Source organism: Streptomyces sp. enrichment culture, from assembly GCF_964272895.1.
In the GTDB taxonomy this organism is placed as follows: Bacteria; Actinomycetota; Actinomycetes; order Streptomycetales; family Streptomycetaceae; genus Streptomyces.
On record NZ_OZ186832.1, the window covers coordinates 3570301 to 3684496 of the forward strand.

General features: G+C 72.3%; 98 protein-coding genes, 15 tRNA genes, 1 other RNA gene, 2 pseudogenes and 1 riboswitch (2 of these 117 running past the window's edge). Of the genes and pseudogenes, 57 read left to right on the forward strand and 59 right to left on the reverse strand.

Annotated features, from left to right (window positions below; all coding sequences use genetic code 11):
• Positions 1-727, forward strand: the end of a protein-coding gene (locus tag ACSU6M_RS16105; RefSeq protein ID WP_437070414.1) for a sigma-70 family RNA polymerase sigma factor. The gene continues 1199 nt to the left of window position 1, outside the view; the window shows 727 of its 1926 coding nt (coding positions 1200-1926); the start codon falls outside the window, past its left edge; it ends in the stop codon at positions 725-727.
• A gap of 98 nt (positions 728-825) precedes the next feature.
• Here the strand turns inward: ACSU6M_RS16105 and ACSU6M_RS16110 are convergent, their stop codons facing one another.
• Positions 826-2922, reverse strand: coding sequence for an asparagine synthase-related protein (locus ACSU6M_RS16110; protein ID WP_437070415.1), 2097 nt, complete (start codon positions 2920-2922; stop codon positions 826-828).
• Positions 2923-3613: 691 nt separating this feature from the next.
• Here ACSU6M_RS16110 and ACSU6M_RS16115 point away from each other — a divergent pair.
• From ACSU6M_RS16115 to ACSU6M_RS16130, 4 genes are all read left to right on the forward strand, one after another.
• A complete protein-coding gene (locus tag ACSU6M_RS16115) occupies positions 3614-5038 on the forward strand; it encodes an MFS transporter (protein WP_437070416.1) in 1425 nt (474 codons plus the stop codon).
• Positions 5039-5119: 81 nt separating this feature from the next.
• A complete protein-coding gene (gene lhgO / locus ACSU6M_RS16120; protein WP_437070417.1) occupies positions 5120-6340 on the forward strand; it encodes an L-2-hydroxyglutarate oxidase in 1221 nt (406 codons plus the stop codon).
• Positions 6341-6848: 508 nt separating this feature from the next.
• On the forward strand, positions 6849-7637 hold the full coding sequence (gene trmB, locus ACSU6M_RS16125; RefSeq protein WP_437070418.1) for a tRNA (guanosine(46)-N7)-methyltransferase TrmB: 789 nt from the start codon (positions 6849-6851) through the stop codon (positions 7635-7637).
• A gap of 27 nt (positions 7638-7664) precedes the next feature.
• Entirely contained in the window at positions 7665-9029 is a 1365-nt protein-coding gene (locus ACSU6M_RS16130) for a PrsW family intramembrane metalloprotease (protein ID WP_437070419.1), read from the forward strand.
• 77 nt (positions 9030-9106) lie between these two features.
• Here ACSU6M_RS16130 and ACSU6M_RS16135 read toward each other — a convergent pair whose 3' ends face one another.
• From ACSU6M_RS16135 to ACSU6M_RS16155, 5 genes are all read right to left on the reverse strand, one after another.
• Positions 9107-10162: a M23 family metallopeptidase gene (locus tag ACSU6M_RS16135; RefSeq protein ID WP_437070420.1), complete on the reverse strand. Its 1056-nt coding sequence runs from the start codon at positions 10160-10162 to the stop codon at positions 9107-9109.
• Between the two features lie 11 nt (positions 10163-10173).
• Positions 10174-10330, reverse strand: a riboswitch (cyclic di-AMP (ydaO/yuaA leader).
• A 244-nt stretch (positions 10331-10574) separates the two neighbouring features.
• Positions 10575-11687, reverse strand: a complete 1113-nt coding sequence (locus ACSU6M_RS16140; protein WP_437070421.1) for a PP2C family protein-serine/threonine phosphatase — start codon at positions 11685-11687, stop codon at positions 10575-10577.
• 220 nt (positions 11688-11907) lie between these two features.
• Positions 11908-11981: transfer RNA gene (locus tag ACSU6M_RS16145), tRNA-Met, on the reverse strand.
• 74 nt (positions 11982-12055) lie between these two features.
• Entirely contained in the window at positions 12056-13267 is a 1212-nt protein-coding gene (locus ACSU6M_RS16150) for an alginate lyase family protein (protein WP_437070422.1), read from the reverse strand.
• A 118-nt stretch (positions 13268-13385) separates the two neighbouring features.
• Positions 13386-14516 carry a dihydrofolate reductase family protein gene (locus ACSU6M_RS16155; protein ID WP_437070423.1) on the reverse strand — a complete coding sequence of 377 codons (1131 nt, stop codon included), beginning with the start codon at positions 14514-14516 and terminating at the stop codon, positions 13386-13388.
• Positions 14517-14800: 284 nt separating this feature from the next.
• Between ACSU6M_RS16155 and ACSU6M_RS16160 the strand changes: the two genes are divergently transcribed.
• Positions 14801-15448: a class I SAM-dependent methyltransferase gene (locus ACSU6M_RS16160; RefSeq protein ID WP_437070424.1), complete on the forward strand. Its 648-nt coding sequence runs from the start codon at positions 14801-14803 to the stop codon at positions 15446-15448.
• 150 nt (positions 15449-15598) lie between these two features.
• Here the strand turns inward: ACSU6M_RS16160 and ACSU6M_RS16165 are convergent.
• The 5 genes from ACSU6M_RS16165 to ACSU6M_RS16185 all read right to left on the reverse strand — a co-directional run bounded on the left by ACSU6M_RS16165 (position 15599) and on the right by ACSU6M_RS16185 (position 22556).
• Positions 15599-15671 (reverse strand) — tRNA-Lys (locus ACSU6M_RS16165).
• Between the two features lie 155 nt (positions 15672-15826).
• A complete protein-coding gene (locus ACSU6M_RS16170) occupies positions 15827-18886 on the reverse strand; it encodes an FG-GAP-like repeat-containing protein (protein WP_437070425.1) in 3060 nt (1019 codons plus the stop codon).
• A 254-nt stretch (positions 18887-19140) separates the two neighbouring features.
• Positions 19141-21327: a DEAD/DEAH box helicase gene (locus tag ACSU6M_RS16175; RefSeq protein ID WP_437070426.1), complete on the reverse strand. Its 2187-nt coding sequence runs from the start codon at positions 21325-21327 to the stop codon at positions 19141-19143.
• Positions 21328-21581: 254 nt separating this feature from the next.
• Positions 21582-22130: a hypothetical protein gene (locus tag ACSU6M_RS16180; protein ID WP_437070427.1), complete on the reverse strand. Its 549-nt coding sequence runs from the start codon at positions 22128-22130 to the stop codon at positions 21582-21584.
• A 75-nt stretch (positions 22131-22205) separates the two neighbouring features.
• On the reverse strand, positions 22206-22556 hold the full coding sequence (locus ACSU6M_RS16185; protein WP_437070428.1) for a metallopeptidase family protein: 351 nt from the start codon (positions 22554-22556) through the stop codon (positions 22206-22208).
• A 104-nt stretch (positions 22557-22660) separates the two neighbouring features.
• On the opposite strand from ACSU6M_RS16185, the gene ACSU6M_RS16190 reads away from it, so the two are divergent.
• The 8 genes from ACSU6M_RS16190 to ACSU6M_RS16225 all read left to right on the forward strand — a co-directional run bounded on the left by ACSU6M_RS16190 (position 22661) and on the right by ACSU6M_RS16225 (position 29594).
• Complete coding sequence (locus ACSU6M_RS16190; protein WP_437070429.1) at positions 22661-24130, forward strand: metallophosphoesterase family protein; 1470 nt, start codon at positions 22661-22663, stop codon at positions 24128-24130.
• 80 nt (positions 24131-24210) lie between these two features.
• Positions 24211-24283 (forward strand) — tRNA-Glu (locus tag ACSU6M_RS16195).
• Between the two features lie 49 nt (positions 24284-24332).
• Positions 24333-24407, forward strand: a tRNA-Asp gene (locus ACSU6M_RS16200).
• 24 nt (positions 24408-24431) lie between these two features.
• Positions 24432-24505: transfer RNA gene (locus ACSU6M_RS16205), tRNA-Phe, on the forward strand.
• A gap of 117 nt (positions 24506-24622) precedes the next feature.
• Positions 24623-24886: a hypothetical protein gene (locus ACSU6M_RS16210; RefSeq protein WP_437070430.1), complete on the forward strand. Its 264-nt coding sequence runs from the start codon at positions 24623-24625 to the stop codon at positions 24884-24886.
• A gap of 65 nt (positions 24887-24951) precedes the next feature.
• Positions 24952-28896, forward strand: coding sequence for an ATP-dependent RNA helicase HrpA (hrpA, locus tag ACSU6M_RS16215; RefSeq protein WP_437070431.1), 3945 nt, complete (start codon positions 24952-24954; stop codon positions 28894-28896).
• Between the two features lie 97 nt (positions 28897-28993).
• Positions 28994-29068: transfer RNA gene (locus tag ACSU6M_RS16220), tRNA-Asp, on the forward strand.
• 334 nt (positions 29069-29402) lie between these two features.
• On the forward strand, positions 29403-29594 hold the full coding sequence (locus ACSU6M_RS16225; protein WP_437070432.1) for a DUF6274 family protein: 192 nt from the start codon (positions 29403-29405) through the stop codon (positions 29592-29594).
• Positions 29595-30034: 440 nt separating this feature from the next.
• On the opposite strand, the gene bldC is transcribed toward ACSU6M_RS16225, so the two are convergent.
• Both bldC and ACSU6M_RS16235 read right to left on the reverse strand, forming a co-directional pair.
• Positions 30035-30241 carry a developmental transcriptional regulator BldC gene (gene bldC, locus ACSU6M_RS16230; protein ID WP_003949541.1) on the reverse strand — a complete coding sequence of 69 codons (207 nt, stop codon included), beginning with the start codon at positions 30239-30241 and terminating at the stop codon, positions 30035-30037.
• Between the two features lie 539 nt (positions 30242-30780).
• Positions 30781-31623, reverse strand: a complete 843-nt coding sequence (locus tag ACSU6M_RS16235; RefSeq protein ID WP_437070433.1) for a hypothetical protein — start codon at positions 31621-31623, stop codon at positions 30781-30783.
• Between the two features lie 224 nt (positions 31624-31847).
• On the opposite strand from ACSU6M_RS16235, the gene ACSU6M_RS16240 reads away from it, so the two are divergent.
• Both ACSU6M_RS16240 and ACSU6M_RS16245 read left to right on the forward strand, forming a co-directional pair.
• Positions 31848-32945, forward strand: a complete 1098-nt coding sequence (locus ACSU6M_RS16240; RefSeq protein ID WP_437070434.1) for a Leu/Phe/Val dehydrogenase — start codon at positions 31848-31850, stop codon at positions 32943-32945.
• Between the two features lie 303 nt (positions 32946-33248).
• Positions 33249-33500 carry a DUF3073 domain-containing protein gene (locus tag ACSU6M_RS16245; protein ID WP_437070435.1) on the forward strand — a complete coding sequence of 84 codons (252 nt, stop codon included), beginning with the start codon at positions 33249-33251 and terminating at the stop codon, positions 33498-33500.
• Between the two features lie 110 nt (positions 33501-33610).
• Here the strand turns inward: ACSU6M_RS16245 and purM are convergent, their stop codons facing one another.
• The 9 genes from purM to purS all read right to left on the reverse strand — a co-directional run bounded on the left by purM (position 33611) and on the right by purS (position 42739).
• Positions 33611-34675, reverse strand: coding sequence for a phosphoribosylformylglycinamidine cyclo-ligase (gene purM, locus ACSU6M_RS16250; RefSeq protein ID WP_437070436.1), 1065 nt, complete (start codon positions 34673-34675; stop codon positions 33611-33613).
• A 43-nt stretch (positions 34676-34718) separates the two neighbouring features.
• Complete coding sequence (purF, locus tag ACSU6M_RS16255; RefSeq protein WP_437070437.1) at positions 34719-36248, reverse strand: amidophosphoribosyltransferase; 1530 nt, start codon at positions 36246-36248, stop codon at positions 34719-34721.
• Positions 36249-36309: 61 nt separating this feature from the next.
• Positions 36310-37065, reverse strand: coding sequence for an META domain-containing protein (locus ACSU6M_RS16260; RefSeq protein WP_437070438.1), 756 nt, complete (start codon positions 37063-37065; stop codon positions 36310-36312).
• Between the two features lie 44 nt (positions 37066-37109).
• Positions 37110-37907: a sterol carrier family protein gene (locus ACSU6M_RS16265; protein WP_437070439.1), complete on the reverse strand. Its 798-nt coding sequence runs from the start codon at positions 37905-37907 to the stop codon at positions 37110-37112.
• Positions 37908-37982: 75 nt separating this feature from the next.
• Positions 37983-38816, reverse strand: coding sequence for a M23 family metallopeptidase (locus ACSU6M_RS16270; RefSeq protein ID WP_437070440.1), 834 nt, complete (start codon positions 38814-38816; stop codon positions 37983-37985).
• Positions 38817-38924: 108 nt separating this feature from the next.
• On the reverse strand, positions 38925-39425 hold the full coding sequence (locus ACSU6M_RS16275) for an ArsR/SmtB family transcription factor (protein WP_437070441.1): 501 nt from the start codon (positions 39423-39425) through the stop codon (positions 38925-38927).
• A 118-nt stretch (positions 39426-39543) separates the two neighbouring features.
• Positions 39544-41802, reverse strand: coding sequence for a phosphoribosylformylglycinamidine synthase subunit PurL (purL, locus tag ACSU6M_RS16280; protein WP_437070442.1), 2259 nt, complete (start codon positions 41800-41802; stop codon positions 39544-39546).
• A complete protein-coding gene (gene purQ / locus ACSU6M_RS16285; protein WP_437070443.1) occupies positions 41799-42479 on the reverse strand; it encodes a phosphoribosylformylglycinamidine synthase subunit PurQ in 681 nt (226 codons plus the stop codon). The genes purL and purQ overlap by 4 nt, the downstream gene beginning before the upstream one ends.
• Positions 42476-42739: a phosphoribosylformylglycinamidine synthase subunit PurS gene (purS, locus tag ACSU6M_RS16290; protein WP_015659417.1), complete on the reverse strand. Its 264-nt coding sequence runs from the start codon at positions 42737-42739 to the stop codon at positions 42476-42478. Before purS ends, purQ begins: the two co-directional genes overlap by 4 nt.
• Positions 42740-43048: 309 nt before the next feature.
• Between purS and ACSU6M_RS16295 the strand changes: the two genes are divergently transcribed.
• The 8 genes from ACSU6M_RS16295 to ACSU6M_RS16330 all read left to right on the forward strand — a co-directional run bounded on the left by ACSU6M_RS16295 (position 43049) and on the right by ACSU6M_RS16330 (position 47646).
• Positions 43049-43366 (forward strand): histone-like nucleoid-structuring protein Lsr2, encoded by a 318-nt coding sequence (locus tag ACSU6M_RS16295; protein ID WP_437070444.1) that lies wholly within the window; start codon positions 43049-43051, stop codon positions 43364-43366.
• A gap of 123 nt (positions 43367-43489) precedes the next feature.
• Positions 43490-43561, forward strand: a tRNA-Gly gene (locus tag ACSU6M_RS16300).
• A gap of 80 nt (positions 43562-43641) precedes the next feature.
• Positions 43642-43714: transfer RNA gene (locus ACSU6M_RS16305), tRNA-Gly, on the forward strand.
• Between the two features lie 130 nt (positions 43715-43844).
• Complete coding sequence (locus ACSU6M_RS16310; protein ID WP_437070445.1) at positions 43845-44798, forward strand: ABC transporter ATP-binding protein; 954 nt, start codon at positions 43845-43847, stop codon at positions 44796-44798.
• Between the two features lie 77 nt (positions 44799-44875).
• Positions 44876-45694 (forward strand): ABC transporter permease, encoded by an 819-nt coding sequence (locus tag ACSU6M_RS16315; protein ID WP_437070446.1) that lies wholly within the window; start codon positions 44876-44878, stop codon positions 45692-45694.
• Between the two features lie 27 nt (positions 45695-45721).
• Positions 45722-46942 (forward strand): sensor histidine kinase, encoded by a 1221-nt coding sequence (locus ACSU6M_RS16320; protein WP_437070447.1) that lies wholly within the window; start codon positions 45722-45724, stop codon positions 46940-46942.
• The gene (locus ACSU6M_RS16325; RefSeq protein WP_437070448.1) at positions 46939-47550 is read left to right on the forward strand and encodes a response regulator; all 612 of its coding nucleotides are present in this window, start codon (positions 46939-46941) and stop codon (positions 47548-47550) included. The genes ACSU6M_RS16320 and ACSU6M_RS16325 overlap by 4 nt, the downstream gene beginning before the upstream one ends.
• Before the next feature lie 23 nt (positions 47551-47573).
• Positions 47574-47646: transfer RNA gene (locus ACSU6M_RS16330), tRNA-Gly, on the forward strand.
• 97 nt (positions 47647-47743) lie between these two features.
• On the opposite strand, the gene ACSU6M_RS16335 is transcribed toward ACSU6M_RS16330, so the two are convergent.
• From ACSU6M_RS16335 to ffs, 6 genes are all read right to left on the reverse strand, one after another.
• A complete protein-coding gene (locus ACSU6M_RS16335; RefSeq protein WP_437070449.1) occupies positions 47744-48643 on the reverse strand; it encodes a phosphoribosylaminoimidazolesuccinocarboxamide synthase in 900 nt (299 codons plus the stop codon).
• 70 nt (positions 48644-48713) lie between these two features.
• Positions 48714-50267 carry a N,N-dimethylformamidase beta subunit family domain-containing protein gene (locus tag ACSU6M_RS16340; protein WP_437070450.1) on the reverse strand — a complete coding sequence of 518 codons (1554 nt, stop codon included), beginning with the start codon at positions 50265-50267 and terminating at the stop codon, positions 48714-48716.
• Between the two features lie 291 nt (positions 50268-50558).
• Positions 50559-52892, reverse strand: coding sequence for a hypothetical protein (locus ACSU6M_RS16345; RefSeq protein ID WP_437070451.1), 2334 nt, complete (start codon positions 52890-52892; stop codon positions 50559-50561).
• 319 nt (positions 52893-53211) lie between these two features.
• On the reverse strand, positions 53212-54462 hold the full coding sequence (gene purD / locus ACSU6M_RS16350) for a phosphoribosylamine--glycine ligase (RefSeq protein ID WP_437070452.1): 1251 nt from the start codon (positions 54460-54462) through the stop codon (positions 53212-53214).
• A gap of 294 nt (positions 54463-54756) precedes the next feature.
• The gene (locus ACSU6M_RS16355; RefSeq protein ID WP_437070453.1) at positions 54757-57180 is read right to left on the reverse strand and encodes a DNA polymerase III subunit gamma and tau; all 2424 of its coding nucleotides are present in this window, start codon (positions 57178-57180) and stop codon (positions 54757-54759) included.
• Positions 57181-57239: 59 nt separating this feature from the next.
• Positions 57240-57334: signal recognition particle sRNA small type (gene ffs / locus ACSU6M_RS16360), an RNA gene on the reverse strand.
• 96 nt (positions 57335-57430) lie between these two features.
• Between ffs and ACSU6M_RS16365 the strand changes: the two genes are divergently transcribed.
• The 6 genes from ACSU6M_RS16365 (at position 57431) to ACSU6M_RS16390 (ending at position 62211) form a co-directional block, all read left to right on the forward strand.
• Positions 57431-57518, forward strand: a tRNA-Ser gene (locus ACSU6M_RS16365).
• Positions 57519-57687: 169 nt separating this feature from the next.
• A complete protein-coding gene (locus ACSU6M_RS16370) occupies positions 57688-57909 on the forward strand; it encodes a hypothetical protein (protein ID WP_437070454.1) in 222 nt (73 codons plus the stop codon).
• A 596-nt stretch (positions 57910-58505) separates the two neighbouring features.
• Positions 58506-58823, forward strand: coding sequence for a hypothetical protein (locus ACSU6M_RS16375; protein ID WP_437070455.1), 318 nt, complete (start codon positions 58506-58508; stop codon positions 58821-58823).
• Positions 58824-59862: 1039 nt separating this feature from the next.
• On the forward strand, positions 59863-60426 hold the full coding sequence (locus ACSU6M_RS16380) for a GlcG/HbpS family heme-binding protein (RefSeq protein WP_437070456.1): 564 nt from the start codon (positions 59863-59865) through the stop codon (positions 60424-60426).
• Positions 60427-60517: 91 nt separating this feature from the next.
• Entirely contained in the window at positions 60518-61117 is a 600-nt protein-coding gene (locus ACSU6M_RS16385; RefSeq protein WP_437075174.1) for an ankyrin repeat domain-containing protein, read from the forward strand.
• On the forward strand, positions 61114-62211 hold the full coding sequence (locus ACSU6M_RS16390; protein ID WP_437070457.1) for a YncE family protein: 1098 nt from the start codon (positions 61114-61116) through the stop codon (positions 62209-62211). Before ACSU6M_RS16385 ends, ACSU6M_RS16390 begins: the two co-directional genes overlap by 4 nt.
• Before the next feature lie 2 nt (positions 62212-62213).
• On the opposite strand, the gene ACSU6M_RS16395 is transcribed toward ACSU6M_RS16390, so the two are convergent.
• The 7 genes from ACSU6M_RS16395 to ACSU6M_RS16425 form a co-directional block, all read right to left on the reverse strand.
• Entirely contained in the window at positions 62214-62840 is a 627-nt protein-coding gene (locus ACSU6M_RS16395) for a response regulator (protein WP_437070458.1), read from the reverse strand.
• Positions 62837-64012, reverse strand: a complete 1176-nt coding sequence (locus tag ACSU6M_RS16400) for a sensor histidine kinase (RefSeq protein ID WP_437070459.1) — start codon at positions 64010-64012, stop codon at positions 62837-62839. The genes ACSU6M_RS16395 and ACSU6M_RS16400 overlap by 4 nt, the downstream gene beginning before the upstream one ends.
• A gap of 91 nt (positions 64013-64103) precedes the next feature.
• The gene (locus tag ACSU6M_RS16405; protein ID WP_437070460.1) at positions 64104-65729 is read right to left on the reverse strand and encodes a copper resistance CopC/CopD family protein; all 1626 of its coding nucleotides are present in this window, start codon (positions 65727-65729) and stop codon (positions 64104-64106) included.
• A gap of 301 nt (positions 65730-66030) precedes the next feature.
• Positions 66031-66795, reverse strand: a complete 765-nt coding sequence (locus ACSU6M_RS16410; protein WP_437070461.1) for an SDR family NAD(P)-dependent oxidoreductase — start codon at positions 66793-66795, stop codon at positions 66031-66033.
• Positions 66792-67265 (reverse strand): cupin domain-containing protein, encoded by a 474-nt coding sequence (locus tag ACSU6M_RS16415; protein WP_437070462.1) that lies wholly within the window; start codon positions 67263-67265, stop codon positions 66792-66794. Before ACSU6M_RS16415 ends, ACSU6M_RS16410 begins: the two co-directional genes overlap by 4 nt.
• Before the next feature lie 35 nt (positions 67266-67300).
• The gene (locus tag ACSU6M_RS16420) at positions 67301-67921 is read right to left on the reverse strand and encodes a GNAT family N-acetyltransferase (RefSeq protein ID WP_437070463.1); all 621 of its coding nucleotides are present in this window, start codon (positions 67919-67921) and stop codon (positions 67301-67303) included.
• A complete protein-coding gene (locus tag ACSU6M_RS16425; protein WP_437070464.1) occupies positions 67914-69974 on the reverse strand; it encodes a penicillin acylase family protein in 2061 nt (686 codons plus the stop codon). Before ACSU6M_RS16425 ends, ACSU6M_RS16420 begins: the two co-directional genes overlap by 8 nt.
• Before the next feature lie 84 nt (positions 69975-70058).
• On the opposite strand from ACSU6M_RS16425, the gene ACSU6M_RS16430 reads away from it, so the two are divergent.
• The 4 genes from ACSU6M_RS16430 (at position 70059) to ACSU6M_RS16445 (ending at position 72064) form a co-directional block, all read left to right on the forward strand.
• On the forward strand, positions 70059-70655 hold the full coding sequence (locus ACSU6M_RS16430; protein WP_437070465.1) for an HhH-GPD-type base excision DNA repair protein: 597 nt from the start codon (positions 70059-70061) through the stop codon (positions 70653-70655).
• 120 nt (positions 70656-70775) lie between these two features.
• The gene (locus ACSU6M_RS16435; protein ID WP_437070466.1) at positions 70776-71441 is read left to right on the forward strand and encodes an HdeD family acid-resistance protein; all 666 of its coding nucleotides are present in this window, start codon (positions 70776-70778) and stop codon (positions 71439-71441) included.
• Between the two features lie 79 nt (positions 71442-71520).
• Positions 71521-71850, forward strand: a complete 330-nt coding sequence (locus tag ACSU6M_RS16440) for a hypothetical protein (RefSeq protein ID WP_437070467.1) — start codon at positions 71521-71523, stop codon at positions 71848-71850.
• Positions 71851-71899: 49 nt separating this feature from the next.
• A complete protein-coding gene (locus tag ACSU6M_RS16445) occupies positions 71900-72064 on the forward strand; it encodes a hypothetical protein (RefSeq protein ID WP_437070468.1) in 165 nt (54 codons plus the stop codon).
• A gap of 34 nt (positions 72065-72098) precedes the next feature.
• On the opposite strand, the gene ACSU6M_RS16450 is transcribed toward ACSU6M_RS16445, so the two are convergent.
• A complete protein-coding gene (locus ACSU6M_RS16450) occupies positions 72099-73709 on the reverse strand; it encodes a helicase HerA-like domain-containing protein (RefSeq protein ID WP_437070469.1) in 1611 nt (536 codons plus the stop codon).
• Between the two features lie 105 nt (positions 73710-73814).
• On the opposite strand from ACSU6M_RS16450, the gene ACSU6M_RS16455 reads away from it, so the two are divergent.
• A complete protein-coding gene (locus tag ACSU6M_RS16455) occupies positions 73815-74111 on the forward strand; it encodes a type II toxin-antitoxin system VapB family antitoxin (protein ID WP_004943146.1) in 297 nt (98 codons plus the stop codon).
• 124 nt (positions 74112-74235) lie between these two features.
• The gene (locus ACSU6M_RS16460) at positions 74236-74844 is read left to right on the forward strand and encodes a LytR C-terminal domain-containing protein (protein WP_437075176.1); all 609 of its coding nucleotides are present in this window, start codon (positions 74236-74238) and stop codon (positions 74842-74844) included.
• A gap of 130 nt (positions 74845-74974) precedes the next feature.
• Here ACSU6M_RS16460 and upp read toward each other — a convergent pair whose 3' ends face one another.
• Complete coding sequence (gene upp, locus ACSU6M_RS16465; RefSeq protein ID WP_437070470.1) at positions 74975-75610, reverse strand: uracil phosphoribosyltransferase; 636 nt, start codon at positions 75608-75610, stop codon at positions 74975-74977.
• 95 nt (positions 75611-75705) lie between these two features.
• Here upp and ACSU6M_RS16470 point away from each other — a divergent pair, with 95 nt between their 5' ends.
• The 9 genes from ACSU6M_RS16470 (at position 75706) to ACSU6M_RS16510 (ending at position 81347) form a co-directional block, all read left to right on the forward strand.
• Positions 75706-75942, forward strand: a complete 237-nt coding sequence (locus tag ACSU6M_RS16470; protein ID WP_437070471.1) for a hypothetical protein — start codon at positions 75706-75708, stop codon at positions 75940-75942.
• Between the two features lie 315 nt (positions 75943-76257).
• Positions 76258-76788, forward strand: coding sequence for a tRNA adenosine deaminase-associated protein (locus ACSU6M_RS16475; protein ID WP_437070472.1), 531 nt, complete (start codon positions 76258-76260; stop codon positions 76786-76788).
• A gap of 74 nt (positions 76789-76862) precedes the next feature.
• Positions 76863-77294 carry a tRNA adenosine(34) deaminase TadA gene (gene tadA, locus ACSU6M_RS16480; RefSeq protein WP_437075178.1) on the forward strand — a complete coding sequence of 144 codons (432 nt, stop codon included), beginning with the start codon at positions 76863-76865 and terminating at the stop codon, positions 77292-77294.
• A 59-nt stretch (positions 77295-77353) separates the two neighbouring features.
• A tRNA-Ser gene (locus ACSU6M_RS16485) sits at positions 77354-77438 on the forward strand.
• Between the two features lie 170 nt (positions 77439-77608).
• Positions 77609-77788 (forward strand): hypothetical protein, encoded by a 180-nt coding sequence (locus ACSU6M_RS16490; protein WP_437070473.1) that lies wholly within the window; start codon positions 77609-77611, stop codon positions 77786-77788.
• On the forward strand, positions 77785-78078 hold the full coding sequence (locus ACSU6M_RS16495) for a Dabb family protein (RefSeq protein WP_437070474.1): 294 nt from the start codon (positions 77785-77787) through the stop codon (positions 78076-78078). The genes ACSU6M_RS16490 and ACSU6M_RS16495 overlap by 4 nt, the downstream gene beginning before the upstream one ends.
• Positions 78079-78229: 151 nt before the next feature.
• The gene (locus ACSU6M_RS16500; RefSeq protein ID WP_437070475.1) at positions 78230-79093 is read left to right on the forward strand and encodes an RNA polymerase sigma factor SigF; all 864 of its coding nucleotides are present in this window, start codon (positions 78230-78232) and stop codon (positions 79091-79093) included.
• Between the two features lie 465 nt (positions 79094-79558).
• The gene (locus ACSU6M_RS16505; RefSeq protein ID WP_437070476.1) at positions 79559-80470 is read left to right on the forward strand and encodes an RNA polymerase sigma factor SigF; all 912 of its coding nucleotides are present in this window, start codon (positions 79559-79561) and stop codon (positions 80468-80470) included.
• A 586-nt stretch (positions 80471-81056) separates the two neighbouring features.
• Positions 81057-81347 carry a hypothetical protein gene (locus ACSU6M_RS16510; RefSeq protein ID WP_437070477.1) on the forward strand — a complete coding sequence of 97 codons (291 nt, stop codon included), beginning with the start codon at positions 81057-81059 and terminating at the stop codon, positions 81345-81347.
• A gap of 16 nt (positions 81348-81363) precedes the next feature.
• Here the strand turns inward: ACSU6M_RS16510 and ACSU6M_RS16515 are convergent, their stop codons facing one another.
• The gene (locus ACSU6M_RS16515) at positions 81364-81555 is read right to left on the reverse strand and encodes a hypothetical protein (protein WP_437070478.1); all 192 of its coding nucleotides are present in this window, start codon (positions 81553-81555) and stop codon (positions 81364-81366) included.
• Between the two features lie 678 nt (positions 81556-82233).
• On the opposite strand from ACSU6M_RS16515, the gene ACSU6M_RS16520 reads away from it, so the two are divergent.
• From ACSU6M_RS16520 to ACSU6M_RS16530, 3 genes are all read left to right on the forward strand, one after another.
• On the forward strand, positions 82234-82716 hold the full coding sequence (locus ACSU6M_RS16520) for a MarR family winged helix-turn-helix transcriptional regulator (RefSeq protein ID WP_437070479.1): 483 nt from the start codon (positions 82234-82236) through the stop codon (positions 82714-82716).
• A gap of 13 nt (positions 82717-82729) precedes the next feature.
• A complete protein-coding gene (locus ACSU6M_RS16525; protein ID WP_437070480.1) occupies positions 82730-85177 on the forward strand; it encodes an MFS transporter in 2448 nt (815 codons plus the stop codon).
• 115 nt (positions 85178-85292) lie between these two features.
• A complete protein-coding gene (locus tag ACSU6M_RS16530; protein ID WP_437070481.1) occupies positions 85293-86114 on the forward strand; it encodes a YceI family protein in 822 nt (273 codons plus the stop codon).
• A 4-nt stretch (positions 86115-86118) separates the two neighbouring features.
• On the opposite strand, the gene ACSU6M_RS16535 is transcribed toward ACSU6M_RS16530, so the two are convergent.
• From ACSU6M_RS16535 to ACSU6M_RS16555, 5 genes are all read right to left on the reverse strand, one after another.
• Positions 86119-86868: a TetR/AcrR family transcriptional regulator gene (locus ACSU6M_RS16535; protein WP_437070482.1), complete on the reverse strand. Its 750-nt coding sequence runs from the start codon at positions 86866-86868 to the stop codon at positions 86119-86121.
• Positions 86869-87050: 182 nt separating this feature from the next.
• Positions 87051-88487, reverse strand: a complete 1437-nt coding sequence (locus tag ACSU6M_RS16540; RefSeq protein ID WP_437070483.1) for an MFS transporter — start codon at positions 88485-88487, stop codon at positions 87051-87053.
• A 143-nt stretch (positions 88488-88630) separates the two neighbouring features.
• The gene (locus ACSU6M_RS16545; RefSeq protein WP_437070484.1) at positions 88631-89371 is read right to left on the reverse strand and encodes a response regulator transcription factor; all 741 of its coding nucleotides are present in this window, start codon (positions 89369-89371) and stop codon (positions 88631-88633) included.
• Positions 89372-89551: 180 nt separating this feature from the next.
• Positions 89552-89917, reverse strand: coding sequence for an antibiotic biosynthesis monooxygenase family protein (locus tag ACSU6M_RS16550; RefSeq protein WP_437070485.1), 366 nt, complete (start codon positions 89915-89917; stop codon positions 89552-89554).
• A gap of 98 nt (positions 89918-90015) precedes the next feature.
• Positions 90016-90888: a DUF2797 domain-containing protein gene (locus tag ACSU6M_RS16555; RefSeq protein ID WP_437070486.1), complete on the reverse strand. Its 873-nt coding sequence runs from the start codon at positions 90886-90888 to the stop codon at positions 90016-90018.
• 206 nt (positions 90889-91094) lie between these two features.
• On the opposite strand from ACSU6M_RS16555, the gene ACSU6M_RS16560 reads away from it, so the two are divergent.
• Entirely contained in the window at positions 91095-91499 is a 405-nt protein-coding gene (locus ACSU6M_RS16560) for a hypothetical protein (protein ID WP_437070487.1), read from the forward strand.
• A gap of 101 nt (positions 91500-91600) precedes the next feature.
• Here the strand turns inward: ACSU6M_RS16560 and ACSU6M_RS16565 are convergent.
• The 3 genes from ACSU6M_RS16565 to ACSU6M_RS16575 all read right to left on the reverse strand — a co-directional run bounded on the left by ACSU6M_RS16565 (position 91601) and on the right by ACSU6M_RS16575 (position 92917).
• Positions 91601-91700: transfer RNA gene (locus tag ACSU6M_RS16565), tRNA-OTHER, on the reverse strand.
• A gap of 63 nt (positions 91701-91763) precedes the next feature.
• A complete protein-coding gene (locus ACSU6M_RS16570) occupies positions 91764-92258 on the reverse strand; it encodes a hypothetical protein (RefSeq protein ID WP_437070488.1) in 495 nt (164 codons plus the stop codon).
• On the reverse strand, positions 92255-92917 hold the full coding sequence (locus ACSU6M_RS16575) for a hypothetical protein (protein WP_437070489.1): 663 nt from the start codon (positions 92915-92917) through the stop codon (positions 92255-92257). The genes ACSU6M_RS16570 and ACSU6M_RS16575 overlap by 4 nt, the downstream gene beginning before the upstream one ends.
• Before the next feature lie 325 nt (positions 92918-93242).
• Here ACSU6M_RS16575 and ACSU6M_RS16580 point away from each other — a divergent pair, with 325 nt between their 5' ends.
• Entirely contained in the window at positions 93243-93776 is a 534-nt protein-coding gene (locus ACSU6M_RS16580) for an NUDIX hydrolase (protein ID WP_437070490.1), read from the forward strand.
• Here the strand turns inward: ACSU6M_RS16580 and ACSU6M_RS16585 are convergent.
• The 3 genes and pseudogenes from ACSU6M_RS16585 to ACSU6M_RS16595 all read right to left on the reverse strand — a co-directional run.
• Positions 93754-94337, reverse strand: a pseudogene (locus ACSU6M_RS16585) (hypothetical protein); the annotation flags it as partial. The gene ACSU6M_RS16580 and the pseudogene ACSU6M_RS16585 overlap by 23 nt on opposite strands.
• A gap of 480 nt (positions 94338-94817) precedes the next feature.
• On the reverse strand, positions 94818-95252 hold the full coding sequence (gene rplL / locus ACSU6M_RS16590; protein WP_437075180.1) for a 50S ribosomal protein L7/L12: 435 nt from the start codon (positions 95250-95252) through the stop codon (positions 94818-94820).
• Between the two features lie 684 nt (positions 95253-95936).
• Positions 95937-96452 (reverse strand): hypothetical protein, encoded by a 516-nt coding sequence (locus ACSU6M_RS16595; RefSeq protein ID WP_437070491.1) that lies wholly within the window; start codon positions 96450-96452, stop codon positions 95937-95939.
• A gap of 309 nt (positions 96453-96761) precedes the next feature.
• On the opposite strand from ACSU6M_RS16595, the pseudogene ACSU6M_RS16600 reads away from it, so the two are divergent.
• The 3 genes and pseudogenes from ACSU6M_RS16600 to ACSU6M_RS16610 form a co-directional block, all read left to right on the forward strand.
• Positions 96762-97124 (forward strand): annotated as a pseudogene (locus ACSU6M_RS16600) (DUF3631 domain-containing protein); the annotation flags it as partial.
• A 185-nt stretch (positions 97125-97309) separates the two neighbouring features.
• Positions 97310-97507, forward strand: coding sequence for a helix-turn-helix domain-containing protein (locus tag ACSU6M_RS16605; protein WP_437070492.1), 198 nt, complete (start codon positions 97310-97312; stop codon positions 97505-97507).
• On the forward strand, positions 97507-98811 hold the full coding sequence (locus tag ACSU6M_RS16610; RefSeq protein ID WP_437070493.1) for a tyrosine-type recombinase/integrase: 1305 nt from the start codon (positions 97507-97509) through the stop codon (positions 98809-98811). Before ACSU6M_RS16605 ends, ACSU6M_RS16610 begins: the two co-directional genes overlap by 1 nt.
• 58 nt (positions 98812-98869) lie before the next feature.
• On the opposite strand, the gene ACSU6M_RS16615 is transcribed toward ACSU6M_RS16610, so the two are convergent.
• Positions 98870-98942: transfer RNA gene (locus tag ACSU6M_RS16615), tRNA-Arg, on the reverse strand.
• 221 nt (positions 98943-99163) lie between these two features.
• Positions 99164-99254: transfer RNA gene (locus ACSU6M_RS16620), tRNA-Ser, on the reverse strand.
• 329 nt (positions 99255-99583) lie between these two features.
• On the opposite strand from ACSU6M_RS16620, the gene ACSU6M_RS16625 reads away from it, so the two are divergent.
• From ACSU6M_RS16625 to ACSU6M_RS16635, 3 genes are all read left to right on the forward strand, one after another.
• A complete protein-coding gene (locus ACSU6M_RS16625; protein WP_437070494.1) occupies positions 99584-100054 on the forward strand; it encodes an SSI family serine proteinase inhibitor in 471 nt (156 codons plus the stop codon).
• Between the two features lie 224 nt (positions 100055-100278).
• On the forward strand, positions 100279-104937 hold the full coding sequence (locus tag ACSU6M_RS16630) for a PAS domain-containing protein (protein ID WP_437070495.1): 4659 nt from the start codon (positions 100279-100281) through the stop codon (positions 104935-104937).
• A gap of 158 nt (positions 104938-105095) precedes the next feature.
• On the forward strand, positions 105096-105242 hold the full coding sequence (locus ACSU6M_RS16635) for a hypothetical protein (RefSeq protein WP_437070496.1): 147 nt from the start codon (positions 105096-105098) through the stop codon (positions 105240-105242).
• Positions 105243-105320: 78 nt separating this feature from the next.
• On the opposite strand, the gene ACSU6M_RS16640 is transcribed toward ACSU6M_RS16635, so the two are convergent.
• The 6 genes from ACSU6M_RS16640 to ACSU6M_RS16665 all read right to left on the reverse strand — a co-directional run bounded on the left by ACSU6M_RS16640 (position 105321) and on the right by ACSU6M_RS16665 (position 110977).
• The gene (locus ACSU6M_RS16640; protein WP_437070497.1) at positions 105321-106979 is read right to left on the reverse strand and encodes a long-chain fatty acid--CoA ligase; all 1659 of its coding nucleotides are present in this window, start codon (positions 106977-106979) and stop codon (positions 105321-105323) included.
• A gap of 139 nt (positions 106980-107118) precedes the next feature.
• Positions 107119-107685 (reverse strand): SigE family RNA polymerase sigma factor, encoded by a 567-nt coding sequence (locus tag ACSU6M_RS16645; RefSeq protein WP_437070498.1) that lies wholly within the window; start codon positions 107683-107685, stop codon positions 107119-107121.
• A 226-nt stretch (positions 107686-107911) separates the two neighbouring features.
• A complete protein-coding gene (locus tag ACSU6M_RS16650) occupies positions 107912-109099 on the reverse strand; it encodes a lipid-transfer protein (RefSeq protein ID WP_437070499.1) in 1188 nt (395 codons plus the stop codon).
• Positions 109093-109470 (reverse strand): MaoC/PaaZ C-terminal domain-containing protein, encoded by a 378-nt coding sequence (locus ACSU6M_RS16655; protein ID WP_437070500.1) that lies wholly within the window; start codon positions 109468-109470, stop codon positions 109093-109095. The genes ACSU6M_RS16650 and ACSU6M_RS16655 overlap by 7 nt, the downstream gene beginning before the upstream one ends.
• Positions 109467-110477, reverse strand: coding sequence for a bifunctional MaoC family dehydratase N-terminal/OB-fold nucleic acid binding domain-containing protein (locus ACSU6M_RS16660; RefSeq protein WP_437070501.1), 1011 nt, complete (start codon positions 110475-110477; stop codon positions 109467-109469). Before ACSU6M_RS16660 ends, ACSU6M_RS16655 begins: the two co-directional genes overlap by 4 nt.
• 173 nt (positions 110478-110650) lie before the next feature.
• Complete coding sequence (locus ACSU6M_RS16665) at positions 110651-110977, reverse strand: hypothetical protein (protein WP_437070502.1); 327 nt, start codon at positions 110975-110977, stop codon at positions 110651-110653.
• A 365-nt stretch (positions 110978-111342) separates the two neighbouring features.
• On the opposite strand from ACSU6M_RS16665, the gene ACSU6M_RS16670 reads away from it, so the two are divergent.
• Positions 111343-112212, forward strand: a complete 870-nt coding sequence (locus ACSU6M_RS16670) for a bifunctional DNA primase/polymerase (RefSeq protein WP_437070503.1) — start codon at positions 111343-111345, stop codon at positions 112210-112212.
• A 497-nt stretch (positions 112213-112709) separates the two neighbouring features.
• Here ACSU6M_RS16670 and ACSU6M_RS16675 read toward each other — a convergent pair.
• Together ACSU6M_RS16675 and ACSU6M_RS16680 are read right to left on the reverse strand one after the other, a co-directional pair.
• Positions 112710-112796, reverse strand: a tRNA-Ser gene (locus ACSU6M_RS16675).
• Positions 112797-112863: 67 nt separating this feature from the next.
• Positions 112864-114196 carry the 3' portion of a S1C family serine protease gene (locus tag ACSU6M_RS16680; protein WP_437070504.1) on the reverse strand. Its footprint extends 200 nt past the window's final position, so the window shows 1333 of its 1533 coding nt (coding positions 201-1533); its start codon lies beyond the right edge, outside the window — the gene reads right to left on this strand; it ends in the stop codon at positions 112864-112866.

Genomic DNA, 114196 nt, shown 5'->3' on the forward strand with positions numbered 1-114196 from the left:
TGACAGCACCCCCAAGCAGCCGGTGGCCAAGCCGCCCACCTCCCCGCCGGCGGTCGACCCGGAGCCGCCCGCACCCACGCCGTCCCGCAAGCCCACCCCCGAGCCCGTGGTGGCCGCCCCGCCACCACCCCCGGCCCCCACACCGACCCCGACCCCGACCCCCAGCCCGACACCGACCCCGACACCGACCCCCACGCCCACCCCGACCCCCACCCCGACACCGACCCCCACGCCCACCCCCACGCCGACCCCGACCCCGACCCCCACGCCCACCCCGACTCCCCCGCCGCCCCCGGCCGACTACCGCTGGAGCGAGCTGTCGTACGACCTCGCCGGCGACGGCACCCGGCCGGAGATGCGGATGGGCCAGAGCAGCTGGGTGTGGCAGCGCCGCGGCCTGTCGATCGGCGGGCGGACGTACGAGGACGGGGTGACCGTCCAGGGCGAGTCCTCCGTCACCATCGACCTCAACCGCGAGTGCACCGCGTACGACGCCGTGGTCGGCGTCGACGACATGACGATGAAGCTCGGCCAGGTCTACTTCTCCGTCTACGGCGACGGCGTCCCGCTGTGGAAGTCCGACCGGATCAAGGGCGGCGACCCGGCGGTGCCCGTCCAGGTGAACCTCACCGGCGTCGAAACGGTCCGCCTGGTGGTCGAGCCGCACAGCCACTTCGACAACATGGCCCTGGCCGACTGGGCGCAGTCGCGGTTCACCTGCTCCTAGCGGTCAGGGGTTCGCCCCGGCCAAGCACTCACGGACTCGCGGACCAGGCGGTCACCGCTCACCCGCGCCCACAGCCACCCCGGCCCGCGATCCCCCGGTCACGCCCGCCAGGCCGCCGCCCCCGCCCCCAGCGCCCCCCGCTGCGGCTTGATGCCCGCCGGTACGGCACGCGCGCGTGCCGGGGTTCCGGTCCAGCAGGTGCCGCGGCGGGCGAGGAGGCGGCGCAACCACAGTTCGAGGGAGACGAGGTCGGCGAGGCCGTCGAGCGGCAGGGGCTCACCGGCGGCGGCGGCCCGCAGGGCCTTGCGGACGACGCGCGCCTCGACGAGCCCGGCCTGGGCCAGCAGCGGGGTGTCGAAGAGGGCGACCAGGGAGTCGGCGGCCACCCGCAGGCCGGTACGGGCGGCCGCGGCGGTGCCGTGCGAGGGGGCGCCCCAGCCGGGCGGCACGTCGGGGACGCCGGCGCCCTTGAGGACCGTACTGAGGATCGCCGCGCGGGCGCCCGGCTGGACGCGCAGGGCCTCGGGCAGCTCCCGGCAGGCGCGCACCACCTGGTTGTCGAGGAAGGGGGCGTGCAGGCGCTGGAAGCGGATCTCCGCGGCCTGTTCCAGGACGCGGACGTCGGCCGCGGCCCGGGCGAGGGCGGCACGCGCGCGGTAGTCGCCGGGGCGCTGTCCCGGACCGACCCCCGAGCGGCTGGAGGCGCTCTGCAAGCGAATCGATACTTCGGCCAGGGCCTCACCCGTCAGCCAGCGCGCCGCCGGTCCGGGTCCGGCCCAGGCGAGCGCGGCCAGGGAGGCGTCGGCCGCACCGGCCGGATCGTCGAAGCGGCGGTCGAGCAGCCGCGCCGCGAGCGTCTCCAGGCCGGTGCGGTACGGGGTGCGGGCCAGCCGGCGGGCGGCGGCGTACACGCGCGCGGGGACCATCACCGAGCCGTCGGCCTTGGCGAGGGCGGCGACCGGGCGGACCAGGTGCCGTCGCTTGCGGTCCATGAGCAGGTCGGCGAGGCGGGCCGGGTGGGCGTCCAGGACCTGGCGGGCGCCGTAGCCGGTGAAGTGGTCGGCGCTGCCCGCGGCGAGGCGGGCGCGGTGGCGGGCGGCGCTGACCAGGCTGGGGCTGGGCTCGTCGGTGAGGGGGCCGTCCAGGTCGGCGTAGGGCAGGGTGTCCTCGCCGCCGGTCACCACGACGTGGTGCAGGCGCGGGTTGGCCGCGAGGGCGCCCGCGCGCTCCAGTTCGGCCTCGCGGCCGCGCACGGCGAGGTCGTTGAAGGTGACCGCCAGCAGCCGCTCGCCGGCGCCCGTGCCGTGGCCGAGGACGGTGCCGGGCATGCCGGGCAGCCCGGCCGCGAGCAGGGCGAGGGTGCTGGAGGCGGGACCGCCGGACAGGTCGGCGCCGATCCCCGCGACCGGCATCCCGCGCGCGGCACGCCGCTCGGCCGGGCCCATGCCGGGCACCGGGCCGGGGTCGACACCGGCGCCGGGGACATGGCGGGGCGCGGCAAGACGCGCGCGTACCGCCTCGACGAGGGCGTCGCGCACGGCGCCGACCGCGCTGTCCGCGTCGGCCGGGGGCGCGGCCACGGCGAGGGAGGCGACCGGCTCGTACCCGGCGACCTCGCGCGCCCCCGCGCGCAGGATCAGCGCATGCCCCGGCGGAACGCGCCGTACGCCGTCGTAGGGCGTGGAGTCGTAGAGGGCGGCGGGCACGTCGGGGGCGGCCAGCAGCGCGGCGAGATGGCCGTAGTCGAGGTTGGCCTCGATGAGGTCGGCGAGCGGCAGGGCGGCGGTGGCGTAGGCGGTGCCGCCGGCCCAGGGGGCGTGGAACACCGGGCGGGCGCCCGCCAGATCGCCGCAGACGGTGATACGGCGGCCGGACTGGACCACGGCCGTGTAGCTGCCCGGCCACGCCGTCAGATGCCGCAGTGCGCCCCCGCGCGCGGTGAACAGCCCGAGCCGCAGCTCCTCGTCGCTCGCGCCGCACGTCCCCAGGACCGCGATCCGTGTGCGCTCGTCTGCCTTGACGACCCGCACCTCGTCGGGGCGCCAGTCGCCGACCGCCCACAGCGGGTCGGGGTCGCCCCACAGCAGCTGGGAGCCGACCGGATGCAGGGTCTCGCCGTCGTACCCGGTGGCGCCCGCGGATCCGGGCCCGGTGACGTGCGCGGCGGCGCTGCTCCATCCCACCAACCACCGCATGGACGCCTCCACAGGCTGTGGACAACCAGTGCACCGTACGAACCGGTTCACCATGCTGCCACGAAGAGCGCGTCCTGGAGCGGCGGCGGAGCCGCTTGAGGCACCACGAACGGACCTCTGCGCCGGGGCCCTTGACGAGGAGGAGGCCCCCGCACCCCTGGGCGCGTACGACGCGAATGCGCCCCCCGAGTGCTCCCTCAAAACTCCTCGTGCGCCCTCAACTCCCGTGGTGGGAGCACTGACCCCCACTCAGGAGGGAATCGATTTTCGGCCAAATCCAGGCCGACGCCCGGCGCTTGATCGCCCGACGCACACTCTCCGTACAGGCTCTGCGCACCGCAGGGCGCGCGCAGCCCGGGAGGCGGAGTTCGCCCCCCGGACCGGTCCGCCGCCCGCGGGGATGAAGGCGGCGGTGTCCCCCAGCCCACTGGATCCAGTACAGCGGGCCGACCCACGCGGAAGCCATGGAATCGCTCCCCCGGTGGCCGGAGAAGAGCGCACGCACAGGCGCACGGCCACACCGAGGGAGCACACCGCAACGCACCGTGCCCGGCCCGTACTTCCGTACGGACCACAATCCCGCCATCCGGAACAATGCCCCTTAACGCTTGGGATGCGGCGAACTACGCTGGGTTTACGAATGCCGCACGGTTATGCCAGCGCGGCAGCCGTCTGTGTCGAGGGGTGGCGCATGTCCAGGGAGCAACGCGGGCCGAACGAAAAGCTCGGCGCCGTTCTCGCCCTCGCGGGAATCAGCAACGCGGGCCTCGCGCGGCGCGTCAACGACCTCGGCGCCCAGCGCGGTCTGACGCTGCGCTACGACAAGACCTCCGTGGCGCGCTGGGTGTCGAAAGGCATGGTCCCGCAGGGTGCGGCACCGCACCTGATCGCGGCCGCGATCGGCCAGAAGCTCGGCCGGCCGGTGCCGCTGCACGAGATCGGCCTGGCGGACGCCGACCCCGCCCCGGAAGTGGGACTCGCCTTCCCGCGGGACGTCGGCCAGGCGGTGAAGTCGGCCACCGAGCTCTACCGCCTCGACCTCGCCGGCCGCCGCGCCGGCTCCGGCGGCATCTGGCAGTCGCTCGCCGGATCCTTTGCTGTGACCGCATACGCAACGCCCGCCTCACGGTGGCTGATAACCCCGGCCGACAGCTCGGTCGCGCGCGAGGCGAGCCATGCGGAGGGCTCCGGCTCACCGCTCAAAGTCGGCCACAGCGATGTGCAGAAGCTGCGGGAGGCCGCCGAGGACGCGCGCCGCTGGGACTCCAAGTACGGCGGCGGCGACTGGCGGTCCTCCATGGTCCCCGAGTGTTTACGAGTAGAGGCGGCCCCCCTTCTGCTGGGCTCCTACTCCGACGACGTCGGCCGCGCCCTGTTCGGCGCCAGCGCGGAACTCACCCGCCTGGCGGGCTGGATGGCCTTCGACACCGGCCAGCAGGAGGCGGCCCAGCGCTACTACATCCAGGCCCTGCGCCTCGCGCGCGCGGCAGCGGACGTCCCGCTGGGCGGCTACGTCCTGGCCTCGATGTCCCTCCAGGCCACCTACCGGGGCTTCGGCGACGAGGGCGTCGACCTCGCCCAGGCCGCCCTGGAGCGCAACCGCGGCCTGGCCACGGCCCGCACCATGAGCTTCTTCCGCCTCGTCGAGGCCCGCGCCCACGCGCGCGCGGGCGACGCGCAGGCGGCCGGTGCCGCCCTCAAGGCCGCCGAGAGCTGGCTGGAGCGCGCCCGCCCCGGCGACAACGACCCGAGCTGGCTCGGCTTCTACTCCTACGACCGCTTCGCCGCGGACGCCGCGGAGTGCTACCGCGACCTCAAGGCGCCCCGCCAGGTCCGCCGCTTCACCGAGTACGCCCTGTCCAAGCCGACCGAGGAGTTCGTACGCTCCCACGGACTGCGCCTGGTCGTGTCCGCGGTCGCCGAACTGGAGTCGGGCAACCTCGACGCGGCGTGCGAGCAGGGCGTGCGGGCGGTGGAGGTCGCCGGGCGCATCTCCTCGGCCCGCACCACGGAGTACGTGAAGGACCTCCTGCACCGACTGGAACCGTACGGGGACGAGCCGAGAGTGGTGGAGCTGCGGGAACGGGCCAGGCCACTGCTGATGGCCCCGGCGTAGGGCTCCCCGCCCCCGGCGGCGACGGCCCTGCCCCGCGTTTGAATCGATTGTCAGTGGCGCAGTGCACTATCGGAGGCGGAGGTGGTGCAGGTGCGGCCGGGGTTCGCGTACGACTGTGACGTGCTGGTGATCGGCGGGGGGATCGTCGGGCTGTCGACGGCGTATGCCATCACACGCGCCGCGCCCGGCACCCGGGTGACGGTGCTGGAGAAGGAGCCCGGCCCCGCCCGGCACCAGACGGGGCGCAACAGCGGCGTCATCCACAGCGGCATCTACTACCGCCCCGGCTCCCTCAAGGCCCGCTACGCGGTCCGGGGCGCCGCGGAGATGATCAAGTTCTGCAGCGAGTACGGCATCGACCACGCCGTCACCGGCAAGCTGATCGTGGCCACCGACCGCGCCGAGCTGCCCCGGCTGCACGCCCTGGTCCAGCGCGGACGGGAGAACGGCATCCCGGTGCGGGAGCTGGGAGGCGCCCAGATCGCCGAGTACGAGCCGGAGGTGCGCGGACTCGCCGCGATACACGTCGGCACGACCGGCATCTGCGACTTCACGGGGGTCGCCCGGCAGCTCGCCGCCGCCTCCGGTGCCGAGATCCTCTACGGTGCACAGGTCGTCCGGATCGACCGCCGGCCCTCCCTCGGGGTCGCCGTCCGCACGGCACGCGGCGACATCGTCCGCGCCCGTGTCCTGGTGAACTGTGCCGGCCTGCACTGCGACGAGATCGCCCGGATGACCGGCGACGAACCGGACATGCGGATCGTCCCCTTCCGCGGTGAGTACTACGAGCTCGCGCGGCCGGAGCTCGTCCGCGGCCTGGTCTACCCGGTGCCCGACCCCGCCTTCCCCTTCCTCGGCGTCCACCTCACCCGCGGCATCGACGGCGGCGTCCACATCGGACCCAACGCGGTGCCGGCGCTCGCCCGCGAGGGGTACGACTGGACGACCCTGCGCCCCCGCGAGCTGTCCGCCACGCTCGCCTATCCCGGCGCCTGGCACATAGCCCGCCGCCACTGGCGCTACGGGGCGGGCGAGCTGCGCCGGTCACTGTCCAAGCGGGCCTTCACCGAGGCGGTACGGCGACTGCTGCCCGCGGCCACGGAAGCGGACCTGGTGCCCGCGCCGGCCGGCGTCCGAGCGCAGGCGGTCCTGCGGGACGGCACGCTCGTCGACGACTTCCTCATCAAGGAAGGCGCCCGAGCCGTCCACGTCCTCAACGCCCCCTCCCCCGCGGCCACGGCCTCCCTGCCGATCGGCCGCCAGGTCGCTGCGCTGGCCTTGGGGGCACTGGACCGCGCCTGAGCTCCGGGTCGGTCTCGCCGTAGGCGCCTGCGGGCCGTACGTGGCTGGTCGCGCAGTTCCCCGCGCCCCTGAGGTACGTACAGCTGCCCAGCACCAGGAAGGACCGCCCGCCCCGCCCACGACGACAAGCCCCCACGCCACGGGCGTCGAAAGCCGCGGACGGCGAGAACCCACCACGCACCACGGGCCGGTCAGCCGCGGACGGCGAGAACCCACCACGCACCACGGGCCGGTCAGCCGCCGACGGCGGGAAGGCACCACGCACCACGGGCCGGTCAGCCGCCGACGGCGGGAAGGGGACGTGCCGGGGGGTGTCCGCCCGCAGCGGCCGGCGTCCGTCGGGCAGTCACCCTAAGTCCCAAGAGAACCGCCGGACCGAGGACGGACACCCCCCGGCGCGGCCCCGACCCACAACTCACCGGCAGCGCTACGCCCGCCCCCACCGGACGCCGGCAGGCCGCCGCAGGCATTCCGCCGTCACCGTAGACTCGTCTGCACTGTGTCTGAGATGTCGCCCCCCACCCCAGAATCCCGCCGTCCCAAGGGGACGCCCCGCTTCCCGGACGGCCCCAAGCCCGACCCGGCCGGTTCGCACTTCGAGCGCCGGATCAGGAGCTTCCAGCCGCGCCGGAGCCGCGTCACCGCCGGCCAGGCGGATGCGTTGGCACGGCTGTGGCCCAAGTGGGGACTGGACATCGACGGACACAGGATCCCGGACCTGGCGGAGCTGTTCGGCAACGACAACCCGGTCGTCCTGGAGATCGGCTTCGGCATGGGCGAGGCAACCGCCCAGATGGCCGCCGCGGACCCCGGCACCAACATCCTCGCCGTCGACGTCCACACCCCCGGCCAGGGCAACCTGCTGAACCTCGCCGACCGAGGCGGCCTCACCAACATCCGGGTGGCCAACGGCGACGCCATCATCCTGCTGCGCGAGATGCTCGCCCCCGACTCCCTCGACGGCCTGCGCGTCTACTTCCCCGACCCCTGGCCCAAGAAGCGCCACCACAAGCGCCGCCTCATCCAGCCGGAGTTCCTCACCCTCGCCGCCGGCCGCCTCAAGCCGGGCGCGCTCGTGCACTGCGCCACGGACTGGGAGCCGTACGCGGAGCAGATGCTTGAGGTGCTCACCGCCCACCCCGACTTCGAGAACACCCAGCCGGACGGCGGTTTCGCGCCCCGCCCCGACTTCCGTCCCCTGACCCGTTTCGAGGGCCAGGGACTGGACAAGGGACACGTAGTGAACGACCTGCTCTTCCGTCGCGTACCGCACGGCGAGAACGAACCCCAGCGCTGACCCCGTCCCCCCGTTAGGGTCGATGTCGTGGCCACCTGTCCCCCGTACCCGGCGTACCCGGCACACCCCCCGACCCCGCGGCACCCGCACTGGTGGCAACGCACCTGGGTGCGCTACACCGCCCTGATCACCCTGCTCGCCCTGTCCGGCCTGGTCATCCTCGCCCTCGTCCGCGAGCAGACCGGCACCGACGGCTTCCTGGTCGGCCTGGGCCTGGCCGTGCTCCCGGTGCCCCTGCTCATCGCCGCGTTCCGCTGGCTGGACCGGGTGGAGCCGGGCCCCTGGGGAAATCTGCTGTTCAGCTTCGCGTGGGGTGCCTGCGCGGCGGCCCTGATAGCCATCGTGGCGAACAGCTTCGCCATGCGGTGGATAGCGACGGCGACGGCCGACCCCACCCGCGCGGACACGCTGGGCGCCACGGTCATAGCCCCCATAGTCGAGGAGTCCGCGAAGGCCGCCGCGATCCTCCTGCTCTTCCTCTTCCGCAGAGGCGACTTCACCGGCATCGTCGACGGAGTCGTCATAGCCGGCGTCACGGCGACCGGCTTCGCGTTCACCGAGAACATCCTCTACCTCGGCAACGCCTTCGGCACCGACCAGCTCTCCGGCGACACCGGCATCGCCTCGGTGACGGCCGCGACCTTCTTCGTCCGCGTGATCATGTCCCCGTTCGCGCACCCCCTGTTCACCGTCCTGACCGGCATCGGCTTCGGGATCGCCGCGCTGTCCGGCGACCGCCAGCGGCTGCGCCGCACCGCGCTCCCGGTGTGCGGGCTGTTGCTGGCGATGGGCATGCACGCCCTGTGGAACGGCTCGACGACCCTCGGGGAGTACGGCTTCCTCGGGGTGTACGGCACCTTCATGGTGCCGGCGTTCGGTCTGCTGACCTGGCTGGTGATCTGGACCCGGCAGCGCGAGCTGCGCACGGTGCGCGAGGAGCTGCCCGCCTATGTCGCGGCGGGCTGGCTGACCCCGGCGGAGCCGTACGCGCTGGGCTCGATGCGGGCCCGCCGCCTGGCCCGCGAGTACGCCGGCCACCACCTGGACAGAGCGGCGAAGCGGACGGTGGCCCAGTACGAGGCGTACGCCACCTCACTGGCGTTCCTGCGCCACCGGGGCCGCCGCGGCCGCGCGGGCGCCGACTTCGTCCTCCGGGAGCGGCAGCTGCTGCAGGAGCTGTGGAGCCGCCGGGAGGTGGCCCGCCCGGCACTCCAGTACGCGGCCCGCGCCACGGCCCCGGTGTACACCTGGCCGCACCCCTACCCGCCGCACCCGCACCCGCTGAACCAGCACCCGCACTTGCACCCGCTGAACCCGCACCCGCCGTATCCGAGCCCGCACCCCACGGCGCACCCGTACGCGCACCCGGCCCCCAACCCGTACCGCACATGAAAGACCGGCAGCCCTGACGTCGGGGGGTGTGCCGTCAGGACCGCCGGGGATCGATCGAGCCCTCGGGACGAGGAACGTCAGACGCTGAGCCCCTTGTCCCGCAGCCACGCCATCGGGTCCACGTCGCCGCCGCCGACCCGCACCTCAAGGTGCAGGTGCGCGCCGGTGACATTGCCCGTCGCCCCCACCCGTCCGATGACCTCGCCGGTGCTGACCTGCTGGCCGACGCTGACGTTGATCGAGGACTGGTGCGCGTAGCGGACCTCGGTGCCGTCCTCCAGGGTGAGCACCGTGAGGTAGCCGTACGACCCGCTCCAGCCGGCCTCGGTGATGGTGCCGGAGTGCACGGCCTTGAGCGGCGTGCCGGTGGGCGCGGCGAGGTCGAGGCCGGTGTGGTAGCCGGACGACCACATGGCACCGGCCTGCCCGAAGGTCGAGGTGATGGTGTACGAGGTGAGCGGCATCGTGAACTGGCGGGCGAGCTCGGCGAGCCGCTCGGCCTCGGCCTTCTTGCGGGCCTCCTCCTCCGCGGCGGCCTTCTCGGCGGCGGCCTTGGCCTCCGCCTCCTTCTCGGCCTGGGCGGCGGCCTCGGCGGCCTTCTTCTCGGCGGCGGCCTGGGCGGCGGCCTCGGCAGCCGCGGCGGCCTTGGCGTCGGCCTGGTCCTGCTGCTGCTCGGCCTGGGCCATGATGCGGGCGCGCAGGGCCTCACCGGCGTCGGAGGTGCCCTGGGCGGTGCCGGCGGTCTCGGCACCGAGCGTGCCGAGGGAGCTGAGCGGGGCCGTGGACTCGACCGTCTCCTCGGCGGGCTCCTCGTCGGAGATGAGGGAGCCGACGGAGGGCAGGTCGGGCATGGAGATGGCGACCGGCGGCTTGCCGGACTGGGCGCTGGCCATGCCGCCCGCGCCGACGGCGGCTATGACGCCGACGCCCAGGACGGTGGAGCTGCGGGCGAGCCCGCCGCGCTGCTTGGCGACGCGGTGCCGGCCCCGGACGGGGCGGACGGACTCCGCGGTGGGGTTCCACTCCTCCCACGGTCCCTGGTCGGAGTGGTGGCCGCCGTAGACAAAGGTTTCTTCGGCGGTGCGCTGGCCCGGCACGAACGGGGCCTGCGGGTCAGGCCGGTTGGACGCCACGTGGGCGTGCTCCTTTCCTTCCTTCTCGCCTACCGGGTTAGCTGACGGGTTCGGAGCAGGAAGGTCTCCTACGCGCGTATACCGGCCGTGTCTCCACGGCGGACTCCGCACGATTCACCCCAAGTTGGTGGTTCCCCGGTTCCCTACGGGATTCGGCGCGTGCGCACGGAGCCGTCTCTTGTGACGGCTGGGACGACCGCGCTGCGTTATCGGACGTTAATAGAACCGGAGGCTGAATTCCAAGCCGTTCCGCTTGATCATTAAGGCTCACGACGGGGACGTACGACTCATGAGCGGCGAAAAACGGGCGAGTTGACCGACACTCAGTACCGTCCGGGTTTTTGATGGTGACTCAGATGTTATGCGCAGGGCGCTCGTCCGGTCACCGCCCGTCACCGCGCCCTTTCGATCCTCACGGCTGTCGTACGGCGAGCAGCGCCATGTCGTCGGTGAGCGCGCCGCCCGTGTGCCGGCGGACCTCCTCGGCGAGGGTGCGCAGCAGGTGCCCGGGGCCGCGGAAGACGCGTCCGCGCAGCCGCGCCTCCGGGTCGTAGAACTCCCCGCGGGCGTCCCGCGCCTCGGACAGGCCGTCGGTGTAGAGCAGCAGCGTGGCCCCGCCGGGGAAGGGCCGTTCCTCGGCGTGGTCCGGCCGGCGGTCCAGCTCGCCGAGGCCGAGCGGCAGCGCGGGCCGGCGGGCGGGCAGCGGGTCCAGCTGGCCGTCGGCGTGCAGCACTAGCGGGGGCGGGTGGCCGCGGTTGAGGATGCGTACGACGCCCTCGCCGTGCGGGAGTTCGGCGAGCACGGCGGTGGTGAACCCCTCCTGCGCGTCCAGCCCGCCCTCGCGCCGGGTGCCCTCGCGGTCCAGGGCCCGCTCCAGCCGCTCGGCCACCGCCTCCAGCGTCGCCTCGTGCTCGGCCGCCTCCCGGAACGCCCCGATGACGACGGCGACCGCGGAGACCGCGCCCATGCCCTTGCCGCGCACGTCCCCGACGACGAGCCGGACGCCGTACGGGCTGTCCTGCACCGCGTACAGGTCGCCGCCGATGAACGCGTCCGCCTGGGCGGCCTCGTAGCGGGCGGCGATCTCGAAGCCGCCGATCCGCTCGGCGGGCTCGGGCAGCACCGCGCGCTGGGCGGCCTCGGCGATCTCCCGCGCCGAGGCGAGCCGCTCGCTGCTGCGGCGCACCAGGACGTTGATGACGGCGGCCAGGCAGGAGACGGTCACCACGGTGATCAGCTCGGTGACCGACTCGATGTCGGCGACCGTGCCCAGCGTCAGGTGCACGGCCAGCACGACGACGATCGTGGCGGCGCCGATGAGCAGGGTGCCGCGGCGGGAGAAGAGCGGCGCGGCGACCAGGGGCGCGGCGGTGAAGAAGGGGGCGGCCGTGTAGTCGGGCGGGGTGAAGGAGTCGTAGGCGGCGCCCGCGGCGATCAGCAGGGCGGGCAGGACGCGGACGAAGGCCCGGGTCCAGGAGATCCGCCGCCGCTCGACGGGCCTGGCGTGCGCTCCCGCACCCTTCACCTGACCAGGCGGCACCCTCGTCTCCCGCAGCGTGTGTCGGCGCGGACCGCGCGTCCGGCCCCGGAAGGTCCAGCGTTGCCGGTACGGACACGGGTGGCGAGCCGGGCGGTCCGACCGAGGGAAGGGTGCGGGGGTCCGGGGACGCCCAGGCCCCCGGTTGCCCCCGGAAAACACTCAGGGCCGGGACCCATCTGCATGGATCCCGGCCCTGAGCCTTCAGTAGCGGGGACAGGATTTGAACCTGCGACCTCTGGGTTATGAGCCCAGCGAGCTACCGAGCTGCTCCACCCCGCGTCGTTGAGACCAGTGTACGCCATCCGCGGGACAAGAAGCGAAACGGTTTGTCGCGCCCCCTCCGACCTGCGTCTTCAGTCGCCCGGGTTGCCCGCGTGGGTCAGCGTCTCCCAGGAGACGAACAGGTCGTCCGTGCCGGCGGGCCGGGTGCTCTCGGCGAGTTCGCGGGCGGCCGGGACGGCGGTGTCCGTGCGGTTCTGGAGGTGGTTGAGGGCCACCTCCAGGTCGGGGCCGAGGGTGCGGGCCACCTTGCCGCCGCACAGCCAGGCGGGCGCGGGCTCGCCGAGCTGATGGCGGGCGTGGAGCTCGACGGCCGCCTTCAGCCGGCCGGCGACCTCCCCGTACAGGTCGACGCCCTGGTGCCACGCGGTCTCGGCGATGTGGGCGGTGGCGGACAGCGCGTGGCCGACGTGCTCCAGGCCCCGGCAGGTTTCCTGGGCGAGGCCGTCCCGGTAGGCGGTCTGGCGGAACCAGTACGCCGTGATCTCCCGCGGCGAGTCGATCGAGCCGCCCTTGGGCGCGCGCGGCAGCCGGCCGTCCTTCTCCAGGTAGAAGTAGGCGGGCACGCGCTCCCGGAAGCGGTCGAGGGCCTGGTCGAAGGCCCGGTGGTCGTTCAGGAAGACGGCGATGGAGATCTGCGCGTCGGTCATGACGAGCTCCCAGTTGCCGTTGCGGTCGGGCGCCGGACGGCTCACCTCGGGCAGATAGGCGCTGCGCAGCATGTCCTCGAACCGCGCCACCCGCCGCTCCGGCCAGCCCGCGCCCGGCGTGTGCCGGATCAGCTCGGCGGCCCGCGCCCAGGTCGACCCGGCCCAGCCGGCCTGGAGCCCGGCGTCGTCCCCGGTGTGCCCGGTCAGCCTCGCCGACCAGGCGTCCATGATCTCGGTCGCCTTGGCGGCGTGCTGCCGCTTGCCGGTGACCACGAAGAGCAGGGCCTGCGTATAGGCGGCGATGGCGTCCTGGCGCTCCTCCATACACCCCCGGCCCGCCCTGGCGCCGCCCGGACAGGCGACGGTCTCCACCGGCCGGGGCCGGTACCGGTACGACCCGTACCGGCTGTCGCGCATGTCCAGGTAGGCCGAGAGCCACGGCTGCTTCCCGGCCCTGACCCGCTCCCGTACGGTGTCCAGCTGCGCCTTGCCGATCAGGACGCCGGGGTGGGTGAACGCCGCGTCCGGGGGCAGCGCGCGGGCCATGGTCCGCGTCCGCCCGTCCAGCGCCCCGCACCCGGCGACCAGTGCCACGAGCAGCACAGCCGCCACGCCTCTCGTCCCCAGCGCCCTCATCGCCCTCTCCCTCCGCTCCGGCCGGCAGCCCGGTCACTGGCAGCGTGACCCGGCCGGGGCGGCGGCGCAGGATCTGTTGGGCCGGACGGTGGCGTGGCGGCCGGCCCCCGGCGGGGCGTCAGCCCAGCAGGTGGCGGTTGGGTTCCTTGGCGCGTTCCTCGTACTCCGGCAGGACGACGACGTCGGCGCCGTGGTCCCGCAGGAGCCCGCTGCCGTCCGCGTCGGTGACGAAGGTGTCCGGCTCGCGCCAGGCGGTGACGACCCGGCGTACGCCCGCGTCGAGGATCAGCCGGGCGCAGGGGGCGGGCCGCGAGGCGCGGCGGGCGCAGGGCTCCAGGCTGGAGTAGACGGTGGCGCCGGGCAGCCGCGGGTCGGCCGGGTCGGTCTTGGCGAGGGCGGCCTCCTCGGCGTGCACCACGGGGTCGTCGCCCTCGCGGGAGTGGCCGCGGGCCAGTTCGGTGCCGTCGGCGGCGACGATCACGGCGCCGACGCTGAACGCGGTCCGCGACGGCGGACACTGCGCGGCCAGTTCGCAGGCGATGCGCAGCCAGTGCCGGTCGGCGGGCACGGCGGTGCCGGCGGTGCCGGGTGCGGTGGGCTCGTAGCGCATCAGGACGACGTCCTCGATACGCCGGGTCTCCACCAGGCGCAGCCGCCCGGCCTGGTAGCCGCCGGGGCCGAAGAGGCGGGGGGCGTCGGGGGTGCCGACGAGCAGGGGGGCGAGGACGAGCTGGAGTTCGTCGGCGAGCTGCTCGCGCAGCAGCTGGGTGTGGACGGTGCCGCCGCCCTCGACCATCAGCCGCCGCACGCCGCGGACGTCGTGCAGATGCTCCAGGACCGCGCTCCAGTCGAGCCGGTCGCCGAGGGCGACGACATCGGCGGAGATCCCGGCCCGCCGGGCGCGTTCGGCGCCCTTGCCCGTCGTGTACAGCACCTTCTCGCCGCCGGTGTGCCAGAAGCGGGCGCCGGGGTCGAGGTCGCCGGTGGCGCTGACAGCGACCTTGAGCGGGTACTCCGGGCGCCCTGCGGCGAGGCGGGCCGCGCGCCGCTCGGGCGAGTTGACCAGCAGCCGGGGGTTGTCGGCGCGCAGGGTGCCGGCGCCGACGAGGATGGCGTCGCAGGACGCCCGTACCTCGTCGACGCGGTCGAAGTCGGCCGGGGAGGAGAGCAGCAGACGGTCGGGGCCGGTGTCGTCGAGGTAGCCGTCGAGGGAGACGGCGGCGGACAGCAGGACGTACGGATACGGCATCGGCGCGGTGTCTCTCTCGCAGCGGGCGGGCTCTGGGGCGACGACTACTTGGTTCAAGTTTTAAGCGAACCTACACGGGCGGCATGCCGCATCTGTACCACTCCATCCTGGCCGCTGTCCGAGCCACAGCAGCGGCGGCCGGGCAGGACCCGCTCGCCCACCGCCCCGACCCGGCCGCCCAGTTGCAGGACCCGGCCTGAACCGACGGACCGGCTGAACCGACCGCGGGCGGGGCGGATACTGGAGGGGCCCGAGCAACTTCCCTCCCCCTCACGCGAGGTGCCGTGTCCCGCTCGACGACCCGCCGCAGCTACGACACCGTCGCCGAGCGCTACGCCGCCGACATCGGCGGTGAGCTCGACGGCAAGCCCCTGGACCGCGCCCTCCTGGACACCCTGGCCGAACTGGCCGGCGACGGCCCGGTCCTGGACATCGGCTGCGGCCCCGGCCACGCCACCGCCCACCTGGACCGCCACGGCGCCCGCGTGAGCGGCCTGGACCTGTCGCCGGGGATGTGCGCGGTGGCCCGGCGCAGCACCGGACTGCCCTTCGCGGCCGCCGACATGACCGCGCTCCCGGTCCGCTCCGGCTCCGTCGCGGCGATCCTGTGCTGGTACGCCGTCATCCACCTCGACGACCGCCACCGCGCCTCGGCCTACGGGGAGTTCGCCCGTGTCCTGCGCCCCGGCGGGCACGCGCTGCTGGCCTTCCACACCGGTGACGCCGAGACCGCCCCCGGCGGCTCGCGCCGGCTCACCGAGTGGTGGGACCACTGCGTGGACCTCACGTTCCACTTCCTGGACCCGGACGCCGAGAGCCGCCGCCTCGCCGAGGCCGGCTTCTCCGTCACCGCCCGCCTGGACCGCTCCCCGCATCCGGACACGGAACATCCCAGCCGGCGGACGTATCTGCTGGTCGAGCGCACGACCTGACCGCCGGACCGGCACAGCCGAGCCGGACCGGGAGACCGCCGGGAGGGCCGCTCACGCCCGGCCTCGCACACGACACAGCGCCCGCGCCGACCGAAGCCGACGCGGGCGCTGCACAGCAGCTCGGAGGCCGTGTCCCCCTGCTGCCACCGGTAGGCCCTGTGGGACTCGAACCCACAACCAATGGATTAAAAGTCCACTGCTCTGCCAATTGAGCTAAGGGCCCTGGCGATGTTGCCTACCCGAGCATAGCCGGACGTGGCCGTGTGTCCGATCGGGTATCGGAGACACGGCCACGTCGACGGGGTGAATGGCTGGGGATCTACCGGTTCGGGGGCGGAGGTGAAGCCGCGCGGGAGGGCACGCGCGGTCACCGGCGTACTAGAACAGGCCCTTGTAGCCCTGCCAGCCGCTGGCGATCTTCACCCGCGCGGAGAACGACCCCTTGCCGTTGCCGGCCTGCCGCCACAGGTTCCCCGCGGTGTCCCGCGCGACCAGGTCGGCCCTGCCGTCCCCGGTGATGTCGCCGACGCCGACGACCGCGTCGTACGAGGCGCCCCAGCCGGAGAACACCTTCACCCGGCCCTTCAGCGCACCCGTCCGCAGGCCGTCGTAGCGCCACAGGTTCCCGGCCCGGTCACGGGCCAGCACATCGCCGACACCGTCCCCGGTGAGGTCCCCGGCCCCGACGACCTCGGTGTAGGTCCCCCACCCGGTCCCGATCCGCCGCGCGGCCGCCAGCGTGCCGTCCGCCTTCGCGGCGTAGAGGTAGGCGTCCCCGGTCGAGGCCCTGCGCGTCAGCAGATCGGCCCGCCCGTCGCCGGTCAGGTCGCCGGGGGAGGTGAGGACGTCATGGGCGTTCCAGCCGGTGCCCAGCCGCGTGTACGGCGTCGACGGCGTGAGCGCCTTGCCGCAGCCCGGCCGGTAGCCGCGCAGCGAACCGTCGGACAGCCGCACCAGCACGTCGTTGCAGCGGTCCCCGTTCAGGTCGCCGAACGGCACGGCGGTCACCGAGGCCGGCCAGCCCGAGCCCGAGGTCGTTCCGCCGAACTTCCCGGTGCCGTCGCCCCGCTGGAAGGCGAGGGTCCCGCCGGACGTCAGGGTGAGCAGATCACCCGTGCCGTCGGGGGTGCCGCTCGCTCCCGCATGGTCACGGCGCACCGCCGCCGCCCCGGACACCTTCACGGTGCCGGTGCGCACCAGGGCCGTGCCGTGCCCGTCGGCGGGCTGTGCCGTCAGCGTCCAGGCGTACGTTCCGTTGGCAACCAGGGCGCCCGTCGCGGTCGTCCCGTTCCACGCGGCGGAGACCGCGCCGCGGGTCTCGCCCCCGGCGAGGGTGCGCACGGTGGCCCCGGTCGCCTTGTTCCTCAGGGTGAGCCGCCAGGACGCGGCGGGCTTCGACAGCCACCAGCGGCCCGTCCAGGATGCCGCCCCGCCCTTGACGGCCGCCCCGGCCGGGGTGTCGCTGTCGATCTGGGCGAGCGGCGAGGTGACCGTGCCCACGCGTGCGACGTGGACGTTCTCCTGGGCGTCGACCCAGGCCAGCGGCCCGCCGTAGGGGTCCGCCGACCATCCCAGACCGGGGGTGCCGGACTTGGACGTGAAGCGCGTGGCCTCGGTCGGCGTCGCGGAGGTGACGTCGTCCACGATCACCGTGCCGCTGCCGTCGCCCGTGCCGGACGCCACCCAGCCGTCGCCGAGCGCGTCCACGTGGCGGTTGAGCGGGGTCGTCCGCCCGGTCCTGAGGTTCTTCACACCCGCCTTGGCGGTGCCCGAGCGGCAGCTCCAGGACAGCCAGTCACCGGCGGCGCTGACGCGGACCGGGCTGCCGCAGCCGGACCCGACGCTCACGGCCGCGCCCTTGGTGCCGGTGACGACGTCCATGGGGACGAAGGTGCCCGTCGTGCTGCCCCTCTGCCACAGGGTGCGGCCCCACAGCGCGTAGTCGCCGTCCGCCAGGGTGCGCAGGGGGGCGTTCCTGTCGAGGTCGACGACCTGGACGAGGAAGCGGCCGGTCTGTACGTCGTCCATGCCGCGCACCAGCGCGAAACGGCCCGAGGCGTCGTCGAGCTGGGGCTGCTGCAGGGTGGTGCCCAGCGGGGTCTCCCGCGTCCCGTCCGCGGACACCAGCAGGGGATCGTTGGAGTAGTCGTCGACGAGCATGCGGCCGTCGCCGGTGGCGCGCACGTCCGGGCAGGGGAACGGCTCGAAGCAGTCGGACCAGTCGAGGGTCCTGCCTGCGGTGCGGGCGGTGGCGGCGGAGTAGGTCAGGGGCGAAGTCGCCGAGATGGTGCGCTGGTTGAGGGACAGCGCCGTGCCGAGCGTGTGGTCGACGGTCAGCATCCGTCCGTTGGCGACGGAGGGCACCACCGACTCGGAACGCACGGCCGGGATGGAGGTCAGCACGGTCGCCTGCGGCGCCCCGTCCACCACAGCGATGCGCTGGATGCTCGCGGCCTCGGGGTCGCCGCCGGCCACCACGACCACACTGCCGTCCCGCGCGGCGTCGACGTCCGCACTCGCCTGGGTGAGCAGCGTCCGCTCCCCGCCGCCGTCGGCGGACACGGCGACGATCCGGTGCACCCGGGCGCTCTCGGCGGGCACCGTGCCGTCCGCGGACAGGTCGTACCGGGCGATCAGCACCGCGTCCCCGGCCGTGCCGAGCAGCCGCGCGTTCTTCTCGTACGGGACGGAGAACGTGCGCACCGGCTGGGAGAAGTCGGCGGTGTCGAAGACGGCGACCGCCCCGTCGGTGTGCCACACGGTCAGCCGGTCGCCGAGCAGCGCCGAACGGGCGCCGCTGCGCCGGTGGTCCTCCAGGATCGGGGTCGCGCTCGCGTCGGCGAGATCGACCCAGGCGGGGTGGGTGACACCGTCCACGGTGTACGAGGTGTACACGCCCTGCGGGTTGGCCGCCGTCGGCCACGCCCGCAGCACGGCGCCTTCGGGGAAGCCCGACACCGGCCGGTCCTCGACCTCGCCGTCCACCAGCCTGAGCAGATGCCAGGAGACCACGTCGGTCCCGCTGTGGGTCACGCTGAGGACGGTGTCGCCGAAACTCCCCGCGTACGTCTGACCGGCGGGCAGGACCAGCTTCCGCGAGGTGCCGTCGCGCATGTCGCGGAAGGTCACCGTGGTCGTGGAACCGATCCTGGCGGCGGGGTTGGCCACGACATCGCCCCAGGCACCGTTGTTCGCGTACTTGCGGCTGTCGCCGGTGAGCCAGTCGAGCTCGGTCGAGGCGTCCGGGTCCGCGTACGGCGTCCACAGCACCCCGTCGCCCTCGCGCTGGTGCAGAAATCCCGAGTCACCGGCGAACACGACCCGGTCGGCCCGCGGAGTGGCCCGCAGGGCGGCGGGGATGACCACCTCGGTGCCGGCGGACACGGCCGCGGCCTGCTGCGGCACCACGACGGCACCGGCCGCGCACGCTGCCGCCACGGCGACGGCCGCCGTCGTCCGCCTGCCGATTCCCCTGCGAAGAAAACCCGACCGGCCCAACAGTCCCTCCCGGACAGAGAAAAGAGGTGAAGGAGGGTGTGGGGCCCCTCAAGAAGCCCGCGAAGAGACGTTCCCGCTTCGAAGTGACGTTCCTTCTCAAGGCAGGGGGAGCGTAGCAGCGGCCCAGAGGGCCCGGACACAGAGAGGCTCGGGAGACGCCGTGCATCTCCCGAGCCTCGGATCACGCCCTGATGTCAGCCGTTGCGCTTCCAGCGCGGCTTGTCCTCGCGGCGGCCGAAGGAACCGCCGCCGCGGTGGTCGTCACGGCGGCCGTAGGGACGCTCGTGGCCGCCGGTGCGGAAGCCGGGGCGGTCGCCCTGGCGGTCGCGGTTGAACGGGCGGTCGCTGCCGCGGTGGCCACCGCGGTCGTCGCGGCGGAAGCCGCCACGGTCGTCACGGCGCTCGAAGGAACGGCCACCACGGTCGTCACGACGCTCGAAGCCGCCCCGCTCACCGCGGTCACGGTTGAACCCGCCACGGTCGTCCCGACGCTCACCGCGGTCGTCCCGGCGGAAACCGCCACGGTCGTCACGGCGCTCGAACGAACGGCCACCACGGTCGTCACGACGCTCGAAGCCGCCCCGCTCACCACGGTCACGGTTGAACCCGCCACGGTCGTCCCGACGCTCACCGCGGTCGTCCCGGCGGAAACCGCCACGGTCGTCACGACGCTCGAACGAACGGCCACCACGGTCACGGTCGAAGGAACGGCCGCCCCGGTCGTCACGGCGCTCGCCCCGGTCGTCGCGGCGGAAGCCGCCACGGTCGTCACGGCGCTCGAAGGAACGGCCACCGCGGTCGTCACGGCGCTCGCGGCGCTCGAAGGACCGCTCCTCGCGCTCGACCCGGTCCACGTCCTGCGCCGCCGGCTGCTCCGGCACCGACACCTCGGCGACGGCCACCGCGGCCTCGGCCGCCTCGGCGGCAGCCGCCACGACCGCCTCCGGGTCCTCGCCGCGCTCACGGGCCACCCGGGCCAGCAGCCGGTCGGCCTCCTCGCGCAGCTCGGTGGCGCGGCGCTGCGCCCGCTCCAGCTGCTTGGTCAGGTGCGCCACGTCCCGCTCGGCCTGCGAGGCGGCGTTGCCCGCCGACTCCGCCTGCACCTCGGTCATCGACCGGGCGCCGGTGATCTCGGCGACCTCCGGGTCGAACGCGCCGGCGCCCTGGATGATGTGGCGCGAGGCGTCCACGCCCGCGTCCTCCATCAGCCGGAAGATCTGACGGCGCTGGTGCGGCAGGGCGAGGGAGACGACCGTACCCGTACGGCCGGCACGGGCCGTACGGCCGGCGCGGTGCAGGTAGTCCTTGTGGTCACCGGCCGGGTCCACGTTGAGCACCAGGTCGATGCCGTCCACGTGGATACCGCGCGCGGCGACGTCGGTGGCGACCAGGACGTTGACGTACCCGTCCTTGAAGTCGGCCAGCGTCCGCGTCCGCGCACCCTGCGTCATACCGCCGTGCAGCGCGTCCGCCTTCACGCCCGCCTCGCGCAGCTGCTCGGCGACGCGGTCGGCGCCCAGCTGGGTGCGGACGAAGATGATCGTGCGGCCCTTGCGGGAGGCGATCGCGGCGGTCACCGGCGCCTTGTCCTTGGGCTTCACGATGAGGATGTGGTGCGACATCGTCGTGACCGCACCCTGCGCCGCGTCCACCTCGTGCAGGACGGGCGAGGTCAGGTAGCGGTCGACGAGCGTCTTGATCTCGTTCTCCATCGTCGCGGAGAACAGCATCCGCTGACCGCCCGCCGGAACCTGGTCCAGCAGCTCGGTCACCTCGGGCAGGAAGCCGAGGTCGGACATCTGGTCGGCCTCGTCGAGGACGGCGATCTGCACGTCTTCCAGGGAGCAGGCGCCGCGGTTGATGATGTCGCGCAGCCGGCCCGGGGTGGCGACCAGGATGTCGACGCCCTTCTCCAGGGCGTAGATCTGGTTGCCCATCGACGTGCCGCCGCAGACGACCTTCATCTTCAGGCCGACGACATCGCCGTACGGCTGGAGCGCGTCCGCGACCTGCATGGCGAGCTCACGGGTCGGGGTGAGGATGACCGCGCGGGGGCGCTTCTTCTCGGTGCGGCCGCCGGCCAGCTGGGCCAGCGTCGGCAGACCGAAGGAGAGGGTCTTGCCGGAGCCGGTGCGGCCGCGGCCGAGGATGTCCTTGCCCGCCAGCGCGTCCGGGATGGTCGCGGCCTGGATCGGGAAGGGGGTGGTCACGCCGTTCTGCGCGAGCTTGCGCACGACACCCTCGGGCAGACCGAGGTCCGCGAAGGTGATCTCGGGGGCGTCCGAGACCTCGGCGGCCTCGGCGTTGTCGACGGCCTCGGTGTTCTCGACGGCCTCGATGTCCTCGGGCAGGACGGTGTGATCAGTACTGGAAATGGACATGCGTATGCGAAACCTTCCGGAGTCTCATCGGCACGCGCCCGTCAACTCCGTGATTCGCATACGACCGCCTCAATGCGGTCCGCCACGGCAAAGGAGAGTACGCGCCACACGGCGCGCTCTGCAGTGGCGCCGGGCAAATGGGATCAAACGATCTACCACCATACGCACTCACCACCCCAGAAGGCAAACCGGAACCGTTCGCGCACGTCAACGCGCCGGGACCGCGAGCCACGGCCCGCCCGGCGAGCCCCCGCCTACGCCGGTGTCCCCGCCGCCGGCGCCGGCTCCCGCTGCTCCAGCTGCGGCCCCGGCTCGGGAGGCGCCGACGACGACGGCTCCGCGTGTGTCGGCGTCACCGACGGCGCCGGCGGCTCGGACGTCGGCGGAGGCGGCGGCTCCTGCGTCGGCTCCGTCCGGGTGGGCGTCGGCTCCGCCCGCGTCGGCTCCGGCACCCCCGGCTTCACCGGCGCCCCCGGCCGCACCGGCACCTGCGCCGCCGGCGCACTCGCGCTCGCGGACGGCGTCACCGACGGCGACACCGACTCCTGCGGCCGCGCGGACACCCCGCCCTTCGGCCGCGGATCCTCCGCACCGCCCGCCGCCCCGCCGGCGCCCCCGTGCCCGCCGGCACCCACACCCGGCGCCGCCACGCCGCCCCCCGCCGCCGCACCACCCCGCTCGTCCGCCGAATGCGCGGGCCGCGCCCGCCTGCCGTCGTCGTCCCCCACGCTCATACAGCCGGCGGCAGCGGCGACGGCCACCACCGTGGCGGCCAGACGGACGGGTACGTAACTGGGGCGCACGGGCAGCCACCTCCGGGGGCGCGGCGAGAAGTCACGCTGCCCAACTCCCGCCGCCCTCGCAAGGACACGCCGGGCTCACCCGTAACCCAACGCGTGCAACCGGGCGTCGTCGATCCCGAAGTGGTGCGCGATCTCGTGCACCACCGTGATCTCCGTCTCCGTGACGACGTCCTCACGCGACTCGCAGATCCGCAGCGTGGGCCCCCGGTAGATGGTGATCCGGTCCGGCAGCACCCCCGCGTACCACTCGCCGCGCTCGGTCAGCGGAGTCCCCTCGTACAGCCCGAGCAGCTCCGGGTCGTCCGCCGGCGGCTCGTCCTCGACGAACACCGCGACGTTGTCCATCAACCGCGTCAACTCCGGCGGAATCCGGTCCAACGCCTCGGCGACCAGTTCCTCGAACTCCTCGCGCGTCATCTCCAGCACACCGCCATTGTCCGGTACGACACCCCCGTACACAGGCTCCCGCGACGGCATACGGGCCCGCCGCCCCCGGCATACGAGCCCGCGGCCACGGGCATACGGGACCAATGGCCCGCACCACCGCTCCGCTCCCCCTGGAAGACCGCCCCAACCCCTGGATGCGCGCCCTCGGCCTGACCGCCGTCGTCCTCGTCGGCGCCTGGCTGGGTCTGCTGATCGTCGGCAACGTCCGCACGCCGGTCGGCCCGATGGACACCACGATGACCCTGCGCCCCTCCCTCACCGGCGGCACGAAGATCAACGTCTCCCCGCTCGGCGCCCTCCACCTCGACAGCCACATCGCCCCGGTCCGCCTCGACGTCAACGTCGACCAGCTCGACCCCGCCCGCTCCCAGGCCCTCGTCGACCACCCCGAACGCCTCTCCGGCCTCCAGGAGGAGGTCACCGACGACGTCGGCAGCGGCACCCTCGACCTCGCCGTGCGCTCCTGCGTCGCCGTCGTCACCGGCGCCACCGCCCTCGGGCTCGCCGTCTACCGCCGCCCCCGCCGCGCCCTCGCCGCCGGCGGCCTCGCCCTGTCGCTGCTCACGGCCTCCGGCATCACGGCGTACGCCACCTGGAACCCCACCTCGGTCCTCGAACCCCGCTTCTCCGGCCTGCTCACCTCGGCCCCGTCGCTGGTCGGCAACGCCCGCAGCATCGTCACCGAGTTCGACGTCTACCAGAAGGAACTCGCCCGCCTGGTGACGAACGTGACCAAGCTCTACGACGCCACCTCCACCCTCCCCGCCTACGCCCCCGACCCCTCCACGATCCGCGTCCTGCACGTGTCGGACATCCACCTCAACCCCGCCAGCTGGAAGATCATCGCCTCGCTGGTCGACCAGTACGACGTGAACGTCATCGTCGACTCCGGCGACACCATGGACCACGGCACGGCGGCCGAGAACGGCTTCCTCGACCCCATCGAGGACCTCGGCGCGCCGTACGTCTGGGTGCGCGGCAACCACGACTCCCGCGTGACCCAGCGCTACCTGGAGGGCCTGAGGAACGTCCACGTCCTCGACGACGGCCGGGCGAAGACGATCGCGGGCCTGCGCTTCGCCGGCATGGGCGACCCCCAGTTCACCCCCGACCGCTCCCGCGAGACCGGCGCCGAGGCGTCCCAGGAACTGGCCGGCGCCCGCCTCGCCTCCGCCCTGCGCGACGAGCGGGCCGCGGGCAGGCCGGTGGACGTGGCGGTGATCCACGAACCCTCCGCCGCCCGCGAGACCGACGGCGAGGTCCCCCTCGTCCTCTCCGGTCACGTCCATCGCCAGAAGATGGAGGTCATGAAGTACGGCACCCGTCTGCGCATCGAGGGCTCCACGGGCGGCAGCGGCCTGCGCGCCGTCGAGGGCGGGCATCCCGACCCCATCGAGGCATCGGTCCTCTACTTCGACCGCGGCACCCGCCGCCTCCAGGCATGGGACGAGATCCGCCTCGGCGGCCTCGGCCTCACGACGGCCGAGGTCAGCCGCCACCTGCCGAAGGAGAACACGCCCGGCGCCACACCCTCGCCCCTGCCCGGCTCGTAAACCGTTTTGGCGATCCCTCCCGCCATCCCATATGCTTCTCACGTCCCCGACGCGCTGAGAAGCGCCCAGGCGGGCCGATAGCCCTCATCGTCTAGCGGCCTAGGACGCCGCCCTTTCAAGGCGGTAGCACGGGTTCGAATCCCGTTGGGGGCACGCAGTACGGTGTGCGACACTTGAGCCTGTCGCTCGCACACACAAGCAAGGTCCTGTGGAGCAGTTTGGAGTGCTCGCCACCCTGTCAAGGTGGAGGCCGCGGGTTCAAATCCCGTCAGGACCGCCGAGGCTTCCCCGGAAGCCTCGTGGCTGGGTAGCTCAGTTGGTACGAGCGTCCGCCTGAAAAGCGGAAGGTCGCCGGTTCGACCCCGGCCCCAGCCACAGCAAAGGCCCCGATCCTCGGATCGGGGCCTTGTTGTATGGGACGGGGGATGCGGTGTGAAGAGCGGCCGAAGTGGTGAGGTCGAGCGGTTCCGGGCTCGGTACGGGTTGCATGCCGTGCTGGGCAGCAACGCGGCGATCGCGGTGGTGGCCCTGTTCGGGGTGTGGCAGCTCGACGGGGACAGGGCGGTGATCGTGGGGGTGCTGACGACGGCCTTCACCGCGATCAGCGGGATCACCACCGCCTACCTGGGGATCAAGGCGGTGTCGAACACCGCGCAGAACATCGCGCTCGGCCAGGGACCCGCCCGCACGGCGCAGGAGGGCGGCGCTCAGGCCGGTCCGCCCGGTCAGCGGGTGCCCGAGGCGCCGGTCGGCTGACGCGAGGAGGGCGGGGGCAAAAGCGTTCGCCAGGGATTTGGCCGGGATGAGATCCTGGATCGCGTATGTCTACGCAGCCTGCCCCCGCCCTCGGCGCACTCGCCGCCCGTCTGACCGAGCTGTCCCTGCGTGATGCGCACCGGCTCGGGCGGCGGCTGGAGGGCGCCCGCAAGATCCGCAAGCCCGAGGCCCGCGATGCCGTGCTCGGCGAGATCGAGGCCGAGGTCGCCAGGGGCGAGCAGCGGATGGCCGAGCGGCGCCTGCGGGTGCCCGCGGTCAGCTATCCCGAGCAGCTCCCCGTCAGCCAGAAGAAGGACGAGATCGCGGCCGCCATCCGTGATCACCAGGTCGTGATCGTGGCCGGTGAGACCGGTTCCGGCAAGACCACCCAGATCCCCAAGATCTGCATGGAGCTCGGCCGGGGCGTGCGCGGCATGATCGGGCACACCCAGCCCCGCCGTATCGCCGCGCGCACCGTCGCCGAGCGCGTCGCGGAGGAGCTGCGCACCCCGCTCGGGGAGGCCGTGGGCTGGAAGGTGCGGTTCACCGACCAGGTGAACCCGGACGCCACCTTCATCAAGCTGATGACCGACGGCATCCTGCTCGCCGAGATCCAGACCGACCGCGAGCTGCGCGCCTACGACACGATCATCATCGACGAGGCCCACGAGCGGTCCCTCAACATCGACTTCCTGCTCGGCTACCTGGCCCAGCTGCTGCCCAAGCGGCCCGACCTGAAGGTCGTCATCACCTCGGCGACCATCGATCCGGAGCGGTTCTCCCGGCACTTCGGGGACGCCCCGATCATCGAGGTCAGCGGGCGGACCTATCCGGTGGAGGTGCGCTACCGGCCCCTGCTGGAGGAGGACTCCGAGGACGCCGACCGGGACCAGATCACCGCGATCACCGACGCCGTCGAGGAGCTGATGGCGGAGGGGCCGGGCGACATCCTCGTCTTCCTCTCCGGTGAGCGCGAGATCCGGGACACCGCGGACGCGCTCACCAAGAAGCAGTACCGGTTCACGGAGGTCCTGCCGCTCTACGCCCGGCTGTCGCACGCCGAGCAGCACCGGGTCTTCCAGCCGCACACCGGGCGCAGGATCGTTCTGGCGACCAATGTCGCGGAGACTTCCCTGACGGTCCCGGGCATCAAGTACGTCATCGATCCGGGCTTCGCCCGCATCTCCCGCTACAGCCACCGCACCAAGGTGCAGCGGCTGCCGATCGAGCCGATCTCCCAGGCCAGCGCCAACCAGCGCAAGGGCCGCTGCGGGCGTACGTCCGACGGCATCTGCATCCGGCTGTACAGCGAGGAGGACTTCCTCGCCCGGCCGGAGTTCACGGACGCGGAGATCCTGCGGACCAACCTGGCCTCCGTCATCCTGCAGATGACCGCGGCCGGCCTCGGCGACATCGAGAAGTTCCCGTTCATCGACCCGCCGGACCACCGCAACATCCGCGACGGCGTCCAGCTCCTGCAGGAGCTCGGCGCGCTGGACCCGGCGCAGAAGGACGTACGCAAGCGGCTCACCGACACCGGCCGCAAGCTGGCCCAGCTCCCCGTCGACCCGCGGCTGGCCCGCATGGTCCTGGAGGCCGACAGGAACGGCTGTGTCCGCGAGGTCATGGTCATAGCCGCCGCGCTGTCCATCCAGGACCCCCGCGAGCGCCCGGCCGAGAAGCAGACGCAGGCGGACCAGCAGCACGCCCGGTTCAAGGACGAGACCAGTGACTTCCTGGCGTATCTGAATCTGTGGCGGTACATCCGCGAGCAGCAGAAGGAGCGCGGCTCGAGTTCCTTCCGCCGTATGTGCAAGCAGGAGTACCTGAACTTCCTGCGCATTCGTGAATGGCAGGACATCTACAGCCAGCTGCGCACGGTCGCCAAGCAGATGGGCATCCACCTCAACGAGGACGACGCCCCCGCCGACCGCATCCATGTGTCGCTGCTCGCCGGCCTGCTGTCCCACATCGGGATGAAGGATGTGAAGGACGGCAACAAGAACGAGTACCTGGGCGCCCGCAACGCCAAGTTCGCGATCTTCCCGGGCTCGGCGCTGTTCAAGAAGCAACCGCGGTTCGTGATGTCGGCGGAGCTGGTGGAGACCTCGCGGCTGTGGGCGCGGGTCAACGCGAAGATCGAGCCGGAGTGGGTCGAACCGCTCGCCCAGCACCTGATCAAGCGGACGTACAGCGAACCGCACTGGGAGAAGGACCAGGCGGCGGTGATGGCCTACGAGAAGGTCACGCTGTACGGCGTCCCGATCGTCGCCCAGCGGAAGATCAACTACGGGCGGATCGACCCGGAGGTCTCCCGCGAGCTGTTCATCCGCAACGCGCTCGTCGAGGGCGACTGGCGCACGCATCACAAGTTCTTCGCCGACAACCGCCGACTCCTCAGCGAGGTCGAGGAGTTGGAGCACCGGGCGCGGCGCCGGGACATCGTGGTCGACGACGAGACGCTGTTCGACTTCTACGACCAGCGGGTGCCCGAACACGTGGTGTCGGGGGCGCACTTCGACTCCTGGTGGAAGCGCAAGCGGCACGAGCAGCCGGACTTCCTGGACTTCGAGCGGGAGATGCTGATCCGGGAGTCGGCGGAGGCGGTCACCAAGGCCGACTATCCCGACACCTGGCGGCAGGGGCAGCTGAAGTTCCGGGTGACGTACCAGTTCGAGCCGGGTGCGGACGCGGACGGTGTGACGGTGCACATTCCGCTCCAGGTGCTCAACCAGGTCACGGACGAGGGCTTCGACTGGCAGATCCCGGGCCTGCGGGAGGAGTTGGTGACGGAGCTGATCCGTTCCCTGCCCAAGCCGATCCGCCGCAACTACGTTCCGGCTCCGAACTTCGCGAAGCGGTTCCTGGACACGGCCGTGCCCTTGCAGGAGCCGTTGACGGTGACGATGGCGCGTGAGCTGAAGCGGATGGTCGGGGTCCCCTTCGAGGCGGACGACTTCGACTGGGCGAAGGTGCCGGACCATCTGCGGATCACCTTCCGGATCGTGGACGAGCGGCGCCGCAAGCTCGCGGAGGACAAGGACCTGGAGGCGCTGAAGCTGCGGCTGAAGCCGAAGGCGCGCCAGGCGTTGTCGCAGGCGGCCGCGGCGACCGCGTCCCGTGCGGGCGGGGAGTCGCTGGAGCGCCAGGGCCTCACCGACTGGACGATCGGCACGCTCACCCGGGTCTTCGAGACGCGTCGGGCGGGGCAGCCGGTGAAGGCGTATCCGGCGCTGGTCGACGACGGCGACACGGTCTCCGTGCGTCTCTTCGACACGGAGGCGGAGCAGGCGGAGGCGATGTGGAAGGGCACGCGCCGGCTGATCCTGCGCAACATCCCGGTGAATCCCGCGAAGTTCGCGTCCGAGAAGCTGACGAACGCGCAGAAGCTCGCCCTGTCGGCGAATCCGCACGGTTCGATGCAGGCGCTGTTCGACGACTGCGCGAGGGCCGCGGCGGACAAGCTGATCGCGGACTTCGGGGGGCCGGCGTGGGACGAGGAGTCGTTCCGGAAGCTGTACGACAAGGTGCGGGCGGAGATCGTCGACACGACGGTGCGGACGGTCGGGCAGGTGCAGCAGGTGCTGGCCGCCTGGCAAGCCTGTGAGCGGCGCCTGAAGGCCGTACGCAGCCCGGCGCTGCTGGCGAACCTGACGGACGTACGGACGCAGCTGGACGGCCTGGTGAAGCCGGGGTTCGTGACGGAGGCGGGGATCGGGCGGCTGCCGCATCTGATGCGGTATCTGGTGGCGGCGGACCGGCGGTTGCAGCAGATGCCGACCGGCGTGCAGCGGGACACGACCCGCATGGAGAAGGTCCACGACATGCAGGACGAGTACGCGTGGCTGCTGGAGCAGCTGCCGAAGGGGCGGCCGGTGCCGGCGGCGGTCCGGGAGATCCGCTGGATGATCGAGGAGCTGCGGGTGAGCTACTTCGCGCACGCGCTGGGCACGGCGTACCCGGTCTCGGACAAGCGGATCGTGAAGGCGATCGACGCGCTCGCGCCGTGACGGCGTCCGCACGGAGGGTGAGTTCGACCCGGGGGCTCACCCTCCTGTACAGTCCTTCTCGCAGCGCAACGCGGAAACGCGAAACGCCGCGACACCTGGTCCTGTGGAGCAGTTTGGAGTGCTCGCCACCCTGTCAAGGTGGAGGCCGCGGGTTCAAATCCCGTCAGGACCGCAGCAGAAGGAGGCCCGTTCCCCGTAAGGGGAGCGGGCCTCCTTCGCGTCCGCCGCACGAGGACGAGGCCCGCGTTCAGCACGAGAACGGGGGCCTTGCGCGTTTTCGCCAAACCCGCCGCGGCCCGCGCGCCGTCGCCGTCGCCCGCCGCGGGCGTACGACCAGGTCGGCCCCTGTGGGCCCCTCTGCGCGTCGGTGCGGCTCCGGGGCCCCGGACGGGCCCCCTTCCTCCGCGCCGGGCCCTCAGGGCGCCTTCCGCGGCCTTGACGGCGTCACATTCGGTCGGTACCCCGGAAGGGCGGGGTCACGGTGCGGGGCGTCGGGAGGGGGCCGTATGGCGGCATCGGTCAGGCATGAGACGCGGGCGTTGCTGCGGGCGCATCTGGCGGCCGCGTCGTCGTACCGGCATCTGACCCGGCACTGTCCGATCTGCCATCAGTTGCTGCGGCTGGCCATGGATTCCGCGCCGAGGGGTACTGAGGGTCCCGAGGAGGGCGCGGAGGAGGAACGGCCCTCGGGTTCGTGACGTCCGCCGGGCTCAACAGCCGTACGGCGACGGGATGGTGGAACCTCGGCCTCCATTAGCGCAGGGGCGCCAGGGGCAACAAGTGCCGTGGTGTGTGACGGGAGTCACCGGACGAGTTTCCGAAACGGTGGTTCTTAACCCGCTCCTACAACCGGTCAATTTAATATGTGCAATTGCACCAGTCTTCAGGGCTGTCACCGCGGCTCCTCGCAGCCCGCCCCCACCCCCGCGGACTGGTACCGGCCCCGGACACAAAAAGATCGCGCTGGACCCGGCGGAGTCCAGCGCGATCTACGACGCACCCTGGTTGTGCCTGTGACGTTCTGTTCGGCGTGGGCGTGGGGCCTGTTGGGGCAGGACCCGCGTCGCTTGGAGCTAGGGGGTGTCGGGCGCCTCGACCAGGTTGGGGGTCCAGTCGGTTTGCCCGGTTATGCAGTTGTTCAGGCCTCGCTGCGCTGCTGCGGGATGCCCGCGAGCAGAGCGCGGACCTCGGCCTCGCGGTAGCGGCGGTGCCCGCCGAGCGTGCGGATCGACGTGAGCTTGCCGGCCTTCGCCCACCGCGTGACCGTCTTGGGGTCGACGCGGAACATCGTGGCGACCTCAGCCGGGGTCAGCAGCGGCTCGGCATCAGGGGTGCGAGCGGTCATGAGCGGCCTCCTCGGGAGAACCGAACCTTCTCGGTTCTTTCCTCTAAATTCTGCACCTTGACCCGCGTTGCCCGAAATGGCGGACGCGAGTCGAGTCGGTTATAGGACGAACGGCTTGTCCTCGGCACTACAACTACACCATCTGTCCAGCCGCGTCGGCCAAACCGATGGAATTGCCCTCCCAGGTGTTCATCAGCGACGGAAGCCGATGGACCATGCCATAGCGGACAGTCACGCCGCTGTGACGATCAGTCACAGGGCGATCAGGAGTCATCAGACCCCCCAAAGCGTGCAATGCTGAGAAAGAGCCCTCCCCGGGCTCCTTGTCCTATTTTGGCACGAGGGGGGCCATGGGGCGCAAGGCCCCTGTACGTGCGGTCTGTCACTCTTGGGGGAAAACGCCCGGATCGGGATCTACGTCCCGTCAACTTCTGGAAGTGCGGTAGACCGTACGCGGTTCACCGGGTTCAAGCCGTGACGCGCGTCACTCCGAAGGTGACGTTTCTGTCGCGGTGTCAGATCGCACCGGCGGGCGGCCCTCAGTTCGCCGACCGGAGGTCCCGCACCGCGCGCCAGCGCTCGACCAGCCGTCCGTACGCCCGCCCCGCCGCGACCGGGTCGCCCCGGCGCAGCGCGTCGATGCCGGCGGCCACGTCCGCCGCGGAGTGGTCGCCCTCCAGATCGCCCGCCGGCAGGACGTGCACGAGCCCGCCGTAGTCCAGCTCGACCAGCGAGCGCGGATGGAACTCCTCCAGCCAGCGCCCGACGTCCACCAGCCCGTCGATCAGCGGCCCCTCGTCGACGGAGTCCCGCAGCGCGCGCAGCCCCCGCGCGACCCGGCGCCGCGCCTGCACCATCGGGGTGCGGTAGCGCAGCACGGGCACCTCCTCGGCGGTCCCCTTGACGTACTCCCGCTCCTCGTCGGCGACCAGCACGAACCAGTTCAGCGGCACCTGCCAGGTCGCCGTGCGGATCCAGGGGCGGGCGTCGGGGTTGCGGGCCAGCCAGCGCTCGTAGTCCTGCGCGGCCTGCTCGCGCAGCACGGGCGGCAGTACGGCGTCCAGGACCGGCGGCGGCAGCTCCTCGCCGAGATCGCCGAGCGCCTGCCAGCCGCGCAGCCGGGTGCGCCAGGGGCAGACGTGGACCACGCCGTCGAGCTCCAGGACGAAGGCGTCCGCGCTCTCGTGCACCGGTACCGCGACCGGCGGGGTGGGCAGCAAGTCGGCCAGCGAGCGGCGCAGTTCGTCCTGGTAGGTGGGGTGCTCGGGGCGGTGGGCGTAGCGCGCCCAGTGCGCGCGTTCGGGCTCGGGGAAGGCGGCCAGCGGCTCGTACACGCGCAAGTAGGCCGCGTAGGGGACGATCACCGAGGACACCTTGGGCACGCCTGCTCCCTCCCCCGCCGCCTGCCGGGAAAACCTGCGGAACCCGCTCGCGCGGGAACGGGAAAACCATGCGAATCCTCGCACGGGGGTACTCCGTGCGTAGGTGATCCTGAGCACGGCGAGGTGGAGCGCCCCGGACAGGCCTTACTCTTCAGCCCAACGGGGCCCCGCCACCCGCACGGGACCCCCTCCCAACCGCCTCTGCTTACCCAGGAGTCACCACAGTGACCGACGTAACCGACGGCGTCCTGCACACCCTGTTCCACTCGGACCAGGGGGGCCACGAGCAAGTCGTGCTCTGCCAGGACCGCGCCAGCGGCCTCAAGGCCGTCATCGCCATCCACTCCACCGCCCTCGGCCCTGCCCTCGGCGGTACGCGCTTCTACCCGTACGCGAACGAGGAGGAGGCCGTCGCCGACGCGCTGAACCTCGCGCGCGGCATGTCGTACAAGAACGCCATGGCCGGTCTTGAGCACGGCGGCGGCAAGGCCGTGATCATCGGCGACCCGGAGAAGATCAAGTCCGAGGAGCTGCTGCTGGCCTACGGCCGGTTCGTGGCCTCGCTCGGCGGCCGCTACGTCACCGCCTGCGACGTCGGCACCTACGTGGCCGACATGGACGTGGTGGCACGCGAGTGCCGCTGGACGACCGGCCGCTCCCCCGAGAACGGCGGCGCCGGTGACTCGTCGGTGCTCACCGCCTTCGGTGTGTACCAGGGCATGCGGGCCTCGGCCCAGCACCTGTGGGGCGACCCGTCGCTGCGCGGCCGCACGGTGGGCATCGCGGGCGTCGGCAAGGTCGGCCACCACCTGGTCGAGCACCTGCGCGCGGAGGGCGCCGAGGTCGTCATCACCGACGTGCGCGCGGACGCCGTGCAGCGCATCCTCGACCGCCACCCGGAGGGCGGCGTGAGCGCCGTCGCCGACACCGAGGCGCTGATCCGCGTCGAGGGCCTGGACATCTACGCGCCCTGCGCGCTGGGCGGTGCCCTGAACGACGACTCGGTGCCGGTGCTGACCGCCAAGGTGGTCTGCGGCGCGGCCAACAACCAGCTCGCCCATCCGGGTGTGGAGAAGGACCTCGCCGACCGCGGGATCCTCTACGCGCCGGACTACGTGGTGAACGCCGGTGGCGTGATCCAGGTGGCCGACGAGCTGCACGGTTTCGACTTCGACCGGTGCAAGGCCAAGGCGGCGAAGATCTACGACACCACGCTCGCCATATTCGCACGTGCGAAGGCGGACGGGATCCCGCCGGCCGCCGCGGCCGACCGGATCGCCGAGCAGCGGATGCACGAGGCGGCCGCCGCCCGCGGACGCTGACGTTCCGCCGAGCAGGGGCCCACGGTCCGTGCGGTACCCGCCGGGGGTCGGTTAGAGAGAACTCTCACTTCAACCGGCGGGTCGTCCCTCATTAAGTGGTTAAAATCGCCATTGACCAGCGAGGACAGGGCACCTCGAAGGTCCTGGGCACACGCGCGTGCTGCGGGCGACGTACCGTATGGGCGCGGGCTCAGGTACCGTGGAAGCCCTACGGACCGGCCTCTCTACGGAGAGTCCGTTCCGGATCATGAACGCGTGTCAGACTCTGGGGCCGTCGAGCCCCGTCGTTGAGGGGGTCGAGCCATGGGGCGCGGCCGGGCCAAGGCCAAGCAGACGAAGGTCGCCCGCCAGCTGAAGTACAACAGCGGTGGGACGGACCTCTCACGCCTGGCTGAAGAGCTGGGCGCATCGACGTCGAACCAGTCGCCGAACGGCGACCGCTTCGAGGACGATGAGCACGACGACGACCTGTACTCCCGGTACGCCGACCTCTATGAGGACGACGACGAGGACGACGAGGACGAGGACTCCTCGCAACAGCGTCGCGGCGCGTAACGCTTGCAGCCGCTTGACCGTTACCCGGTCCGGAGCCGATAAGCACCGGACCGGGTTTCGTGCTGCCGTGCGGGGCTCACCGCCGTGCGGCGGCCCCGCCGGATCTGCCGTCAGGCGTAGTCGCCGACCAGCTCCGCGCCCGTGGTGTGCTCGCCGCGGTCGGTGATCTCACCGGCCACCCAGGCGTCCACATTCCGGTCGGCCAGCGTCGCCAGGGCCACGTCCACGGACTCCTCGGGGACGATCGCCATCATGCCGACGCCCATGTTCAGGGTCTTCTCCAGCTCCAGGCGCTCGACCTGCCCCGTCTTCCCGACGAGGTCGAAGATCGGGTCCGGGGTCCAGCTGGAGCGGTCGACGGTGGCGTGCAGGCCGTCCGGGATGACGCGGGCCAGGTTCGCCGCGAGGCCGCCGCCGGTGATGTGGCTGAAGGCGTGGACCTCGGTGGTGCGGGTGAGCGCCAGGCAGTCCAGCGAGTAGATCTTGGTGGGCTCCAGCAGCTCCTCGCCGAGGGTGCGGCCGAGCTCCTCGATCCGGGCGTCCAGGGACAGGCCCGCCTGCTGCAGCAGGACGTGGCGGACCAGGGAGTACCCGTTGGAGTGAAGGCCGGAGGACGCCATGGCGATGACCGCGTCACCCTTACGGATACGATCCGCGCCCAGCAGCCGGTCGGCCTCCACGACGCCCGTACCGGCGCCGGCGACGTCGAAGTCGTCCTCGCCCAGCAGACCGGGGTGTTCGGCCGTCTCGCCGCCCACCAGAGCGCATCCCGCCAGCACACAGCCCTCGGCGATGCCCTTGACGATGCCCGCGACCCGCTCGGGGTGGACCTTGCCGACGCAGATGTAGTCGGTCATGAACAGCGGCTCGGCACCGCACACCACGATGTCGTCCATGACCATGGCGACCAGGTCGTGGCCGATGGTGTCGTAGACGCCCAGCCGGCGGGCGATGTCGACCTTCGTGCCGACGCCGTCGGTGGCGGAGGCGAGCAGCGGACGCTCGTAGCGCTTGAGGGCGGAGGCGTCGAAGAGTCCGGCGAAACCGCCGAGGCCGCCGAGGACCTCGGGGCGCTGGGTCTTCTTCACCCACTCCTTCATCAGCTCGACCGCGCGGTCGCCCGCTTCGATGTCGACGCCCGCGGCTGCGTAGCTGGCACCAGTGGTCTCAGGCATGAGAGTGAGAACTTTCGTGTCGTACTGCAGTGATACGGGCTGTCTACGGGCGGCGGATCGCGTCGGCCGCGGCCGTGGCGGCCGGACCGGCGGCCAGCTCCGTCTCCAGGAGCTGCTTGCCGAGCAGCTCGGGGTCGGGGAGCTCCATCGGGTACTCGCCGTCGAAGCAGGCGCGGCACAGGTTCGGCTTGGCGATGGTGGTCGCCTCGATCATGCCGTCGATGGAGATGTACGCCAGGGAGTCGGCGCCCAGGGACGTGCCGATCTCGTCGATCGTCATGCCGTTGGCGATGAGCTCGGCGCGGGTGGCGAAGTCGATGCCGAAGAAGCAGGGCCACTTCACCGGCGGGGAGGAGATCCGGATGTGGACCTCGGCGGCGCCCGCCTCGCGCAGCATGCGGACCAGGGCCCGCTGGGTGTTGCCGCGCACGATGGAGTCGTCGACGACGACCAGGCGCTTGCCCTTGATGACTTCCTTCAGCGGGTTCAGCTTCAGCCGGATGCCGAGCTGGCGGATCGTCTGGGAGGGCTGGATGAAGGTGCGGCCGACGTAGGCGTTCTTGACCAGGCCGGCGCCGAACGGGATGCCGGACGCCTCCGCGTAGCCGATGGCGGCCGGGGTGCCGGACTCCGGGGTCGCTATGACCAGGTCGGCCTCGACCGGGGCCTCCTTCGCCAGGCGGCGGCCCATCTCCACGCGGGAGAGGTACACGTTGCGGCCGGCGATGTCGGTGTCGGGGCGGGCGAGGTACACGTACTCGAAGACACAGCCCTTGGGCTTCGCTTCCGCGAATCGCGAGGTGCGCAGGCCGTTCTCGTCGATCGCGATGAACTCGCCCGGCTCTATCTCGCGCACGAAGCTGGCGCCGCAGATGTCCAGCGCGGCGGTCTCGGAGGCGACGACCCAGCCGCGCTCCAGACGGCCGAGGACCAGCGGGCGGATGCCCTGCGGGTCACGGCCGGCGTAGAGGGTGTGCTCGTCCATGAAGACGAGCGAGAAAGCGCCCTTGACCTGCGGGAGGACCTGATGGGCGGCCTCCTCGATGGTCAGCGGCTTGCCGTCCTCGTCGACCTGGGCCGCGAGCAGCGCGGTGAGCAGGTCGGTGTCGTTGGTGGCGGCCACCCGGGTGGAGCGGCTGTTGTTGTCGTTCGGCAGGGCGGCGACCATCTCGGCCAGCTCGGCCGTGTTGACGAGGTTGCCGTTGTGGCCGAGCGCGATCGAACCGTGCGCGGTGGCGCGGAACGTCGGCTGGGCGTTCTCCCACACGGAGGCGCCGGTGGTCGAGTAGCGGGCGTGTCCGACCGCGATGTGACCCTGGAGCGAACCGAGAGAGGTCTCGTCGAAGACCTGGGAGACCAGGCCCATGTCCTTGAAGACGAGGATCTGGGAGCCGTTGCTGACCGCGATTCCCGCGGATTCCTGACCCCGATGCTGGAGGGCGTAGAGCCCGAAGTACGTGAGCTTTGCGACCTCTTCGCCCGGAGCCCAGACACCGAAGACGCCACACGCGTCCTGGGGGCCTTTCTCGCCGGGGAGCAGATCGTGATTGAGTCGACCGTCACCACGTGGCACGCCTTCGAGTGTAGGCGAGATCGACCACTGGTCCGAATTGGGGATACCCGCCGGTAAGGGATCACCGCTCGGCGACAGCGGTCGCGATGTCGCCGTTTTCGCTGGTCAGAGTGAGGGTGCGGTGATCGATCCGGTAATCGACGGTGCCGTCGAGGACCCGCAGGAGCGCCCTTTCGGTATGCATGAGTGAGCCTTCGCACACCATTCGGGTGGTGGCGACCGAGCCCAGCGTGATACGGCCGTCGCGGACCGTCGCCTCGGCGTTGATCCGGTTGCAGCCCGCGTTCCCGGAGACGGTGCCGGCGGAGGTGTCGAAGACGAGGTGGGCGCGGCCCTGGGAGGCCGGGTCGGTGATCGTCCACCGGGTGCCGGCGAGCGCGGCGGGCTTCTGCTCGGTGAGCCGGACGCGGTCGCCGTCGGCGGTGGTGAGGGTGAGGTGGTCGCCCTGCGCGCGGGCGGTGAGGGTGCCGTCGGTCAGGGTCTTGGCGAAGGTCTCCTCGAAGCGCAGGTTCTCGCAGGCCATCTCGGTGGCACCGAGCTCGCGGAAGGTGACCCGGTCGCCGTCGAGGTCGGCGTCCGAGCTGAAGCCGTTGCAGCCGAGGTTGCCCTCGGTCCTTCCGTCGGCGGAGATGCGCAGATGGGCGGTGCCGGGGGCCTTGTGGGTGCGGTTGTCGACGGTGATGTCGGTGACGGCCCAGCGCACGCCGGTGACGTCCGGGCCGGCGCCGACGGCGTCGCCGCCGGCCTTCTCGGTGCCGCAGGCGGCCAGCAGGGGGAGCAGGGTGAGGGCCGCGAGGGTCAGTCGCTGCTTGTCCATGCCGGTGGGACGGGGGACCCGCCGAATCGGTTCCCCCCGCCGTGTCACGCCATGAGCGGCAGCAGCCCGCTGAGGTCGGCCCGCTCCCCGCTCGCGCTGACCTTGGCCTGCCCCAGGGCCTCCGCCCAGGTCAGACGGCCGGTGGCGAGGCGGATCCAGGTCAGCGGGTCGGTCTCGACGACGTTCGGCGGGGTGCCGCGGGTGTGCCGGGGGCCCTCGACGCACTGCACCACGGCGTACGGCGGGATCCGTACCTCGGTGGCGCCGCCGGGGGCCTTCGCGGCGAGGGCGTCGGCGAGCAGACGGGTGCAGGCGGCCAGGGCCTGCCTGTCGAGCGGGATGTCCAGACCGGGCACGGCGGCGTTCAGGTCGTCGGTGTGGACGACGAGTTCGACGGTGCGGGTGACCAGGTAGTCGGTGAGCGTCATGCCGCCGGCGCGGATGTCCAGCAGGCGGGTCTCGGGGGCCGCGGCGAGGTGGGCGGTGAGCTCGTCCTCGGTGCGGGCGTACAGGGCGTCGAGGTCGGGGTGGGCGGCGGCCAGCTGCCGGGTGCCGTCGGCGATGGCCCGGGCGAAGGGAGCCGTCACCGCGGGGTAGTCGAGCAGCGCGATGTCCGCCTTCGCCGGCTCCTCGCGCTCCAGGGCGCGGCTGACGGCGGCCACGGTCATGGTGAGGTGCGCGGCCAGATCCCGTACGGTCCACTCGCCCAGCCGTGTGGGCAGGGCGAGTTGATCGGCGGTAAGGCTCTCCACGGCCCGGCGGACCTGCCCGAACTGGGCGAACACCGCGGTACGGATCTTGGCGGGGTCATAGGTGCGGGCGCGCTTCTTGGCCGGAGACATGGCCGCAGCCTACGCGGGGGCGAGCGGGCCGACGGGGTGTTTTCGCACCGGGCCGAGCGGGCCGACGGCGTGTTCTCAGGCCGGGGCCGACTGCGCCGAGGGGGCCTCGAACGCCTCGCCGTTGCGGGGTACGCCGAGGCCGGGCCAGTGGAACGGGATGCCGCGGGCGGTGTCCGGGTCGGGGCCGTCCATCAGCTGGAAGTGCACATGCGGCTCGGTGGAGTTGCCGGAGTTGCCGCACCGGGCGAGCAGCTGACCGGCGCGCACCCGTTCGCCGGGGCGCACGGCGAGGGAGCCGCGGCTGAGGTGGGCGTAGAGCGCGTAGACGCCGTCGCCGAGGTCGAGGACGACGTGGTTGCCGAGCAGCCGCCGGACGCCGAGCGTCTCGCGCGCCGACGCCTCGAAGAGCATCAGATAGGCGAGCGCGGGCAGCGAGGTGCGGCTGAGGTGGTCGCGCTGGGTGTCGCTCGCGCTGACCACCGTGCCGTCGGCGGCGGCCAGCAGCGGTGCGCCGAAGGCGGGGTAGGCGGAGGGGCGGCGGGCGGGCGGCCACAGCAGGCTGAACTCGGGGCGGGCGCCGGGCTCCGGCTCGGCGACGAGGTCGATGGCGAAGGTCTGCCCGTAGGCGTGGGTGCCGTGGCTCGGGGTCCGGTCGGCCGGGCTGTTCAGGGCGAGCCAGCGGCCGGTGACGGGCGGGGCGACCTCCACGGGGTCCCGGCCGACCTGCGGGTTGTCGGGGGCTCCGCCCCAGCGGTTGAGCACGCCGACGAGGGCGAAGGCGGCGACGAGCGGCAGGAAGTTCCACCAGTGCGGGTGGCCGAGGTCGAGGAAGGCGTCCAGGGCCACCAGGACGAAGAAGCCCAGGAGCAGGAGCCGGAAGGTGATCATGGCGAGTTTGCGCGCGTTCATCGTTCCCCCAGTGATGCGTGCGTGATGTGTGCGGGTGTGCGATCGGCCGGGCCGGGGCGCGTACGGCCTGGTCAGGGCGGTACGCGGACGGCCGGAGCGGATGGTGGGTCAGGACCGGGACGCCGACAGCGCCACCAGCAGCGGCACCACCCGGCCCGGCGGGACCTCGTAGCGGCCGCGGCCGGGTGTGTGCAGCCAGCCGGCGCCGACGAGTTGGCGCAGGTGGTGGTAGATCTGGCCGGTCGTGCCCAGGTCCGCGGAGTCGGCGAGCTCGGCCGCGGTGCGGCGCCCGCCGAGGATCTCGTGGAGCAGTCGCAGCCGGACCGGGTGCCCGAGCGCCGCGAACGACTCCGCGGCGGACGTCCAGTCCTCCGCCAGGACGACCTTGGTCAACGCGCCGTCCTGCCAGGCGTACTGCTCCCCCGTCGGCAGCCGTACCGCCCCGGTGAACAGCACGCCCCCGTCCGGCTCGCCCGCCTCGGCGAGCTGTTCCCGGAGGCCGTTCAGCGCCCAGAAGTCGCCGTCGCCCAGGCGGGGCTTGGTGCGCCGTTCGCCCTCCAGGGCAGCCAGCCGGCGCTCGAGATCGGCGACGCGTGCTTCGAGGTCCACACCTAGAGATTACGGAGTTACGTAATTCCGTGCAACTGTTCTGCGCTTCCCTGGGGTCCGGGAACGCCGAAGCCCCCGACCGGTACGGGACCGGACGGGGGCTTCGCCGCCGACGCGCCTACGCGAACAGCGCCGGGATGGTGCTCTCGTGCGCCTCGCGCAGCTCGGCGAGCGTGAGGGTGAACTCGCCCTGCACCTCCACGGTGTCACCGTCGACCACACCGATACGGGTGGCGGGCAGACCCCGGGCGCCGCACATGTCGTTGAAGCGGACCTCCTCGGAGCGCGGGACGGCCACGATCGCACGGCCCGCGGACTCGGAGAAGAGGAACGTGAACGCGTCGAGCCCGTCCGGTACGACGAGACGCGCGCCCTTCCCCCCGAGCAGCGCCGACTCCACGACCGCCTGGATCAGGCCGCCGTCGGAGAGGTCGTGCGCGGAGTCGATCATGCCGTCGCGGGAGGCGGAGATCAGGATGTCGGCGAGCAGCCGCTCGCGCTCCAGGTCCACCTGCGGGGGCAGGCCGCCGAGGTGGTCGTGGATCACCTGGGACCAGGCCGAGCCACCGAACTCCTCACGCGTGTCGCCGAGGAGGTAGATCAGCTGGCCCTCCTCCTGGAAGGCGACCGGCGTACGGCGGGCCACGTCGTCGATCACGCCGAGCACGGCGACGACCGGCGTCGGGTGGATGGCGGCCTCGCCCGTCTGGTTGTACAGCGAGACATTGCCGCCGGTCACCGGGGTGCCCAGCTGCTGGCAGCCGTCGGCCAGACCGCGCACGGCCTCCGCGAACTGCCACATGACCGCCGGGTCCTCGGGCGAACCGAAGTTGAGGCAGTCGGAGACCGCGAGGGGCTTGGCACCCGTGGTCGCCACGTTCCGGTACGCCTCCGCCAGCGCCAGCTGCGCGCCCGTGTACGGGTCGAGCTTGGCGTACCGGCCGTTGCCGTCCGTCGCGATGGCGACGCCGAGGCCGGTCTCCTCGTCGATGCGGATCATGCCGGAGTCCTCGGGCTGGGCGAGGACGGTGTTGCCCTGCACGAAGTGGTCGTACTGGGAGGTGATCCACTTCTTGGACGCCTGGTTGGGCGAACCCACCAGCTTCAGGACCTGGTCCTTCAGCTCCTCCGACGTCGCCGGACGCGGCAGCTTGTTCGCGTCGTCCGCCTGGAGCTCGTCCTGCCAGGACGGGCGGGCGTACGGGCGCTCGTAGGTCGGGCCCTCGTGGGCGACCGTGCGCGGGTCGACGTCGACGATCTTCTCGCCGTGCCAGAAGATCTCCAGGCGGTCGCCGTCGGTGACCTCACCGATGACGGTGGCGATGACGTCCCACTTGTCGCAGATCTCGAGGAAGCGGTCGACCTTGTCGGGCTCGACGACCGCGCACATGCGTTCCTGCGACTCGCTCATGAGGATCTCCTCGGGCGAGAGCGTGGAGTCGCGCAGCGGGACGTCGTCCAGGATGACGCGCATACCGCCGGAGCCGTTGGAGGCCAACTCGCTGGTGGCGCAGGAGATTCCGGCGGCACCCAGGTCCTGGATGCCGACCACGAGCTTCTCCTTGAACGCCTCCAGGGTGCACTCGATGAGCAGCTTCTCCTGGAAGGGGTCGCCGACCTGCACGGCGGGACGCTTCGAGGGCTTGGCGTCGTCGAAGGTCTCGGAGGCCAGGATCGAGGCGCCGCCGATGCCGTCGCCGCCCGTGCGGGCGCCGTACATGATGACCTTGTTGCCCGCGCCGGACGCCTTCGCGAGGTGGATGTCCTCGTGCCGCATGACGCCGATGGCACCGGCGTTGACCAGCGGGTTGCCCTGGTAGCAGGAGTCGAAGACGACCTCGCCGCCGATGTTGGGCAGACCCAGGCAGTTGCCGTAGCCGCCGATGCCGGCGACGACACCCGGCAGCACGCGCTTGGTGTCGGGGTGGTCGGCCGCGCCCATGCGCAGCGGGTCGACGACCGCGACCGGGCGGGCGCCCATCGCGATGATGTCGCGGACGATGCCGCCGACACCCGTGGCCGCGCCCTGGTAGGGCTCGACATAGGACGGGTGGTTGTGCGACTCGACCTTGAAGGTGACCGCGTAGCCCTGGCCGACGTCGACCACACCGGCGTTCTCGCCGATGCCGACGAGCATGGCGTCGGACTGGGGGGCCTTCTCGCCGAACTGGCGGAGGTGGACCTTGGAGGACTTGTACGAGCAGTGCTCGGACCACATGACCGAGTACATGGCGAGCTCGGCACCGGTGGGCCGGCGGCCGAGGATCTCGACCACGCGCTCGTACTCGTCCTTCTTCAGGCCGAGTTCGGCCCAGGGCAGCTCGACGTCGGGGGTCGCGGCCGCGTGCTCGACCGTGTCCAGAGGCGTCCGGCTCATGCGTTGACCAGCTTCTTGAGGATCGAGGTGAAGAAGGGGAGGCCGTCGGTGCGGCCGGTGCCGATGAGCGGCTCCGTGGCGTGCTCCGGGTGCGGCATCAGGCCCACGACGTTGCCGGCCTCGTTGGTGATGCCGGCGATGTCGTTCAGCGAGCCGTTGGGGTTGAAGTCCAGATAGCGGAACGCGACCCGGCCCTCGGCCTCCAGCTTGTCCAGCGTGTACTGGTCGGCCACATAGCGGCCGTCCATGTTCTTCAGCGGGATGTGGATCTCCTGGCCCTGCTCGTAGTCGCTGGTCCAGGCCGTCGACGCGTTCTCCACCCGCAGCTTCTGGTCGCGGCAGATGAAGTGCAGGTGGTCGTTGCCGAGCATGCCGCCGGGCAGCAGGTGGGCCTCGGTGAGGATCTGGAAGCCGTTGCAGATGCCGAGGACCGGCATGCCGGCCTTCGCCTGCTCGATGACGGTCTCCATCACCGGCGAGAAGCGGGAGATGGCGCCGGCCCGCAGATAGTCGCCGTAGGAGAAACCGCCGGGCAGCACGACGGCGTCGACCTGGTGGAGGTCCTTGTCCTTGTGCCACAGGGCGACCGGTTCGGCGCCCGCGAGGCGGATCGCGCGCTGGGTGTCCCGGTCGTCGAGACTCCCCGGGAAAGTGACGACGCCAATACGAGCGGTCACTTCGCCGCCTCCGCGACTTCCTCGACCTTGACGGTGAAGTCCTCGATCACGGTGTTGGCGAGGAAGGATTCCGCAAGATCGTGGATGCGGGCGAGCGCGGCCTCGTCGACCGGCCCGTCAACTTCCAGTTCGAAACGCTTTCCCTGACGGACGTCCGAGATGCCTTCGAAACCCAGCCGCGGCAGTGCGCGCTGCACCGCCTGGCCCTGGGGGTCGAGGATCTCCGGCTTGAGCATGACGTCGACTACGACGCGTGCCACTGGCACTCCCGGTGTGTGGTGCTGAGCAGGTTCCTTCAGACTACCCGCACAAAATTTCTACGCGAGTAGAGTCGTAGGAACCTACGTGACCGCGATCACGATCCGGCATCGGAGGGGTGCGTTCGGGAAAAGTTCCGGGAAAGATCGCCGAACGGCCCGCGAGAGGTATTGCGCGCGGACACGCGGAGAGATTTAGTCGGGCTTCCTTTGCAATGCCGGGCACTGTACAAATGAATTGGCAATAGCCGACAACTCGGTACGTCATCGCAGCTGAGCTGCATGGGCTACCGGACGAAGGGACCGATATTCGTGGCGCAGAAGGTCGTGGTCACACTCTTCGACGACATCGACGGATCTGAAGCGGCGGAAACGATCGCCTTCGGACTCGACGGCAAGTCGTACGAGATCGACCTGAATGAAGCCAATGCCGAGAAACTGCGTAAGGCGCTCGCGCCCTACGTGGAGGCCGGCCGCAAGCGGTCGAGGTCCGGGCGCGCCTTCCGGCAGACGGAGGTCGCCCCCGACCCCGCGGCCGTACGGGCCTGGGCCCAGGCGAACAAGATGGACGTGCCCGCGCGGGGCCGCATCCCCAAGAAGGTCTACGAGGCGTTCAGCGCCGCACAGTGAGCCACCGCCGGCAGCCGCTCACCCGCCCCCTGGCACAACGGACTTGCACAGCACCCCTGCTGATCAGCTAGAGTCTGGAGCACGCCACGGGGCGGGGCCGGAAAGCCCAGCTCACAGCGGCATGCGGGTGTAGTTCAGTAGTAGAACATCCCCCTTCCAGGGGGAAGGCGCAGTGTGCGATTCCTGTCACCCGCTCTGCATCGCCGTCACGACCACTGCTGTGGATCGGGTAGGCTGGTGCTCGCACCGGTCGGTGAAAGCCGATCGGCGGCAATGCGGACGTAGCTCAGTTGGTAGAGCGCAACCTTGCCAAGGTTGAGGTCGCGAGTTCGAGCCTCGTCGTCCGCTCGGGAGAAAAACCCCGGTCCTTCTGGACCGGGGTTTTTTCATGCCCTCACCGCGCCGCTCTGACATTTGTCATGGCGAGTGGTGACAGCACGCACTGCTGTCCGCGGGCTTCCGGTCGGATGCTGAACGCATGAACACGACAGACCACGTGATCGATGTCACCGATCTGCGGCGGGTGTACGGGGGCGGGTTCGAAGCGGTTCGCGGGATCACGTTTCACGTGAAACGCGGGGAGATCTTCGCGCTGCTGGGCACCAACGGGGCGGGCAAGACCTCCACCGTCGAACTGCTGGAGGGGCTGGCGCGGCCCAGCGGCGGGCGGGTGAGCGTCCTCGGCCATGATCCCTACGCCGAGCGGGCCGCCGTACGCCCGCGGACCGGTGTGATGCTCCAGGAAGGCGGGTTCCCGCCCGAGCTGACCGTCGGCGAGACCGCACGGATGTGGGCGGGATGCGTGACCGGCGCGCGGCCCACCGGCGAGGTGCTGGAGCGGGTGGGGCTCGCCCACCGGACCGGCGTACGGGTCAAACAGCTGTCGGGCGGGGAGCGCCGACGGCTGGACCTGGCGCTGGCGCTGCTGGGCGATCCGGAGGTGCTGTTCCTCGACGAGCCGACGACCGGGCTCGACGCGGAGGGGCGCCGGGAGACCTGGGAGCTGGTGCGGGAGCTGCGCGACGCGGGGACGACGGTGCTGCTGACCACGCACTACCTGGAGGAGGCCGAGGATCTCGCCGGGCGGCTGGCGATCCTGCACCAGGGGCGGATCGCGGCCACGGGGACACCGGCCGAGGTGACCGAGGCGCAGCCCTCCCACATCTCCTTCCGGCTGCCGGAGGGCTACGTCCTCGGTGATCTGCCGCCGCTGGCCGAGCTCGGGGTGAGCGGGCACAGCGTGGACGGCGGGGTCGTCCGGCTGCGCACCCATGAGCTCCAGCGGGCGGCGACCCGGCTGCTGGTGTGGGCCGAGCGGGCCGGCGTGGAGCTGCGCGGGCTGGATGTGCGGGCGGCCTCGCTGGAGGAGGCGTTTCTGGGGATCGCGCGGGAGGCGGCGGGGAAATCGGCACGGAAGGCGGTCGCGGGATGAGGACGGCAGGGGGAACCGGCACGGAAGGCGGTCGCGGGATGAGGACGGCAGGGGGAACCGGCACGGAAGGCGGTGGCATGAAAGCGGCCGGGGAGCGCAGGGGCGCGGTGCGTTCCGCGGGGACGGCGACGGTGAGCACGGCCATGGGGCGGGTCGGGGCGCTCGCGCGGGCCGAGCTGATCCTGTTCGGGCGGAGCAAGGGCATGCTCGTCGGGGCGGTGGCCGTACCGCTGGTGCTGCCGTTCAGCGTGCGGTCGGTGATCGAGGACATGGAGCTCGCCGAGGCGGGGCTGAGCGTGGGGCTGGTGATGCTGCCCGGCGCCATCGGGTTCTCGCTGCTGTTCGCGGTGTACTCGGCGCTCGTCGGCGTGTTCGTCGGGCGGCGCGAGGAGCTGGTGCTCAAGCGGCTGCGCACCGGTGAACTGCGGGACACGGAGATCCTGGCCGGGGCCTCGCTGCCGGCCGTCGTGACGGGGCTGCTCCAGTCGCTGGTGCTGGTGGCCGGCTGCACGGTGCTGCTGGACGTGCCCGCGCCGAAGGCGGTCCATCTCGCCGTGCTGGGGCTGCTGCTGGGGCTGGTGCTGTGCGCGGCGCTGGCCGCCGTCACCGCGGCCTTCACCCGGACCGTGGAGAGCGCCCAGGCCACCGCGCTGCCGCTGGTGATGATCTCGATGATCGGCTCCGGGATCATGGTCCCGCTGGAGCTGGCGCCGGACACGGTGGCCTCGGCCTTCGAGCTGCTGCCGCTGACCGGGGTGATCACGCTGGTGCGCGGCGGCTGGAGCGGGGAGCTGTCGGCGGCCGAGGCGCTGGGCGCCGCGGCGACCGCTCTGGCCTGGACACTGGTCGCGGTGTTTGCTGTACGGCGGTGGTTCCGGTGGGAGCCGCGGCGCTGACGCACGGATACGGGGGTTGGGGGACGGATGCGCAGGCCCGGGGGATGGTGGCGGCGCAAGAGCACGCCGGCCAAGGTCGAGACGTACACCCGCTGGTCGTTCCACTTCTTCGGGGTGACCGAGGTCTTCGCCGTCGGTGTCTCCGCCCTGGGCGAGGCCGGGCCGGAGATCGGCGTGTGGCTGCTGCTCGCGGTGTGCGTGCACGCCGCGGTCGTCATGGTGACCGCGTCGCGGGCACTGGACTGGACGCGCGGGCAGGGGCCGCAGCCGCTGCGGCTGATGGGGACGCTCGCCGTCGTGACCGCGGCGATCGCCGTCGCCGCGATCACGCTCGCCGAGCACGGGCCGGGCGGCCGGGACGTGGCGTCCTCCGCCGGGCTGGTCTTCGGGGGCGTCCTGCCCTTCGGGGCGGGCACCATCGCGCTCGGGGTGCGCGACCGGCGGCGGGTGTTCGCGGTCGTGGGCGGCTTCGCGCTGGGGGCCGCCGCCGTGTCCTGGCCCCTGGGGCTGTCCGCGCCCGTCGCGCTGTTCACCGCGGTCGTGGTGCTGTTCGGCGGCGGGTTCCTCGCCTTCACCTCCATGTTCTCCGTCTGGCTGCTGAACGCCGTCTACGAGCTCGACGCGGCCCGCGAGACCCGTGCCCGGCTCGCGGTCGCCGAGGAGCGGCTGCGGTTCGCGCGCGATCTGCACGATGTGATGGGGCGCAACCTCGCCGTGATCGCCCTCAAGAGCGAGCTCGCCGTCCAACTGGCCCGGCGGGAACGGCCGGAGGCCGTGGAGCAGATGACCGAGGTGCAGCGGATCGCACAGGAGTCGCAGCGCGAGGTGCGCGATGTCGTACGCGGCTACCGGGAGGCCGATCTGGAGGTCGAGCTCGCCGGGGCGAAGGGGGTGCTGACGGCCGCCGGGATCGAGTGCGAGGTCAGCGGGCAGGCCGCCGGGCTGCCCGCCGAGGTGCAGTCGGCGCTGGGCTGGGTCGTACGGGAGGCGACGACCAATGTGCTGCGGCACGGGGACGCCGGGCGCTGTGCCGTGGGGCTTCGGGTGGAGGCGGGGCGGGTGGTGCTGACGGTGGAGAACGACGGTGCCGGTGCCGCCGGCCCGAATACGGGCGGCTCGGGACTGGCGGGGCTGCGGGAGCGGCTGGCCGCGCTGGAGGGCACGCTGGAGGCGGCGTGTGCCGGGGACGGGGTGTTCCGGGTGGTGGCCGAGGTGCCGTTGGCGGCGATGGGCGAGGTGCGGGCATGACTCCCGTACGGCTGCTGCTCGCGGACGACGAGCACCTCATCCGGGGTGCCCTGGCCGCGCTGCTCGCGCTGGAGGACGATCTCGTGATCGTCGCCGAGGCCGCGACGGGACCCGAGGCACTGGCGATGGCCCGGGCGCACGCGCCCGATGTCGCCGTACTGGATCTGCAGATGCCGGGGGCGGACGGTGTGAAGGTCGCCACATCCCTGCGGGCGGAACTGCCCGCCTGCAAGGTGCTGATCGTGACCAGCCACGGGCGGCCCGGGCATCTGAAGCGGGCGCTCGCGGCCGGGGTGCGCGGCTTCGTGCCGAAGACCGTCAGCGCCCAGCGGCTCGCCGAGATCATCCGTACCGTGCACGCCGGAAACCGCTATGTCGACCCGGAGTTGGCGGCCGACGCCATCGCCGCCGGGGACTCGCCGCTGACCGCGCGGGAAGCGGAGGTACTGGAGCTGGCGGCCGACGGGGCGCCCGTCGCGGAGATCGCCGAGCGGGCCGCGCTGTCCCAGGGGACGGTCCGCAACTACCTCTCCTCGGCCGTCACCAAGCTCGGTGCGGAGAACCGTCATGCGGCAGTGCGTCTCGCGCGCGAGCGAGGTTGGGTATAGTTGCTCTCGCGCCACGGCGCACTGCGGACGTAGCTCAGTTGGTAGAGCGCAACCTTGCCAAGGTTGAGGTCGCGAGTTCGAGCCTCGTCGTCCGCTCGGGAGAAGAACCCCGGTCCCTCTGGACCGGGGTTTTTTCGTGCCCTTAAGGGGTGTTGGCCCCTTGGCCCCCGGTGTCCCAGGGGCCACAGGCGTGTCACGCCCAGCTGGTGCCCGTCAGACGCTCGTACGCCTCGACGTACTTGGCGCGGGTGGCCTCGACGATCTGCTCCGGCAGCGCGGGCGGCGGCTGCTCGCTCTTGCGGTCCCAGCCGGATTCCGCGGAGGTCAGCCAGTCCCGCACGAACTGCTTGTCGTACGACGGCTGCGCGCGGCCCGGCTGCCACTGGTCGGCCGGCCAGAAGCGGGAGGAGTCGGGGGTGAGGACCTCGTCGGCGATGACCAGCTCGTCGCCCTCGAACCCGAACTCGAACTTGGTGTCGGCGAGGAGGATGCCCCGGTCACGGGCGATGTCGCGGGCGCGGCCGTAGACGGCGAGGGTCGTCTGGCGCAGCCGGGCGGCGGTGTCGGCGCCGACCTGGCGGGCGACCTCCTCGTAGGAGACGTTCTCGTCGTGCTCGCCGACGGCCGCCTTGGTGGCCGGGGTGAAGATCGGGGCGGGCAGTTCGGAGCCGTCGACAAGGCCCTCGGGCAGGGCGAGACCGCAGACGGTACGGGACTGCTGGTACTCGGCGAGGCCGGAGCCGGTGAGGTAGCCGCGGGCCACGCACTCCACGGGGATCATCCGCAGGGACTTGCAGACCAGGGTGCGGCCGGCCCAGTCGGCGGGGGCGCCCTCGGGCGCCTCGGTGCTCAGGACGTGGTTGGGGACCAGGTCGGCCAGCTGGTCGAACCACCACAGGGAGAGCTGGGTGAGCACCCGGCCCTTGTCGGGGATCTCGGTGGGCAGCACCCAGTCGTAGGCGGACATGCGGTCGCTGGCCACCATCACGAGGTCGCCCGCCTCGTTCCGGTACAGATCGCGCACCTTGCCGGTGTGCAGATGCACCAGGCCCGGCACCTGAACGGGCTCGGGCTTTTCGACGAATCCGGACACGGTTCCTCCCCGTGGTTCTGTCCAAGTGGCTCGATTGTCCCGTATCGGGGAGCGGGCCGCGGACAGGGGGTCAGTCCCGTTTGCAGATGCGGTCCAGGAGGTTGGCGGTGGCGCGCTGGATGCGCGGGTCGACGTGGCCCGGCCGGTCCAGGGCCGGTGACCAGGCGAACGTCCCGGACGCGAACACCCAGGCGCCGGAGGGGGCGCGGTACAGGGACGTCTCCTGGTGGCGCCGGCCACCGTCGGCGTCGGTGTACGGGGAGTGGGCGAGCAGGACGCGCTCCTCGTGCTCGGGCAGCGCGGTGCGCGGGAAGTAGCGGTCCGCCTCGCCCGCGACCAGGCCCTCGATCTCGTCGCCCTCGTGCGCGCCGGTCGCCTCCCACATCCAGTGGCCGGCGTTGCGGACGATCAGGGGCTGCGGTTCGGGCACCCGGCCGGCGTACTGGATGCCGAGCAACTGCTGCTCGGGACGGTCGATTTCACGCCACAGCACGGGTTTTCCGGGGCCCTTGCGCTTGCGGCAGGTGAGCAGGCGGTCGGGGACGCCGGAAGGGGAGGGGGCGAGGTCGACCTGCCAGTACAGGGTGTTGGCGGACAGGAAGACCAGGGAGGTGCCGGTGTCGCGGGCCAGTTCGGCCGTGCGGCGCATGGGGATCGACCAGTACTCGTCGTGGCCGGGGAAGACCAGGCCCCGGTAGCGGGCGGGGTCGACGCGGCCGGAGTGCAGGTCGCGGGCGTCGGCGTAGGCGAGGTCGTAGCCGTAGCGCTCGGCGAACCGGATGAAGTCGTAGGCGTGACCCACGTGCAGGGGCAGGCCGGCGCCGGCGTAGGGGCGGTCGAAGGAGACGGTGGTGGCGGCGTCGGCCTCGCCGAGCAGGCGGCCGTCCTCGTCCCAGGCGTGGTAGAAGCTGGCGCCGGTGCGGCCGTCCTCCGGGTAGAGGTTGTACGCCTGCCAGGTGATGTCCGGCAGGACCAGCAGGAGGTCGGCCGGGTGGTCGTCGCGGACCGTGAAGGGGATGTGGGAGCGGTACCCGTCGGCGGTGGTCAGTACGGCGACGTAGGCGCCGTTGCTCCAGTACGACGGGACCTGAAGGCGCCAGGACAGCCACCAGTGGTGGCAGGAGACCGTGCGGTCGGCGGTCAGCGGCGGGGGCTGGACGATGCCGGAGAGGCGGGGGCTCGTGGTGATCTTGGCTGCGCCGTCGCCGCCGTAGTGGCCGATGCGGTAGATGTCGACGCCGAATTCCTGGGGTGGGTCCACGGTGATGTGGAAGTCCAGGGCCTCGCCGGGGGCGACGGCGCCGGTGGAGACGAAGCCCTTGATCTGGCGGCGGACGTCGTCGGCCGAGCGGGGGGCGCCGTGGGGCGGGGCGGGGGCGTTGCGGGGGGCGGGGACGCGGGGGCCCTCTCGGGTGGGGCGGGTGGAGGTGAGGTGCTTCGGGTCGAGGTGCTTCGGGTCGAGGTGCTCCGGGGCGGGGTCCACGTACCAGGGGACCACCTGGCCGGTGTCGTCGAAGTACGTCTCGGTGCCGCGCAGCCAGGGGAGGGGGCCCTGGCCGAAGGGGTCCGTCACGGCGTGGGCGAGTGCGCCGGACTCCCAGCGGCGGATGTGCTCCGATGCCATGTGGCTCCCCTCCCTCGTGCCCCGTGTGCCGCTGCGCGGCGTATCGGTGTATCGGTGTGTCGCCTGCTGTCCGGAGTGGCGTGCGGAGTGGCGTACGGCGGCGGTCACGGGCTCGGTGGTCGGTCGGTGCGGTGGTTCTTGCGGGTGGCGCGCGCGGCTGGTCTATGTCGTGCGTTCTTGCCATGTGCGCGACCGGTCCCAGCACATCACATTGCGCACGGATCCCGTCACTGTTCGTCTTCGATTGACCGAAAGTGGAAGGGTCCGCTCCGGTATCGGGCGTGGGAGGGGTCAGACGAGGCGGACCGGTTTCTCGGGGCGTATGCCGACCTCGGTCAGCCAGGCGCGCAGGGGGGTGGGGTCGCCGTCCTCAAGGAGAGTGAGGACTCGGGGGGCGAGGTCGGTGGCGCGTTCTCCGTGGACGAGGAGGGAGGGGCCGTCCAGCCAGTCCAGGCCCGGGGTGGCGCCTGCGGTGTCTATGGCGGCGCAGCAGATCATCGCGGTGATGTGGTCGGCGAGGAGTTCACGAGGGCTGCGGGGAGGCTGGAGGGGGAAGAGGGGGAGGGCGTCGTCGTCCCAGAGGGCGGTGCCGGGGGTGGTGGGACGGTCGGGGCCGGTGGGTTGTGCCTGGGCCTCTTCTCGGGCCAGCTCTGCGTGGAGGCATTCGGCGAGGGCGGTGGAGCGGGGGGTGGGGGCCGGTTCGGTGTCGTCCTCGGCCTCGGCTTCGCCTTCGGCCGTTGTGTTCCCACCCGCACCACCCGTGCGGGTTTCGTGGTCGGGTGCGGGTGGCCCCTGTGGGGCGCCTTCGCCGTCGGCGGCCGCCTGGTGGGGGGTGGCGGAATCCGTCGCCGGGGCGGGGGCGGGGGCGGACGCGGAGGCGGAGTGGGTGGCCGGGGCGTGGGTGGGGGTGAGGGCGCCGCCGGTGGGTGCGGTGGGGTCGGGGGTCGGGGTGGGGCCGAGGGCGGAGTCGGTGGGTGGGGCGTGGGTGGGGGTCGGGGCGCCGCCGGTGGGTGCGGTGGCGTCAGGGGACGGGGTGACGCCCAGGGCCGCGTCGGGTGCCGGGGTGCCGGGGGCGGAGGGCTCCGGGGACGGCGTGAGACCCAGAGCCGCGTCGGGTGCCGGGGTGCCGGGGGCGGTGGGCTCCGGGGACGAGGTGACGCCCAGAGCCGAGTCGGGCACCGGAGCGCCGGAGGCGGTGGGCTCCGGGGACGAGGTGTGGCCCAGGGCCGCGTCGGGTGCCGGAGCGCCGGGGATGGTGGGCTCCGGGGACGAGGTGATGCCCAGGGCCGCGTCAGGCACCGGAGCACCGGGAACGGTGGGCTCTGAGGGGTCGGGCTGGTGGTGGGCTGGCGGTTCGGTGGGGGTCAGGTGGTCCAGGACTCGGTTGAGGGTGGGGGCCTCGGGGTGGGGGCCGGTGCGGCGGACGCCGAGGGTGTCGAGGACGCGGTGGAGGCGGGCGGCGTCGGTGCGCCATTTGCGGTCGACGACCTCCTCCGGGTACTCCTGCCAGTCCACGGGCGCCCAGTCGGGGCTAGGCTCGGCGGGGCCGCCGTGGAAGAGGCGGGCGGCCAGGAGCGAGGCGGCCTCGTCGATCGCGCCCGGCTCCTCCAGGAGGTCGCAGGCGGGGCGCTCGCCGAGGCGCGAGGTGAAGCCCTCGGCCAGGCGGTCCCGGCGGGACAGTTCCGTCAGGGCGGCCACCACACCCGCGTCCAGGCGGGACGGCCAGCGGCCCATGCGCCAGGCCGGCAGGGCGACCCGCGTCAGGAGGCGGTCCCAGCCCGCGTAGGCCAGGCCCACCTGCTCCTGGGCGACGATCCTGAGGCCGTAGTCCACAGCCTGTGCACGCTCGGCGGCCGCGGCCGCGACCCCGCGCTCCATCTCCACCGCGTGCTGCCGGCAGCCGCGCAGCATCAGCCGGGCCACCCAGCCGACGCCCGCCCACAGCGGCCGCAGCAGCGGGACGCGGGCCGGTGCCGACGCGACGGCCACCGCGGCGTCCAGACCCCGGACGAAACGCCGGGCCGCGGCTATGTCGGGGTGCGCCGACGGTCCCGTACCGGCGACGACCGGGGCGAGGACCGCGCGCAGCTCGCCGACGCGCATCCACCACAGGAACGGGGAGCCGATGACCAGGACGGGCGCCGTGGAGGCGCGGCGCGCGGTCCGGCCGGCGTCCGCCCTCTCGTCGCGGCCGGTCGCGGCGGGCGGGCCGTGCGCCGGGTGCGTGCGGTCCTCCAGCCAGCTGTCGCAGTCCGGGGTCAGCGCTATCGCGGAGGGCGCGGGCACGTCGAGACGGTCCGCCAGATCCCGTACGAGACGGTAGAGATCCGGCGCGGCCTCCTCCGTGATCGGGACCGTCGGGCTCAGCGCGGGCCTGGCCCGGGCCACCACCAGGGCGATACCGCCCGCCACGAGCAGCACCACCGCCGCGAGCACCGAGACCGCCCAGCGGGCGGCGTCCCAGCCGGACCCCACGAGGTGGTCCGTGGCCCCGCCGGCCCACAGGATCACCGCCGCCGCGGCGGGCAGCAGGGCCAGCGCCAGCGCCCGGCCCCGCACCCGCAGCACGGCCAGGGCCCGCGACCGTGCGGCCAGCGCGCCCGCCTCCACACCCATGCCGGTCACGACCGGACCACACCCCCTCGCTGCCGACCTGGTGCTGCTTTCCTGGCGTTGCTCACTCCCCCACTGTGGCACCCGCCACTGACATCGCAATGCCGGTGGGCCAAGTGCCGGAACGCTTGCGCGGCACCCTAGTTGGACCCGGGGCCCCCGTCAGCCGGATAGGGGATCGGTCACTCGATGGAATGGCTTTGGGGAGAGGTGGATGACGCAGGGCAAGGATCAGGCCCCGGATCCTGAGACGGATCCGGGGCCTGAGGGGTTCAGCCGGTGGGCGCCGTAGGCCCTGTGAGCGCCGTACGCCCGGTGAGCGCCGTACGCCCTACTCCCCCGCGGCCTTCGCCGCGATGTCCGTACGGTGCTGGGAGCCGTCGAGACGGATGCGGCCGACCGCCCGGTACGCCCGCTCGCGGGCCTCGGTGAGGTCCTTGCCGGTCGCCGTGACCGACAGCACGCGGCCGCCGGCGCTGACCACGGCGTCCCCGTCCCGCCGGGTGCCGGCGTGCAGGACGTAGGCGTGCGGGGCGTCCTCGGCGGCCACCTCGTCCAGACCGGTGATGGGGTCGCCGGTGCGCGGGGTGCCGGGGTAGTTGTGCGAGGCGACGACGACCGTGACGGCCGCCTCGTCGCTCCAGCGCAGCGGCGCCAGGTCCGCGAGGGTGCCCTCGGCGGCGGCCAGCAGGACCCCGGCCAGCGGCGTCTTCAGACGGGCCAGCACGACCTGCGTCTCCGGGTCGCCGAAACGGGCGTTGAACTCGATGACCCGCACACCGCGGCTGGTGATCGCCAGACCGGCGTAGAGCAGGCCGGAGAACGGGGTGCCCCGGCGGCGCAGCTCGTCGACGGTCGGCTGGAGGACGGTCTCCATGACCTCCTCGACCAGCTTCGGGTCGGCCCACGGCAGCGGGGAGTACGCGCCCATGCCGCCGGTGTTCGGGCCCTCGTCGTCGTCGAGCGCCCGCTTGAAGTCCTGGGCGGGCTGGAGCGGGACGACCGTCTCGCCGTCGGTGATCGCGAAGAGGGAGACCTCGGGGCCGTCCAGGAACTCCTCGATGACCACGCGGTCGCAGCCCGCCGCGTGCGCCTTGGCCGCCTCCAGGTCGGAGGTGACGACGACGCCCTTGCCGGCGGCCAGGCCGTCGTCCTTGACGACGTACGGGGCGCCGAAGGCGTCGAGGGCCTCGGCGACCTCATCCGCGGTCGTGCACACGTACGAACGGGCCGTCGGGACGCCCGCCGCCGCCATGACGTCCTTGGCGAATGCCTTGGAGCCCTCCAGCTGCGCGGCCTCCTTGGAGGGGCCGAAGACCGGGATGCCCGCCTCCCGCACGGCGTCGGCGACACCGGCGACCAGGGGGGCCTCCGGGCCGACGACGACCAGGTCGGCGCCGAGCTCCGTGGCCAGCGCGGCGACGGCGGCGCCGTCCAGGGCGTCGACCTGGTGCAGCTCGGCCACCTCGGCGATGCCGGCGTTGCCGGGGGCGCAGTGCAGCGCCGTGACGGCGGGGTCGAGGGACAGTGAGCGGCACAGGGCGTGTTCGCGGGCGCCGCTGCCGATGACGAGGACCTTCACGGGGTCAGCCTAACCGGAGGCCGGGTTGCGCCTTTGTGCGGGCCGCTGAAGGGGTGGGGGCGGCGGGGTTGTGGGTTCGTACGAGGCGGGGTGGGCCGTACGAGGTGACGGGGGCCGCGAGGTGACGTGGGCCGTACGAGGCGGTGGGGGCCGTACGAGGTGACGTGGGCGTACGAGGTGAGGGGTGCCGTACGAGGTGACGTGAACCGCGTGCCGCCGTGGCCGTCGGGCGCGCGGCCGCCGCTCACCGTGACGTGGCCGTCGGACCCGGTGACGGGGGTTCCGCCCCCGCCCTCACTCGTTCGTGAACTCCTCCACCACCGTCGCGCCCAGCTCCCGCACGATCAGTTCCTGGCCGGAGAGAGCCGACTCGTCGAGGTCGGGATCGTCGTCCTCGGGGATGTCGTCCTCGGGGGCCACCGGGGCGGGGGTGGGCTCCGGGGCCGGGGGCCGGGGGGCCGGGGCAGGTGCGGCGGCGGGGGCGGACGGCGTCGACGACTGCGCCGTGGGGGAGGGCGGCGCCGACTGGGGCGGGGCGGCGGTGGCGGTGCCGTAGCCGCCCGGGGCGGACGCGGAACCGTAACCGCCGCCGGGGCCGGACGGGCTGCCGTACCCGCCGGACGCCTGGGAGCCGTAGCCACCGGGGGTCGGAGAGCCGTAGCCACCGGGGCCGCCGGACTGTCCGGGCGCGGAGCCGCCCGAGGGGTCGACGACCGCCTCGATCTTCCAGTGGACGTTGAACTGCTCGACCAGGGCCTGGCGCAGCACGTCCTCGCTGCCGCTGCTCATGAAGTTGTCGCGGGCGCCGGAGTTGACGAAGCCGAGCTGGAGGGTGGTGCCGTCGAAGCCCGCCACCTGCGCGTTCTGGCTGAGCAGGATCCAGGTGAAGCGGCGGCGGTTCTTCACGGCCTCCAGGATGTTCGGCCACAGCGCGCGGGGGTCGAGACCGCCGGGCGCGGGGGTGGCCGGTGCCTGAGCGGCGGGGGCCGGGGAGGCGGGGGTGGGGGCGGGCGCGGGTGCGGGCGCGCTGGAGGCCGGTGCCGCGGAGGGCGCGGGGCTCGCGCCGCCGCCGGGGGCCGCCGCGGTGGGCCAGCCGCCGGGGCGACGGCCGCCGCCCGCCGAGGCGGCGGTGGGCCAGGCACCGGGGGCGGGCGCCGCTGGGGCCGGGGAAGCCGGGGACGGCTGGGGTACGGCGGAGCCGGTGTGCTCGGCGGCGGGCGCGGCCGGCACAGGCCCGGAAGGAGCCGTGGGAGCCGGAGCCGCAGGTGCCGAAGGTGCCTGCGAGGCCGCCGGAGGCACCGCTGCGGACGGCGCCGGCCCGCTCCCGCCCCCCGGGCCGCCCGCGGCGCCCGCGCCCTGCCCCGGACCGGGCGCACCCGCCCCCCGTACCGCCGCACGGGCCGCCGCCGCTCCCCCGCCCGGCGGGACCGGCTCGGCCTGCGAGGGGGCAGGCGCGGGGACGGTGCCGTGGCCGTGGGTCTGGGGGCCGCCGGCATGGGCCTCCGGTCCGGGGACGTACCCCATGGCCGGCATCCCCGCGGGCCCGCCCGCGGAGAAGGCGACGCCGCGCTCGATGCGGTCCAGGCGGGCCATGACCGAGCGTTCGTCGCCGTAGGCCGCGGGCAGCATCACGCGGGCGCAGATCAGCTCCAGCTGCAGGCGCGGGGAGGTGGCGCCGCGCATCTCGGTCAGCCCCTCGTTGACCAGGTCGGCGGCGCGGCTGAGCTCGGCGGCGCCGAAGGTGCTCGCCTGGGCCTGCATGCGCTCGATGACGTCGGCCGGGGCGTCGATGAGCCCCTTCTCGGCGGCGTCGGGCACGGCGGCGAGGATGACCAGGTCCCGCAGGCGCTCCAGCAGGTCGGCGACGAAGCGCCGGGGGTCGTTGCCGCCCTCGATGACGCGGTCGACGACCTCGAAGGCGGCGGCCCCGTCACCGGTGGCGAACGCCTCGACGACGGAGTCGAGGAGCGAGCCGTCGGTGTAGCCGAGGAGGGAGGTGGCCATGGCGTACGTCACACCCTCCTCGCCCGCGCCGGCGAGGAGCTGGTCCATGACGGACATGGAGTCACGCACGGAACCGGCACCGGCCCGCACGACGAGCGGCAGCACCCCGTCCTCGACGGGGATCTGCTCCTTCTGGCACACCTCGCCCAGGTAGTCCCGCAGGGTGCCCGGCGGCACCAGCCGGAAGGGGTAGTGGTGCGTACGCGAGCGGATGGTCCCGATGACCTTCTCGGGCTCGGTGGTGGCGAAGATGAACTTCAGATGCTCCGGGGGCTCCTCGACGACCTTCAGGAGCGCGTTGAAACCGGCCGACGTGACCATGTGGGCCTCGTCGATGATGTAGATCTTGTACCGGCTGGAGGCGGGGCCGAAGAACGCCTTCTCGCGCAGCTCACGGGCGTCGTCCACACCGCCGTGGGACGCGGCGTCGATCTCGATGACGTCGATGGAACCCGGACCGTTCCTGGCGAGGTCCCGGCACGACTGGCACTCCCCGCAGGGCGTCGGCGTGGGACCTTGCTCACAGTTCAGGCACCGGGCGAGGATGCGTGCGCTGGTGGTCTTGCCGCAGCCGCGCGGACCGCTGAACAGGTACGCGTGATTGACCCGGTTGTTCCGCAGCGCCTGCTGCAACGGGTCGGTGACATGCTCCTGCCCGATGACCTCGGCGAACGACTCCGGGCGATAGCGGCGGTACAGCGCGAGAGACGACACGCATACGAGGTTATAGGCGCCCACTGACAATCCGGACGGCCCGCAGCGTGACCCCGAACGCAGACGCCCCCCACGCACCCGCCAGAGCCGACCTACCCTTGCTGCCTTCCGGCCCTGGGGGAGTTCAGTCAGATAGCGCCGCGTGAGGGGCTGCGCCAAGGGTACCCGATCGCGGCCAGGGAGAACGACCGCCCGGGGCCGACGGGAACGGGTTCGCGAGCACACCTCTCGGTCATGTAATGTTTCCGGCGGAGGATTCGCCTAGAGGCCTAGGGCGCACGCTTGGAAAGCGTGTTGGGGGCAACCCCTCACGAGTTCGAATCTCGTATCCTCCGCCAGCCCGAGGGGCCGGACCGCGACAGTGGTCCGGCCCTTCGGCGTTCCTGCGGGAATTTGGGGGCCGGTCGGCGGTGAAGGGCCAGGTCAGTGCGGTGGGGGTGGGGGCTGCCGGGAGGGACTGTGCCCGCAGCCACAGCGGGCGGGGGGCGGTTGGGCGCATACTGAGCCATGACAAAGCCTGCTGCACCGAAGCGTCATCTGCCTACCAGCCCCTTCAAGGCGCCGGTCGTACCGGCCCCCAAGCACTTCGCCGTGGGGGACCAGGTCACCCATGACGTGTACGGCCTCGGCCGGGTCGTCGGCATCGAGGACGGAATCGCGGCGCACGTGGACTTCGGCTCCGCTCAGATGCGGATCTTGAGCCCGTACGGCAAGATGACCAAGCTGTAGGACCGCAGTGCCCGGTCACGGCACCTCGGGTCCCTTCCGGGACCCGCCACGAAAGAGAGTTCTCTCATCGATCTGACGTCGCTGTTCTCCGCCCCGGAGGGGCAACCCCGACGCTCCGTCGCAGCATCACCGCCGCCGGCGACCAATCCCTTCCAGGCCCCCGATTTCGGGGACGACGAGACCCTGCCGCCCGAGGAGCCACAGGCGCCCGCCTCGGGCACATCGCTGACGCGGCCCGAGGCCGCGTAGCTCCCGGACATCCCCAAGAGGGCCGGACCGCATCACGTGGTCCGGCCCTCTTGCGTGCATGAGCGACGTCGCCCCGCGTCCCCGGCGAGCGCCCCGGCGAGGTCCCCGGCCGTCCCTCGGCGGTACGGCCACAGTGGAATCGGTCCAATTCAGAGGGCAATGCCGGCGCAGGGCGCATCGGAAAAACAATGGCCCTCATTGCGTGGAGGCCACGGCCGGGGAGGACGTGCCGCAGCGCCGGTGAAATGGCCCGGACGCGGGGGCGCACGGTTGGGCTCGCGGCCTCCGGGATTCCGGGCGGATGTAGCGTGGCGGCGACCACGAGTCGTGACAGAGAGGGTCGGAGAATGCTCGGAAGCCTCGGCAAGAGGGAAGCCCATCTGGTCGCGCTGAGCGATCTCGACGAGGCGCGGGAGGCCGTCCGGCAGGCGCTGGCCGGCGCGTCCGCGGCCGAGGAGCCCGGGCTGCGGGCCGCGCTGAGCATCCTCGACCGGTTCGCCGGCTCCGACCCGCGGGTGCGGTGGGTCGCACAGGTGCTCGGGGAGCAGGGGATAGACCCGCGGACCCACGAGGTCGCCGCGATCAAGGCGCTGCGGGACGCGCTCCCCGGCCTGGGGCTGGCGCTGGCCGCCCAACTGGTGCGCGAGGCCAAGCAGGCCGCCTAGCCGCGGGTTCGGCGCGCAGCTCGCGACGCCCGGCCGGGGGCTCCCGGCCGGGCGTTCGCGTTGCGGGGGCCGTCGGCACCCTGAGTGAAAGTACTTGCCGGTCCGGAAAGTTCGGGCTGCCCCGGCCCAAGGGCTGCTGTGCGCGGGGGGATTGGCCCTGCTGGGCCTCTCCCGGTCCGACAGCGGGCCGAGGGGGATCGTCGTCGCCGTGGCCCTCGTCTGCTTCGTCTGCTTCGTCTGCCTCGTCGGCCCGCTGGGCGTGAACTGGCCGGCCCTGCACCGAAGTGGGGTCGCCCCCCTGCTTCACCTCGCGCGGCGCGCGCTCGCCGTGGCGCGGCCGGGGGCTGCCGGCCCTGCCGCGGCTGACGACCTGTGCGCCAGGGCCTCCAGGCGCGTACGCGGGCCTGCAACGCGTCATGACCGGCCCCGGCAGCCGCCCGCCCTGGACGAGGAGATCCACCATCCGACCCGGCTGACGGCGGCCGCGTTCCTGTCCGGCTGCGCGGAGCCGAGTTCGCCGCGGTACGGGACTACTGCGGCGTCTCCGACTCAGTGCTGAGCAAGGCGGTCACGGCCCTGGAGAACGCGGGCCGCGTGAGCGTCCGCAAGGGCTGCTTCGGCAAGCGCCCCGCTCCTTGGAATCCGCGGAATCCGCGCTGTTTCCGGGCCGGGAAGTCCTCCGCTTTCCGAAGCGACTTCAGAAGTGACACCAGAAGCGACTTCAGCAGTGACATCAGAAGGGACTTGCTCGGGAATTCCGAGGCCACCCAAGAAAAGCCCCCCAACCCGCGCAGCGTGACGGCTTTGGACATGCCCGCCGACGCAACGGCGGTTTCCGCCCCGGAACAGCCGGCCGGTTTCGGCCCAGCCCTGCGCACAGATCCCGGCGACTGGGTCATCCGTTCGGACGACCCCCGGTTCATCCCTTCCGCCCGCCGCACGCAGCCTCTCCGCCGACCGTCCGGGCGCCGATCCCGGCAGAGGATCGAAGCAAGGCAAGGCCGACGAGCGGCCGAGACACACACGAAGGGCTCCCGACATGCAGCACGGTCGCAAGAAGAAGCTGTCCACCCGCACCCGCGTCCTCACCGGCAGCGCCGTCCTGGCCGCCGTCGCCGCCGGCACGTTCGGCACCGTCGCCGCGAGCGCCGCCGACGCCCCGAAGGCCACCGCCCCGGTCGCCGCCGCGCAGAGCAACACCGTGCAGACCACGCACCTGACCATCGACGCCGCCACCGAGGCCGCCGAGGCCGCGCTGGAGGCCGCCGAGAAGGACGGCCAGCGCGTCTCCGTCGCCGTCGTGGACCGCAACGGCAACACCCTCGTCACCCTGCGCGGCGACGGCGCCGGCCCGCAGTCCTACGAGTCCGCCGAGCGCAAGGCGTACACCGCCGTCTCCTGGAACGCCCCCACCTCGGAGCTCGCCAAGCGCCTGGAGCAGGCCCCGAACCTGAAGGACATCCCCGGCACCCTGTTCCTCGGCGGCGGCGCCCCCGTCACCGCCAAGGGCGCCCCGATCGCGGGCATCGGTGTCGCCGGCGCCCCGTCCGGCGACCTGGACGAGAAGTACGCCCAGGCCGGCGCCGCCGCGCTCGCCAAGTGACGCGACGGCCGGGCCCGCCCCGCGGTGGGCCCGGCCGGCCGCGGGGAGGACGCCGATGCTGAGAACCCTGGCCCGCCGCGGAAGGAACCCGGTGACCGCCTTCGACCACGAGCTGCTCCTGGCCGCCGAACGCGGCGACACCGCCACGGTCCGCCTCGCCCTCCAGGCCGGTGCCGACGTCGAGGCCCGTGACGAGCACGGCCGCACCCCGCTGCTGCGCGCCGCTCTCGCCGACCGCGTCGGCACCGCCCGGCTGCTGCTGGCCGCGGGCGCCGACCCGAACGCGCGCGACGACCGGCAGGACACCCCCTGGCTGGTCACCGGGGTCACCGGCAGCGTCGCCATGATGCGCCTGCTGCTCCCGCACGCCCCCGACCTGACCCTGCGCAACCGCTACGGCGGCGTCTGCCTCATCCCCGCCGCCGAACGCGGCCACGTCGCCTACGTCCGTGCCGTCCTGGACGAGACCGACATCGACGTCGACCACGTCAACCGTCTCGGCTGGACCGCCCTGCTGGAGGCGGTCATCCTCGGCGACGGCGGCCGCGCCCACCAGCAGATCGTCGAACTCCTCCTCGCCGCCGGCGCCGACCCCGGCCTCCCCGACGCCGACGGCACCCCACCCCTGGAGCACGCCGAACGCCGCGGCTTCGAGCAGATCGCCGCCCTGCTGCGAAGGGCCACCCGATGAACCGCCGCGCCTTCCTCGGCGCCCTGGCCGTCACGACGGCCGCCGCCTGCACGCCGTCCCCGGCGGAGCGACCGCGCGCGAAGCCCCGTAGGACCGCTCCCGCCCCGGACGCGGTCCCCGGCGAACGGCTCCTCGTCAGCGACTTCGGCGCCGACACCGTCACCTTCGTCGACGCGGCGACCGGCCCCGTCGCCTCCGTCGAGGCCGGCACCGCCCCCTACGGACTGGCCGTCGGGAAGGACGGCCGGGCCTGGGTCGCGGCCGCCGAGGGCGTCGCCGTGATCGACACCCGCGCCCGCCGCCGCCTGGCCCTGGTCCCGTACCGCACCCCGCCCTCCCGCCTGGGACCGCCGACGCACGGCGAGTACCGCGGCGGCGGCATGGGCATCGCCCTGTCCCCCGACGGCCGGCACGTCCACGTCGGGGTGAACCTCCCCGGCGGACACGGCGTCCTGGAGACCCTCGACACCACCACGCTCCGGGTGACCCGCACGGTCCCGGTGGGCCGCCGCCCCTTCGACGTGGACGTCTCGCGGGACGGCTCCGAGGTGTACGCCACCGGCCACGACTCCTTCGACGTCACCGTCGTCCCCGAGCGCGGCCGCCCCCACCGCATCGAGGTGGCGCCCTACGGCACGGAGGGCGGCCTCGGCTCCTGGCTGAAGCCGCACTACGCGGCCGTACGCCCCGGCGACGGCCGTCTGCTGCTGCCGTTCGAGGGCGAGAGACTGGTCGTGCTCGACCCGCGCACCGGCCGCTCCGCGATCGAGCCGATGACGGCGAACACCCACCAGCACGGGGTCACCGTCACCCCGGACGGCACCGTCCTGGTCGTGGGCACCGGCCCCATCGACCCGTCGCAGGACCGCGGCCCCTCCCTGACCGTCCGCACCCCCACCGGACGGGAACGCGTGATCGAGCTGGACGGCCCGCACGAGGACGTCGCCGTGTCCCGCGACGGCCGCACCGCCTATGTCACCGGCGGCTTCACGCGGGACGGCCACTGGGACGGCATCACGGTCGTCGACCTCCCCACCGGCACCACCCGCCGCCTCCCCGCGGGGCACCGCCCCCTGGGGATAGCGGTCCTGTGACCTCAGGGCACCAGCCGCTGCTCCTTGGCCACCGACACGGCTCCCGCACGGGTGTCGACGCCGAGCTTGTCGTAGATCCGCCGCAGATGCGTCTTCACGGTGGCCTCGCTGATGAACAGGGTGCGGGCGATCTCGCGGTTGGGCAGCCCCTGCGCGAGGTGGGTGAGGATGTCGCGCTCGCGGGGCGTGAGGGCGGGGCGGGGGCTGCGCATCTGGGCCATGACCCGCCCGGCGACGGGCGCGGACAGCGCGGTGCGGCCCTCGGCGGCGGCGTGGAGGGCGGCGAACAGCTCCTCGGGCCGCTCGGCCTTCAGCAGATAGCCGGTGGCCCCGGCCTCGATGGCACGCGTGATGTCCGCGTCCGTGTCGTACGTCGTCAGCACCAGCACATGCGGCCTGCCCCCGCGGCGCGCGGCGACGATCCGCCGGGTGGCCTCCACCCCGTCGATCCCCGCCCCGAGCTGAAGATCCATCAGCACCACGTCCGGATCGAGCTTCCGGGCCAGCGCGACGGCCTCCTCCCCGCTGCCCGCCTCCCCCACCACCTCGATGTCCGGGGCGCTGCCGAGCAGGGCGAGCAGACCGGCCCGCACCACCACGTGGTCGTCGCAGACGAGAACCCGCGTCATTTCGGCTCCAGGGGGATCGCGGCGGACAGGACGGTGCCCTCACCGGGCGCGGACTCCACGGCGAGCGTGCCGCCGAGCTGACGCAGCCGGGCCCGGATGGCGGGCAGCCCGTACCCGCGGGCGGCCGACGCCTGCACGTCCTCGGGGTCGAACCCGCTGCCGTCGTCGGCCACATCGAGCAGGATCTGGTCGTCCAGGCACGTCAGCGTGAGCGTGGCCGTGGTGGCGTGCGCGTGTTCGCGTACGTTGGCCAGGGCGCCCTGAGCGATCCGCAGCAGCGCGGACTCCACCGGCGCGGGCAGCGGCACCGGCAGGACGCCCTCGGTGTGCACCCGCACGGTCAGCCCGGCCCCGCTCTCCCGCGCGGCGACCGCCCGCAGCGCCTGAGGCAGCCCGCCCGCACCGGCGAGGTCGGCCGGGGTGAGGTCGTGCACGAACCGGCGGGCCTCGGCGAGGTTGGACTCGGCGATGGAGGCGGCCGTACGGACATGACCGCGGGCGGTGTCCGGGGCGCTGTCCCAGACCCGGTCGGCGGCCTGGAGCAGCATGCGCTGGCTGGACAGTCCCTGCGCCAGCGTGTCATGGATCTCGCGGGCGAGCCGCTCCCGCTCCGCCAGCGTTCCCTCCCGGCGCTCGGTGGCGGCCAGCTCGCGGCGGGTGCGGATCAGATCGTCGACGATGGCCCGCTGCCGCGCGGTCTGCCGTTCCATCACCACGAACACGGTGGTGGCCACGGCGGCGACGGCGGGCGGCGCGAGCAGCACATTCGGATCGGCCCAGCCGGCCAGCTTCAGCTGCGCGCCCACGGTCAGCGCGGTCAGCAGCGCCACCAGCGTCACCGCGGCCCGCACCGGCAGCGTCCGCAGCCCGGTGTAGAACAGCGGCACGGCACACCAGGCGAAGCTGGGCGCCATCACCACCAGCACGGCCCACGCCCCGACCACCGCGCCCAGCCAGACCAGCCGGCGCGCACTGAGCCGCGTACCGAGCGCGCCCCCCAGCACATACAGCGCCGCCAGCAGCACGGACAGGGCGATGACCCAGGGCATCCGGGGCTCGCCGGCGTGCCGGGCGAGGTAGCGCGCGAGGGAGGCGCCGAGCAGCACGAAGAAGGCGCTGTGCATGACGACCGCGAGGGCGCGGGTGTCGTCCCGTTCCTCTGCTGGAGTCATCCCTGGCCTTCCCGACGCCGCTGAACTGGGCAAACACCTCCATTGTTCCCCCGTTCCGGCCCGCCGGGGGTCATCCGTTCGGCTGACCCGCTCAGCGCCCGATGCGCACCTTCGCCGCCTCGGTCACCTGATCCAGCTCCGACACCCGCACGGTGACCTTCATGGTCCACTCCCCGGCCACGGGCAGGGTCAGCTCGTCGGTCCCCCAGTACCCCCCGCGATCCTCCACCCGCGCGTCGAGAGGTCCGAGATCCTGCTCGGCCAGGGTGAACGAGATCCGCAGCTCGGGCACGACGGCGAACCCGCCGTCGGCCCCGAACACCACCGCCTCCACGGAGTTCGTCCCGACCCGCGCCGGGTCCAGGGACACCTGCACCTTCCCCCGCCCGCCGGGCGTGCCCACGTCGAAGGGAACCGTCACGGTGGACGTGACGGTGTCCGCCGCGAGCGTGGCCGCCTCGGACGCCTCCGCCGCCCGACCGGGCAGGGTGGCCGTGAGCAGGGTCGTCAGCACCAGCACCAGCACCCCGACGACCACCTCCCCGAGGACGGAGCGCCGCAGACCCTCGGGCGCGGCGGCCGGCCGGACCGTCCAGCGCCGCGAGAACGCCGCCGCCGTCAGCAGCAGGACCACCGCACCCAGCTTGACGAGCAGGATCCGGCCGTACGAGGTCCCGGTCAGGGCATCGACGGAACCGAGCCCCCGCCACGACTGGTAGACGCCGGTGAGCGCGAGCACGACCACACACCCGAACGCCAGCCGCGAGAAACGCACGACCGTCTCCCGCGACGGCATGGTCCGCAGCAGGGCGACGAGCCCCCCGAGCCACACCGACACGGCCAGCAGATGCAGCGTGGAGGACACGACCGCCACCGGCACCTGGATCCCGGCCGACGCATGCTCCGCGGCGGCCCACGTCACCGCGAGCCCGACGCCCAGAACACCCCCGACCGCCCGCCCCCACCCCGCCGGACGCCACCGCAGATACAGCCCCGCCGCCATCAGCAGCCCCAGCCTGACCACCAGCACCAGCCCGGTCCGCCCCCCGAGCGTCCGGCGCAGCCCCTCGACGTCCACGGCCCCCGCGGGCCCGGTCCCCGCCTCGTACGGCGCCCGGAGCAGCAGCAGGGCGAGCGTCGTCCCGACCAGAACCCACCAGCTGCCCCACACCAGCAGTCCCAGCCGCTCCGGTGCGGCCGGCCGGCAGACAGCGGCGAACACCGCGGCACCCAGCAGCAGAGCGGCAGCCAGATACGCGAGATAACGGGCGGTGTTCTGAAGGGTGACGGTCCCCGGATCCTCGGCCGGAACGGCGGCCACCGACCCGGTCGGCGTGGGCTCGCCCACCGAGAACGTGAACACCCCGGACACAGGATGGCTGTCGGCCGAGACGACCCGCCACGCCACGGTGTAGGTGCCTTCCCCCAGCCCCCCGGGCAAGGAGACGCGAACCGTGTCGTCCCCCTCCTCCCCATGGCGGGCGTCCCCCGTCTCCACCCGGTGATTCGCAGGATCGAACACCCGCACAGATCCGTCCAGCAGCCCCACGGACTCCGTGAAACCCAGCGTCAGCTCACGCGGCGCGGCCCCCAGCACAGCCCCGTCACCAGGCGTGGTGCCCCGCAGAGCGGCATGAGCGAAGGCAGCCCCGCCCGAACCGACCAGAAGACCAAGCGAGACGAGAACCAGAGCGAGAACAACAAGGGCGCGGCGCACACCGTACGTATACGGACCCGAGACCCGTACGACTCAAAGAACCACGACGGAAAGCCACCCACCGGAAAAGCCACCACAACAGGGAGCCACCACAACAGGAAGCCACGACGGCGGGAGAGCCGCCGGACGGCAGGAGCGGGGCGTGGGGGGTGCGGCGCAGCCCGGCGCTTACGCGGTCACCGGCAGACAGCAAGGCACCAACCTGCCGAGCCCCGGACCCGCGCCGGGCTCGCCGCACCCCCCACGCCCCCGACCCACCCACGCACCGAAGGCACAGAAGGCACCGACGGCGCAGACGACGTCACCACCCCGGCCGCACGGACACACCCCCGTCGACCACGAGATCCTGCCCGGTGACCCAGGACGCCAACGACGACGCGAGAAAGACACACGCGTCCCCCACGTCCGACGCCCGCCCCAACCGCCCCAACGGCACCGCGTCCAGCCACCGCCGCACCCCCTGCGCCCACTCCTCGGCAAGCCCCTCCCGCTCCACCAGTCCGGGCGAGACGGAGTTGACCCGTACCCCCCACGCCCCGTACTCCAGCGCCGCCGCACGGGCGTGCGCGACCACCGCCGCCTTGGACGCGCTGTAGTGGGCGTGCCCCACGGCAGGCCGATGCGCCTCGATGGACGCGACATGGGTGACCGACCCACCCGAGCCCTGCCCGCGCATGACCGACGCCGCCGCCTGGGTGCAGCCGAACACCCCGGCGAGATTGGTGTCGACGACCTCCCGCCAGCGCGCGCCCGTCATCCCGGCCAGCGCCTCCACCGGCTGCACCCCGGCGTTGTTCACCAGCGCGTCCAGCCGGCCGCCCCACGCCACGGCGTCCCCGACCAGCCGCCGGCACTCGCTCTCCTCCGTCAGCTCGGCGACGAACACCTCGGCGCGCCCGCCGGCCTCCCGGATCCGCGCCGCCGTCGCCCCCGCCGCCTCCACCGACGTACGGCAGTGCAGGGCCACCGCCGCGCCCTCCTCGGCGAACCGCAGCGCGACCCCGCGCCCGATGCCACCGCCCGCGCCGGTGACCAGCGCGACCCGGCCCTCCAGAAGCCCGCTCATGGCCGGCACAGTGCCATGATGCGGTCGGCCTCCGCGGGGTAGCGCGCCGTCAGCTCGGCGGCGACCCCGTGCTCGTAGTCCTCGTAGGTGAACCCGGGCGCCATGGTGCACCCGAAGAACGTCCACGCCCCGCCCTCGACGACCCGGCCGCCCATCCAGGTGCCCGCGGGCACGGTGAGCTGAGGCCGCTGCCCGCCCCGCAGATCCGGCCCGAGGACGGCCGTACGGGACGAGCCGTCGGGGTCGAGCAGCAGCAGCTCCAGCGGGTCCCCGAGGTAGAAGTGCCAGACCTCGTCGAACGCCAGCCGGTGCAGGGCCGAGTACGCGTCCGCGACGAGCAGGGCGACGATCGCGGTGCCCTCCGGCCGCCCGTCGTCCCGCTCGGGCCCGGTCCAGGTGCGGCGGAACAGCCCGCCCTCGCGCGGTATCGGCTCAAGGCCGTAGTGGTCGACGAGCTCCTGCGGCGTCATGCGGGAAGGCTACCTCCGGCGTCCGGCCGGGACGGCTACCTCCGGGGTTCCTCGGGGAAGGCCATCTCCCGTGTGAGGAAAGCGAGTTGGGCGTCCTTCTCCGGCAGGTACACCTCCGGCAGGTCGATCTCGGGCAGCACGACGACGGGCCCGGCCTCGAAGCCGAGGCGGCGGAAGAGGGCGACGGCCTTGTCGTTGCGCACATCGGGGTCGACGACGATCCGCCGCCGGCCGAGGGTGAGCAGGGCGTACGAGGTGATGACGTGCGCCAGCGCGGCGGTCCAGCCGGGCCGCGCGCCGCCGGGTCCGGCGGGGGCGAGCAGCAGATGGATGCCGATGTCGCCGGGCCGGACCTCGTAGCACTCGCTGACGCGGTCGGCCTCGGGCTCGTAGGTCTGGAGGAGGGCGACCGGCTCCCCGTCGCGCACCATCAGATAGGCGTGATGCGTGTCGAGGGTGTCCATATGGCCGTAGATCTCGGCGACCTGCTCCTCGCCGAGCCCGACCATGCCCCAGAACGAGGCGCGTTCCTCGCTGACCCAGCGGTGCAGCACGGGAGCGTCGGCGGTCACGTCGAGCGGCAGCACCCGCACGGTGCCGAACCCGTCGACCTCCTGCTCGTGGACGGCCTTGCGGTCGGCGTACAGGTCAGACATCGGTCTCCTTCTGCAGGCGCTCCCAGTCGGTGACGACGGGGGCGAGGTCTCCCGCGAGCCACAGCGGCAGCTGGTCGCGGTGGTGGGGCGAGCCGGTGCCGCACGCGCCGAACGGCACGATCCAGCGGCTGTCCTCGCGCCGGGCGAGGTCCCACACGAACCGGGCGGCGGAGGCGCGCGCGGCGAGGTCGGTGACGCCGGGGACGGCGGAGGTGCACAGCACGCAGTCGCTGTCCCCGGACAGTCCGGGTCCGTCGTACGGGGTGCCGGGCAGCGCCCGCCAGGGGGCGAGGCGATGGGTGTCGCCCCAGACACCGACCGGCTCGGCGGCCGTCTTCTCCAGTGCCGTACGGACGATCGCGGCCCGGTCGATGCCGTACAGGTCCTCGGCCCTGAGCATGTTCTCCAGGGCGAAGCCGACCCTGGGCACGAGGGCCAGCCAGGGCAGCAGCACCTCGGAGTGGGCGGGCGGTTCGCCGAGCGGGGCGAACACGGGCTCGGCGGCGAGTGCCCGTACGACCCGGTGCCGCAGGGCGGCGTAGGCGGCGGCCTCCCGGCTGGTGGCGTCCATCCTCCGGTCCCAGCGCAGCAGCCGTTCCCGCAGTCCGGCGGCCTCGGCGCTCAAGGTGCCGTCGAGGCGGGCGACCCACTCCAGCAGCGAGGTCGCGGAACCGAGATGCGTGTCCATGTGAACCCCGGCCATGTCACCGCCCGCCCACGTCTCCTTCTCGGCGAGCAGCGCGGCGATGCGGTCGGCGCGGTGGCGCGGGGCGAACTCGACGCCGAGCGGGGCGGCGAGGCCGCGCTCGTTGGCCATGACGGCGATGCCGCGGACCTGTGCGCGGGGCGTCTCGTGCCAGCCCTGCCATTCGTGCCCGTGCTCCCAGGCGTCGACGATCCCGGCGCGGTTGGCCTCGGACCGCAGCGGGACCCGTCCGGCGACCCGGTGCAGGGTGCCGCCGCGGGTGTCGGCGGCCTGGAGGACGTTGACGGGCTCGGCCCACAGGTCGACGGCCCGGTCCACGTCGTCGACGGTGCGCGAGCGCAGCAGGGGCAGCAGCGCGGCGAAGCCGAGGTCGCCGGTGACGCGGGCGGCGTAGCGGAGGCTGAGGGCGAGCGGGGTGCCGTCGTCGAGCCCTTCGGGGCCGCCCGCGACGACCGGCCCGCGCTCGGTCTCGACGATCTCGACGCGCACGGGCTCCTCTCCCGCGACCTCGACGGTCTCGGTGTGCGTGGCGGCCCGCCGCCAGTGCCCGTCGGGCCCGAGCGCCTCCACCCCGGCGCCGGTGCGGCGCAGCCGCTCGCGGTAGAGGTCCTGGCAGTCGGCCATGGCGTGGGTGATGGCCCAGGCGACGCCGCCGGCGTGGCCGAAGTGGGCGATGCCGGGGACGCCGGGGACGGCGAGCCCGACGACGTCGAACTCGTCGCAGGCGAGGCGGATCTGCTGGTAGACGCCGGGGTCCTCGATGTACCGGTGCGGATCGCCGGCCAGCAGCGCCTGCCCGGTGACGGACCGCTCGCCGGTGATCAACCAGCCGTTGCTGCCGCTGGTGCCGGTGCCGTCGGTGGCGAACAGGGGGACGGCGTCGGGGCCGAGGTGGCGCCGGAGCAGATCCCGCCAGATCTTGGAGGGGAACCCGGCGAACGGCACATGCGCGGTGAGCCAGATCGCGAACGGCGTCCAGGGCTCCCACCGCCCCGGAGCGAGCCCCACCTGGGCGAACTCGGGCGCGTCGGCCTCGGCGAGCCCCTCGGTGACCCCGTCGGCGTACGCCCGTACCCAGGCGGCGCTCTCCGGTGCCGTGCGCTCCAGGTGCTCCCAGCACCGGCGTGCGGTGTCGGCGAGCCGCAGCCGCCGCGCGAACACGTCCCAGGCCACGGCGTCGGCGCCGAGGAACGCCGCCGTCGTCCCCAGCGCCCGGTGCCGCTCGACCTCCAGCTGCCAGGCCCGGTCCCGTGCCGTCACCCGCCCCTGGAGCCGGGCGAGCGCGAGGGCGCTGTCGGCACGCAGGTGCGGGATGCCCCACGTGTCTCGGTAGATCTCGCTGGTCACCCTCGACCCCTTCTAGCTTTAGGTTAGCCTTGCCTAAGTATGTGCGCGAATGCTACGCGACGCGGGCGGGGGGATGATCGGGGGATGGACGTCACGCTGCACCTCGCCCAGGATCCCGAGGCCGACGCGCTGCTCGGCCGCAGCCCTCTCGCCGCGCTGGTCGGCATGCTGCTGGACCAGCAGGTGCCGATGGAGTGGGCGTTCAAGGGGCCCCGGACCATCGCCGACCGCCTGGGCGCCGACGACCTCGACGCCCATGACATCGCCGCCCAGGACCCCGAGGACTTCGCCGCCCTGCTCTCCGAGAAACCGGCCGTGCACCGCTACCCCGGCTCCATGGCCCAGCGCATCCAGCAGCTCTGCCGCTATCTCGTCGAGCACTACGACGGCAACGCCGAACTGGTCTGGAAGGGCGTCCCGGACGCCGGCGAACTCCTGCGCCGCCTTCAGGACCTCCCCGGCTTCGGCAAGCAGAAGGCCCAGATCTTCCTGGCCCTCCTCGGCAAGCAGCTGGGTGTCCGGCCGGAGGGCTGGCGCGAGGCGGCGGGCTCCTACGGCGAACCGGACTCCTTCCGCTCGGTCGCGGACATCACGGGCCCGGAGTCCCTGACCAAGGTCAGAGCCCACAAGCAGGAGATGAAGGCGGCGGCCAAGGCGGCCAAGGCGGCCAGGAAGGGCTGACGGCAGCGCCCCGGAAGGGGCGCGGGGAACCGCGCGACCAGCCACGGCGAACCCCGCACCCGACCACCCGCGTGGGCCACCCGGATGGCACCCCCACCCACTCGGCCGAAGCATGAACCCATGACCGAGGCACCCACGGGCTCCTCACGAGGCCCCGAGTTCGACGACCGCCGTGTCCACGCGGGCGCCCCGCACCGCAGCCCCCACGAACCCGAACCCCCCTTCGAGGGCCCCCTCCACGCCCTGTCCCGCGCCACCTGGCAGACCGTCCTCCTCACCGGCGTCAGCTCCCTGGTCCTCGGGTTCCTGGTCCTGGTCTGGCCCGGCGCCTCCCTCCTCGCCGCCGGCGTCCTCTTCGGCCTCTACCTCCTGATCAGCGGCGTCTTCCAGCTGGTCACCGCGTTCGGCACGCACCGCACCACCAGCCTGCGCGTCCTGGCGTTCATCAGCGGCGCCCTGTCGATCCTGCTGGGCCTGTTCTGCTTCCGCGGCCCGATGCAGTCGATCCTGCTGCTGGCCCTGTGGATCGGCATCGGCTGGCTGATCCGGGGCATCACCCAGACCCTCGCCGCCGTCTCCGACGGCGCCGTGCCGGCCCGCGGCTGGCAGATCTTCCTCGGCGTGGTCACCTTCGCCGGCGGGGCCGTGCTCATCACCTCGCCGTTCGAGTCGGTGGCCGTCCTCACCCTGGTCGGCGGCATCTGGCTGGTCGCGGTCGGCGTCGTGGAGACCGTCACCGCGTTCGTCCTGCGCGGCCGCGCCCGGCAGGTCCCGCACACGCTGTGAGCCGCGCGTGTGGTCCGAGCGGGCGGATCTCGGCCCCGACGTGCTGAACGCCGGGGCCGCACCGGGCACAGCACCCGGCATGAGCACCGCACCGAGCCCGCTCCACGGCCGCCTCTGGCCGCGCGCGCTCCTGCTGCTCCTCGCCCTGCTGCTGCCCGCCGCCCATCCCGCGGCGAGCCCGACCGCACCGGCGCTCGCCGTCCCCGGCGAGAGCGTCGAGTACGACGCCCTGGACACGGCCCTGCGGGCGCCGTACCGCGCCTCCCACCGCTCCGCCGCACCCCCGCGCCCCGCCCCGGCCCTCCACCGCCCCGCCGCGCCCGCCGCGGGCCCCGGCCGCCCCGCGCCCGCCCCGCCCCGGCCGCCGCACACCCTGCCGACCCTGCGCACGGTGGTGCTGCGCTGCTGACGGAACCGCTCCCTCCAGGACCGTCCGTCACGACGCAAGGAGCACCGACATGCCCATGGACCCCTACGCGGTCCTGCGCGCCCTGCTGCGCGCCGAGGCCGCCCGCGGAGCGCCGAAACCGAAGGAGACCCCGCGGCCCGAGCCGCGGCCCTCGGTGGACCCGGTGGACCCGGTGACCCCGGTGAACCCGCTGAAGGAGCGGGAAGGCCGCTGAGCCGCCTGCCGGGCGTCCGCCGAGGGCGCCCGGCTCACCGCCTCCGGCGCCGGGCCGTGCCGAACACCGAACGGGTGATCTCCCGGCCGATCTGCGTGCCGATGGACCGCGCCAGGGACCTGAACATCCCGCTGCCGACGACCTGCTCCACGACCGACGGCTCCTCCCTGCGGGCCTCTTCCCGGCGGGGCTCCTGCCTGGTGGGCTGCTGCCCGCGGGCCTCGGTCTCCCGCCCGGACTCCGCCTCCTGCCGCGCGGGCGCCTCCGCCAGCCGCTCGTACGCCGACTCGCGGTCCACAGCCTGTGCATAACGCCCGTACAGCGGCGAGGCCGTCACCCGCCGGTCCAGCTCGGCCGCGTCGATCGGCCCCATCAGGGACTCCGGCGCCCGCAACCGGGTCGCGGCGACCGGGGTCGGGGCGCCCTTCTCGCTGAGCACGGTCACCACGGCCTCACCGGTGCCCAGGCCGGTGAGCAGCTCCTCCAGGTCGTAGGCGGAGTTCGGGAACGTCTTCACGGTGGCCCTGAGCGCCTTCTGGTCGTCGGGCGTGAAGGCGCGCAGCGCGTGCTGGATGCGGTTGCCGAGCTGGGCGAGGACGTCGCCGGGCACGTCCTTCGGGGTCTGCGTCACGAAGAACACGCCGACCCCTTTCGAGCGAATGAGCCGCACGGTCTGCGTGATCGCGTCCAGGAACGCCTCGGAGGCGTCGTCGAACAGCAGATGCGCCTCGTCGAAGAAGAACACCAGCTTCGGCCTGTCGGCGTCGCCGATCTCGGGCAGATCATGGAAGAGGTCGGCCAGCAGCCACATCAGGAAGGTGGAGAACAGCTGCGGCCTGTCCTGCACGGCGGGCAGCTCCAGCACCGACACGATCCCGCGCCCGTCCTCGTCCGTCCGCAGGAACTCGGCCGTGTCGAACTCCGACTCCCCGAAGAAGTCGCCCATCCCCTGGGCCTCGAACGCGGTCAGCGAGCGCAGGATCACCCCGGCCGTGGCGGTGGACAGGCCGCCGATGCCCTTCAGCTCGGCCTTGCCCTCGTCGGAGGTGAGGAAGGCGACGACCGCGCGCAGGTCCTTGAGGTCGACCAGCTCCAGGCCCTTGGCGTCCGCGTAGTGGAAGATCAGCCCGAGGGACTGCTCCTGGGTCCGGTTGAGCCGGAGCACCTTCGACAGCAGCACCGGCCCGAAGCCGGTCACGGTCGCCCGTACGGGAATCCCGTGGCCGATGCCGCCGAGCGCGTAGAACTCCGCCGGGAAGCCGGTCGCCGTCCACCGCTGACGCACCTCGGACGCCCGCGAGCGCACCTTGTCGCTGTCCGCGCCCGGCGCCGAGATCCCCGAGACGTCCCCCTTGATGTCCGCGAGGAACACCGGCACGCCCTGTGCCGAGAGCTGCTCGGCGATCAGCTGGAGCGTCTTGGTCTTGCCGGTGCCGGTGGCGCCCGCGACCAGTCCGTGCCGGTTCAGCACGGTCAGCGGGATGCGCACCTGGGCGTCGGGCAGACACGCCCCGTCCCACAGCAGCGCGCCCAGATCCAGGGCCGGCCCGGTGAAGGCGTACCCGGCGGCGATCTCACGGGCCGGGGCCGGAAGCCCCGACGCGTCGGGCCCGGCGCCCCCGGGCGTGGTCTCGCGGTCGCTCATGACGGACCCCCGTTTCCGGTTCACCCCGATTCGCGCAATCTTTTCCAGCGTCGCACTCGGCCTCCATGGCTGCGCCCGGAACGTCTTGACCGGTAGGCTTTCCGTGTGATCTTCAAGCGCATCGGAAACGGCCGGCCGTACCCCGACCACGGCCGGGAGAGCACCCGGCAGTGGGCGGACGTCGCGCCGCGCCCGGTCCGCCTCGATCAGCTCGTGACGACCAAGCAGCAGCTCGACCTGGAGACCCTCCTCGCCGAGGACTCCACCTTCTACGGCGACCTGTTCGCACACGTCGTGAAGTGGCAGGGCGACCTCTACCTGGAGGACGGCCTGCACCGCGCCGTGCGCGCCGCGCTCCAGCAGCGCCAGGTGCTGCACGCGCGCGTTCTCGAGCTCGACTGACGCGAGCCGCCGCTCCCCCGTTGGCCCTTTCGGGTTCTGCCGCGCGGCGTCGAATGATCATCTAGTAGGCATCGCCGCCCGGTCGCACTACGCTGCGCCCATGAGCATGCTGACTCCCCCTGGCATGGGCGGCCAGTACCGGATCACGGGGGACAAATACCCACGGATGCGACGCCCTCGGCGGCGTGGCAGGGTCGTCCTCGCGGTCGTCGCCTCCGTCGCCGTCCTCGGCACGGCCGGCTGGGGCACGCTGCAGCTCATCGACGTCTTCTCGGGCGGCGACGGCGACCTCACCAGCGCGGCCGGCTCCCAGCCCGACTGCACCACCCGGCCGACCGCCTCCCCCGCCCCGGCCAAGGCCCTCCCCGCCCCGCGCACCCTGACCGTCAACGTCCTCAACGCCACGACCCGCCAGGGCCTGGCCAAGCAGACCGCCGACGAGCTCAAGAAGCGCGGCTTCCGCATCGGCAAGGTGGGCAACGCGACGGCCCAGTACGACAAGAAGGTCAAGGGCACCGGCATACTGCTCGGCCCCGCCACGGCCCTCCCGGTCCTGGCCACCCAGCTCACGGGAGCGGAGTCCCGCCCTCAGGCCGACCGCAGGGGGACCGCCGTAGACCTGATCATCGGCGACAGATTCCGCGCCCTGAATCCGAAGGCGGCGGCCGACCAGGCCCTGACCGAACTGACGGCCCCGCAGCCGACACCTTCGGCACAGAGGAAGAACTGCTGACGTCGCCGTCAGGGGCGACGCCTTCAGCGGCGCGGGGCTGTGGCGAGGTGCGGCTCCGCCGCGCGGGCGCGACAAGCCACGAACCACCGGCAGCCGCGAACGGGCCCCGCCCCCCTACGGCGAAACGGCGCTACTCGGCGGCCCCATACATCCGGTCACCGGCGTCGCCCAGCCCCGGCACGATGTACCCGTGCTCGTTGAGCCGCTCGTCGACCGACGCCGTCACCACGGTCACCGGCGCCCCCGCCAGCTCCCGCTCCATGACCTCGACACCCTCGGGAGCCGCCAGCAGCACCACGGCCGTCACATCATCGGCCCCGCGCTTGATCAGCTCCTGGATCGCCGCCACCAGCGTGCCGCCCGTCGCCAGCATCGGGTCCAGCACATAGACCTGCCGCCCGGACAGGTCCTCCGGCATCCGCGTGGCGTACGTGGACGCCTCGAGCGTCTCCTCGTTGCGGATCATGCCCATGAACCCGACCTCCGCGGTCGGCAGCAGCCGCACCATGCCCTCCAGCATGCCCAGCCCGGCCCGCAGGATCGGCACGACCAGCGGCCGCGGGTGGGACAGCTTGACGCCGGTGGTCCGGGACACCGGCGTGTCGATGTCGACCTGCTCGGTGCGCACATCCCGCGTCGCCTCGTAGGCGAGCAGGGTGACCAGTTCGTCGGCGAGACGCCGGAAGGTCGCGGAGTCGGTGCGCTGGTCGCGCAGCGTGGTGAGCTTGTGGGCGACCAGAGGGTGGTCGACGACGTGGAGACGCATGTCCATAACAGTAACCGCGCTTCCTGTCGCCGCGCGCTGGCGTGGAAGCACCCGGACGGGGGACAGTGAGAGGGACGGACTGGGGTGGTGAGCCGATGCCCGACCTGCCTGACCACGAGGGACGCGACGACGCCGACGGCATACCCGTCGGCCCGCCCGGCACCGGTGCGCCCGGCGACGCGCCGGAGACCGAAGCCGAGCGGCGCCGCCGACGCGCCCGGTTCCTGCGCGAACTCGCCGAGGCCCGTGAGCTGCGTGACCGGGTCCAGCCGCGGCGGGCCAAGGCGGCCCGGCTGCGCCACGCGATGCGCATGCGGACGTTCCGCTGGTAGAGAACCGCACCCCCGGAAAGATCACGGCGGAACGGGAAGATCCGCGCCCGGCACGGGTGTTGACCGGGACGGGCGTGCGTGGGCGCTACCGAAACCCGCGTACGATCCGCTGGTGGCGGCAACGAGCACGCTGGTGAGCCGATCGCAGGTCCGCGATCGAAACTGCCGGACACAGGGAGCCGAAGACGTCCCCTGGCGGCCTTGTTTCTGCCACGATTCCGAGTGGGTGGGGCTCGGAGCCTGAGCTGACTCCGCCCGTAACCTCCGCCGGGGGGACCCCCAACCGGCACGCCTCTGACCAGTGGGAGAGTCACGGTGTACTTCGCCGCACTGCTCGCGCGCACCGAAGACGGGTGGGAAGCGAGCGACACAGAGCTCGACGATGTGGAGACCCTGTCGGATCTCGCCGATCTGGCCCGGGAGGCCTCCCCCGACGAGGACACGGTGCTCGTGCTGATCGAGCAGGAGGACGCCTGGTTCGGCGTCGTCCGCGTCGACGGCGAGGACGACCCCCGTATCTACGTCTCGGACGCCTCCGCGGCCGCCCGCAGCAGTTACGGCGAGATCCTGCTCACCGACGAACTGCTCGGCAGGGAGCCCGGCGACGACGACGCCGACCTCGACGCCCTCGACCTCGACGGCACCGAGGACGGTGACGACGAGGAGTCCGACGACGACGGCGCCGCCGCCTCGGCCGAGTCCGTCCCGCACGGCCCGGTCGGCGACCCCGGCATCCTCGACGACCTCGGCGTCAGCGAGAAGGAGCTGAAGTCGCTGTCCTCGGACGCGGTCACCGAGATCGCCGAGGCGCTCGGCGCCTCGGAGACCCTGGAGACCGTCCGCTGACCGCTCACGACCTGACCGGCGGGGGCACGGGCGACCGTGTCCCCGACCCGGTGCGCGACCCCTGGCGGGCCCCGATGCGCCTCGCCCTCCAGGAGGCCGGTCTGGCCGTCCGGGGCGGCGACGTGCCCGTCGGCGCCGTCGTGCTGGCCGCGGACGGTACGACGGTGCTGGCCACCGGGCACAACGAGCGGGAGGCCGGCGGCGATCCCACGGCCCACGCCGAGGTGCTCGCCATCCGGCGGGCCGCCGCGCAGCTCGGCGAGTGGCGGCTGACCGGCTGCACGCTCGTGGTCACCCTGGAGCCGTGCACCATGTGCGCGGGCGCGATCGTCCTCTCCCGCCTCGACCGCGTCGTCTACGGCGCCCGCGACGACAAGGCGGGCGCCGCCGGGTCCCTGTGGGACGTCGTACGCGACCGGCGGCTCAACCACCGGCCCGAGGTGATCGAGGGCGTCCTCGCGGACGAGTGCGCCCGGCAGCTCACCGACTTCTTCCGTTCCCGCTGACCCCGCACCCCCGCATACCGATTTCTGACCCGGGCCACCCGTGCTGTAAGGTCTCCCTCGGTAGCGTGTCCGAGCGGCCGAAGGAGCTCGCCTCGAAAGCGAGTGTGGCGCAAGTCACCGAGGGTTCAAATCCCTCCGCTACCGCTTCAGAAGGGCCCCGTCGCAAGGCGGGGCCTTTCGTGCGTCCGTACGAAAGTAGTTACACTCGCCGCCGGTGCATCAGGGGCCCCGCGCGCCCCGGCAGGGGGCACCGGCGAGCGGGATCGGCAAGCGGGATCCGCAAACAGGGTCGGCAGGCGACAGGGGAGGCCGCGGTGGCGGTGAATGCGAAGAAGATCGCCGTCTACGTACTCGTGGTCTTCGTCCTGTACTTGATCATCACGGACCCCGCCAAGGCGGCCGACTACGTGCAGATAGGGTTCGAGGGCATATCGGATGCCGCAAAGGCCCTCGGCGACTTCATGACCTGGGTCGCCAACGGAGGTAAGTCATGATCCGCCACTTGGTCCTCTTCAAGCTCAACGAGGGCGTCGACCGCGACGACCCGCGCGTCGTGGAGGGCGAGAAGGCCTTCCGGGCCCTCGACGGCCAGATCCCCGAGCTGCGCCACTGGGAGCTGGGCTGGAACCTCAGCGACCGGCCCATCGCCTACGACTTCGCGATCAACTCCGCGTTCGAGGACACCGAGGCGCTGCGCCGCTATGTCGAGCACCCCGCGCACCAGGCGGGCGTGGCGCTGTGGCGGGAGTTCGCCACGTGGGTGATCGCGGACTACGAGTTCTGAGCCCACGCCGCACAGGCCCCGTACCGATCGGTGCGGGGCCTGCTTGCGTCTTACGTCCATTTCTGTTCGGTTTCATCCCAACTCGTACCTCAACACGGCGTTATGAGGTGCTTGCACACAGTGGGCATGTCTTGTGATGCTATGACCGCTTTTGACGGATGAGTTGACCGATGAAGAGGTGGCGTTGACCGTGTCGGCCAGTACTGCGCCGCCCCAGGAAGAGGCTCCCGCCCCGGCCGCTCCGCAGCGCAGCCGCGGGGCGGACACCAGGGCGCTGACGCAGGTGCTCTTCGCCCAGCTCAAGGAGCTTCAGCCGGGCACCCCGGAGCACAACCGGGTGCGCGGGGCGCTCATCGAGGCGAACCTCCCGCTCGTGCGCTACGCGGCCGCGCGCTTTCGCTCCCGCAACGAGCCGATGGAGGACGTCGTCCAGGTCGGCACCATCGGGCTGATCAACGCCATCGACCGCTTCGACCCCGAGCGGGGTGTGCAGTTCCCGACCTTCGCGATGCCGACCGTCGTCGGCGAGATCAAGCGGTACTTCCGTGACAACGTCCGCACCGTGCACGTACCGCGCCGGCTCCACGAGCTGTGGGTGCAGGTCAACAGCGCGACGGAGGACCTGACGACGGCGTTCGGACGCACCCCCACCACCGCCGAGATCGCCGAGCGGCTGCGGATCACCGAGGAGGAGGTGCTGTCCTGCATCGAAGCGGGCCGCTCCTACCACGCCACCTCCCTGGAGGCCGCGCAGGAGGGCGACGGAATGCCGGGCCTCCTCGACCGGCTCGGCTACGAGGACCCGGCCCTGGACGGCGTCGAGCACCGCGACATGGTCCGCCATCTGCTCGTCCAACTCCCCGAGCGCGAACAGCGCATTTTGCTGCTGCGCTACTACAGCAACCTCACCCAGTCGCAGATCAGCGCCGAGCTCGGCGTCTCCCAGATGCATGTCTCACGGCTGCTGGCGCGGAGCTTTCAGCGGTTGCGGATGGCGAACCGGATCGACGCGTAGCCCTGCCGGGGGCGGCGGGGGGAGGGGCGCCCAGGGGAGGTGCCTGGGGAGGGGCTGGGGTGGGGGGCGGAGGTGGGGGTGGCTGAGGGGGCGGCAGGAGGGGACGCTGAGGGGGCGGCGGGGGCGGAAGAGGCAGGGGACGGCTGAGGGGGGCGGAGGCGGGGTCGGCTGAAGGGCCGGAGGCAGTGGTTCGGGGAAGAGAACGCGTGCGCGAGGCGTCGCCTTCGAGGGCGAATCGTCTCTCTCTGGTGTTGCCGTCGAAAACGCCCTGAAAAACCGTCACACCCCCTGTTTCCAGGGCGGATTCACGTCTCGCATGTCGACAAGTCACTACAGCGTGTTGCCGACATGTGACATTCTGCGGGAAGCGCGTTTGCCGTGGCTCCGGCTCCGGTATTCAGGTGAAGGCTGCGTACCTCGGCACGAGGGCCGGCCGCGACCGTCCGCGACCCAAAAGGGGGTGGCATGTCCGCAGACAAGGGCAGCTCCGAGGTGCTCACGCTCACGAAGAGCGAGTCCGCGCCCGACGCCGCGTTCGACGACGCCGCGGCCCTGGAGGCCGCGCCGGCCCAGGACCTTCCGGCCTCTTCCGTCCCGGCCCCGCCGGCCCCGGGGGACATCGACACCCGCACCCTCTCCCGCTCCCTGTTCCTGCGGCTCGCCGCGCTCGACGAGTCCAGCCCCGAGCGTGCCTACGTGCGTGACACGCTGATCGAGCTCAACCTCCCCCTCGTGCGGTACGCCGCGGCGCGCTTCCGCTCCCGCAACGAGCCGATGGAGGACATCGTCCAGGTCGGCACGATCGGGCTGATCAAGGCGATCGACCGCTTCGACTGCGAACGCGGGGTGGAGTTCCCCACGTTCGCCATGCCCACGGTCGTCGGCGAGATCAAGCGGTTCTTCCGGGACACCTCGTGGTCGGTACGGGTGCCGCGGCGGCTCCAGGAGCTGCGGCTCGCCCTCACCAAGGCCAGCGACGAGCTCTCGCAGAAGCTCGACCGCTCGCCCACGGTCGCCGAACTCGCCGCCGTGCTGGGCGTTTCGGAGGAGGACGTCGTCGACGGGCTCGCGGTCGGCAACGCCTACACCGCGTCGTCGCTGGACTCACCCGCCCCGGAGGACGACGGCGGCGAGGGATCGCTGGCGGATCGCCTCGGCTACGAGGACACGGCGCTGGAGGGTGTCGAGTACCGCGAGTCCCTCAAGCCGCTGCTGGCCAAACTTCCGCCCCGTGAGCGGCGGATCATCATGCTGCGGTTCTTCGCGAACATGACGCAGTCGCAGATCGGTGAGGAGGTCGGCATCTCCCAGATGCACGTCTCGCGGCTGCTGACGCGGACGCTGGCGCAGCTGAGGGACGGGCTGATCTCGGACTGATCTCGGACTGAGTCCCGCGAGCTCCGGTACGGGGCTTCATCTTTGACGGAGCGTCAGCCACCATGGCGCGATGCTTCGAGCGACCTGGACATCCGGCCGCCGCCGCACCCTGCTGGGTGCCGCGGCGGCCGTCGTGTGCGCGGGCGGGCTGGTCTGCGGGTGCGGCGACGACGGGAGCGGGGACGGCTATACGGCGGTGGGGGCGCCGGCGTCCCGTACGGGTACGGCGCCCACGGGGGCGGTGACGCTGGTGCCGCTGGAGGAGGGAGAGGGAGAAGGGGGTGGGTCCCGTTCCGTGCGGCCGCGGGTGACGACGGGGGGTGGCGCGGGGGGAGGGGTGTCGGCGGCTGAGGGCGGTCCGGTGTGCGGCTCGGTGGATGGCTCGGCAGGGGGCTCTTCGGGCGGTGGCGGAGCGACTGCGGGGGGCCCGGCGGCACCGGGGGCGGGGGCGGGGACAGGCTCGGGTGGACCTTCCGCCGGGCCGTCGCCTTCTCGGGAGGCTCCGCCTGCGGGTCGTACACCGCCTGCGCCTCGCCCGTCCCCGACACCCGGGCCCTCCGGGCCGTCGGGCCCTGCCGTGCTGCGGGTGGGTGAGCCGGTGCGGGAGGCGGTGGCGGAGCGGTGGTGCGAGAAGGTGACGTTGGCCCTGCACAACGTTGGTGGGACGGCGGTGCGTTCGGGGACTGTCACCTTCGGGACGCACGTCATCGGGGCGCTCGGCATCGACTGGGGCACGGTGGAGTCGGCGGTGGAGCTGCCGGTGCCGATCGGGCCGGGCGTGCGGGTGGAGCGGGCGTGGAAGGTGTGTGTGGAGGCGTGGCGGGTGCCGCTCGGTATGCACGTGGAGACGCGGGACGTCTCGGTGGCGTGGGACTGAGCGGGGTGCCGGTGCCTTACTTGAGGGCGAGCCAGGCGACGGCGGCGACGACCGCTACCGCGGCGACGATGCCGAGGATGAGGCCGATGCGGGGGCCGGAGGAGCTCTGCGGTCCGGTGGCCTGGGGGGCCTCGTCGACGAACGCGCGGAACATCTGGGTGCTGCCTGCGGGGTCGTAGTTGCCCTGCGGGTTCTGGGTGTTGGCCATGGGCCGCGAGCCTAGCGAATGGCGGGGGCGCGCCCAAGTGCGGGGGCCGGTGGGTGGGTCGGGGGCGTGGTGGTGCGGTGAGCCCGGCGCGGGTCCGGGGCTCGGCAGGTCGATGCGTTGCTGCCTGCTGGTGACTGCGTAAGCGCCGGGCTGCACCGCACCCCCACGCCCCACTCCCGCCGTCGGGCGGCTTTCGGTGGGGGGTGGCAGGGGCCCGCCGGTGGGACGGCGGAAAGCCGCCAACGGCGAGCAACCGGAGAAGGAGACCCCAGCCTCCTGGCCGACTGGAAACGGGTGGCGCGTGGGCGGGGAAACACCCCCGAACGGCGGGAAAGCCGCCAACGGCGAACAGCCACAGAAGGAGACCCCAGCCTCCTGGCCGACTGGAAACGGGTGGCGCGTGGGCGGGGAAACACCCCCGAACGGCGGGAAAGCCGCCAACGGCGAACAGCCACAGAAGGAGACCCCAGCCTCCTGGCCCACTGGAAACGGGCGGCGCGCGGGCGGGGAAACACCCCCGAACGGCGGGGAAGCCGACGACGCTGAGGTCGCCACCCGCGGGTTTACGGTCGCAATACTTGCCTTTGCCAAGTTTTGGGGGCGAGGTGGGGGGATTTCGTTTGCCTGTAGCAACCATCGTTTCTTATGGTTGCCCTAAGCAACGAACTGGGAGACGCCATGGCTCAGCGAGAGCTGTACGCGGAACTCGCCCGCCAGCTCAGCGCCATCGGCGCCGTGAAGCGAGGGATGGCGAGGATCCTGCCCCCGGACTGCCCGGCAGGCTCCGCGGCGGCGCTGACGCTGCTGGACCGGCACGGCGACATGCGGATGAGCAGGCTCGCGGAGCTGCTGGCCGTGGACATGTCAGTGACCAGCCGCCACGTGGCCCACCTGGCGGAACGCGGATGGATCGAACGCTCCCCCGACCCGGCGGACAAACGCTCCCGGATCCTGCGCCTGACACCGGCCGGCCGCGCGCAGCTGGACGAGCTGTCCCGGCGGACGACGCAGCTGCTGGCCACGCGGCTCGGGGACTGGACGGACGACGAGGTCGGCCAGCTCATCCGGCTGATGACCCGGCTGCGCGACAGCTTCGGCGACTGCCGGCCCCCGCTGGCCGGCGCTCCCGAGACCACCCGTACACCCGCACAAGCGACGTAAGAGAAGGAAGCTCATGGCAACGACCACACCAGCCGGTGTGCGGGCCCACGCCAGGCACGGGGGAGGCTCCTCCGACGGCGGGGCGATGTCCCACCGGCAGATCATGGAGGCGCTCTCCGGGCTGCTGCTCGGCATGTTCGCCGCCATCCTGTCCTCGACCATCGTCTCCAACGCCCTGCCCGAGATCATCCAGGACCTCGGCGGCGGCCAGAGCGCGTACACCTGGGTCGTCACCGCAGCCCTGCTGTCGATGACGGCGTCCACCCCGCTGTGGGGCAAGCTGGCCGATCTGGTCAGCAAGAAGGCGCTGGTGCAGATGGCACTGGTCGTCTACATCGTCGGTTCGGTGATCGCGGGCCTCGCCCAGAACTCCGGGATGCTGATCGGCGCCCGGGTGATCCAGGGCATCGGCGCCGGCGGTCTGACCGCGCTGGCGCAGATCATCATGGCCGCGATGATCTCCCCGCGGGAGCGCGGCCGCTACTCCGGCTACCTCGGTGCGACGTTCGCGGTCGCGACGGTCGGCGGCCCGCTGATCGGCGGTGTCATCACCGACACGGACTGGCTGGGGTGGCGCTGGTGTCTGTACGTGGGTGTGCCGTTCGCGCTGATCGCGTTGGTGGTGCTGCAGAAGACGCTGCATCTGCCGGAGCACCGGCGGTCGGTGAAGGTGGACTGGGCCGGCGCCTTCTTCATCACCGCCGCGGTCAGCCTGCTGCTGATCTGGGTGACCTTCGCCGACGACAAGTACGCGTGGCTCTCCTGGCAGACGGGCGCGATGGTCGGCGGGGCGCTGGTGCTGGCGCTGGTCTTCCTGTTCGTCGAGACCAGGGCCGCCGAGCCGATCATCCCGCTGCACCTGTTCCGCAACCGCACCATCGCGCTGGCCTCGGTGGCGTCGTTGTTCGTCGGTATCGCGATGTTCGCGGGGACGGTGTTCTTCAGCCAGTACTTCCAGCTCGCGCGGGACAAGTCCCCGACCATGTCGGGTGTCATGACGATCCCGATGATCGCCGGTCTGTTCGTGTCGTCGACCGTGTCTGGGCAGATCATCACCAAGACCGGCAGGTGGAAGGCGTGGCTGGTTGGTGGCGGAGTGCTGCTGACGGCCGGTCTGGGGCTGCTGGGCACCATGCGCTACGACACGGAGTACTGGCGGATCGCCCTGTTCATGGCGGTCCTCGGGCTCGGCGTCGGCATGATGATGCAGAACCTGGTGCTCTCGACGCAGAACCAGGTCGCCCCGCACGAACTCGGCGCCGCCAGCTCGGTCGTGACGTTCTTCCGCTCCCTGGGCGGAGCCGTGGGCGTCTCGGCGCTGGGTTCCGTGATGTCGACCCGCATCACGCACTACGCCGAGGACACCATCGGCCGGCTCAGCCCCGAGCAGCAGGCCGCCGCCGCCAAGGCCGCCGGCTCCGGACAGATCCCCGACATGGATCTGCTGCCCGCCCCGGTCCGCACCTGGCTGGAGGGCGCCTACGGCCACGGCATCGCCGACGTCTTCCTCTACTGCGCCCCCATCGCCCTCCTCGCCTTCCTGGTCACCCTCTTCATCAAGGAGGTGCCCCTGCGCACCACGGGCGCCCTCGCGCAGGCGGCGGCGACCGCCGAATCGTCGGCCACCGCCACGACGGCCCCGGTGCCGACGGCCGCCGGCACGGATGATGCCGGCACGGATGGTGCGGGCACGGATGCTGCCGGTGTCCCCGTCCATGGCGTCGTGCACGGTACGGAGGACACTCCCGTCCCCCACGCGGCAGTCACCCTCATCTCCCTGTCCGGCCGCCAGCTGGACCGGGCCACCACCCGGCCCGACGGCACCTACACCCTCACCGCCCCCACCCCCGGCTCCTACGTCCTGATCACCGCCGCCGACGGCCACCAGCCCCAGGCATCCACCCTGGTCGTCCAGGACGAACCGGTGTCGTACGACATCCTGCTCAGCGGCACCGGCGTCCTGACCGGCACGGTCCGCAGCGCCGACGCCGCGCAGCCCCTCACCGCCGCCATGGTCGTCGTCACCGACGTCCGCGGTGAACTGCTGGCCACCGCGGGCACCGGGGAAGAGGGCGAGTTCACCTTCCCCGAGCTCACCCCCGGCACGGTCACCGTCGCCGTCAACGCCCCCGGCTTCCGCCCGCGCGCCCTGCCCGTCGAGGTGGGCCGCACCGGAGTCACCCACCTCGATGTCGAGCTGGAGACCGGCGCCCGGATCACCGGCGTGGTGCGCGCCCCGCACGGCCCGCTGGCCGACGCGAGGGTGACGCTGCTCGACGGGGCGGGCAATGTGCTCGGCACCGCCACGACCGGGGCGGACGGCGCGTACGCCTTCGCCGATCTGGACGGCGGCGCGTACACGGTCATCGCGACCGGCTACCCGCCGGTGGCGACCTCTCTCACGGTCGCCGGCCCCGGCGTCGACGGCCACGACATCGAACTCGCCCACCCCGGCGAGTAGTTCACAGCCCCGGCCCGCGGCAGGGGCGCGCGCTCGGAGCGGAGGCGCGCGTCCCGCCGCGGGCCGGCCCTTCGCAGACGCAGGCAGACGCAGACGGATTCGAGGAGTACGTGAGATGGGACTGACCGCGAAGGTCCGTACCCGCGACGGATGGGCCGTGTCGCACGCGGTCGTCACCGTCACCGACATGACGGGCGCGCAGGTGCTGCGGGCGGAGGCGGACGAGGAGGGGGCGGTGCGGGACGCGACGGCGTTGGCGCCCGGGGCGTACACCGTGATCGTCACCGCCGTCGGCTACACGCCCGCCGCCGTGAGCGCGCTGGTGACCGGGAGCGAGCGGGCCGAGGTCGGGGTCGTGACGCTGGCCCGGCAGGGTGGAGCGGAGCTGCCGCCGCCCGGTCCGTGGACCGTGGACCCGGCGCATTCGACGGTCGGGGTGGTGGCCCGGCACCTGGGCATCTCGTCCGTGCGCGGGCGGTTCACCGACTTCGCCGCGTCGATCGAGATCGCCCCGGACGACGTCACCGGGTCCCGTGTGGAGGCGGTGATCCGGGCCGCGTCCATCGACACCGGGAACGGCATGCGGGACACCCATCTGCGCTCGGCCGACTTCCTGGACGTCGACGGCCACCCCGAGATCCGTTACCGCTCCACCGGGCTCACGGCGGCCGGACCCGACCGCTGGACCGTGCACGGGGAGCTGTCCCTGCACGGAGTCGTACGGCCCGTCGACCTGGACCTCGCCTACCTCGGCACCGGTGCCGACCCGTGGGGCGGGACGCGGGCGGCGTTCCGGGCGACGGCCGAGCTGCACCGGGACGACTTCGCCCTGCGCTATCACCAGGTGGCCCAGGCCGGTGTCGCGGCGGTCGGCACGACGCTGAAGGTGGAGCTGGACATCCAGGCCGTGCGGGGCGCGACGCTGCCGGCCGGCTGACCCGTCAGCCGCGGGCGACCATCGCCTCGATGCCCGCGATCAGCAGGTCCAGAGCGAAGTCGAAGTCCCGGTTCAGCATCTCCGCCACGGTGTCGCCGCCGCGCGCCTCCATGTAGTCCCGCGCCTCCTCCAGCACCTCGGCGGTGCCCGGCGCCTCGGTCACCGCCGTCATGGCGTGGGCGTGGTACTGGTCCGGCGTCATCCCCGCGTCGGCGACGCGGGTGAGGAACTGGCCCTCGATCGTGCCGTAGCCGTACACGAACTGGAAGACGGCCGAGATCGCCCCGGTCACCCCGTGGGCAGGCAGTCCCGCCCTGCGGATCACCCGCTGGACCGTGCGGGAGAAGGCGAGCGAGTTCGGTCCGATGTTCAGATACCGGCCGGCGAGCGGGGACACCCACGGGTGGCGCACCAGCAGCCCGCGGTACTCCGTGGCCAGCGCCCGCAGTTGCGCCCGCCAGTCCTCCCCGCCCTCCGGGTCGGGCAGCCGCAGCTCTCCGTAGACGGAGTCCAGGGCGAGTTCGAGGAGGTCGTCCTTGGTGTCGACGTACCAGTAGACGGACATCGCCGTCACGTCCAGCTCGGCCGCCAGCCGCCGCATCGAGAACTTCGCCAGCCCCTCGGCGTCCAGCAGCCGCACGCTGACGGAGGTGATCCGCTCCCGGTCCAGCCCGGACGGCCCACCCCCTTGTTTCCCGCGCCGCGCCTTGCCTTCGACCCAGACACTGGTCCGCCCAGCGGCAGCTTTCACCATCGGCGCACCCACCTCTCTAGACTCCGGTCACTGTATGCCCCCGAGGGGCGCGGGAAATTGCGGCCGGCCACGGGCAACCCGCGGCCGGCGGACGGCGAAAGCCTCGGTTCGGTGGGCGGCGGTGGCCTCCGGCTCAGGGGCGATGGCCCCCTCGGGCTCAAAGGGCGGCGGCCGCCTCCGGCTCAGGGGGCGACGACCGCCTCCGCCCGCTCCGCCCTGCGCAGCAGCCCCGCCGCGACCACCCCGCCGAGCAGCACGGCCACCGCCCCCACCAGCAGACTCGCCGACAGCCCGGCCGAGAACTCCGCCGACGCCGACGGCACCGCGCTGCCCGCGGCCAGCACCGCGCCGAGCACCGCCACCCCCAGGCCGTTGCCGAACTCCGCCAGAGTGCCGTTGATGCCGGCCCCGACCCCCGCCTTCTCCCGCGGAATGGCACTCATGATCGCGTGCGCCATCGCGGGGTTCGCCACCGCGCATCCCACCCCGATGAGCACCAGCCCGAGCAGCGTCCCGGCGTAACCGCCGGAGGTGAACAGCGCTATCGACACCAGTCCCGCCGACATCAGGGCCATGCCGAGCACGATCGACACCGGCGTCCCCAGCTTCGCCGTCCACTTCGCCGACAGCCCCGAGAAGTTCAGCACCACCACGGCCAGCGCCAGCGGAGCCGTCCGCAGGCCCGCCTCCAGAGGGCCGTAGCCGAGGACGAACTGGAGGTGCTGGGTGAGCAGGAACAGCGCACCGCCCATCCCGAAGGTGATCAGCACCGCGCCGGCGACCGCGCCCGTGAACCGGCGGTCGCGGAAGAAGTGCAGGTCGAGCATGGGGTACGGGATGCTGCTCTCCCAGCGTGCGAAGGCCCCGAGGACCACCACCGCCACGGCCGCGGCCGTCAGCACCCGCGTCGACGTCCAGCCGTGCTCCGGACCGGAGATGATCGCGAAGACCAGCGAGGCCATACCGACCGTGGAGAGCAGGGCGCCGAGCAGGTCGGGACGGTCGCCCTGCGGGTTCTTGGACTCCGGTACCAGCGCGACCACCGCGGCCAGGCCCAGCGCCGCGACCGGCAGGTTGACCAGGAAGATCGCACCCCACCAGAAGTGGTCCAGCACGAAGCCGCCGACGAGCGGGCCGCAGGCGAAGCCCAGCGCGTTGACCGCGCTCCAGATGCCGATCGCCTTCGGGTGCTCCTCGGGCGCGAAGATCTGCATCGCCACCGCGAGGGTCGTGGTCAGCAGCAGCGCGCCCCCTATGCCCATACCGGCCCGCGCGGCGATCAACTGCCCCGCGGTGTCCGCGAGTCCGGCGATCAGGGAGCCGGCGCCGAACAGGGCGAGCCCCGCCGCCAGCAGCCTCTTGCGGCCGTAGCGGTCGGCCGCGCTGCCCGCGGTGAGCAGCAGGCCGGACTGCACGAGCGAGTACGCGTTGATCATCCACTGGATGTCGGACGTGGCCGCGTCCAGCTCCACCGTGAGGGAGGGGATCGCCACGTTCAGCACGGTGTTGTCCAGCAGCACGGTGAGCTGGGCGAGACAGATGACGCCGAGGATCAGCCAGCGCTGGGGATGGCCTTGGTTCTGGGGGGTGACGGGGGCGGTGGGGGTGGCGGAGGACATGGTTGTACACCGTAGAGGAGCCTTCTACGCTGTACAACCACGTTTCGCGTCAGCTGTCGCCCGTCGGCCACGTCGACTGTCGCCCGCCCGCCCGACGGACGCGACGACGAGCCGTGTCCGCAGCCCGAGGCGCCGACAGCCGCTCACGAAGCCGCGGGCTTGATCAGATAACCGGCGCCACGCCGGGTGTGGATCATCGGCTCCCGCCCGGCGTCGATCTTCCGGCGCAGATACGAGATGTACAGCTCGACGACATTGGCCTGGCCGCCGAAGTCGTACGACCACACCCGGTCCAGGATCTGCGCCTTGCTGAGCACCCGCCGCGGATTGCGCATCAGGAAGCGCAGCAGCTCGAACTCGGTCGCGGTGAGGTGGATGCCCTGCCCGCCGCGGGTCACCTCGTGACTGTCCTCGTCCAGGGTGAGGTCCCCGACGACCAGGACCGACTCCGAGCGGCGGTCGGCCGCGCCGGAACGCCGGATCAGCCCGCGCAGCCGCGCGACGACCTCTTCGAGGGAGAACGGCTTGGTGACATAGTCGTCCCCGCCGGCCGTCAGCCCCGCGATCCGGTCCTCGACGGCGTCCTTCGCGGTCAGGAACAGCACCGGCACATCGGGCAGCTCCCGGCGCAGCCGGCCGAGGACGGCCAGCCCGTCCATGTCGGGCAGCATCATGTCCAGGACGACGGCGTGGGGCCGGAACTCCCGCGCGGACCGCACGGCCCCCTGACCGTCCGCCGCGCTGCGGATCTGCCAGCCCTCGTAGCGCAGGGCCATGGACAGCAGCTCGGTGATCGACTGCTCGTCGTCCACCACCAGCACGCGGACGGGGCTCCCGTCCGGCCTCAGCAGTTCGGTGCGCCCCTGGGGCGAGATCGTGGTCATACCGGACACGGTGTCGGTGACCTCTGAGAACACCCTTGCCGGAGTCTGTGATTTGCCTGAGAAACCCGTAGGCGGAACTCAGGACTCAACCGGCGAGCGGACGCACAGACGGGTCCCAGGACTCACCCGACGGAGGGGCGGGCCCCCGGACTCACCCGACGCACCGGCAGATCCCCGGACTCACCCGGCGGACGGACGGGCTCCGCGCTCGAAGCCGTGGCTGTGCTCGACCTTGGCGACATGGATGGTGTACCGCTCGTACCACTCCTCCCTCCCCCGCCTCTTGGCCGCCGCGTGCTCCGCGTCGGCCCGCCAGCGCTCGATGCCGTCCAGGTCCCGGAAGTAGGCGACGGTGATCCCGAACCCGTCCGCGCCCCGAGCCGAGTCCTCCCCCAGGAAACCGGGTATCTCCCGGACCAGTTCACCCAGCCGGGCGGCGGTCCCGGCGTATCCGTCGTCCGGTCCGCTCCGCCGCACGGACGCGAAGACGACGGCGTAGTAGGGCGGTTGGTACGCGGCGACAGGTGCGACAACGTCTTGGCTCATGTCCCCCACGATGCGGCCGGCCACCGGCCCCGATCCAGCCTCCTTGCCGAAAGGGATCCATGCGGGATCCAACTCTTTACCTTCACCGCCCCGGCCCGTCAGAACAGCTCGTCCTGCCGGTGCGCCGACGCGAACTCCCGCACCGAGAACGCCACTTCCCGCGCGGCGTCCACCGGCACCAGCTCCCACCCGGCCATCAGCCGCGTGTCCAGGACGACGACCCCGCGCCGGGTCGCCAGATGCAGATCAGGACCGGCGGCGGCCACGAGTTCCCCGCTCACCGCACCGCCGGGTACCAGCTCCCTCACCTCCCCGACGGCGGCCGGCGCGCCCTGGAGCCCGAAGGGCGCCATGTGGTCGACGGCCCGGAAGGGCTCGGGCGCCAGCGACTCCGGCCAGCCGCTCAGCGCCAGGGCCCGGGCGTGCAGTTCCTCGATCTCGGCCGACCGCTCGGCCTCCGTCTGCGGCAGGGCGGACCGTACGGCGCGCTTCTCGGCGTAGGGGATCCGGTCCGGCACGCGCAGGGCGGCCCGCAGCAGTTCCTCCGTGCGCCGGGCGGCCATCAGCGGACCGGCACCCAGCCAGCTGAAGCAGACGGCCCCCTGCTCCAGCAGCCGCGCCGGGCCCCGCTCCAGCGCGGTGATGCCGACCTTCACCATGCCGGGCCCGAACCACGCCAGATACGCGTGGTACGGCCGCGGATCGTCCGCGATCGTGTCCGCGGCCACGGAGTGCGCCCGGTCGAGACGAGCGCACTCCTCGCACCGGGCGCCGGTGCTGCGCCCCGCCACGACCGCCGCCCCCGGACACGCATGCCCCCTGGCCCCTACACACCTCCGCTCACCCCCCTCCACGACACCGAAGGCCACGCGCTTGCCCCAGCCCAGCGCACTCCGCCGCCCGCCGTCCCACACGAGCACCGGCCCGTCCGCCGACCACCGCAGCCCCGAGCACTTCCACGCCTGTCCCATCACCCACGAGGTTAGAACCCACCACTGACAACGCCCCGGCCCGCGGGGCACGCGACGGCCGCCGACCCCGTCGGCACCAGGACGCCCTCAGACGCACGGAGGTACTAGGCCGTACTCGGAGCTACTAGGCCGTACTCGGAGGTACTCGCCCGCACCTGAGTACCCGCACGCTGTCCCCCGACCCCGGAAGCGAAGACGCTGAAGCCATGGAACGACGACCCCACCCCCTCCTGAGCCTCCTCGCACTCGCCGGCATCGCCGTGGCCGCATGGGCGGGCTGGCTCGGCTGGGACCAGACCAGGGACGTACATCCCGACGGCTCGACGACCGGCCCGTACGAGGCATGGCAGATCATCGGCCTCGTCCTCACCCTGTCGTTCCCCCTGTACCGGGCGGCGTCCCGCCACCACCCCGCAGCCGCCGCGACCGGCATTCCCCTCGGCCTGACCGCCGCCGCCCTGTACGACTGGTCCGACGACGCCAGCGGCCTCTACATGATCGGCGTGATCCTCCTCCTGGGCGGCAGCCTCACCACCACCACCGCCCTCACAGCCCTGATCACCAAGCTGAACGGCCACAACGCCTCGGCTCCGTCAACAAGGCAGAGCTGAAGAGCCCGCCTCCCCACCGCCGTCGGATGCCGCACACGAGGCGTTGCCGCACCCCCTGAAACGCAGGAGGCCCCGGATCTCTCCGGGGCCTTCTGTCCATCTGCACTCGGCAGGATTCGAACCTGCAACCCTCCGATCCGGAGCTCTACAAAGATCGGTCATCAGAGGGCATAGGGGGCCTCCGTTGGCCCTTCACAGTGCTGACGGCCGTGGTCGGTTGCTGGGGCTGCCGTACTCGACTGCTGTACGTGCTGAGTGCTTCGATCAGACGGTGTCGATCTGCCAGGCGATCACACCGGTAGATCCGTTGGTGCCATCGACATCGATGCGTACCGGCAGCTCGTGCGTGGTGATCCGCTGCTGCACCACCGACCGATCGCACGGCACCTCGGCCTTCGATCCCGCGCTCGCCGGCGTGAAGGTCACGTGTGCGCTGCCGCTGCCGACGCACACCACGTTGAGCTTGTACGTCCTGCCCTTACTCAGGCTGGGTTCCGTATGGACGCCGTCGGTCACCCGCTCCGCACCGGACTCGACCATCGTCCCGCCCTGAACGGCGGCGAGAGCCACCTGGGCCTGCTCGGTGAGCTTCTTCTCCTGTGCCCTGGCAGCAGCCTCGGACGCACTCGTCGCGGGCGGTGACGACGGTGCGTTGGCAGCATCACCCTCACCACTGTCGGATGTGCATGAAGTCACCAGCAATGCCGACGCTGCCACGACGCATCCGACGAACCAAGCCCGTGGGCTCACCTTGGTCATGAGGAGGTTTCCCAGTACTTCCAACCGGTTTCGGACGTGGGCAGGGTCGCCTTTCCGCGACCGATTTCGACGGTGTTGCAGCTGCTGCCACTGTTGGAACGCCACTTCTTCCAGGTCAACTTGTAACCCCAAGAACCGTACTGAAGATGGCCGTACTTATTCCGAGTGATGTCGTGCGAATAGGTGTGGCCGACGGTGATAGTCGCCGATCCGGTGATCTTGAGACTGATGGTGGTCTTGGCTTTCGCGATGATCGCTCCGGCCGACCACTCGCCGCTGCCCGAGATCTCGCCGGTGATGGTGCCGGCCTTCGTGACGGACACGGACATGGTGCCGCCCGGACCGTCCTTGTACTTGGTGCCGTGCCACCAGGCCGGGACGTGGTAGTTCCTCTTCGACGTGATGGTGTACCACGTCTCCGGCCTGTCACACATGGCCGGTGCCTTCTCGTCGAGCGGGTGATCGTCGGCGTCTTCCCAGCCCTGCCTGTCGTTGATGTCCGTCGTTTGGTCGGCCGATATCGCTGGACCCTCTAACGCTGCACTGTCAGAGGCCGCGCTGTCGGATGGGGCCTCGTCAGCGACGGCAGCACCCGCGGTCATGAAGGAAAGAAGCAGTGCAGCTGCGGCGCCGGTCACGCGCCGTGAGCTGGTGCCCATGTGACACCTCTTCTGGTGGACCGCCCCCGTGGCGATCGAGCACTCGGACACTAAGGCCGGAGATTGTCCGCGACTATCAGAAGATCGAGATTCTGAGGAGAACTTGAGGAACCAGGGTAATGGTTCGATATTCACGGAACAGGCTGGATGGCTTGAACGCGAGGGCGGTGGAGCGGCTTTGATTCCCCCTCGTTGCGCCTGGCCACTCCAGCCTGAGTGTGAGTCTCCAGAGGACATCTCGTCAGCGTGGCGCGAAAGAGGCAAAGCAGCGCCCACCTCAGGAGCGGCCTGAGAGCCTGGAGACCGATCGAGAGGGGCCGCACGCATGGAGTGGAAGACCCACGGTGAGCGTCAGGTCTACACGAACAAGTGGGTGAACCTGTGTCTGGTCGACGTCCAGCAGCCTGACGGACGCAGGTGGGAGTACCACGTCGTTCGCCTCCGCCACCTGGCCGTGGCAGCCGTGGTCAACGACCAGCAAGAGGTGCTGATGATGTGGCGGCACCGCTTCATCACGGACTCCTGGGCCTGGGAGCTGCCCATGGGTCTGGTCGAGGAGGGCGAGACCCCGGAAGAGGCGGCGGCCCGTGAAGTGCTGGAGGAGACGGGCTGGCGTCCTGGCCCCATCAAGCCCCTGATCTACGCCGAGCCGGCCAACGGCATCACGGACTCCCAGCACCACGTCTTCCGCGTCGACGGCGCGACCTACGCCGGGCCGCCAGTGGAGAAGAACGAGTCCGACCGCATCGAGTGGATCCCGCTCTCCGAGGTGCGCGGCATGATCGGCCGCCGGGAGATCGTGAGCAGCGGTTCGCTCGTAGGTCTGCTGTACCTGCTCATGGATGAAGCGATCCGCTGACCGGTGGCAGGAACTCCGGTAGCCGGGCCTCGAACGCCAGGGCTACGGGTTCCTGCCTGTGTGGGGACAATTGCTCGTAGAACTCCCTGAGGTGACCGGCCACCCTCTCGGACGCCACCGCCGACGCGGGCTCCAGGGCCTGTGCAGCGGTGTGACATGCCTGGTCGGGCTTGTATCGACGATGAGCTTCGGCTCGTCGAAGGAGGTCACCCAGGACGGGTCCGGGTCGCTCAAGCTGATCCGTTCGAAGTGGTGGTGCGCCTCCCCGATAGCCCGGTGAGTGGCGTCCCGGTTCCCCAGGGTGGCGCGGGCGAACGCCTCGCGCATGGACAGCATCGACCGGACGCGTGGAGTCGTGCCGTGGTCCGAGCGCGCCTGGTCCTGGGCGGCGGTCACGAGGGCGAGGGAATCCGCGGGCTTGTCCTGGTAGGTCGCCTGCAAGCTCATACAGGCGAGAACGTTGGCCATGAACTGCCGGTCATCGATCTCCTTGGCCAGGTGCAGGGCCTCCTCCCCCCCCGCTCCAGCGGCCCCCACCCGCTCAGTGCGGTCAGGATTCCATGACGGGGCCGCCCGGAATGCGCAGTGGGAGCCCATGGCGTCAGAGGCAGCTCAATGTCTCACCGACTTCGTGCAGCATCCTGGCCTGGCCACGCGAGCGAGTCTCAGCGCAGCCACGCTGCAAGCCTGCACGTCGTTCGACGGCAACCGCCTCTGAGGGCGGCCCGCCGCCGTCACCCTTCAGCGCGTCCCCCACGCAGACGAGGCGGAGCGCCGGGCCTGTGCCCTGCCCCCGCTGCTGTGCCCCCTGAAACGCAAGAGGCCCCGGATCTCTCCGGGGCCTCTTGTCCATGTGCACTCGGCAGGATTCGAACGGCAACCTTCTGATCCGTAGGCGGGTGCCTGATCGGCGCACGCCGCTGATGCCAGCAGAGATCCTCGACAACACGCCCATGATGCGCCCCGTTTGGCTCCTGCTGTCCCCGCGTGTGCGCCGCCGTTGATGTCAGACATTGATGTCACCGCCCACGGGACAGGCAGCTAGGCAGACTCACTCCCCCTGACTTCCACCGACGCACCAGCAGCCTTCAGTGCCCGAGCGGCCTCGGCGGCATCCTCCTTGCTCACGCGCTCGAGCGCTGGAGCCGGTGCAGTTTCTACCAAATCCTTGGCCTCCTTCAGGCCCAACGCGGTCAGTTCACGCACGGCTTTGATGACCTGGATCTTTCTATCTCCAGCGTCAGCAAGTATGACGTCGAACTCTGTCGCTTCCTCGGTAGCGTCGGCCTCAGCGCCCACAACGACAGGAGCACCGACCTCAACGTCCACAGTGCCTGGAGCATTGCCCTCAATATTGAATCTCTCCTCAAACGCTTTCACAAAGTGCGCCAGCTCAATCAGCGTCATCTCTTCGAAATTCGTAAGCAATTCTTCTTCCCGCGACGCCTGCTTGGTTTCCTGAGCTGAGCGCGGCACTCCCCCTCCCCCACTGGCTATATCAGCCGAGAGCACCCCTGGGCTTTCGACGAGACCTACGTTCCGAGCCGTGTCCAAACAGGCCGCACCAAGAGAATCTTGAAACCCTGGGCGATTATCGATAGTCAACTGGAGTCGCCAAAGGACAGCTTGCACCTTGAGTGCGTTACCCTCGGCAAATGACCTGAAAAGGCTTGACGCGTCAGCGCGATATGCCTCTTCGAACCACCGGACGAGAGCATGCAGTTCACCTGGTGATGCGATTTCACGCCCACTGCGCGCAATCCGAGCAATCTTTTCGGCATCACCGGAAAAGAGGGTGATCCTGTCAGTCGCGTATAGACCAGAAACAGGAAATCGGGAAGGAAGGAAGCACCCGAGTGCCGTACAGTTAAACTTCAGTGCGGCAAGTAGGACGTGCTTTACCTCGACAGTAATCGGCAAGTTTACGCGAATACCGGAGCCCGAAACCGCCTGATCAAGGGTGGCAAGTTCCGCCGCACCCACACAATGGTGTGCCACTAGGGAATCGATGTTCGGGGCCACCATCTCTCTTCCAGATATTTCTTCGGCATGCCACCTAACAGCATCAAGAAAACTCTCATGGAACACAAATAGCCCCACCCTCTCCATTGCGTTCACTGCATCTTCGGCACGCATTCTGACCTCCGGGGGCTAACCGCGTCAGGCCCCAATTGCTGAGGACGCTATGCACACCAAGCCATAATTCAAGCTCCAGAAGGTAATATTGAAGAGGAGTTGGGAAATGGCCAGCGTCCGACGTCCAGGTATGGCGAAAGCGCACAAAGAAACTAGCAAGAGGCCGATACTAACGCCGAAAGCCAGCGACCCAAGCCCAACCTTGATTGTTACGGATTCCACCGACCCGTCTTGGAATGCGAAAACAAGCCCAAGGACCACTCCTTGAACCGTCACAACTTGAGTGCTGGCGGTCGACATCGACCGGGCTGTTCGATCTGGGCTGGCGAAGATGTCTACAGCCGGGCGATCAGAGGCCTCGACTTCTTCCTCATCACGCTTAGCGAACTTGACCCATTGCTTTCGAGCTATTAGATAAAGAACAATCAAGGCGGTCAAGACAGCAGTTGCTACCACCAGCGTGGTCTCTGCATTTTTCAGAGCAAGAATTACCGTGCTTCCACTGGCAATAAAAATGCCGACCGCCGAAACCCACGTCAACAGGTGATTCCAGTTATCGTGAGGGGGATTCCCTCCAGCTTGGCCATTGCCTGGAGTGCCTGATGAAGATTGCGCCGGAGGCGGGTTCCCCGCTGGCGGCGTATGCGGTGGAGTAGTCACGGGATCTCCGAAGAGGGCTCTGACGTCCAGCGGCACGCCATCTGCGAGCACTAGCACTTCCATGTTGGATCCCGGAGCTAGTGATCACCACTTGAGCGAACTAGTGGTGCCAATCCCGCAGTGATGAGGTCCCGCGCACGTTCCCACAGGCTGTGCTCTAGCCCAATCTGAGCAGTCTGCGCCCACTGCGCGGGTGAGGCCAACGACAAGGGCAGCTTGGGCGTCCGCCTGTTGACCGACCTGCGGGACCACGTCATGGTCGGCATCGACCGCCTCCCCACCATCGCCATCCTGGACAGGCTGAACAGCCTGGACGACGCTCCATGGGCAGACCTGGGCGGCAAGCCGCTCGACAACCGGCGCCTGTCGAAGATGCTCGGCGAGTACATGACGGCCGACAACGAGCCGATCACCTCCCGCAACATCAAGGCCGCCGGGAGCGTGCTGAAGGGCTACTACGCCGCCGACCTCCGGGACGCATGGGCCCGCTACTGCCCCCACCCCCGGAAAAGTCCGCTACCTCCGCTACCCGGCACCGAAAACGCGGCCTGACCAGCAAAAACGCGGTAGCGGCAACCGGCCCCGGTTGCCGCTACCCCACCGCTATCCATCCGCTACCGCTACCCATTCCCGCTACCCCCGACAGGCCCCCTGACCTGCGCGGTAGCGGCGGTAGCGGAAGTAGCGCCCCTCAGAAGGGGGCCCCGGAGGCCCCGCCCCCTCACGGAGGTTCCAGCGTGCTCACCGTCGTCCCGAGCGAACTGCAAGCACTCAAAGTCCCGGAAGTCATGGGCCTGTTGAAGCTCAGCCGGAGCAAGGTCTACGACCTCATCCGCTCGAACGAACTGCCCAGTTTCACGATCGGCCGGGCACGTCGTATCCCGGCAGACGCCGTCAGCGCGTACATGCGCGATCGAATGGAGGAAGCCGCCTAATGGCCAAGCGTCGCGCCAACGGCGAAGGAACGATCACCAAGCGCTCGGACGGGCGTTTCCAGGCCGCCGCCTACGTCTACCGTCCCGACGGAACGCGCCACCGGAAGTTCGTCTACGGCCCCACCCGTGAGGACGTAGCCGACAAGCTCACGGAGTTGCAGGAGAAGACGCGTCAGGGCATTCCCGCCGCCGAATCCACCATGCCGTTCGGCGACTACCTGACCTACTGGCTCGCCGCCATCGCGCCGGAGCGGCTCAAGCCGTCGACGTTGAACAGCTATGAGGGACTGGCGCGGCTGTACATCCGGCCGGCACTCGGCAAGAAGCGGCTGAACCGGCTGTCTCCTGCGGACGTGCGTCGCTTCCTGCTTGAGTTCAAGAACTCCTGCCTCTGCTGTCTGCGCGGTGCGGACATGGAGCGGCCGGAGGAGAAGCGCTCGTGCTGCGCCGTGGGGCGCTGCTGCAAGCGGCGTCCGTCAGCCCGCACCGTCCAGTACGTGCATGCCGTCATCCGGTCCGCGCTTCAGCAGGCGATGCGTGAGGAACTGCTCGCCCGGAACGTCGCTCGGATCGTGGAGACCCCCACTGTCGAAGCCAAGGAGGTGCGTCCCCTGGACGCCGGCGAGGTCCGCTTGTTGCTCAAGACCGCCCGTTCCCATCGCCTGTACGCCCTGTGGCTGCTGCTCGTCTCCACAGGTCTGCGCAGGGGCGAGGCGCTCGGGCTCACGTGGTCGGACGTCGACCTCACGAACGGTCAGCTCAGGGTGCGCCGGAACGTCCAGCGCATCCGGCGTGAGCTGCTCTTCGGCACTCCCAAGACCAAGCGGTCCATCCGCACGGTGTCCCTGCCGAAGGCTTGCATCCGGGCGCTCACCGTCCACCGCGATCGGCAGGAGCAAGAGCGGAAGATCGCGGGGGTGAAGTGGCGGTCGGCGCCGGGACAGCCTGACGGGTTGATCTTCACCACCCCATCCGGTCGCGTCACCGACCCGCGCAGCCTGAACCGCATGCTCACGATCCTCTGCCGGAACGCGAACGTGCGTCGGGTGCGGGTGCACGATCTTCGGCACACCTGCGCCTCGCTCCTGCTCGCTCAGGGGGTCGATGCTCGCACGATCATGGAGACGCTCGGGCACAGCACGATCACGATGACGCTCGACACCTACGCGCACGTGATGGGGACAACCCTGCGAGCCGCCGCCGATCAGATGGACGACGCCCTGGGGCTTGACGACTCGGACGAAGATTCGGAGGCACAGGCGGGCCCGACGGGGAAGAGTGAGCCCCGCTTCCAGCCGCGTTGATGTCACCGGCTGATGTCAAAGGCCCCCTGGGATGATCCCGGGGGGCCTTTGACCTGTGTGCACTCGGCAGGATTCGAACCTGCAACCTTCTGATCCGTAGTCAGATGCTCTATCCGTTAAGCTACGAGTGCTTGTCTTTTGTTTTTTCGTCTTCGCTCCCGGCCCTTCCGGCCCGCTCGCGGCGACAGGAAGAACATTACATGACTGCCGCCGACATGTGAAATCCGTTAGCGCCACCCCGCCTGACCTGCGGAAACGTGAAAACGGGGGGTGTGGGGCGGTGAGGCGGGGGGAGTCCGGAAACGCGTCAGGGAGTCCTGCCGGGTATCGGCGGGACTCCCTGATCGGAGGGCGGAGGCGGAGGGATTTGAACCCTCGATGGGCTTTAAGGCCCAAACCGCATTAGCAGTGCGGCGCCATAGACCGGACTAGGCGACGCCTCCAGCACAACCGCCCGCGCGAGCGCGGATGGTGCGTGCAGATGATGACACAGTCGAGCGTCGTGCCACCAATCGGCTCCCACGGTACTAGGCAGGCAGGCCGCAGGGCAAAGGGCTTCCCGCCGACACGGCGGACAGAGGCGGCACGGGCGCGCCAGCGGCACGGGCGGCACGGGCGCACGGTTCGGCACCCGGCGGCACGAGGGGCGCCACCGGCACGGGCGGCACCCTCGGCGCGGGCAGCGCGGACGGCACCCTCCGTACGGACCGCACCGCCCACACCGCCGCCCCCTCCCGCGCAACGTCCCGGCCCCCCGCGCGTTGGGCAGGGCATGACGCAGCTCTCCTCCGCCGCCCTCCGGCGGCTCCTGGTCACCGCTGGTGCCTCCCTCGCCGCGGTCGGTTCGCTGGCCGCCGCGGCCCCGTCGTACGCGGGTGCCGTGCCGTCGCCCGCCGCGCCCCCGCAGGGCCGGGAGGGCGACCGGCTGACCGTGACGGTGCGGGACGCGGGCCGTGGGGTGGACGGGACGTATGTGGTGCGGTGCCGTCCGAGTGGCGGCAGTCATCGGGACCCGGCCGGCGCCTGCCGCGCGCTGGAGCGGAACACCCAGTGGGGCAAGGACCCCTTCGCAGCGGTGCCCGACGGCAGTGTCTGCACGATGCAGTACGGCGGACCCGCCACCGCGCATGTGCGGGGGGTGTGGGCCGGACGCCCCGTGGACGCGCGGTTCGACCGCAGCAACGGATGCGAGATCGACCGGTGGAACCGGCTGGTGCCGCTGCTGCCCTCCCCCGGCGCCTGACCTGCGGCACCGCGTGGAGCCGGTCTGTAGAGGTCGGGTGGAGGCGGCACGGAGGGGCGGTGCGGGTGTCGTACCGGAGCGTCCCCAGGTCGTGCGACGTCTCCCGTATCGGGCGTCGCGAGCGCAACCCCAGCCCTTAGACTCCCTCGCGTGACACCCCGCGGGCAGGTTGGCAAGATGGCCCGAGCGGTCGGCAAGGTGCGGTAACAGGGAGGAAGCGTCTCGTGAGCAGCAGGCCACCCCGAGGCGCTGCTCGCCTCGCAGCCATACTCGACGCTCTGCCCGACGCGTTGGTGCTGGTCAACGCCAACGGAACCGTCGTCAACGCCAACGCCATCGCCCTGGAGGCGTTCGAGGCGCCCGGCACCGCGCTCGTCGGGCGCGGTCTGCTCGATCTGCTGCCGGAGTTCGACTCCAAGCTGATCCCCGGCTCCATGCGCCGCCCGGACCACATCGACCCGCGCGCCCGCACCAAGCCGACCCGGATGATCGCCCGCCGCACCGACGGCTCGGAGTTCCCGGTCGAGGTCACGAGCGCGAACCTGGAGAACGGCCAGCAGGCGTACGACAGCTACGGCTACGCCTCCGACGAGCTGCTGATGCTGGTCGTCCGCGACCTCACCGGCACCATCGACACCGAGGCCGAGCTGGCCCGCTCGCAGCGGCAGACCGAGATGATCCTGCGGGCCGCGTCCGAGGGCGTCGTCGGCACCGACACCGACGGACGGATCGTCCTGGTCAACCCGGCCGCCGCGCAGATACTGGGCTACCGGGCCAGCGACCTGGGCGGCAAGGAGCTGCACACCCTCGTCCTGCACTCGCGCGCCGACGGCACCCCCTTCCCGTACGACGAGTCGCCGCTCGCCGACACCCTGCGCTCCGGGCGCAAGCACCGGGTGCGCGGGCAGGTGCTGTGGTCCAAGGCCGGGGAGAAGGTCGCGGTCGACCTCACCACCGCGCCGGTGCGCGACGGCGACCAGCTCGTCGGCGCCGTGATGACCTTCACCGACCGCCGGCCCTACGACGCCCTCGCCGAGGAGAAGGCGGCCGTGGAGAAGGCGCACGCCGAGGAGTTGGAGCGGCTCGCCGAGGAGCACGCCTCCGACCTCACCGCGCTGCGCCAGCAGCACGTCACCGAGCTGGAGGAGCTGCGCGAGGCGCACGCGGAGGAACTGGCCGCCGGCGAGGACCGGTACGCCGCCCTCGCCGAGCGCGAGAAGGACCGTTACGAGGCCCTGGCCGCCCGGCACGAGCAGCTGCTCACCCTGCTCGGCGGCTCCCTGCGCGGCCCGCTGGACGAGCTGCGCCGCGAACTGGCCGCGCTCGCCGCCGACGACGCCGGACAGCTGTGGCCCGAGGCCAACCAGGTGCTGCACCACCTGTCCGCCGGCTACACCCGGATCACCACCCTCATCGACAACGTCCTCGGCTACCAGCGCCTGGACGCCGCGGGCGGCGGCATCACCCGTACGAAGGTGATGCTCGACTCGGTCGTCGCCGCCGGTGTCGACGGGGCCGTCGAGCTGATCGGGCCGGGCCGGGTGCAGTTCGCCGTGCACGCGCCGCCCATCGAGGCCGAGGTCGACCCGCAGCTGCTGGCCACCGCGCTGGCCCATCTGGTCGCCGACGTCGCGGGCGTCGACGCCACCGGCAACGCCCCCGTGTCCGCGGGCGGCTACATGGACAACACCGTCGTCGTGGCGGCGGCGCAGCGCGGCGAGGTCGTACGGATCGAGGTGCGCGGGCCGTACGCCGGCGGCGATCCGGTGCACGAGCCGATCGTGCGCGGGATCGTGCGCGCGCACGGGGGCGTCCTGCAGACGCACGAGGTCCCGGGGATGAGCGGCAACGCGTACGTCCTTGAGGTGCCGATCGGCAGCGGCGCCGGTGCCGTGGCGGCCCCCGCCCAGCAGGCCCTGCCGCCGGCGGACGCCGGTCACACCTCGGGCGGCGGACGGCGGCGGGCCCGGCGGGCCTCCACCGACGCCTTCCTGGACAGCGAGGCCGCGGGCGCGGGCGAGGGCGGCCCGGAGGCCGACGCCGGTGCGCCCCGGGGGCGGCGGCGCAGGCGTGCCGCCGTGGAGGCCGGTGAGCAGCCGCAGCCGCACGCGCCCGCCGCACCGCCGGCCGCCATCGAGGCCACGGGCGCCCCGGAGGCCGCGGCCGCCTCCGGCGGTACGGGGCGACGGCGGGGGCGGCCCGCGGAGAACACGGGTGACGGGGTGGCCGACGGGGCCACGGGGGCGGTCGCCGGTGCGCCCGGAGGCGTTGTGGGGGCGCCCGGCGGCGTCGTGGGTGCGCCCGGGGTTCTCCCGGACGCGCCCGGTGTCTCCGGCGCGGTCGCCGAGGGTGCCGTCGTCACCGCTGCCGAGCATGCCGCCGGGACCGCGGCCGCCGGGACCGGGCTGGGCGGGACGGTACCGCCGCAGGGTGTGCCCGCGCCCACCGGACGGCGGGCCCGTCGCGCCGCCGACCCGCACGCGCTGCCTCCCGCACTGCCCTCCGCACCGGCCGGACCGTCCGAGGCGGCGGCCCTGGAGCCCGCCGCCGAGGGACAGCCCACCGGCCGCCGTCGGCGTGCCCTCGCCGCGGCCCAGGAGCGGGCCAACGCGCAGGAGGCGGCTCCCCGTACGGTGTTCGCCCTGCCGCCCGCGGACGCGGACCGGCCGGCCGAGGGCACGGCGGGCCAGGGTGGCCAGGTCGGTCAGGTCGGTCAGGTCGGTCAGGTCGGTCAAGGTGACCAGAGCGGTCACGGCATGCACGGCGGTCAGCCTTCGGTGCCCGCGGCGGCCCCCGTTCCGGGCCAGGCGCCCCTGGCCGTTCCGGGCCAGGCACCCGCTACCGCTCCCGTACCGGGGCAGGCACCCGCTGCCGTTCCCGTCCCGGCGCAGGGCGTCCCCGGTGCCGCCGGTCCCACCGGTCCCACCGGTTCCGCCGACGACCACGGCGGCCGGCACGACGCCGTCCCGCACCACCAGGCCGACCACACCCCGCCGCAGCCGCACCCCACGGCCGCGCCCACCGGACGCCGCCGCCGCGCGGTGGCCCAGCCGCCGGCCGAGGGCACGGGCACCCCTGCCCAGGGCACCCCGGCCGCCCAGCCGGACCCCGCGACGGGCCAGGTCACCGTGCCCGCCCAGGGCACCCACGGCGAGGCGATCCCGGCGGCCCAGGCGTCCCCGGTCGCCGACGGCACGCACGGTCACGGCACCCCCATGGCCCCGGCCCAGCCGCTCCCCGCGCACACCGGCTCCGTCCAGGGCGCCCCCTCCCAGGGCACGCACGTCCACGGCGTCCAGCTCGTCCCGCCGCACACCGTCCCGGCCCAGCAGACGCCCGCCGGCCAGCCCGCGCCCGTCGTCCAGGCCCCGGCCACCGCCCCGGCCCACCCGGCCCAGCCGCTCCCGGCCCCGCAGCCCACCTCGTCCGTCGGCCCGTTGCCCGCAGAGGCGCCCCCCACCCAGGGCACCCCTGCCGCCGGCACCCCGGCCCCCGGCATCCCGGCCGTCGGCACCCCCGCCTCCGGCACGCCGACGCCTGCCCACTCCGCCCCGCTGCCCCCCGCCCAGGCCGCGCCCGCCCAGGGCACCCCGGCCCAGGGGACCCCCGCCCAGGGCACCCCGGCGGCGGGCACGCCCACCCCGGCCACCCCCGCCGCAGGCGTCCCCGTACCCCCCGCCGCCCGTCCCGCCGGTGCGCAGCCCCTGCCGGCCGAGGCCGCCGCACCGCTGGACCCCAACTCGACGCAGGGCCGTGCCATAAGCGTGCGCACGCTGGGCCAGGGCGTGCCGTTCACCCGCCAGGCCGAGCAGGTCCAGCAGCCGCAACCGCAACCCCAGCCGCAGGCGAGCCCGCTGCCGTCGGCCACCCCGCCCCCGCACCAGCCGGGCGGTTCGGGACGGCGCCGCAAGCTCGGTACGCCGCCGGACCCGGCCACGGTGCGCCCCGAGCAGTCGGCGCAGCCGGCGCGTCCGCACCCGCCCGCGGAGCAGCCGATCGCGCCCCCCGCCCCGGCCGCGCAGGCGTCCGAGGGGGCCGGACGGTCGTACGCCATAGGCGCACCGGACGAGAACGCCGCCGAGGGTCCCGAGCCGCTGGACGGTCCGGGCGGCGCGGTCGAGGTCGCGGACACCCCGCGTCCGCAGCCGATGGACGACGAACTCCCGCCGGAGCCGCTGGACAACCCGCGGCGGCTGCTGGTGTGGCCCGCGCCGGACGTCAGTACGCAGCAGGCGCTGAGCGACCGGGGCTACCGGCCGGTCATCGTGCACTCGCGCGAGGAGGTGGACGCGCAGATCGCCGCGTTCCCGGCGGCGCTGTTCGTGGACCCGCTGACCGGGCCGATCACCCGGACGGCGCTCCAGTCGCTGCGGCAGGCCGCGGTGGCCGCCGAGGTGCCGGTGATGGTGACGGCCGGGCTGGGACAGGCGACGCGCGAGGCGGCCTACGGTGCCGATCCCGCCGTACTGCTGAAGGCGCTGGCGCCGCGGGACAGCGAGCAGCACCCGCCGCGGGTCCTGCTCATCGAGGAGCACGCGGAGATCGCCCTGGCCCTGACGGCGACGCTGGAGCGGCGCGGGATGCAGGTGGCGCGGGCGGCGAGCGACGCCGACGCGGTGGCGCTGGCGGGGCAGTTCCGGCCGAACCTCGTGGTGATGGACCTGATGCAGGTGCACCGGCACCAGGCGGGCATCGTGGACTGGCTGCGCGCGAACGGGCAGCTCAACCGCACCCCGCTGGTCGTCTACACGGCCGCCGTGGACCAGGCGGACCTGCCGCGGCTGGCGTCGGAAGAGACAGTGCTGTTCCTCGCGGAGCGGTCCACCAGCGGCGAGGTGCAGAGCAGGATCGTCGATCTGCTGGCCCGCATCGGGACGAACTAGCCCTGCCGCGGCAGCGGGGCGACAGCGCCTCGCTCGACGACGGGCCGACACCTCACGCGGCGACAGGCGACGCCTCCCTCGGCTACGGCCGACACCTCACGCGGCGAGCGGCCGACAGCCCCTCCCACCGCGACCGGCCGACACCTCACGCGGCGAAGGTGGCACGCGGCGCCTTTCTGACGGCGGCCGCCCCGGTCCCCCTCTTCTGGCTGGGCGGGCAGCATGCGCCCGCCCTCTTCGCCGCGGCCCTGCCGAACCGCGCGGCCCTGGTCGCCGCCCGCATCGCCGACCAGACCCTCGCCTGACCGGTCACCGCCCAGCGGGACGGCAGCAGACTCCGCACACGCTTCGCCGGCTGCCGTCCCAAGGGCCGGGCGGCCGGGTCAGGCGAGCTTGGTGACGTCCAGCTCGCCTTCCGCGTACTGCCGGCGCAGGACCTTCTTGTCGAACTTGCCGACGGAGGTCTTCGGGACGGACTCGATCAGGGTCCAGCGTTCCGGGAGCTGCCATTTGGCGATGCCGCGCTGGTCGGCGAGGAACAGCCGCAGCGACTCGAAGTCGGCCGTCGCGCCCTCCTTCAACACCACCGTGGCCAGGGGGCGCTCGCCCCACTTGTCGTCCGGGACGGCGACGACCGCGGCCTCGGCGACGTCGGGGTGGGCCATGAGGGCGTTCTCCAGTTCCACCGAACTGATCCATTCGCCGCCGGACTTGATGACGTCCTTGGCGCGGTCGGTGAGGGTCAGGAAACCGTCCCGGCTGATCGTGCCCACGTCGCCCGTCTTGAGCCAGCCGTCCTCGCTGAACTTGTCGGCGGGCCGGAGGGGTTCGGCGGCGGGGCCGTTGTAGTAGGCGCCGGCGATCCAGGGGCCGCGGACCTCCAGCTCGCCCGCGGACTCGCCGTCCCAGGGGAGGCGTTCGCCGCCGGGGCCGGTGAGGCGGGCCTCGACGGAGGCGGGGAAGCGGCCCTGGGTGAGGCGGTAGGCGAACTCCCGGTCGGTGCCGACCGCCTCGGCCGGGGGACGCGCGATCGTGCCGAGTGGCGAGGTCTCGGTCATGCCCCAGGCGTGGCAGACCCGCATGCCGAGCTTGTCGAACGCCTCCATGAGGGAGGGCGGACAGGCCGAGCCTCCGATGGTGACCTGGCCGAGGGACGACACGTCACGCGGCTTCGCCGTCAGCTCCGCCAGCAGGCCCTGCCAGATCGTGGGGACGGCGGCGGCGTGCGTCGGCTTCTCCGCCTCGATCATCTCGGCGAGCGGCGCCGGCTGGAGGAAGCGGTCCGGCATCAGCATGTTGACGCCGGTCATGAAGGTGGCGTGCGGCAGGCCCCAGGCGTTCACGTGGAACTGCGGGACCACGACCAGGGAGGTGTCCTGGTCGGTCAGGCCCATGGACTGGGTCATGTTGACCTGCATGGAGTGCAGGTAGATCGAGCGGTGGCTGTAGACCACACCCTTGGGGTCGCCCGTGGTGCCGGAGGTGTAGCACATGGCGGCGGCCTGGCGTTCGTCCAGCTCGGGCCAGTCGTACGTGGTCGGCTTGCCCCCGAGGAGATCCTCGTACTCGTGCACCCGCACGCCCGCCTCCGCGAGCGGAGCGCGGTCGCCGGCGCCGCAGACCACCACGTGCTCGACCGTCTTCAGGTGCGGCAGCAGCGGGGCCAGCAGCGGCAGCAGGGAGCCGTTGGCGATGACGACCTTGTCGTTGGCGTGGTTGACGATCCACGCGAGCTGCTCGGGGGGCAGCCGCAGATTGAGGGTGTGCAGGACGGCACCCATGGAGGGGATCGCGAAGTACGCCTCGACGTGCTCGGCGTTGTTCCACATCAGGGTCGCGACCCGGTCGTCGTCGGTCACGCCCAGGTCCTCGCGCAGGGCGTGCGCCAGCTGGGCGGCGCGGGCGCCGATCTCGGCGTAGGAGCGGCGGTGCGGCTGGGCCTCGCCGGTCCAGGTGGTCACCTGGGATGTCCCGTGGATCGTCGACCCATGGGTCAGGATCCTTGAGATCAGCAGCGGTACGTCCTGCATGGTGCTCAGCACGGCGTCCTCCCGGGGGCGACATTGCCTACGCGGCGGTAAGGGATGCGCTGATTCTGCGCACATACCGCGCGGTATGTCACTAGGGGAGGCGCTCGATCAGATGACTTCTTATGCCGCAGCCAGCCGAGGTCCCGCCCCGCTAGCGGACGAAGCCCAGCTCGGGGTCCTCCCGCAGCTTTCCGAGTGCCCTGGAGACAGCCGACTTCACGGTGCCGATGGACACACCGAGCACCTGGGCCGTCTGGGCCTCGCTGAGGTCCTCGTAGTAGCGCAGCACGACCATGGCGCGCTGGCGGGCCGGCAGCTTCAGGATCGCCCGCCACATCGCGTCGTGCAGGGCCTGCCGCTCGGCGGTGTCGGACTCGCCGGTCGGCGGCTCGGGCTCGGGCAGCTCGTCGCAGGTGAACTCGTCCACCTTGCGCTTGCGCCACTGGGAGGTGCGGGTGTTCAGCAGCGCCCGCCGGACGTAGCCGTCGAGCGCGCGGTGGTCCTCGATGCGCTCCCAGGCGACATACGTCTTGGTGAGCGCGGTCTGCAGCAGGTCCTCGGCGTCGCTCGGGTTCGACGTCAGCGACCTCGCCGTGCGCAGCAGCACCGGGCGGCGGGCTCTGACGTACGAGGAGAACGACGGGTACGTCGCGTACGGCACCGCCCGGCCTGCCGGTCCGGCGGTCTCCGCGGCTCTGGTGCAGACGGATGTGGTCATGTGCTCAACGCTAGGAGCGCGGCCGGGCCCGCGGATCGGCCGCAGGTCCCGAAGCGCGGTCCCCCTCAGGTTGTAGGGGTGGGGCGGGCTCCACCTCCTGTAGGTGGACGAGGGGTGGAGGAGTGTCCGGGTCGGATCGGGGTGGACCCTGAGATCCGCAGGGCCGGCCCTCGTCGCACCGCCCCGGAGGCCCCGACCCGGCGCGCACCCCGCGGCACCCCGGCGCTCACCCGTCCGCCCCGAGCACCACCGCCGACGTCGGCACCCCCGTCCCCGCCGTGACCAGCACCCGCTCGGCCCCCGCCACCTGGCTGGCCGCGGTGCCGCGCAGTTGCCGCACCGCCTCCGCGAGCCCGTTCATGCCGTGCAGGTACGCCTCGCCGAGCTGGCCGCCGTGGGTGTTCAGCGGCAGCCGCTCCTCGGCGACGAGGTCCGCGGCCTCGCCGGGGCCGCAGAAGCCGTACGCCTCCAGTTGCATGAGCACGAACGGGGTGAAGTGGTCGTAGAGGATCGCCACGTCGATGTCCCCCGGCCCGCACCCGGCCGCCCGCCACAGCCGCCGGGCGACCGCCTCCGCCTCCGGGAGCCGGGTCGGGTCCCCCCGGTGGAAGGAGGTCATCTGCTCCTGGCCCCGCCCCGCGCCCTGCGCCGCCGCCGTGATCACGGCCGGGGGGTGGGGCAGATCGCGGGCGCGGTCGAGGGAGGTGACGACGAGGGCCTGGCCGCCGTCGGTCTCCTGGCAGCAGTCGAGAAGGCGCAGCGGTTCGGCGATCCAGCGGGAGGCGGCGTGCTCGGCGAGGGTGATCGGGCGGCCGTGGAAGCGGGCGGCGGGGTTGGCCGCCGCGTACCGGCGTGCGGTGACGGCCACATGCCCGAAGGCCGCCGGCGTCAGCCCGTGCACGTGGAGGTAGCGCTGGGCGGCCATCGCCACCCAGGACGCCGGGGTGAGCAGCCCGGCCGGCATCACCCAGCCCAGCGCCACGCCCTCCGCCGTCGGCTCGCGGTGGCGTACGCCGGAGCCGAAGCGGCGGCCGGAGCGCTCGTTGAAGGCGCGGTAGCAGACGACGACCTCGGCCGCGCCCGAGGCGACGGCGAGCGCCGCCTGCTGGAGGGTCGCGCAGGCCGCGCCGCCGCCGTAGTGGACGCGGGAGAAGAAGGACAGCTCGCCGATGCCGCAGACCTGGGCCAGGGTGATCTCGGGGCTGGTGTCCATGGTGAAGGTGACCATGCCGTCCACGTCGGCGGGCGTGAGCCCGGCGTCCGCGAGGGCGGCCCGCACCGCCTCCGCCGCCAACCGCAGCTCGCTGCGCCCGGAGTCCTGGGAGAACTCGGTCGCGCCGATGCCGACGACGGCGGTACGGCCATAGGGGCTCGCCGCGCTCACCGGGGCCGTACGGCCGTGGGGGATCACCACGTCACCTCCGCGGTCGCCGTGACATGCCGTCCGAGGCGGAGGTCCCCGGTCACCCGCACCACGGCCGTGCCGCCGTCGCTCTCCTCGACGGTGCCGGTCAGCCGGAGGGTGTCGCCGGGGTGGCAGGGCGCGCCGAGGCGCAGGGCCAGTCTGCGCAGGACGGCCGTCGGGCCGAAGTGGTCGGTGACGTACCGGCCGACCAGGCCGTTCGTGGTGAGGATGTTCATGAAGACGTCCGGTGCGCCGCCGCGGCGGGCGGCCTCCGGGTCGTGGTGCACGTCCTGGTAGTCGCGCGAGGCGAGCGCCCCGGCGACGATCAGCGTCCGGGTCACCGCGATCTCCAGCGGCGGCAGCCGGTCCCCGGCCCTCATGCCGCCGCCTCGCACACCCGGAACACCGGCACGGTCAACTCCGCGTCACAGTGCAGGAATTCCAGCCGCACCGGCATCCCGATGCGCACCTTGTCGTACGGCACTCCGACCACGTCCGCGACGATCCGCACCCCCTCGGCGAGCTCGATCAGCCCGACGGCGTAAGGGGGGTCGAAGGCCGGGAAGGGCGGGTGGTGCATCACCACGTACGAGAAGACGGTGCCCTCGCCGCACGCGCGGACCGTGTCCCAGTCCGGCGAGCCGCACTCCGGGCAGCCCGGCAGCCAGGGGAAGCGCGGGGCACGGCAGCCGGCGCACCGCTGGATCAGCAGCTCGCGGCGGGCGACGCCCTCCCAGTAGCCGGCGTTGTCGCGGTTGATCACGGGGCGGGGACGGCGTTGCTGGGGAGCGTGGGGGGTCTGGGGGGCCTGGGGGGTCTGGGGGGCCTGGGGGGCCTGGAGAGCCTGGAGAGCCGGGGGACTTTGACGAGCCCGAGGCGCGTACCTGAGGACGCGGAAGCGGTGGATGCCGGCGAGGTGGCCGTCGGCGCGGATGTCGGTGCGGGTGGTGAGGAACCAACCCCGGCCGAAGCGGGTCGACTTGGGGCCGTCGACGGTCTCGATCACGGTGTCGAAGGTGATCGTGTCGCCGGGCCGCAGCGGGCGCAGGTACTCCTGCTGGCAGTCGGTGGCCACGACGGAGGTGCAGCCGGCCTCGTCGAGCAGGGCGAGGAGCTCCTGGTAGGCGGGGGTGCGCCGGTCGTGGCCGCCGAGTCCGCCCATCGTCCACACCTGGAGCATCGCGGGCGGGGCGATGGCCGCGGGGCCGGTGTAGGCGGGGTGGGCGTCGCCGAGGGCCTCGCACCAGTGCCGGATCATGGGGGCGTTGACGGGGTCCTTGCCGGGCGCCTCGGCGAGGGCGAGCCGGCCCTCGTAGGTCTTGAGTCGGGCGGCGAGGACGGCGTCGGGCGCGGGTGCGAGTGCGGGGTCGGGCGCGGGGTCGGGCATGGCGTACCTCCTCCCGTACGACAGTTTCTGACTGTCCGTCAGATGGCGACGGCTGTCAAGAACACGACCGCGCGGCGGCGCCGAGGCACCGCCGCGCGGTCGCTGTCACACCCATGGGGAGCACCGCAAGGGAGTCGGGGGCCGGAGCCCCGCGGAGGCCCCGGCCCCTCAGCTCACCACCACAGCGGGGAGAAGGTGACGGCCGTGTTGTCGTTGCCCTGGTTGATGGCGGTGAACGCGGATCCGTCGACCTGGGCGGTGTTGCTCTGGTTCGAGGCCCCCGAGCCGATCGCCTGCTGCTGCGTGGTGGACGAGTTGCCGCTGTTGCTGCCGCCGACACCGCTGCCGAGGATGCCCTGGAACGCGTTGGTGACCGCCGCGCTCGATCCGTTGTCCGCGAAGGCGCCGTTGTCCGCCACCGCGACACCGGAGAAGAGGGCGGCCGCGAGCGGCAGGGCGGAGACGGCGGCGATGACGCGGGCGGTACGGATGCTTGCCATGTGTATTTCCTCCAGAACCAGGTTCGGCCCGTTGGCCGACGTGCGTGAAGTACGGCTTCTTCCAAGGCAGTTGGCCGACCGCCTCGGTGCTGTGCTCGACGTCGCGAATCCAGAGTTGCCCACCGAATCCCCGGCGAACCACCCCGGAAGCCGCTATTCGCCCTGAAGCGTGATGACAAGTCGATAAACCCCTTTCACCATCTTTCCGAGGCGGGAAGCGGCAGATCGGGGCCGCTCGGGCGAGGTCATCCCAAGGGGGGCAAGAGGTGAAGCGTTCCGGCACTTTTCCGGCCGTTCCGCCGAGCCCGGGCGTGCCGCGCCCGGCACCCCTTCCCTTCTTCGAACATTCGTACGAACATGGAGGCATGGCCACCACCGACCGGCAGGCCACCACGCTGGCCCTCGCACACGCGCTGTCGGCCGCGGAACGCGGGCTGGCAGTCATCCCCCTGTCCCGCACCAAGCTCCCGGCCCTGCGCTCCCCCCACCGCGACGACCCGGACCCGACGGCCCCGCCCTGCCACGGCGAGTGCGGCCGCTTCGGGCACGGCGTGTACGACGCCACCACCGACCCCGCGCGCATCCGCGCCCTGTTCGCCGCCGCGCCCTGGGCCACCGGCTACGGCATCGCCTGCGGACTGCCGCCGCACCACCTCATCGGCGTCGACCTGGACACCAAGTCCGGCACGGACGCCCCGGCCGCCCTGCGCGAGCTGGCCCTGCGGCACCTGTTCACCGTCCCGCCGACGGTCGTGATCCTGACCCCCTCCGGCGGCCGCCACCTCTGGCTCACCGGCCCGCCCGACGTGGTCGTCCCCAACTCCGCCGGCCGCCTCGCCCCCGGCATCGACATCCGAGGCGCGGGCGGCTACCTGGTCGCTCCGGGCTCCCGCACCGACCACGGCGTGTACACCGCCGCCCCCGGCAGCGCCGACCTGCCTCCGGCCCCCTGCCCACCCGCCCTGCTGCGCCTGCTGCTCCCGCCGCCGCGCAGGGACCCCTCCCCGCCGGCCGGCGGCGCCCACGGCCACGGCCTGGTCCAGTTCGTCCTCGCCGCCCACCCCGGCCAGCGCAACACCCGCCTCTTCTGGGCCGCCTGCCGCGCCTACGACAACGGCATCGGCCCCGCCCTCACCGACGCCCTGGTGACCGCCGCCCGCACGACGGGCCTCACGGAACGCGAGGCCCGGGCGACCATCGCGTCGGCGGAACGAATGACACGGCGAGCACCTTGAGTCCGCCCGGCCCCGCCCCGACGGTGCTGGCTAGCCGAGCTTGTTGTCGAGCTCCTGAAGCCAGGCCACCCATGCGTTCGGAAGGATCATCGTGACGAGTGCCTGACGCTCACGCTCGCCACAGGGTCGTCGAGCAGGGCCGCCTTGTGCCCTGGCCGGCTGATGATCGCGCTGTACCCTGCGGGCAGGGGGTGGCAGGGGTGATCAAGGAATCGGGACAGCGCAGGCTTCGCGAAGCAAGTAACCGTGCCGGCTGGACCCTTGCGGTGCTGTTGCTGATCGCCTTCGTGGGGTGTGCCCTCCTGGGCGTGGCGAGTCTCCTGTTCCCGCTCCTCGCGGTCCTGGGCGGCACCATCGACCACTGAGAGGCATGCAGTACGGCAGCGACGTACGGCGCAGGTCGTTGACCGGCCCGCAGAGCCGGTCGCGGCACGCGGACATGAGAGCGGCCCCTGACCGGATGTCCAGGTCAGGGGCCGTTCTCCTTGCTCTCTGCGCGGAGGCGGTGGGATTTGAACCCACGGTGACATCGCTGCCACGACGGTTTTCAAGACCGTTCCCTTAGGCCGCTCGGGCACACCTCCCCGCGCCGGACGCGGTGGAGCGGCGGCGCGGGGACAAGAGTAACGGGTTGGTGCGGTGGGGCGGGGCTCAGTTGTCGCCGACCCGGGAGCCGAGGGTGAGCTCGACGGTGCGGGTCTTGCCGTCGCGTTCGTAGGTGAGGGTGACCTTGTCGCCGGGCTGGTGGGTCCAGATCTCGCCGATGAGGGTGGGGCCGGAGTCGATGACGGTGTCGTCGAGCTTGGTGATGACGTCACCGGGCTTGAGGCCGGCCTTGGCGGCGGGGCCGCCCGGCTCGACGGCCTCGGAGCCGCCCGCGCCGGTGTCGGTGATCTTGGCGCCGCCGGTGGTGTCCTCCAGGGAGACGGAGGCGCCGATCTTCGCGTAGACGGGCTTGCCGGTCTTGATCAGCTGCTGTGCCACGTACTTGGCCTGGTTGATCGGGATCGCGAAGCCCAGGCCGATGGAGCCGGACTGGCCGGACCCGCCGAACCCGCCGTTGCTGGTGGACTGGATCGCCGAGTTGATGCCGATGACATTGCCCTTGGCGTCCAGCAGGGGGCCGCCGGAGTTGCCCGGGTTGATCGACGCGTCGGTCTGCAGGGCGCTCATGTAGGACGCCTGGCTGCCGGAGCCGTCGCTGGAGGCGACCGGGCGGTTCTTGGCGCTGATGATGCCGGTGGTGACCGTGTTGGACAGGCCGAAGGGGGCGCCGATGGCGATGGTGGCGTCGCCCACGGCCACGTCGTCGGAGTTGCCGAGGGTGAGGGGCTTCAGGTCCGAGGGGGCGTTCTTGAGCTTGATGACCGCCACGTCGTAGCCCTGCGCGTTGCCGACCACCTCGGCGTCGTACTTCTTGCCGTCGGGGAAGGTCGCCGACAGCTTGCCGCCGTCGACCGCGTCCGCCACCACGTGGTTGTTGGTGACGATGTGCCCCTCGGTGTCGAAGACGAAGCCCGTGCCGGTGCCGCCCTCGCCGCTGCTGGACTCGGCCTGGATGGTGACCGTGCTGGGCAGCGCGCGGGCGGCGACGGCCGCGACCGTGCCCGGGTCGCGCTTGAAGTCACCGCCGCTGTCGGCGGCCGAGACGGTCGTGGAGCTGGTGTCGTCGTTCTTCGCCAGCGTGTAGCCCAGGCCGCCGCCGAGGCCGCCCGCGACCAGCGCGGCGATCAGGACCGCCGCCAGACCTCCGCGGCCGCGCCGCCCGGTCCTGGGGGCGGGGGGCTGGGTGGCCTGGTACGAGGCTCCCCATACGGCGGTGGAGTCCGCGCCGCCGGAGCCGCCACCGTAGGCGGGGATCGGCGCGGTGGCCTGGGTGCCGGGGGGCGGCGGGGGCGGCCACGCGGCGCCCTCCGGGGCGGGGGCGGGCGTGCCGTACGCGGGCGAGGCGGGGGCGTGCTCCGGCGCCGCCGGTGCGGTCGGG

Bases quoted from the DNA above. Each gene is read 5' to 3' on its own strand.
- ACSU6M_RS16110 (WP_437070415.1), bottom strand. From the start codon at position 2,922: ATGCGGTGGTTGGTGGGATGGAGCAGCGCCGCCGCGCACGTCACCGGG.
- ACSU6M_RS16115 (WP_437070416.1), top strand. From the start codon at position 3,614: ATGTCCAGGGAGCAACGCGGGCCGAACGAAAAGCTCGGCGCCGTTCTC.
- trmB (WP_437070418.1), top strand. From the start codon at position 6,849: ATGTCGCCCCCCACCCCAGAATCCCGCCGTCCCAAGGGGACGCCCCGC.
- ACSU6M_RS16150 (WP_437070422.1), bottom strand. From the start codon at position 13,267: ATGAGGGCGCTGGGGACGAGAGGCGTGGCGGCTGTGCTGCTCGTGGCA.
- ACSU6M_RS16155 (WP_437070423.1), bottom strand. From the start codon at position 14,516: ATGCCGTATCCGTACGTCCTGCTGTCCGCCGCCGTCTCCCTCGACGGC.
- ACSU6M_RS16175 (WP_437070426.1), bottom strand. From the start codon at position 21,327: ATGTCCATTTCCAGTACTGATCACACCGTCCTGCCCGAGGACATCGAG.
- ACSU6M_RS16190 (WP_437070429.1), top strand. From the start codon at position 22,661: ATGGCCCGCACCACCGCTCCGCTCCCCCTGGAAGACCGCCCCAACCCC.
- hrpA (WP_437070431.1), top strand. From the start codon at position 24,952: ATGTCTACGCAGCCTGCCCCCGCCCTCGGCGCACTCGCCGCCCGTCTG.
- ACSU6M_RS16225 (WP_437070432.1), top strand. From the start codon at position 29,403: ATGGCGGCATCGGTCAGGCATGAGACGCGGGCGTTGCTGCGGGCGCAT.
- bldC (WP_003949541.1), bottom strand. From the start codon at position 30,241: ATGACCGCTCGCACCCCTGATGCCGAGCCGCTGCTGACCCCGGCTGAG.
- ACSU6M_RS16245 (WP_437070435.1), top strand. From the start codon at position 33,249: ATGGGGCGCGGCCGGGCCAAGGCCAAGCAGACGAAGGTCGCCCGCCAG.
- purM (WP_437070436.1), bottom strand. From the start codon at position 34,675: ATGCCTGAGACCACTGGTGCCAGCTACGCAGCCGCGGGCGTCGACATC.
- ACSU6M_RS16260 (WP_437070438.1), bottom strand. From the start codon at position 37,065: ATGGACAAGCAGCGACTGACCCTCGCGGCCCTCACCCTGCTCCCCCTG.
- ACSU6M_RS16265 (WP_437070439.1), bottom strand. From the start codon at position 37,907: ATGTCTCCGGCCAAGAAGCGCGCCCGCACCTATGACCCCGCCAAGATC.
- ACSU6M_RS16270 (WP_437070440.1), bottom strand. From the start codon at position 38,816: ATGAACGCGCGCAAACTCGCCATGATCACCTTCCGGCTCCTGCTCCTG.
- purL (WP_437070442.1), bottom strand. From the start codon at position 41,802: ATGAGCCGGACGCCTCTGGACACGGTCGAGCACGCGGCCGCGACCCCC.
- ACSU6M_RS16310 (WP_437070445.1), top strand. From the start codon at position 43,845: ATGAACACGACAGACCACGTGATCGATGTCACCGATCTGCGGCGGGTG.
- ACSU6M_RS16315 (WP_437070446.1), top strand. From the start codon at position 44,876: ATGAAAGCGGCCGGGGAGCGCAGGGGCGCGGTGCGTTCCGCGGGGACG.
- ACSU6M_RS16320 (WP_437070447.1), top strand. From the start codon at position 45,722: ATGCGCAGGCCCGGGGGATGGTGGCGGCGCAAGAGCACGCCGGCCAAG.
- ACSU6M_RS16325 (WP_437070448.1), top strand. From the start codon at position 46,939: ATGACTCCCGTACGGCTGCTGCTCGCGGACGACGAGCACCTCATCCGG.
- ACSU6M_RS16340 (WP_437070450.1), bottom strand. From the start codon at position 50,267: ATGGCATCGGAGCACATCCGCCGCTGGGAGTCCGGCGCACTCGCCCAC.
- ACSU6M_RS16370 (WP_437070454.1), top strand. From the start codon at position 57,688: ATGACAAAGCCTGCTGCACCGAAGCGTCATCTGCCTACCAGCCCCTTC.
- ACSU6M_RS16375 (WP_437070455.1), top strand. From the start codon at position 58,506: ATGCTCGGAAGCCTCGGCAAGAGGGAAGCCCATCTGGTCGCGCTGAGC.
- ACSU6M_RS16380 (WP_437070456.1), top strand. From the start codon at position 59,863: ATGCAGCACGGTCGCAAGAAGAAGCTGTCCACCCGCACCCGCGTCCTC.
- ACSU6M_RS16390 (WP_437070457.1), top strand. From the start codon at position 61,114: ATGAACCGCCGCGCCTTCCTCGGCGCCCTGGCCGTCACGACGGCCGCC.
- ACSU6M_RS16395 (WP_437070458.1), bottom strand. From the start codon at position 62,840: ATGACGCGGGTTCTCGTCTGCGACGACCACGTGGTGGTGCGGGCCGGT.
- ACSU6M_RS16400 (WP_437070459.1), bottom strand. From the start codon at position 64,012: ATGACTCCAGCAGAGGAACGGGACGACACCCGCGCCCTCGCGGTCGTC.
- ACSU6M_RS16410 (WP_437070461.1), bottom strand. From the start codon at position 66,795: ATGAGCGGGCTTCTGGAGGGCCGGGTCGCGCTGGTCACCGGCGCGGGC.
- ACSU6M_RS16415 (WP_437070462.1), bottom strand. From the start codon at position 67,265: ATGACGCCGCAGGAGCTCGTCGACCACTACGGCCTTGAGCCGATACCG.
- ACSU6M_RS16420 (WP_437070463.1), bottom strand. From the start codon at position 67,921: ATGTCTGACCTGTACGCCGACCGCAAGGCCGTCCACGAGCAGGAGGTC.
- ACSU6M_RS16430 (WP_437070465.1), top strand. From the start codon at position 70,059: ATGGACGTCACGCTGCACCTCGCCCAGGATCCCGAGGCCGACGCGCTG.
- ACSU6M_RS16435 (WP_437070466.1), top strand. From the start codon at position 70,776: ATGACCGAGGCACCCACGGGCTCCTCACGAGGCCCCGAGTTCGACGAC.
- ACSU6M_RS16440 (WP_437070467.1), top strand. From the start codon at position 71,521: ATGAGCACCGCACCGAGCCCGCTCCACGGCCGCCTCTGGCCGCGCGCG.
- ACSU6M_RS16445 (WP_437070468.1), top strand. From the start codon at position 71,900: ATGCCCATGGACCCCTACGCGGTCCTGCGCGCCCTGCTGCGCGCCGAG.
- ACSU6M_RS16450 (WP_437070469.1), bottom strand. From the start codon at position 73,709: ATGAGCGACCGCGAGACCACGCCCGGGGGCGCCGGGCCCGACGCGTCG.
- ACSU6M_RS16460 (WP_437075176.1), top strand. From the start codon at position 74,236: ATGGGCGGCCAGTACCGGATCACGGGGGACAAATACCCACGGATGCGA.
- upp (WP_437070470.1), bottom strand. From the start codon at position 75,610: ATGCGTCTCCACGTCGTCGACCACCCTCTGGTCGCCCACAAGCTCACC.
- ACSU6M_RS16470 (WP_437070471.1), top strand. From the start codon at position 75,706: ATGCCCGACCTGCCTGACCACGAGGGACGCGACGACGCCGACGGCATA.
- tadA (WP_437075178.1), top strand. From the start codon at position 76,863: ATGCGCCTCGCCCTCCAGGAGGCCGGTCTGGCCGTCCGGGGCGGCGAC.
- ACSU6M_RS16495 (WP_437070474.1), top strand. From the start codon at position 77,785: ATGATCCGCCACTTGGTCCTCTTCAAGCTCAACGAGGGCGTCGACCGC.
- ACSU6M_RS16505 (WP_437070476.1), top strand. From the start codon at position 79,559: ATGTCCGCAGACAAGGGCAGCTCCGAGGTGCTCACGCTCACGAAGAGC.
- ACSU6M_RS16515 (WP_437070478.1), bottom strand. From the start codon at position 81,555: ATGGCCAACACCCAGAACCCGCAGGGCAACTACGACCCCGCAGGCAGC.
- ACSU6M_RS16520 (WP_437070479.1), top strand. From the start codon at position 82,234: ATGGCTCAGCGAGAGCTGTACGCGGAACTCGCCCGCCAGCTCAGCGCC.
- ACSU6M_RS16525 (WP_437070480.1), top strand. From the start codon at position 82,730: ATGGCAACGACCACACCAGCCGGTGTGCGGGCCCACGCCAGGCACGGG.
- ACSU6M_RS16530 (WP_437070481.1), top strand. From the start codon at position 85,293: ATGGGACTGACCGCGAAGGTCCGTACCCGCGACGGATGGGCCGTGTCG.
- ACSU6M_RS16535 (WP_437070482.1), bottom strand. From the start codon at position 86,868: ATGGTGAAAGCTGCCGCTGGGCGGACCAGTGTCTGGGTCGAAGGCAAG.
- ACSU6M_RS16540 (WP_437070483.1), bottom strand. From the start codon at position 88,487: ATGTCCTCCGCCACCCCCACCGCCCCCGTCACCCCCCAGAACCAAGGC.
- ACSU6M_RS16545 (WP_437070484.1), bottom strand. From the start codon at position 89,371: ATGACCACGATCTCGCCCCAGGGGCGCACCGAACTGCTGAGGCCGGAC.
- ACSU6M_RS16550 (WP_437070485.1), bottom strand. From the start codon at position 89,917: ATGAGCCAAGACGTTGTCGCACCTGTCGCCGCGTACCAACCGCCCTAC.
- ACSU6M_RS16555 (WP_437070486.1), bottom strand. From the start codon at position 90,888: ATGGGACAGGCGTGGAAGTGCTCGGGGCTGCGGTGGTCGGCGGACGGG.
- ACSU6M_RS16560 (WP_437070487.1), top strand. From the start codon at position 91,095: ATGGAACGACGACCCCACCCCCTCCTGAGCCTCCTCGCACTCGCCGGC.
- ACSU6M_RS16570 (WP_437070488.1), bottom strand. From the start codon at position 92,258: ATGACCAAGGTGAGCCCACGGGCTTGGTTCGTCGGATGCGTCGTGGCA.
- ACSU6M_RS16575 (WP_437070489.1), bottom strand. From the start codon at position 92,917: ATGGGCACCAGCTCACGGCGCGTGACCGGCGCCGCAGCTGCACTGCTT.
- ACSU6M_RS16580 (WP_437070490.1), top strand. From the start codon at position 93,243: ATGGAGTGGAAGACCCACGGTGAGCGTCAGGTCTACACGAACAAGTGG.
- ACSU6M_RS16610 (WP_437070493.1), top strand. From the start codon at position 97,507: ATGGCCAAGCGTCGCGCCAACGGCGAAGGAACGATCACCAAGCGCTCG.
- ACSU6M_RS16625 (WP_437070494.1), top strand. From the start codon at position 99,584: ATGACGCAGCTCTCCTCCGCCGCCCTCCGGCGGCTCCTGGTCACCGCT.
- ACSU6M_RS16645 (WP_437070498.1), bottom strand. From the start codon at position 107,685: ATGACCACATCCGTCTGCACCAGAGCCGCGGAGACCGCCGGACCGGCA.
- ACSU6M_RS16655 (WP_437070500.1), bottom strand. From the start codon at position 109,470: ATGAGGGCCGGGGACCGGCTGCCGCCGCTGGAGATCGCGGTGACCCGG.
- ACSU6M_RS16660 (WP_437070501.1), bottom strand. From the start codon at position 110,477: ATGCCCGACCCCGCGCCCGACCCCGCACTCGCACCCGCGCCCGACGCC.
- ACSU6M_RS16665 (WP_437070502.1), bottom strand. From the start codon at position 110,977: ATGGCAAGCATCCGTACCGCCCGCGTCATCGCCGCCGTCTCCGCCCTG.
- ACSU6M_RS16670 (WP_437070503.1), top strand. From the start codon at position 111,343: ATGGCCACCACCGACCGGCAGGCCACCACGCTGGCCCTCGCACACGCG.